Annotated in this window: 112 protein-coding genes and 1 pseudogene (1 of these 113 cut by a window edge); 40 read left to right on the top strand and 73 right to left on the bottom strand. The window is 64.2% G+C overall.

The annotated features are described in order from the left end of the window. Both NKJ35_RS21015 and NKJ35_RS21010 read right to left on the bottom strand, forming a co-directional pair. A protein-coding gene (locus tag NKJ35_RS21015; RefSeq protein ID WP_352649420.1) for an ABC transporter substrate-binding protein crosses the window boundary here: on the bottom strand, window positions 1-312 show its beginning. 1,269 nt of this gene lie to the left of the window's left edge; the window shows 312 of its 1,581 coding nt (coding positions 1-312); it begins with the start codon at window positions 310-312; its stop codon lies beyond the left edge, outside the window. A gap of 20 nt (window positions 313-332) precedes the next feature. Continuing rightward, window positions 333-1,046 carry a FadR/GntR family transcriptional regulator gene (locus tag NKJ35_RS21010; protein WP_352649419.1) on the bottom strand — a complete coding sequence of 238 codons (714 nt, stop codon included), beginning with the start codon at window positions 1,044-1,046 and terminating at the stop codon, window positions 333-335. A 100-nt stretch (window positions 1,047-1,146) separates the two neighbouring features. On the opposite strand from NKJ35_RS21010, the gene NKJ35_RS21005 reads away from it, so the two are divergent. From NKJ35_RS21005 to NKJ35_RS20995, 3 genes are read left to right on the top strand one after another with little or no spacing between them, the layout of a single operon-like run. Beyond that, a complete protein-coding gene (locus tag NKJ35_RS21005) occupies window positions 1,147-2,118 on the top strand; it encodes a Gfo/Idh/MocA family protein (RefSeq protein ID WP_352649418.1) in 972 nt (323 codons plus the stop codon). Beyond that, window positions 2,115-3,110, top strand: a complete 996-nt coding sequence (locus NKJ35_RS21000; RefSeq protein WP_352480013.1) for a Gfo/Idh/MocA family protein — start codon at window positions 2,115-2,117, stop codon at window positions 3,108-3,110. The genes NKJ35_RS21005 and NKJ35_RS21000 overlap by 4 nt, the downstream gene beginning before the upstream one ends. Beyond that, on the top strand, window positions 3,100-4,050 hold the full coding sequence (locus NKJ35_RS20995; RefSeq protein WP_352649417.1) for a dihydrodipicolinate synthase family protein: 951 nt from the start codon (window positions 3,100-3,102) through the stop codon (window positions 4,048-4,050). Before NKJ35_RS21000 ends, NKJ35_RS20995 begins: the two co-directional genes overlap by 11 nt. 34 nt (window positions 4,051-4,084) lie before the next feature. Here NKJ35_RS20995 and NKJ35_RS20990 read toward each other — a convergent pair whose 3' ends face one another. Further along, complete coding sequence (locus tag NKJ35_RS20990; RefSeq protein WP_352649416.1) at window positions 4,085-5,032, bottom strand: LLM class flavin-dependent oxidoreductase; 948 nt, start codon at window positions 5,030-5,032, stop codon at window positions 4,085-4,087. 130 nt (window positions 5,033-5,162) lie between these two features. Beyond that, window positions 5,163-5,318 carry a hypothetical protein gene (locus tag NKJ35_RS20985; RefSeq protein ID WP_352649415.1) on the bottom strand — a complete coding sequence of 52 codons (156 nt, stop codon included), beginning with the start codon at window positions 5,316-5,318 and terminating at the stop codon, window positions 5,163-5,165. A gap of 268 nt (window positions 5,319-5,586) precedes the next feature. Here NKJ35_RS20985 and NKJ35_RS20980 point away from each other — a divergent pair, with 268 nt between their 5' ends. Then, a complete protein-coding gene (locus NKJ35_RS20980; RefSeq protein ID WP_352649414.1) occupies window positions 5,587-6,354 on the top strand; it encodes an SDR family NAD(P)-dependent oxidoreductase in 768 nt (255 codons plus the stop codon). Window positions 6,355-6,368: 14 nt separating this feature from the next. On the opposite strand, the gene NKJ35_RS20975 is transcribed toward NKJ35_RS20980, so the two are convergent. The 10 genes from NKJ35_RS20975 to NKJ35_RS20930 all read right to left on the bottom strand — a co-directional run bounded on the left by NKJ35_RS20975 (window position 6,369) and on the right by NKJ35_RS20930 (window position 19,353). Beyond that, entirely contained in the window at window positions 6,369-7,313 is a 945-nt protein-coding gene (locus NKJ35_RS20975) for an ABC transporter permease (RefSeq protein ID WP_352649413.1), read from the bottom strand. After that, window positions 7,310-8,365: an ABC transporter permease gene (locus NKJ35_RS20970; RefSeq protein ID WP_352649412.1), complete on the bottom strand. Its 1,056-nt coding sequence runs from the start codon at window positions 8,363-8,365 to the stop codon at window positions 7,310-7,312. The genes NKJ35_RS20975 and NKJ35_RS20970 overlap by 4 nt, the downstream gene beginning before the upstream one ends. Continuing rightward, window positions 8,365-9,849, bottom strand: a complete 1,485-nt coding sequence (locus NKJ35_RS20965; RefSeq protein ID WP_502904658.1) for an ABC transporter ATP-binding protein — start codon at window positions 9,847-9,849, stop codon at window positions 8,365-8,367. Before NKJ35_RS20965 ends, NKJ35_RS20970 begins: the two co-directional genes overlap by 1 nt. A gap of 211 nt (window positions 9,850-10,060) precedes the next feature. Beyond that, window positions 10,061-11,092 (bottom strand): BMP family protein, encoded by a 1,032-nt coding sequence (locus tag NKJ35_RS20960; protein ID WP_352480007.1) that lies wholly within the window; start codon window positions 11,090-11,092, stop codon window positions 10,061-10,063. A gap of 169 nt (window positions 11,093-11,261) precedes the next feature. After that, window positions 11,262-12,467, bottom strand: coding sequence for a 3-oxoadipyl-CoA thiolase (pcaF, locus tag NKJ35_RS20955; RefSeq protein WP_352649411.1), 1,206 nt, complete (start codon window positions 12,465-12,467; stop codon window positions 11,262-11,264). Window positions 12,468-12,661: 194 nt separating this feature from the next. Next, window positions 12,662-14,725 (bottom strand): 3-hydroxyacyl-CoA dehydrogenase NAD-binding domain-containing protein, encoded by a 2,064-nt coding sequence (locus NKJ35_RS20950; RefSeq protein WP_352649410.1) that lies wholly within the window; start codon window positions 14,723-14,725, stop codon window positions 12,662-12,664. Window positions 14,726-14,845: 120 nt separating this feature from the next. Continuing rightward, the gene (locus tag NKJ35_RS20945) at window positions 14,846-15,793 is read right to left on the bottom strand and encodes an ABC transporter permease (RefSeq protein ID WP_023678189.1); all 948 of its coding nucleotides are present in this window, start codon (window positions 15,791-15,793) and stop codon (window positions 14,846-14,848) included. Window positions 15,794-15,795: 2 nt separating this feature from the next. Further along, on the bottom strand, window positions 15,796-16,770 hold the full coding sequence (locus NKJ35_RS20940; RefSeq protein ID WP_352649409.1) for an ABC transporter permease: 975 nt from the start codon (window positions 16,768-16,770) through the stop codon (window positions 15,796-15,798). Between the two features lies 1 nt (window position 16,771). Further along, window positions 16,772-18,265: a sugar ABC transporter ATP-binding protein gene (locus tag NKJ35_RS20935; protein ID WP_352649442.1), complete on the bottom strand. Its 1,494-nt coding sequence runs from the start codon at window positions 18,263-18,265 to the stop codon at window positions 16,772-16,774. Between the two features lie 74 nt (window positions 18,266-18,339). Then, entirely contained in the window at window positions 18,340-19,353 is a 1,014-nt protein-coding gene (locus NKJ35_RS20930; RefSeq protein ID WP_352649408.1) for an ABC transporter substrate-binding protein, read from the bottom strand. 218 nt (window positions 19,354-19,571) lie between these two features. Here NKJ35_RS20930 and NKJ35_RS20925 point away from each other — a divergent pair, with 218 nt between their 5' ends. From NKJ35_RS20925 to NKJ35_RS20905, 5 genes are all read left to right on the top strand, one after another. After that, window positions 19,572-21,998 carry a glucan 1,4-alpha-glucosidase gene (locus NKJ35_RS20925; RefSeq protein ID WP_352649407.1) on the top strand — a complete coding sequence of 809 codons (2,427 nt, stop codon included), beginning with the start codon at window positions 19,572-19,574 and terminating at the stop codon, window positions 21,996-21,998. 14 nt (window positions 21,999-22,012) lie between these two features. Beyond that, a complete protein-coding gene (gnd, locus tag NKJ35_RS20920; protein WP_352649406.1) occupies window positions 22,013-23,029 on the top strand; it encodes a phosphogluconate dehydrogenase (NAD(+)-dependent, decarboxylating) in 1,017 nt (338 codons plus the stop codon). 22 nt (window positions 23,030-23,051) lie between these two features. Continuing rightward, entirely contained in the window at window positions 23,052-24,428 is a 1,377-nt protein-coding gene (zwf, locus tag NKJ35_RS20915; RefSeq protein ID WP_352479999.1) for a glucose-6-phosphate dehydrogenase, read from the top strand. Between the two features lie 19 nt (window positions 24,429-24,447). Beyond that, entirely contained in the window at window positions 24,448-25,152 is a 705-nt protein-coding gene (locus tag NKJ35_RS20910) for an ROK family protein (RefSeq protein ID WP_352649405.1), read from the top strand. Between the two features lie 164 nt (window positions 25,153-25,316). Continuing rightward, entirely contained in the window at window positions 25,317-25,781 is a 465-nt protein-coding gene (locus NKJ35_RS20905) for a Ros/MucR family transcriptional regulator (protein WP_352479997.1), read from the top strand. A gap of 154 nt (window positions 25,782-25,935) precedes the next feature. Here the strand turns inward: NKJ35_RS20905 and NKJ35_RS20900 are convergent, their stop codons facing one another. Further along, window positions 25,936-26,223: a GIY-YIG nuclease family protein gene (locus NKJ35_RS20900; protein ID WP_352649441.1), complete on the bottom strand. Its 288-nt coding sequence runs from the start codon at window positions 26,221-26,223 to the stop codon at window positions 25,936-25,938. A 340-nt stretch (window positions 26,224-26,563) separates the two neighbouring features. Between NKJ35_RS20900 and NKJ35_RS20895 the strand changes: the two genes are divergently transcribed. Then, window positions 26,564-27,805: an MFS transporter gene (locus NKJ35_RS20895; protein WP_352649404.1), complete on the top strand. Its 1,242-nt coding sequence runs from the start codon at window positions 26,564-26,566 to the stop codon at window positions 27,803-27,805. On the opposite strand, the gene NKJ35_RS20890 is transcribed toward NKJ35_RS20895, so the two are convergent. The 6 genes from NKJ35_RS20890 to hemC form a co-directional block, all read right to left on the bottom strand. Continuing rightward, entirely contained in the window at window positions 27,806-28,522 is a 717-nt protein-coding gene (locus NKJ35_RS20890) for a glutamine amidotransferase (RefSeq protein WP_292657163.1), read from the bottom strand. An 18-nt stretch (window positions 28,523-28,540) separates the two neighbouring features. Further along, on the bottom strand, window positions 28,541-29,020 hold the full coding sequence (locus tag NKJ35_RS20885; RefSeq protein ID WP_352509112.1) for a tellurite resistance TerB family protein: 480 nt from the start codon (window positions 29,018-29,020) through the stop codon (window positions 28,541-28,543). Window positions 29,021-29,059: 39 nt separating this feature from the next. Further along, complete coding sequence (locus tag NKJ35_RS20880) at window positions 29,060-30,676, bottom strand: heme biosynthesis protein HemY (RefSeq protein WP_352649403.1); 1,617 nt, start codon at window positions 30,674-30,676, stop codon at window positions 29,060-29,062. Window positions 30,677-30,684: 8 nt separating this feature from the next. Then, window positions 30,685-32,205: a COG4223 family protein gene (locus tag NKJ35_RS20875; RefSeq protein ID WP_352649402.1), complete on the bottom strand. Its 1,521-nt coding sequence runs from the start codon at window positions 32,203-32,205 to the stop codon at window positions 30,685-30,687. Between the two features lie 550 nt (window positions 32,206-32,755). Continuing rightward, window positions 32,756-33,466, bottom strand: a complete 711-nt coding sequence (locus tag NKJ35_RS20870) for a uroporphyrinogen-III synthase (RefSeq protein ID WP_352649401.1) — start codon at window positions 33,464-33,466, stop codon at window positions 32,756-32,758. A gap of 1 nt (window position 33,467) precedes the next feature. Further along, the gene (gene hemC / locus NKJ35_RS20865) at window positions 33,468-34,394 is read right to left on the bottom strand and encodes a hydroxymethylbilane synthase (RefSeq protein WP_352649400.1); all 927 of its coding nucleotides are present in this window, start codon (window positions 34,392-34,394) and stop codon (window positions 33,468-33,470) included. 104 nt (window positions 34,395-34,498) lie between these two features. Between hemC and tsaD the strand changes: the two genes are divergently transcribed. The 6 genes from tsaD to NKJ35_RS20835 are packed head-to-tail and all read left to right on the top strand — an operon-like array spanning window position 34,499 to window position 38,492. Next, window positions 34,499-35,584 carry a tRNA (adenosine(37)-N6)-threonylcarbamoyltransferase complex transferase subunit TsaD gene (tsaD, locus tag NKJ35_RS20860; RefSeq protein ID WP_352649440.1) on the top strand — a complete coding sequence of 362 codons (1,086 nt, stop codon included), beginning with the start codon at window positions 34,499-34,501 and terminating at the stop codon, window positions 35,582-35,584. Next, window positions 35,581-36,591 (top strand): NAD(P)H-dependent glycerol-3-phosphate dehydrogenase, encoded by a 1,011-nt coding sequence (locus NKJ35_RS20855; RefSeq protein WP_352649399.1) that lies wholly within the window; start codon window positions 35,581-35,583, stop codon window positions 36,589-36,591. Before tsaD ends, NKJ35_RS20855 begins: the two co-directional genes overlap by 4 nt. 27 nt (window positions 36,592-36,618) lie before the next feature. Then, a complete protein-coding gene (locus NKJ35_RS20850) occupies window positions 36,619-36,915 on the top strand; it encodes a YciI-like protein (RefSeq protein WP_352649439.1) in 297 nt (98 codons plus the stop codon). Between the two features lie 30 nt (window positions 36,916-36,945). Next, entirely contained in the window at window positions 36,946-37,371 is a 426-nt protein-coding gene (locus tag NKJ35_RS20845; RefSeq protein WP_254817798.1) for an EVE domain-containing protein, read from the top strand. Beyond that, window positions 37,326-38,024, top strand: a complete 699-nt coding sequence (locus NKJ35_RS20840) for a class I SAM-dependent methyltransferase (protein WP_502904655.1) — start codon at window positions 37,326-37,328, stop codon at window positions 38,022-38,024. The genes NKJ35_RS20845 and NKJ35_RS20840 overlap by 46 nt, the downstream gene beginning before the upstream one ends. Before the next feature lie 48 nt (window positions 38,025-38,072). Next, entirely contained in the window at window positions 38,073-38,492 is a 420-nt protein-coding gene (locus NKJ35_RS20835) for a DUF1761 domain-containing protein (protein WP_254817799.1), read from the top strand. Between the two features lie 3 nt (window positions 38,493-38,495). Here the strand turns inward: NKJ35_RS20835 and gcvA are convergent, their stop codons facing one another. Next, a complete protein-coding gene (gene gcvA, locus NKJ35_RS20830; protein ID WP_352479989.1) occupies window positions 38,496-39,416 on the bottom strand; it encodes a transcriptional regulator GcvA in 921 nt (306 codons plus the stop codon). A gap of 162 nt (window positions 39,417-39,578) precedes the next feature. Between gcvA and NKJ35_RS20825 the strand changes: the two genes are divergently transcribed. Then, the gene (locus tag NKJ35_RS20825) at window positions 39,579-39,818 is read left to right on the top strand and encodes a hypothetical protein (protein WP_352649398.1); all 240 of its coding nucleotides are present in this window, start codon (window positions 39,579-39,581) and stop codon (window positions 39,816-39,818) included. 106 nt (window positions 39,819-39,924) lie between these two features. Here the strand turns inward: NKJ35_RS20825 and NKJ35_RS20820 are convergent, their stop codons facing one another. After that, a complete protein-coding gene (locus NKJ35_RS20820; RefSeq protein WP_352649437.1) occupies window positions 39,925-40,461 on the bottom strand; it encodes a L,D-transpeptidase family protein in 537 nt (178 codons plus the stop codon). Window positions 40,462-40,605: 144 nt separating this feature from the next. Here NKJ35_RS20820 and NKJ35_RS20815 point away from each other — a divergent pair, with 144 nt between their 5' ends. Both NKJ35_RS20815 and NKJ35_RS20810 read left to right on the top strand, forming a co-directional pair. Continuing rightward, window positions 40,606-41,289 (top strand): response regulator transcription factor, encoded by a 684-nt coding sequence (locus NKJ35_RS20815; protein WP_254817802.1) that lies wholly within the window; start codon window positions 40,606-40,608, stop codon window positions 41,287-41,289. A 125-nt stretch (window positions 41,290-41,414) separates the two neighbouring features. Continuing rightward, the gene (locus NKJ35_RS20810) at window positions 41,415-41,870 is read left to right on the top strand and encodes a cyclic nucleotide-binding domain-containing protein (protein WP_352649397.1); all 456 of its coding nucleotides are present in this window, start codon (window positions 41,415-41,417) and stop codon (window positions 41,868-41,870) included. Between the two features lie 46 nt (window positions 41,871-41,916). Here the strand turns inward: NKJ35_RS20810 and NKJ35_RS20805 are convergent, their stop codons facing one another. The 6 genes from NKJ35_RS20805 to NKJ35_RS20780 form a co-directional block, all read right to left on the bottom strand. Further along, complete coding sequence (locus NKJ35_RS20805; protein WP_352649396.1) at window positions 41,917-42,810, bottom strand: sugar phosphate isomerase/epimerase family protein; 894 nt, start codon at window positions 42,808-42,810, stop codon at window positions 41,917-41,919. A gap of 112 nt (window positions 42,811-42,922) precedes the next feature. Further along, window positions 42,923-43,861, bottom strand: a complete 939-nt coding sequence (locus NKJ35_RS20800) for an ABC transporter substrate-binding protein (protein ID WP_352649395.1) — start codon at window positions 43,859-43,861, stop codon at window positions 42,923-42,925. 86 nt (window positions 43,862-43,947) lie between these two features. Then, entirely contained in the window at window positions 43,948-44,925 is a 978-nt protein-coding gene (locus NKJ35_RS20795; RefSeq protein ID WP_502894194.1) for an ABC transporter permease subunit, read from the bottom strand. A 20-nt stretch (window positions 44,926-44,945) separates the two neighbouring features. After that, the gene (locus NKJ35_RS20790) at window positions 44,946-46,490 is read right to left on the bottom strand and encodes a sugar ABC transporter ATP-binding protein (protein WP_352649394.1); all 1,545 of its coding nucleotides are present in this window, start codon (window positions 46,488-46,490) and stop codon (window positions 44,946-44,948) included. Next, on the bottom strand, window positions 46,487-47,866 hold the full coding sequence (locus NKJ35_RS20785) for an FGGY-family carbohydrate kinase (protein WP_352649393.1): 1,380 nt from the start codon (window positions 47,864-47,866) through the stop codon (window positions 46,487-46,489). The genes NKJ35_RS20790 and NKJ35_RS20785 overlap by 4 nt, the downstream gene beginning before the upstream one ends. Then, window positions 47,863-48,645, bottom strand: a complete 783-nt coding sequence (locus NKJ35_RS20780; RefSeq protein ID WP_352649392.1) for a DeoR/GlpR family DNA-binding transcription regulator — start codon at window positions 48,643-48,645, stop codon at window positions 47,863-47,865. Before NKJ35_RS20780 ends, NKJ35_RS20785 begins: the two co-directional genes overlap by 4 nt. A 227-nt stretch (window positions 48,646-48,872) precedes the next feature. Between NKJ35_RS20780 and NKJ35_RS20775 the strand changes: the two genes are divergently transcribed. From NKJ35_RS20775 to NKJ35_RS20765, 3 genes are read left to right on the top strand one after another with little or no spacing between them, the layout of a single operon-like run. After that, the gene (locus tag NKJ35_RS20775) at window positions 48,873-49,916 is read left to right on the top strand and encodes a class II aldolase/adducin family protein (RefSeq protein WP_352649391.1); all 1,044 of its coding nucleotides are present in this window, start codon (window positions 48,873-48,875) and stop codon (window positions 49,914-49,916) included. A gap of 1 nt (window position 49,917) precedes the next feature. Next, a complete protein-coding gene (locus NKJ35_RS20770) occupies window positions 49,918-51,204 on the top strand; it encodes an FGGY-family carbohydrate kinase (protein WP_352649390.1) in 1,287 nt (428 codons plus the stop codon). Further along, entirely contained in the window at window positions 51,201-52,052 is an 852-nt protein-coding gene (locus tag NKJ35_RS20765; RefSeq protein ID WP_352649389.1) for a TIGR01459 family HAD-type hydrolase, read from the top strand. Before NKJ35_RS20770 ends, NKJ35_RS20765 begins: the two co-directional genes overlap by 4 nt. A gap of 4 nt (window positions 52,053-52,056) precedes the next feature. Here NKJ35_RS20765 and NKJ35_RS20760 read toward each other — a convergent pair whose 3' ends face one another. From NKJ35_RS20760 to tesB, 6 genes are all read right to left on the bottom strand, one after another. Beyond that, on the bottom strand, window positions 52,057-52,878 hold the full coding sequence (locus NKJ35_RS20760; protein ID WP_352649388.1) for an exodeoxyribonuclease III: 822 nt from the start codon (window positions 52,876-52,878) through the stop codon (window positions 52,057-52,059). Window positions 52,879-53,012: 134 nt separating this feature from the next. After that, the gene (locus tag NKJ35_RS20755; RefSeq protein WP_254817814.1) at window positions 53,013-53,696 is read right to left on the bottom strand and encodes an outer membrane lipoprotein carrier protein LolA; all 684 of its coding nucleotides are present in this window, start codon (window positions 53,694-53,696) and stop codon (window positions 53,013-53,015) included. A gap of 133 nt (window positions 53,697-53,829) precedes the next feature. Next, entirely contained in the window at window positions 53,830-56,484 is a 2,655-nt protein-coding gene (locus NKJ35_RS20750) for an FtsK/SpoIIIE family DNA translocase (RefSeq protein ID WP_254817815.1), read from the bottom strand. 340 nt (window positions 56,485-56,824) lie between these two features. Continuing rightward, window positions 56,825-58,147, bottom strand: coding sequence for an ammonium transporter (locus tag NKJ35_RS20745; RefSeq protein WP_031212694.1), 1,323 nt, complete (start codon window positions 58,145-58,147; stop codon window positions 56,825-56,827). Window positions 58,148-58,196: 49 nt separating this feature from the next. After that, window positions 58,197-58,535 (bottom strand): P-II family nitrogen regulator, encoded by a 339-nt coding sequence (locus NKJ35_RS20740; RefSeq protein ID WP_254817816.1) that lies wholly within the window; start codon window positions 58,533-58,535, stop codon window positions 58,197-58,199. Window positions 58,536-58,755: 220 nt separating this feature from the next. Beyond that, the gene (tesB, locus tag NKJ35_RS20735; RefSeq protein ID WP_352649387.1) at window positions 58,756-59,631 is read right to left on the bottom strand and encodes an acyl-CoA thioesterase II; all 876 of its coding nucleotides are present in this window, start codon (window positions 59,629-59,631) and stop codon (window positions 58,756-58,758) included. Window positions 59,632-59,731: 100 nt separating this feature from the next. Here tesB and NKJ35_RS20730 point away from each other — a divergent pair, with 100 nt between their 5' ends. Continuing rightward, complete coding sequence (locus tag NKJ35_RS20730; RefSeq protein ID WP_352649436.1) at window positions 59,732-60,976, top strand: ubiquinone biosynthesis hydroxylase; 1,245 nt, start codon at window positions 59,732-59,734, stop codon at window positions 60,974-60,976. 34 nt (window positions 60,977-61,010) lie between these two features. Here NKJ35_RS20730 and NKJ35_RS20725 read toward each other — a convergent pair whose 3' ends face one another. The 3 genes from NKJ35_RS20725 to NKJ35_RS20715 form a co-directional block, all read right to left on the bottom strand. Further along, window positions 61,011-61,538 carry a hypothetical protein gene (locus NKJ35_RS20725; RefSeq protein ID WP_352479975.1) on the bottom strand — a complete coding sequence of 176 codons (528 nt, stop codon included), beginning with the start codon at window positions 61,536-61,538 and terminating at the stop codon, window positions 61,011-61,013. Between the two features lie 143 nt (window positions 61,539-61,681). Then, a complete protein-coding gene (locus NKJ35_RS20720; protein WP_352649386.1) occupies window positions 61,682-62,038 on the bottom strand; it encodes a YciI family protein in 357 nt (118 codons plus the stop codon). A gap of 2 nt (window positions 62,039-62,040) precedes the next feature. After that, entirely contained in the window at window positions 62,041-62,271 is a 231-nt protein-coding gene (locus tag NKJ35_RS20715) for a hypothetical protein (protein ID WP_352649385.1), read from the bottom strand. A gap of 221 nt (window positions 62,272-62,492) precedes the next feature. Here NKJ35_RS20715 and NKJ35_RS20710 point away from each other — a divergent pair, with 221 nt between their 5' ends. After that, window positions 62,493-62,918, top strand: coding sequence for an OsmC family protein (locus NKJ35_RS20710; RefSeq protein ID WP_254817821.1), 426 nt, complete (start codon window positions 62,493-62,495; stop codon window positions 62,916-62,918). A gap of 211 nt (window positions 62,919-63,129) precedes the next feature. On the opposite strand, the pseudogene NKJ35_RS20705 reads toward NKJ35_RS20710, so the two are convergent. From NKJ35_RS20705 to NKJ35_RS20675, 7 genes and pseudogenes are all read right to left on the bottom strand, one after another. Beyond that, a pseudogene (locus tag NKJ35_RS20705) lies at window positions 63,130-63,770 on the bottom strand (YceH family protein). A gap of 240 nt (window positions 63,771-64,010) precedes the next feature. Continuing rightward, the gene (locus NKJ35_RS20700; protein ID WP_254817823.1) at window positions 64,011-64,790 is read right to left on the bottom strand and encodes a succinate dehydrogenase iron-sulfur subunit; all 780 of its coding nucleotides are present in this window, start codon (window positions 64,788-64,790) and stop codon (window positions 64,011-64,013) included. Continuing rightward, window positions 64,790-65,227: a DUF3052 family protein gene (locus tag NKJ35_RS20695; protein WP_352649435.1), complete on the bottom strand. Its 438-nt coding sequence runs from the start codon at window positions 65,225-65,227 to the stop codon at window positions 64,790-64,792. Before NKJ35_RS20695 ends, NKJ35_RS20700 begins: the two co-directional genes overlap by 1 nt. Window positions 65,228-65,229: 2 nt before the next feature. Next, window positions 65,230-67,068 carry a succinate dehydrogenase flavoprotein subunit gene (sdhA, locus tag NKJ35_RS20690; protein WP_352649384.1) on the bottom strand — a complete coding sequence of 613 codons (1,839 nt, stop codon included), beginning with the start codon at window positions 67,066-67,068 and terminating at the stop codon, window positions 65,230-65,232. A gap of 3 nt (window positions 67,069-67,071) precedes the next feature. Beyond that, window positions 67,072-67,467, bottom strand: a complete 396-nt coding sequence (gene sdhD / locus NKJ35_RS20685; RefSeq protein WP_352508952.1) for a succinate dehydrogenase, hydrophobic membrane anchor protein — start codon at window positions 67,465-67,467, stop codon at window positions 67,072-67,074. Further along, complete coding sequence (sdhC, locus tag NKJ35_RS20680) at window positions 67,464-67,889, bottom strand: succinate dehydrogenase, cytochrome b556 subunit (protein ID WP_352649383.1); 426 nt, start codon at window positions 67,887-67,889, stop codon at window positions 67,464-67,466. Before sdhC ends, sdhD begins: the two co-directional genes overlap by 4 nt. 243 nt (window positions 67,890-68,132) lie before the next feature. Beyond that, window positions 68,133-68,513: a hypothetical protein gene (locus tag NKJ35_RS20675; RefSeq protein WP_352649382.1), complete on the bottom strand. Its 381-nt coding sequence runs from the start codon at window positions 68,511-68,513 to the stop codon at window positions 68,133-68,135. Between the two features lie 231 nt (window positions 68,514-68,744). Here NKJ35_RS20675 and NKJ35_RS20670 point away from each other — a divergent pair, with 231 nt between their 5' ends. Further along, a complete protein-coding gene (locus tag NKJ35_RS20670) occupies window positions 68,745-69,104 on the top strand; it encodes a hypothetical protein (protein ID WP_352649381.1) in 360 nt (119 codons plus the stop codon). On the opposite strand, the gene NKJ35_RS20665 is transcribed toward NKJ35_RS20670, so the two are convergent. Both NKJ35_RS20665 and NKJ35_RS20660 read right to left on the bottom strand, forming a co-directional pair. Beyond that, window positions 69,088-70,308: a GGDEF domain-containing protein gene (locus tag NKJ35_RS20665; protein WP_352649380.1), complete on the bottom strand. Its 1,221-nt coding sequence runs from the start codon at window positions 70,306-70,308 to the stop codon at window positions 69,088-69,090. The genes NKJ35_RS20670 and NKJ35_RS20665 overlap by 17 nt on opposite strands. A 76-nt stretch (window positions 70,309-70,384) precedes the next feature. Beyond that, on the bottom strand, window positions 70,385-71,581 hold the full coding sequence (locus NKJ35_RS20660; RefSeq protein ID WP_352649379.1) for a GGDEF domain-containing protein: 1,197 nt from the start codon (window positions 71,579-71,581) through the stop codon (window positions 70,385-70,387). Window positions 71,582-71,741: 160 nt separating this feature from the next. Here NKJ35_RS20660 and NKJ35_RS20655 point away from each other — a divergent pair, with 160 nt between their 5' ends. Further along, on the top strand, window positions 71,742-72,053 hold the full coding sequence (locus NKJ35_RS20655; protein WP_352649378.1) for a hypothetical protein: 312 nt from the start codon (window positions 71,742-71,744) through the stop codon (window positions 72,051-72,053). A gap of 60 nt (window positions 72,054-72,113) precedes the next feature. Here the strand turns inward: NKJ35_RS20655 and leuC are convergent, their stop codons facing one another. The 5 genes from leuC to rplS all read right to left on the bottom strand — a co-directional run bounded on the left by leuC (window position 72,114) and on the right by rplS (window position 77,135). Then, a complete protein-coding gene (gene leuC / locus NKJ35_RS20650) occupies window positions 72,114-73,523 on the bottom strand; it encodes a 3-isopropylmalate dehydratase large subunit (RefSeq protein WP_352649377.1) in 1,410 nt (469 codons plus the stop codon). A 249-nt stretch (window positions 73,524-73,772) separates the two neighbouring features. Continuing rightward, a complete protein-coding gene (locus NKJ35_RS20645) occupies window positions 73,773-74,408 on the bottom strand; it encodes a class I SAM-dependent DNA methyltransferase (RefSeq protein ID WP_352649376.1) in 636 nt (211 codons plus the stop codon). A 52-nt stretch (window positions 74,409-74,460) separates the two neighbouring features. Then, a complete protein-coding gene (locus tag NKJ35_RS20640; RefSeq protein WP_352649375.1) occupies window positions 74,461-75,276 on the bottom strand; it encodes an amino acid ABC transporter permease in 816 nt (271 codons plus the stop codon). A gap of 266 nt (window positions 75,277-75,542) precedes the next feature. Continuing rightward, on the bottom strand, window positions 75,543-76,340 hold the full coding sequence (locus NKJ35_RS20635) for a transporter substrate-binding domain-containing protein (RefSeq protein ID WP_352649374.1): 798 nt from the start codon (window positions 76,338-76,340) through the stop codon (window positions 75,543-75,545). 255 nt (window positions 76,341-76,595) lie between these two features. Further along, complete coding sequence (rplS, locus tag NKJ35_RS20630; protein ID WP_254817835.1) at window positions 76,596-77,135, bottom strand: 50S ribosomal protein L19; 540 nt, start codon at window positions 77,133-77,135, stop codon at window positions 76,596-76,598. 355 nt (window positions 77,136-77,490) lie between these two features. Between rplS and NKJ35_RS20625 the strand changes: the two genes are divergently transcribed. Then, window positions 77,491-78,243: a sulfite exporter TauE/SafE family protein gene (locus tag NKJ35_RS20625; RefSeq protein WP_352649373.1), complete on the top strand. Its 753-nt coding sequence runs from the start codon at window positions 77,491-77,493 to the stop codon at window positions 78,241-78,243. Here the strand turns inward: NKJ35_RS20625 and trmD are convergent. Both trmD and rimM read right to left on the bottom strand, forming a co-directional pair. After that, complete coding sequence (gene trmD / locus NKJ35_RS20620) at window positions 78,225-78,923, bottom strand: tRNA (guanosine(37)-N1)-methyltransferase TrmD (protein WP_254817836.1); 699 nt, start codon at window positions 78,921-78,923, stop codon at window positions 78,225-78,227. The two genes, NKJ35_RS20625 and trmD, sit on opposite strands and share 19 nt — an antisense overlap. Next, a complete protein-coding gene (rimM, locus tag NKJ35_RS20615) occupies window positions 78,920-79,519 on the bottom strand; it encodes a ribosome maturation factor RimM (protein WP_254817837.1) in 600 nt (199 codons plus the stop codon). The genes trmD and rimM overlap by 4 nt, the downstream gene beginning before the upstream one ends. Before the next feature lie 115 nt (window positions 79,520-79,634). Here rimM and NKJ35_RS20610 point away from each other — a divergent pair, with 115 nt between their 5' ends. Together NKJ35_RS20610 and NKJ35_RS20605 are read left to right on the top strand one after the other, a co-directional pair. Further along, window positions 79,635-80,573: a tyrosine recombinase XerC gene (locus tag NKJ35_RS20610; protein WP_254817838.1), complete on the top strand. Its 939-nt coding sequence runs from the start codon at window positions 79,635-79,637 to the stop codon at window positions 80,571-80,573. Window positions 80,574-80,658: 85 nt separating this feature from the next. Then, window positions 80,659-81,726 carry a TraB/GumN family protein gene (locus tag NKJ35_RS20605; protein ID WP_352649372.1) on the top strand — a complete coding sequence of 356 codons (1,068 nt, stop codon included), beginning with the start codon at window positions 80,659-80,661 and terminating at the stop codon, window positions 81,724-81,726. Window positions 81,727-82,099: 373 nt separating this feature from the next. Here the strand turns inward: NKJ35_RS20605 and NKJ35_RS20600 are convergent, their stop codons facing one another. The 11 genes from NKJ35_RS20600 to mdh all read right to left on the bottom strand — a co-directional run bounded on the left by NKJ35_RS20600 (window position 82,100) and on the right by mdh (window position 93,819). After that, a complete protein-coding gene (locus NKJ35_RS20600) occupies window positions 82,100-82,459 on the bottom strand; it encodes a hypothetical protein (protein WP_352649371.1) in 360 nt (119 codons plus the stop codon). A 30-nt stretch (window positions 82,460-82,489) separates the two neighbouring features. Continuing rightward, on the bottom strand, window positions 82,490-83,896 hold the full coding sequence (gene lpdA, locus NKJ35_RS20595; protein ID WP_352649370.1) for a dihydrolipoyl dehydrogenase: 1,407 nt from the start codon (window positions 83,894-83,896) through the stop codon (window positions 82,490-82,492). Window positions 83,897-83,914: 18 nt separating this feature from the next. Further along, window positions 83,915-84,670 (bottom strand): SDR family oxidoreductase, encoded by a 756-nt coding sequence (locus tag NKJ35_RS20590; RefSeq protein ID WP_352649369.1) that lies wholly within the window; start codon window positions 84,668-84,670, stop codon window positions 83,915-83,917. Beyond that, a complete protein-coding gene (locus NKJ35_RS20585) occupies window positions 84,667-85,122 on the bottom strand; it encodes a hypothetical protein (protein ID WP_502894229.1) in 456 nt (151 codons plus the stop codon). The genes NKJ35_RS20590 and NKJ35_RS20585 overlap by 4 nt, the downstream gene beginning before the upstream one ends. A 95-nt stretch (window positions 85,123-85,217) precedes the next feature. After that, a complete protein-coding gene (gene odhB, locus NKJ35_RS20580) occupies window positions 85,218-86,519 on the bottom strand; it encodes a 2-oxoglutarate dehydrogenase complex dihydrolipoyllysine-residue succinyltransferase (protein ID WP_352649368.1) in 1,302 nt (433 codons plus the stop codon). Between the two features lie 29 nt (window positions 86,520-86,548). Continuing rightward, entirely contained in the window at window positions 86,549-89,536 is a 2,988-nt protein-coding gene (locus NKJ35_RS20575; RefSeq protein WP_254817845.1) for a 2-oxoglutarate dehydrogenase E1 component, read from the bottom strand. A gap of 131 nt (window positions 89,537-89,667) precedes the next feature. Next, complete coding sequence (gene sucD, locus NKJ35_RS20570; RefSeq protein WP_352479658.1) at window positions 89,668-90,570, bottom strand: succinate--CoA ligase subunit alpha; 903 nt, start codon at window positions 90,568-90,570, stop codon at window positions 89,668-89,670. A gap of 49 nt (window positions 90,571-90,619) precedes the next feature. After that, window positions 90,620-90,991 carry a cupin domain-containing protein gene (locus NKJ35_RS20565; protein ID WP_352649367.1) on the bottom strand — a complete coding sequence of 124 codons (372 nt, stop codon included), beginning with the start codon at window positions 90,989-90,991 and terminating at the stop codon, window positions 90,620-90,622. Window positions 90,992-91,046: 55 nt separating this feature from the next. Further along, the gene (locus NKJ35_RS20560) at window positions 91,047-91,607 is read right to left on the bottom strand and encodes a hypothetical protein (RefSeq protein WP_352649366.1); all 561 of its coding nucleotides are present in this window, start codon (window positions 91,605-91,607) and stop codon (window positions 91,047-91,049) included. Window positions 91,608-91,615: 8 nt separating this feature from the next. After that, window positions 91,616-92,809 carry an ADP-forming succinate--CoA ligase subunit beta gene (gene sucC, locus NKJ35_RS20555; RefSeq protein WP_352649365.1) on the bottom strand — a complete coding sequence of 398 codons (1,194 nt, stop codon included), beginning with the start codon at window positions 92,807-92,809 and terminating at the stop codon, window positions 91,616-91,618. Between the two features lie 41 nt (window positions 92,810-92,850). After that, entirely contained in the window at window positions 92,851-93,819 is a 969-nt protein-coding gene (mdh, locus tag NKJ35_RS20550; RefSeq protein WP_352507328.1) for a malate dehydrogenase, read from the bottom strand. Between the two features lie 232 nt (window positions 93,820-94,051). On the opposite strand from mdh, the gene NKJ35_RS20545 reads away from it, so the two are divergent. Then, on the top strand, window positions 94,052-94,480 hold the full coding sequence (locus NKJ35_RS20545) for a GNAT family N-acetyltransferase (protein ID WP_352649364.1): 429 nt from the start codon (window positions 94,052-94,054) through the stop codon (window positions 94,478-94,480). Between the two features lie 34 nt (window positions 94,481-94,514). On the opposite strand, the gene zapE is transcribed toward NKJ35_RS20545, so the two are convergent. Both zapE and NKJ35_RS20535 read right to left on the bottom strand, forming a co-directional pair. After that, the gene (gene zapE, locus NKJ35_RS20540; protein WP_352649363.1) at window positions 94,515-95,717 is read right to left on the bottom strand and encodes a cell division protein ZapE; all 1,203 of its coding nucleotides are present in this window, start codon (window positions 95,715-95,717) and stop codon (window positions 94,515-94,517) included. Between the two features lie 83 nt (window positions 95,718-95,800). After that, a complete protein-coding gene (locus NKJ35_RS20535; RefSeq protein WP_352479663.1) occupies window positions 95,801-96,340 on the bottom strand; it encodes a protease inhibitor Inh/omp19 family protein in 540 nt (179 codons plus the stop codon). A gap of 314 nt (window positions 96,341-96,654) precedes the next feature. On the opposite strand from NKJ35_RS20535, the gene NKJ35_RS20530 reads away from it, so the two are divergent. The 8 genes from NKJ35_RS20530 (at window position 96,655) to NKJ35_RS20495 (ending at window position 103,956) form a co-directional block, all read left to right on the top strand. Further along, the gene (locus NKJ35_RS20530) at window positions 96,655-97,665 is read left to right on the top strand and encodes an MBL fold metallo-hydrolase (RefSeq protein ID WP_352649362.1); all 1,011 of its coding nucleotides are present in this window, start codon (window positions 96,655-96,657) and stop codon (window positions 97,663-97,665) included. Between the two features lie 71 nt (window positions 97,666-97,736). After that, on the top strand, window positions 97,737-97,898 hold the full coding sequence (locus NKJ35_RS20525; protein ID WP_031195454.1) for a DUF1328 family protein: 162 nt from the start codon (window positions 97,737-97,739) through the stop codon (window positions 97,896-97,898). Between the two features lie 74 nt (window positions 97,899-97,972). Continuing rightward, window positions 97,973-98,857, top strand: a complete 885-nt coding sequence (gene dapF / locus NKJ35_RS20520; protein ID WP_352649361.1) for a diaminopimelate epimerase — start codon at window positions 97,973-97,975, stop codon at window positions 98,855-98,857. Beyond that, on the top strand, window positions 98,857-100,158 hold the full coding sequence (gene mtaB / locus NKJ35_RS20515) for a tRNA (N(6)-L-threonylcarbamoyladenosine(37)-C(2))-methylthiotransferase MtaB (RefSeq protein WP_352649360.1): 1,302 nt from the start codon (window positions 98,857-98,859) through the stop codon (window positions 100,156-100,158). Before dapF ends, mtaB begins: the two co-directional genes overlap by 1 nt. An 11-nt stretch (window positions 100,159-100,169) precedes the next feature. Further along, on the top strand, window positions 100,170-101,966 hold the full coding sequence (ftsY, locus tag NKJ35_RS20510; RefSeq protein ID WP_352649359.1) for a signal recognition particle-docking protein FtsY: 1,797 nt from the start codon (window positions 100,170-100,172) through the stop codon (window positions 101,964-101,966). A gap of 60 nt (window positions 101,967-102,026) precedes the next feature. Next, window positions 102,027-102,701 (top strand): septation protein A, encoded by a 675-nt coding sequence (locus tag NKJ35_RS20505; protein ID WP_352649434.1) that lies wholly within the window; start codon window positions 102,027-102,029, stop codon window positions 102,699-102,701. Between the two features lie 67 nt (window positions 102,702-102,768). Continuing rightward, window positions 102,769-103,389, top strand: coding sequence for a pyridoxamine 5'-phosphate oxidase family protein (locus NKJ35_RS20500; protein WP_352649358.1), 621 nt, complete (start codon window positions 102,769-102,771; stop codon window positions 103,387-103,389). Window positions 103,390-103,422: 33 nt separating this feature from the next. Beyond that, a complete protein-coding gene (locus NKJ35_RS20495) occupies window positions 103,423-103,956 on the top strand; it encodes an NADPH-dependent FMN reductase (RefSeq protein ID WP_352649357.1) in 534 nt (177 codons plus the stop codon). A gap of 7 nt (window positions 103,957-103,963) precedes the next feature. Here the strand turns inward: NKJ35_RS20495 and NKJ35_RS20490 are convergent, their stop codons facing one another. Further along, complete coding sequence (locus tag NKJ35_RS20490; RefSeq protein WP_352649356.1) at window positions 103,964-104,173, bottom strand: tautomerase family protein; 210 nt, start codon at window positions 104,171-104,173, stop codon at window positions 103,964-103,966. A gap of 32 nt (window positions 104,174-104,205) precedes the next feature. Beyond that, entirely contained in the window at window positions 104,206-105,123 is a 918-nt protein-coding gene (locus tag NKJ35_RS20485; RefSeq protein ID WP_352649355.1) for an SMP-30/gluconolactonase/LRE family protein, read from the bottom strand. A gap of 262 nt (window positions 105,124-105,385) precedes the next feature. Between NKJ35_RS20485 and NKJ35_RS20480 the strand changes: the two genes are divergently transcribed. Beyond that, window positions 105,386-105,553: a hypothetical protein gene (locus tag NKJ35_RS20480; RefSeq protein WP_352649354.1), complete on the top strand. Its 168-nt coding sequence runs from the start codon at window positions 105,386-105,388 to the stop codon at window positions 105,551-105,553. Between the two features lie 33 nt (window positions 105,554-105,586). On the opposite strand, the gene NKJ35_RS20475 is transcribed toward NKJ35_RS20480, so the two are convergent. From NKJ35_RS20475 to ccmA, 4 genes are all read right to left on the bottom strand, one after another. Then, window positions 105,587-106,162: a DsbE family thiol:disulfide interchange protein gene (locus tag NKJ35_RS20475; RefSeq protein ID WP_254817862.1), complete on the bottom strand. Its 576-nt coding sequence runs from the start codon at window positions 106,160-106,162 to the stop codon at window positions 105,587-105,589. Further along, on the bottom strand, window positions 106,159-106,326 hold the full coding sequence (gene ccmD, locus NKJ35_RS20470; protein WP_254817863.1) for a heme exporter protein CcmD: 168 nt from the start codon (window positions 106,324-106,326) through the stop codon (window positions 106,159-106,161). The genes NKJ35_RS20475 and ccmD overlap by 4 nt, the downstream gene beginning before the upstream one ends. A gap of 124 nt (window positions 106,327-106,450) precedes the next feature. After that, window positions 106,451-107,116 carry a heme exporter protein CcmB gene (gene ccmB, locus NKJ35_RS20465; protein ID WP_352479674.1) on the bottom strand — a complete coding sequence of 222 codons (666 nt, stop codon included), beginning with the start codon at window positions 107,114-107,116 and terminating at the stop codon, window positions 106,451-106,453. Between the two features lie 88 nt (window positions 107,117-107,204). Then, window positions 107,205-107,813 carry a heme ABC exporter ATP-binding protein CcmA gene (gene ccmA, locus NKJ35_RS20460; protein WP_352649433.1) on the bottom strand — a complete coding sequence of 203 codons (609 nt, stop codon included), beginning with the start codon at window positions 107,811-107,813 and terminating at the stop codon, window positions 107,205-107,207. 283 nt (window positions 107,814-108,096) lie between these two features. On the opposite strand from ccmA, the gene acnA reads away from it, so the two are divergent. Beyond that, entirely contained in the window at window positions 108,097-110,787 is a 2,691-nt protein-coding gene (gene acnA / locus NKJ35_RS20455; protein ID WP_352649353.1) for an aconitate hydratase AcnA, read from the top strand. Window positions 110,788-110,908 lie beyond the last annotated feature (121 nt).

Here is a 110,908-nt window from a genome sequence, read left to right as displayed (position 1 = left end):
GTCGTGCCAAGTCTCGTTGACCAGGTTGAACGTATAGCTCAGCTGGTCGTCGCTGATCTTGTAGTCCTTCGCGAGGTCGCCTTCGATCTCGGTCAGCCCGGCATTGTAGATGACCAGCGGTTCAAAATAGGTGCTGAGCCAGGTGTAGCCGCCGGTCGCGACCAGCGGGTTGAAGTTCTTGGGAAAGCCGCCGGGACCGACGTCGAAGCCGCCGGCGATGGTTTTGGCGTTTTGTGCCTGGACGCTGGTCACTGGGGCAATGCTGGCGAGCAGCAGCCCTGCGATAGAGAATACGGTGGTCCTGATGCGCATGGTTTCCTCCCTTGGCATGTTCAGGGTGTTCGGTTCTTGGCGATAACCTGCTGGATTCCCCGGTAATGGTCGTCGAGCCGCCGACGTGCCTGGTCGACATCCTTGGCGGCGACGGCCTCGACGATCTCGTGATGGTCGCGCCATGTCGCCAGCGGCGTCGGATTATCGAGATTGGCGAAATTCGAGGCCTTGTTGAACGCCATCCAGAAGATGTCGATCAGCGCGCTCAGCATGCGATTGTTCTGGCAGCGGAACAGCAGCTGATGGAATTGCTGGTCCTCTTCGGCGAAGCTCTCATGGCGCTCGGCACGTAGCCGCATGCGCTCGGTCAACTGGCGCAGCGCCTCGATGTCATCGGCGCTGATCATCTCGATTGTCTTGGCGATGAGGCCGGTTTCCAGCACGCGACGGATTTCGCGCAGCTCTTCGACGTCGCGGAGCGAATCCTGCAAACCGTAGGCCAGGTTGTCCAGCAGCGGCTTGAACGAGAACTCCTTGACGAACACGCCGATGCCGCGTCGCGTCTCCAGGATGCCGATCGATTCCAGCGCCTTGATGGCCTCCCGCACGGAGTTGCGGCCGACGCCGAGCCGCTGCGCCAGGAACGTCTCCGGCGGCAAGGGATCGCCGGCCTTGAGCTGGTTGCTTTCGATATAGGCCCTGAGGCTTTCCTGCACGGTGACGTGAAGGAGCGGCGGCCTGCTCAACGGTTCGATCGACTTCAGTTCCGCCATCCCACTGCTTTCATCATCCGCTGGACTACCCTGCCCGCTAGTTGTCGTATAGCTACTTGTAGGATATCCTGCAAGCCCATAGCAAACATGTTGCTCCCGAATGAAGATAATCCTCGCCGGCTCGAGCCACTGGCACGCCGAAATGCACCTCGACGCCGCACGCTTTTACGGTGCGGAGATCGCCGGTATCTGGGATCAGAATCCTGGCCAAGCGCATGCGTTCGCCGCGCACCACGACCTGCCGTTTATTGAAGATTTCACGGAGATACTCTCCAGCCCGCCGGACGTGATCCTGTTGATGGGGCACCCTTCGACGGTGCCGGCGCGGGTACGTGCGATCATCGGGGCAGGGATACCGCTGATCCTGGAGAAGCCGGCGGCCAGCCATACGAGGGAACTGATGGGGCTGCGCGACCTCGCCCGACAGCACCAGGCCTTTGTCGCTGTGCCCCTGCCCAATCGTTTCGGGCCGGCCGTTGCCGCCTTTGAGCGGCTGCACCGGCAGGGCCGTGCCGGTGTGGTGGCGCATTGCCAGTTCCGGCTGGTCAATGGCCCGCCTGGGCGCTACATCGCCGACGGTGTCGCCTGGGTCGTCGACCCGGCGGTTGGTGGTGGAGGTGCGTTGCGGAATCTCGGCATACACGGCGTGGATGCTGCACTCAGCCTCGCAACCGGCAGGCTTGGCCTGAAGACCGTTTCGATCGCGAACCGCATCCATCCGGGCCCGGTCGAGGATCATGCGCTGCTGGTGCTGGAAGACGAGGCCGGCGCGCTGTTCATCGTCGAGGCTGGCTACACCTTTGCCTCGATGCGCCCCGGTGGCGACTTCGAATGGCGCATCGTCGCTGCCAATGCGACCCTGGTCGACCACGGTGATCGTGCCAACTGCGCCACGCTCGACGATGCGGCAATCGTCGATCTGCCGGTCGAATTGCCGGCAACCCGCTACCGTCTGTGCATGCGCGACACGCTTGACCGGCTGGCCAGAAAGGCGCCTCCGTCGGTGTCCATCGAGGATTATGTTGCGGCGATGTCGCTGATCGACGCCGCTTATGAAAAGGCAGGACCATGATTGGAATAGGAATTATCGGCGCCGGCGATTTCGGCGCAGCCCATGCGCGGGCAATCCGCGAGGTTGGAGGCATTCGCCTCGCCGCCGCCTCTCGTGGAAACGCCGATGCACTGCAGCAATTCACCGCCGAATATGGCGGCAGCGGCTACACCGACTGGCGTCGGCTGCTGGACGACAAGGAGGTCGACGCGGTCCTCATTGCCAGCCCCCATCACCTCCACGCCGAAATGGCCATCGGCGCGGCAGAGGCCGGCAAGCACATCCTGCTCGAAAAGCCGATGGCGCCGACGGCGGCCGCCTGCGATGCGATCAATGCCGCCGTGGCCGAGAGCGGCGTCAAGCTGATGGTCGCCCACCTCATGCATTTCGCCCTGCCCTGCATGGCGGCCAAGCAGGTGCTGGAGGAAGGAGTGCTCGGCCGGCCGCTCATCGGATCGAGCTGGATCATCAAGCTCTGGATGGAGCACAATCGCCGCGACTGGCATCTGCGCAAGGCGAGCGGCGGCGGCATGCTATTGACTGCCGGCATCCACGCGCTCGACCGCCTCGTCTGGCTGATGGATGACGATGTCGTGTCGGTAAGCGGCATGCTCGGCGCCAAGTTCCATGACCAGGAAGCAGACGACACCGCCTTGCTCGGACTGCGCTTCGCCGGCGGCGGCATCGGCCAGGTGCAGAGCGTCGGGTACCGCACCGGCGCTACGACCTACGCCATGGACCTTATCTGCGAGCAGGGAACGCTGCGCATCGACATGGACCGCGGCACGATGCTTGGCCGCGATACGGTCTCGACCGAGCTGCCCGGTTCCTTTGAGCCGAACTGGATGCATAACGCGCTGGTGCGCGAATGGCGCGCGATGCGCGATGCCATTGCCGACGACACGCCGGTGCCGGTCGACGGCGCCTATGGGCGCAAGATGATCGCCATCATCGAGGCCGCCTTTGCCTCGAACGAAACCCTCCGCGAACACGAGATCGCCGGTGGACGCTGATCTTAACGACCACCTGGCTCGCTTGCCCGCACACGCGCCGCGCGGCGTCTGGGGCGCCGTGATGCTGGCCATTGATGATCGCGGAGCGATCGACTGGCAGGCGACGAAAGAGACGATCGCCCGGCTCTGCGCATCAGGTGTCGACGGCGTCTATTCCAATGGCACAGCCTGCGAATTCCATTGCCAGACCGAGCCCGAATTCGACCGGCTTTGTGAGCTGGTTGCCGAAACAGCCGGCCGCGCGCGCCTTCCTTTCCAGATCGGTATCAGCCAGTCCAATCCGCGCGTCGCGCTGGAGCGGCTGACGCGGGTCGCCGCACTTCGCCCGACGGCGGCTCAATTCACCTTGCCCGACTGGTGGCCGCCCAGTGACGACGAGATCATGCGTTTTGTCGGCGGCCTCTGCGAGGCCGCGCCCGAAACGCCGCTGGTGCTCTACAACCCGCCGCACGCTAAGCGCCGCCTGACGCTCGACGGCATCGCCAGGCTGCGTGCGGCCGTGCCATCGCTGGTCGGCGCCAAGCTGCCGGGCGGCGACGCCGGCTGGTATGCCGATATGCGCCACAAACTGGACGGATTCTCGGTCTTCGTTCCCGGCCACACGCTGGCGACAGGGTATGCCGGAGGGGCTCACGGCAGCTATTCCAACATTGCCTGCCTCAACCCGAAGGGCGCGGTGCAGTGGTGGCACATGATCCGCACCGACAGGGTCGCAGCTGCCGAGGTTGAGGCCCGCATACGGGCCTTCCTCGCCGCACATGTTCTACCGTTTCGCACCCGTTACGATGTCGGCGATGCAGCACTCGACAAGGCGATGGCGGCGGCCGGCGGCTGGGCGCCGCTCGGGCCGCGATTGCTCTGGCCCTACAGCTCCGTTCCCGATGAGGAAATCCCGACCTTGGCCAAGGCCGCTCACGCGACTTTCCCGGAATGGCAGTAGCGCCGTCAGCGAGGTGCGTGACGACGGCGGCTCTTCAGCAGCCGGCTCTCGCGCCCTGTGTCGCGCGTGACGCAAACGCCCCCGGCTGAGGGATATCGGCCTCGCGCCGTGCCAGCGAATTGCGCAGCAGTGCGATCGCCTCGCGGCCGGCCGTCGCAATCTCGCGTGGCCTGTCGACGCCGACGATCATGAACTCCTTGATCCCCAAAGCGACGTAGGAAAGCAGCGACAGCGCGACCTGCGCCGGCGGCCCGGCCAGTTCGACCGCCTTCTGGCAGGAAGTGGCCGGTTTGTCTTCCGAACGGATTTGGACGGGAAGCGCGAAACGCAGCTTGCCGGCCCGGCCGTGTTCGGCGGCGGCGCTGCGTACACGCTCCATAGACTGACGGATTTCTGCAAGCGGGCCCGGCGCCAGCTCGAACACGTCCGCATGCCTGCCCGCGACCCTGAGCGCCGTGCCGGACCGTGCGCCCATGCGGATGTTTACGTCGGCGCCATGCGGCCCCTTGCGCGGCACATAGCCGCCTTTGATGCTGTAGAAAGCGCCTTCATGGTCGAACGGTCTGTCGTTCGACCATAACCGCTTCAGCAGCACCAGATATTCGTCGATGCGTTGCCAGACCACCGTATGGCCGGCTGGACGTGCCTCGGCATCGTCGTCGCCGAGTGGCTCGCTGAGCATCCTGAGCGACAGCCGGCCACCGCTTCTCGCGTCGAGGGCAGCGAGTTGCCGTGCCGCCACGATTGGTTCGATCACGCCTGCCCAATGCGTCAGAACGACTTCCAGCGACGAGGTGCGGTCCAGCGTCTGGGCGGCAAGGTCCATATTGGTGAGCAGCCCGGCCTCGTCGTCGATGACGATCTTCCGGAATCCGGCATCTTCGATCAGTGACAGCTTCGTCGCGGTCTCGACAAAGTCATAGAAAAAGCTGGCGTCGGCAGCGTGGATCTTACCGGGAACATGCGTGAACTCGATCGGCATTGCCATCTCCTCCATCACGTTGGAATCAGGGCGCGCAGAAGCGCACCGGCATTCGGTTCATCAACTCCGGAATTTCTGCAAACGGCAGGCCGCTATCCCGAGGAAGCCTCGACGATCAAGGCCTCAATAATCAGGGAATCAGCCCGAGGACCACTGCCCCGGTGAATACAAACGCAAGGGCAAAGACGAGATAGGCGAAAGCGCCGGCGTAGGCCGGCCGCCATGCCTGGTCGGAACCCAGCCTTTGACCTCTGCGGGCAGTCTGAGTGTTCTGGCTATAGGACATATCGACCTCCGTCTCGACGTTTAATCTATAAAATTAGTAGACTTTGTCGAGTGCTATTTTCGCGCGATTGTTGGAACAATTTTCTCCAAACGCCGGACAAATTAGTGCTTTTACTGCTTAGCGCGCTGCCTTTTGAGGCAGGCGGGGTGACGGCGGAAAATGGCAGGTTCACGTGTCCGTGGCTCCTTGGCCAGCCATTGGATGAGCGATAGCATCGCTGCCTCAGTGGAAAGCCGCGACGTCACGGCAAGGCAGCAGGGAGCAAACCATGGGCACAAGACTGGCCGGCAAGGTCGCCATCATTTCGGGCGGCGCGACGGGCATGGGCGGTGCGGCCTCGGAGCTTTTCGCGGCCGAGGGCGCCAAGGTGGCGATCATCGACCGCAACGGCGAAGCGGCGGCTGCCACCGCAGCAGCAATCAGGCAACGCGGCCATGTCGCCGAGCACTGGGTCGCCGACGTCTCGGACGAGGCGCAGGTCGAAGCGGCGGTGAGGGGCGTGATGGAAAAATTCGGCCGGGTCACGGTTCTGTTCAATCACGCCGGCACCATCGTCATAAAACCCTTCCTGGAGACCACGCTGCAGGAATGGGAATGGCTGCATGCCGTCAATGTGCGCTCGATGTTCCTGATGACGCGCGCCGTGCTACCCGGCATGATCGCCGCCGGCGGCGGTTCCATCGTCTGCACCTCGTCGATCTCGGCGGTGGCGGCGACGCCGATGGAGGTGCTCTACGATACCACCAAGGGCGCCTGCCATATGTTCGCGCGCGCCATTGCCGTCGAGTTCCGCGACCGCAACATCCGCTGCAACGCGGTCTGTCCAGGCTTCATCAGGACACCGCATGGCCTGCGCGAGGTCGCCGATCTCGACAAACTCGGCATCGATGTCTCCGACGCGGCAATGGCGGCGCAGCAAGGACGGATCGGCGAGCCGGAAGAGGTCGCGAAGGCAGCCCTGTTCCTGGCCAGCGACGAGGCCAGCTTCGTCAACGGCGCCCATCTGTTCGTCGACAACGGCTTCACCGCGATGTGAAAGGCGAAGCGCGGTTACCGCTCTTCGCGCCGGAACGGCTTGAGCAGCGCCGAGGGCGCCACCGCATTGCGCGACATCACCGCCATGGCGACGATGGTGAAGATGAACGGCAACATCAGGAACGCCTCGTAGGGGATATGGCCAAGCCCGCTCGCCTGCATGCGCAACTGCAAGGCGTCGACGAAGGCAAACAGCAATGCGGCGCCTGCCGTGCGCCAAGGGTCCCAGCGGCCGAAAACGACGAGCGCGATCGCCACCCAGCCGCGTCCCGAAACGACGCCGAAGGTGAACGCGTTGAACTGCGCCATCGACAGGAAGGCGCCTGCGAGCCCCATCAAGGCACCGCCGAGGATCACCGCCTGGAAGCGCGTTGCGATGACGCTGACGCCGGCCGAATCGGCGGCCCGCGGGTTTTCACCGACCATGCGAACCGACAGGCCCCATGGCGTGCGGTAGAGCACGAAGGCGGCCAGGGGAATAGACAGCATCGCCATGTAGACCAGCGAAAACTGGTTGAACACCGCCGGCCCAAGCACCGGTACGTCGGACAGGATCGCGATCGGCAGCGTCTCGAACCCCTTGATGTTCGGCGGCACCGATTGCTGGCCGAAGATCAGCCGGTAGAGGAAATAGGCAAGGCCCGACGAGAACAGCGTCACGCCGATGCCGCAGACATGCTGGCTGAGGCCGAGCGCTACCGTGAACAGCGCATGCACGGCACCCATCAGCGCCCCGGTCAGCACCGCCGCAAGCACGCCGAGCCACAGGCTGCCGCTGAGGCTCGCCGCGGTGAAGCCGGTCATTGCCGACAAAAGCATGATGCCTTCGATGCCGAGATTGAGCACACCGGCGCGCTCGGAGAACATTTCGCCCAGCGTTGCGAAGGCCAGCGGCGTGGCGATGCGGATGATGGCAGCCAGGAAGCCGACTTGGAAGATCTGTTCCAGGACCACGCTCATTTGGCTATTCCCACGCGGCGGATGCGATAGGCGGTGAACAGGAGCGCCACCAGCATGGCGAGCAGCGCCGTTCCCTGGATGACTTCGCTGAGGAAGGCCGGAACGCCGGTCGCCCGCGACATCGCCTCGGCGCCGGTCATGACGGCGGCAAGGAAGATCGCCGCCGGCACCACGCCGAGCGGATTGAGCCTCGCCAGCATGGCGACGACGATGCCGGAATAGCCATAGCCCGGCGAGATGTCGCTCATCACCTGGAAATGCACGCCGCCGACCTCGCCGACGCCTGCAAGGCCGGCCAATGCGCCGGACAGCAGCGCCGTCGAAATCAGCACCCGCTCGACATTGATGCCGCCATAGCGCGCGGCTTCCGGGTTCTCGCCGGTGACCCTGATGCGAAAGCCGAGCGTTGTACGCGCGACCACGAACCAGATCAGGGGTGCCGCGACCAGCGCCGCGACGACGCCGAGATGCAGCCGCGTGCCTTCGATGAGTACCGGGAAATTCGCTGAATCCTCGATCGGGGGCGAGATCGGGTAGCCGCTGAAACTGTCCTTCCATGGCCCCTCGATCAGCGCCATCAGTGCGTAGAAAATGACCGAATTGAGCAGCAGCGAGCTGACCACGTCATCGACCCTGAATTTCACCCGTAGCGTCGCGGGGATCAGCGCGACGGCAGCGCCGGCGGCCCCACCCGCCAGCGCCATCAGCAGCATGGCGAGCGGCCCCGGCATCGGGATGGCGCCGACGGCACAGCTCGCCACCGCACCGGCCAGCAATTGCCCTTCGGCGCCGATGTTCCAGAACTTGGCGCGGAAGGCGACCGCCACGGCAAGCCCTGTGAAGATCATCGGGGTGGCACGCACCAGCGTTTCGGTGACGGCGTAGCTGTCGCCCAGCGACGCCGAAAACATCACGCTATAAGCCTCGACGACGCCGGCGCCAGCCAGTGCGATGAGGCCGCTGCACAAGATCAGCGTCGCCCCGATGGCGAGCAGCGGCAGCGCCAGATTGAACCAGGCGGGCGTTGAGGTGCGGGCCTCGAGACGGAACATCACGCCTCCGCTCCGGTCATCATCAACCCGAGTCTGGCGACGCTGGCGTCGGCACTGTCGAGCGTGCCGACGATGCGGCCCTCATACATCACCGCGATACGATCCGAGAGCATCAGCAACTCTTCCAGGTCCTCGCCAATGATGATGATGCCGCAGCCCTTGGCGCGCATGTCGAGGAATTTTTCGTGGATGAAGCGCGCGGCGCCGATGTCGAGGCCGCGAGTCGGCTGCGAAACGATCAGCACCTTCGGATCGAAGGCGAGTTCGCGCGCCAGAAGCGCCTTTTGCAGATTGCCGCCGGAAAGCGCCCCGGCGCGCGTCATCGGGCCGGGGCAACGTATGTCGTAGGCCTTGATCTGCGCCTCGGCGAAGGCGCGGATCGCATCCGGCTTAAGCAGGCCGTTGCGGCTGAACGCCGCCGTGCCGATGCGCGGCAGCACCATGGAATCGGCAAGCGGCAGATTGGTGACCAGCCCTGTCGTCATGCGGTCTTCCGGGATGCGGCCGAGGCCGAGCGCCTGGACTGTGCTCGGCGAGAACCGCGAAACCGCTTTGCCGGCTATGGTCATCTTCCCGGCATCGGGCGCACGCACGCCGGAGATGACCTCGGCAAGCGCGCGCTGGCCATTGCCGGAGACGCCGGCGATGCCAAGGATCTCGCCGCCACGAACCGACAGCGAAACATCGCGCAGCGCCATGCCGGAATGATGCGATGTCGAGATACCGTCGAGGGTCAGCACGGCCGCACCGGGCATCGACGGTCCTCTGGCCGGAGGCACGATCTCGTGGCCGCACATCAGCCGCGCCATCTCCGAAGACGTCGTGCTGGCCGGCGCATCGACGCGACCGGCAACGCGCCCATGCCTGAGCACGACGCAGCGATGCGTCAGCGCCCGCACCTCGTTGAGCTTGTGCGAAATGAAGATGATGCCGAGCCCTTGTGCCGCCATCGAGCGAAGCGCCGAAAACAGTCCGTCGACCTCTGTCGGCGCCAGCACCGCCGTCGGCTCGTCGAGGATCAGCAGCCCTGCGCCGCGAAACAGCGCCTTGACGATTTCGAGCCGCTGTTGCTCGCCGACCGACAGCGCCGAGACGGGGAGGTCCGGGTCGAGCGTCAGCCCGTGCTGGCGGCCGATCTCGGCGAGCCGCGCCAGCCCGCCGGCGCGGTCGATCCGGCCCGATCTGCCGGGAATGCCGATCAAGAGGTTCTCCAGCACCGAAAGCCGCGGCGCGAGATGAAAATGCTGGTGCACCATGCCGATGCCAGCGGCCAGCGCATCGGCCGAGCTGTTGATCGCCAGCGGCCGGCCCTGCACCAGGATCTCGCCGGCATCGGGCGCATAGGCACCGAACAGCACATTCATCAGCGTCGTCTTGCCGGCACCGTTTTCGCCAAGCAGCCCGAGGATTTCACCCGGCGCGACGCTGAGATCGACGGCTTCGTTCGCCTTGACGGCGCCAAAGCTCTTGGAGATGCCGCGCATTTCGATGAGAGGGGCAGGCGTTGACAAGGCGGGATCCTGGTGGCGTTGACGCCGATATCCCTCCCCCTTGAGGGGAGGGTGCCGAGCGAAGCGAGGCGGGAGGGGTCGTCTCAACCGCCTCGACGTTTAGACCGAAAAAGATGGAGCGCGTCGCCGAGAACCCCACCCGGCCCTACGGGCCACCCTCCCCTCGAGGGGAGGGATGCGCCGCTCAGTCCGAGACCGGCGTATTCTCATCGACATCGACACGGAAATTGCCGTCGAGGATTTCGGCCTTCTTCTTTTCGACCAAGTCCTTGACCTCGGCCGGCAGCGTCTTGTCGAACTTGTGATAGGGCGCGAGGTAGGAGCCGCCCTTGGCCATGCGCGAGAAATCACCGTAATCCTGCGCCGTAAAGACGCCGGCCTTGACCAGCTTGATTGCCTGCTCGACCGTCGGATACATGTCCCAGACCGGCCCGGTGATCACCGTGTCGGGGCCGAGGCTCGATTGGTCCGACATGTTGGAGATAGCGAGGATCTTTTTCTCGACCGCCGCTTCGATGACGCCAAAGCGCTCGGCATAGATGACGTCGACGCCGGCGTCGATCTGGGCGACAGCAGCTTCCTTTGCCTTCGGCGGATCGAAGAACGAGCCGATGAAGGCGACCTTCTTCTTGATGTTGGGATTGACCTCCTTGGCACCGGCAAAGAAGGCGTTGACCAGCCGGTTCACTTCCGGAATGCCCATCGCCGCGACGGCGCCGATCGTGCCCGATTTCGACATTTTTCCGGCAATCATGCCGGACAGATAGGCCGGCTCGTGGATCCAGTTGTCGAAAACCCCGAAATTCGGCTCGGCCGGCCCGGCGCCGGAGCCGAACAGGAAGGCGGTCTTCGGGAATTGCTTGGCGGTCCTGCGCGATTCGCGCTCGGCGGCGAAGGCATCGCCCAGCACCAGCTCATAGCCGCCCTGCGCATATTCGCGCATGACACGGCTGAAATCGGCGGTCTGCACTTTCTCCGACCATTTGTATTCGATGCCGAGTTCCTTCTCGGCCTTCTGCAGGGCGACATGGATCTGGTTGTCCCACGGCTCCTCGATCGGCGTGGCGAAGATCGCCGCCACTTTCAGCTTCTTGGTCTTGGCAAAGGCGCTGCCCGGCAGCATCGCCGCCGCCAGGCCGAGCGCGCCCAGCTCCAGCACGTTGCGTCGCGAAAGCCCTTCGCGTTTCGATTGGATTCTGCTCTTCCCGTTGTCCATTGCATGCCCCTCTGATTGGCGCCGTGTCGAGCCGGCTCTCTTCTCTGGAATATCGGCGAAGGAACTATGGAACGGTGCCCGGCTTTTGTCCACATGGTCAAATTTGGCCGGGCGGAACTGCTGTAAACGTTCGTGTAATCGCACCTTTAGAACGACCGGAGCTGCTTGCTCACAATCTCTCGAGCGCCACCGCGATCCCCTGGCCGACCCCGATGCACATGGTCGCGAGGCCGTAGCGGCCGCCGCGTTCGCGCAGCTCCAGCGCCGCCGTGCCCGTGATGCGCGCCCCGGACATGCCGAGCGGATGGCCGAGCGCGATGGCGCCGCCATTGGGGTTGACGTGCTCCGCATCCTCGGCAATGCCGAGTTGGCGCAGCACGGCAATGCCTTGCGAGGCAAAGGCCTCGTTGACCTCGATGACATCGAATTGTCGCGGCTCCAGCCCGAGCCGGGCGCATAGCTTTTGCGTGGCCGGCACCGGGCCAATGCCCATGATGCGCGGCGCCACGCCGGCGGTGGCACCACCGAGAATACGAGCGATCGGCGTCAACCCGTATCTTTTCACGGCGGTTTCCGAGGCGACGATCAGCGCTGCGGCGCCGTCATTGACGCCCGACGCATTGCCGGCCGTAACCGTGCCGCCTTGCCGGAACGGCGTCGGCAACTTGGCCAACGCTTCGATCGACGTGCCCCCGCGCGGATGCTCGTCCCTTGATACGACCACCGCATCGCCCTTGCGCTGCGCGATCGTCACCGGCGTGATTTCCTTTGCCAGACGACCATTGGCTTGCGCGGCTACGGCCTTGTCCTGGCTGCGCACGGCAAACGCATCCTGGTCTGCGCGGGAGACAGCGAACTCTTCCGCCACGTTCTCGCCGGTCTCCGGCATCGAATCGACGCCGTATTGCTTCTTCATCAGCGGATTGATGAAGCGCCAGCCGATCGTGGTGTCGTAAATCTCGGCATTGCGCGAAAAGGCGGTCTCCGCCTTCGGCATGACAAACGGAGCACGGCTCATCGATTCGACGCCGCCTGATACTATCAGCTCCGCCTCGCCGGCTTTGATGGCGCGGGCAGCAATCATCACCGCATCCATGCCCGAACCGCAGAGGCGATTGACGGTCGAGCCGGGAACCTCCTTGGGCAGGCCGGCCAGCAGCAGCGCCATGCGCGCCACATTACGATTGTCCTCGCCGGCCTGGTTGGCGCAGCCATAGACGACATCGTCGATGGCGGCCCAGTCGATGCCCGAATTACGCTCGACCAGCGCCTTCAAAGGGATAGCGCCGAGATCGTCGGCACGGACCGCCGACAGCGAACCGCCGAAGCGTCCGATCGGCGTGCGGATGTAGTCGCAGATATAGGCCTCGGCCATAATGCAGCCTTCCCGTTTGCGCTGATGATTTCTGCTCCCGGCCCAGCCATGTTGGCCGCATTCTCCTTGAGACGAAAGCACATCTTGCCGCCGGCCGTTAGGCCAAAGACAATTACAGCTGCCGCCCGCCGGGAGCGGCGGATCAGCCGATGCTTTCTCCACCGTCGATTACCAGCGCCTGGCCGGCGTTGATACTAGCCGCCGTTCCAGGAACCTGTTTCGGCCATCTGTCTGAGCCGGGGCGCCACCCGAAAGACGTCCTTGCCGGTCCGCTGGTGCCAGTGATCCAGCCGCCGGATGATCTTGTCGACGCCTTCGAGGTTCGCCCAGAACATCGGCCCGCCCTTGCCGACCGGGAAGCCGTAGCCGTTGACCCAGACAAGGTCGATATCGGACGCGCGGGCGGCAATCTTTTCCTCGAGGATTCTGGCGCCCTCGTTGATCATCGGATAGAGCGTCCGCTCGATGATCTCCCCGGCGCCGATTGGCCGCGGTGCAATGCCGCGTTCGGCAGCCTTGTTGCGGATCAGCGTCTCAACCTCCGGATCGGGCAGCGGCGTGCGCGAACCGTTCTCATAACGATAGAAGCCGCTGCCGGTCTTCTGGCCGAAATGTCCCTGTTCGCACAACGCATCGGCGATCACGGCCGTCCGGCCGCGCGCCTTGCGGTTGCGCCAGCCTATGTCGAGGCCGGCGAGATCGCTCATCTCGAACGGCCCCATCGGCCAGCCGAAATCGGTGAACACCTGGTCGACCTGGCTCGGCATGGCGCCTTCCAGTAGAAGCGTCTCCAGTTCCGCACCGCGCGCCGCCAGCATGCGGTTGCCGACGAAGCCGTGGCAGACGCCAACGACGACCGGCACCTTGCCGATCCGCCGTGCCAGATCGACGATGGTCGCCAGCACGTCGGGCGAGGTCTTGTCGGCGCGGACGATTTCCAAAAGCTTCATGACGTTAGCCGGCGAAAAGAAATGCATGCCGAGGAGATCTTGCGGCCGCGACGTCGAACCGGCGATCTCGTTGACGTCGAGATAGGAGGTATTGGTGGCGAGGATCGCGCCCGGTTTGGCCACCGCATCGAGCCTGCCGAAGACATCCTTCTTGACCGCCATCTCCTCGAATACGGCCTCGACGATCAGGTCGCAATCGGCGAGGTCGGCATAGTCGGTGCTGCCCCTGAACAAATCCAGCCGCTCGCGCTTGGCGTCTTCGCTCAGCGATCCGCGGATAACGGAAACGGCATAATTCTTGTCGATCGTCGTCAGTCCGCGTTGCAATGCTTCCTGCGTCGTCTCCAGCAAGGTCACGGGAAGACCGCCATTGGCGAACGCCATGGCGATGCCGCCGCCCATGGTGCCGGCGCCGATGACGCCGACCCGGGCGATCTTGCGCCTGACGACATCCTTGCCGGTAATCTTTGCCGCCTCACGTTCAGCGAAGAACAGATGCCGCTGCGCGCGTGACTGGTCACCGGCGACAAGCTTGAGGAACAGGTCGCGCTCCGCCACCAGCGCTTCGTCGAAGGGCAGCGTCAGGGCGTTGCGGACCGACTGCGCACAGGCGATCGGCGCCTCGAGGCCGCGTGCTTTTTTGGAAAACGCTGCCGCCTGCTTGTCGAAAGCCGGCAAGTCGGCCTGGTCAAGGCGATCATTGCGGTCGCGCACGGGCGTGAACGGACCGCCTTTCGCGGCCGTTTCGCTGGCGAAACTCACCGCTTTCGCGATCAGGTCGCCATCGAAGACGGCATCCACCAGGCCGTCGGCGAGCGCCTCGGCAGCACCGATCGGCGTTCCCGAAACGATCATGCTGAGTGCCTTTAGCGGACCAACCAGGCGCGGCAGACGAACCGTGCCGCCGCCGCCCGGCAGCAGGCCAAGCTTGACTTCCGGCAGGCCGAGCCTTGCCGTTCGGTCGGCAACACGGAAATGGCAGCCGAGCGCCAGTTCCAGGCCGCCGCCGAGCGCAGTGCCGTGAATGGCTGCGACCGTCGGCTTGGTGATAGTTTCCAGCACGGCGACAATAGCGCGCAATTCCGGCTGCTGCGCCGGTCTGCCGAATTCGGTGATATCGGCGCCGGCGACGAAGGTCCGCCCGGCGCAGGCGATCACGATTGCTCCGACCGACGGCTCGTCCCGCAGGGAAACGAGCGCCCGCATCAACGGCTCGCGCACATGGAAGCTCAGTGCGTTGACCGGCGGATTGTCGATGATCACCACCGCGACGTTGCGATGCCTTGTGGTGCTGACGAAATCGGACACGCAAACCTCACGCAACGATGTTGGCCAATAGCGCGACGGGATTTACAGCGCTGGCATGCGGATGGGAACCACGTGTTTTGCGGGCCGGATCGTTATCCCCTCGCCGCCGGGTGCCTTGCCTTAGCGCAGCGCCTTCTGCCCACCGGCGGCGGTGATGACGCCGACGATGATCAGCCCTGTCAGCACCAGGCGGACGCCGACGCTGACGCCGAATGTGTTGAGCATGGTCAACAGCAGCACGAGAAACAGCGCCGCGCCCCAGACCCCCGGCACATTGGCCTTGCCGCCAGCCACCGACGTGCCGCCGATGACGACGACCGCGATTGAGGCCAGCAGATACTCATTGCCGATATCGACATTGGCGCCGCGGAAATAGCCGGCGAGCAGTGCGCCGTCGAGGCCGCCGAGCGCGCCCGACAGCGTGTAGGTGAGGAAGCGGGTGCGGCCGACATTGACGCCGGCCAGCCAGGCGGCGCGGATGTTCTGGCCGATCGCCAGCACCGAGCGTCCGTAGATCATGCGCTGCAAAACGATGCCGGCGCCGATGGTGAACAGCACGGTGAGGATCGCCAGCACCGGGATGCCGAACACCTGCCAGTTGGTGAAGTCGGCAAAGCCCGGCGGCGGCTTGATCTGCAGGCCGCGCCCATAGCTGATATCGACCGACTGGATAACGAAACTGGCCGACAGCGTCGCGATGATCGGTGGAATGCGCAGCGCCCAGATCAGCAGATAGTTGACGGCGCCGATCGCCATGCCGCAGGCAAGCGCGGCCAGCAGCCCGACCGCGATCATCGCATCGTTGCCGTCCATGACCTTCATGGCGACGGCGCTGGCAAGGCCGATGTTGGCCGGCAGCGACAGGTCGACATTGCCCGGCCCGAGCGTGATGACGAACATCTGGCCGACGCCGACAATGACGGTGAAGACCGCGAGCGACAGCGCCGCCGTGATCATGCCGCCGCCGCCATAGCCGCCGGTGAAGGCGATGGTCGCCAGCCACACCAGCAGCGCCCCGAAGAATGACCAGATCCAGGGTCTGGCGAGCAGGGTCCGCAGCGAAGCCATGCTCACCTCTCCCTGCGGCTGATCAGCACCCGCGCTGCCAGCACGATGATCAGGATGGCGCCATTGGCGGCGACCTGCCAGTCGGGCGGAATGTGCATGAAGGTCAAGAGCGGCGATGCGGCCAGAGCCAGCGTCAGCGCGCCGATGACGGCGCCGATCGGCGACACCCGGCCGCCGACGAACTCGCCGCCGCCGAGGATGACGCCGGCGATCGAAAGCAGCGTATAGCCATTGCCGATATTGGCATCGGCCGAGGTGGTGATGCCAATCAGCGCCATGCCGGACAAAACCCCGAACAGGCCGGTCAGCGCAAACAGCGCGATCTTGGTGCGCAGCAGCGACCAGCCGGCGCGCTTGAGTGCGGCTGAATTGCCGCCCGATCCACGCAGGATGACGCCATAGGAGGTGCGCATCAGGCCAAAGTGGACGACGGCCGCGATCAGCAATGCCGCGATGATCGGGAACGGAATGAAGGGTGGCTTGAAGGCCATCAGCGCCAGCAGCCAGTCCGGCGCCTTGCCGCCGGGCTTGGGCAGAATGAGGATGGCCATGCCCTGCCAGACGAAACTCATGCCGAGCGTCACCACGATAGAGGGCAGGTTGCGCAGATGGATCAGCGCGCCGAGCAGCGCGTAGACGCCGATCGACCCGAGCAGGATGACGACGCCGAGCAGCGGCGCGTCCTTCAGCCACGTCGCCGTCACACAGCCGACGAAGCCGACAAAGGTGCCGATCGACAGATCGAGCTCGTTGCCGGCGATGACGAACATCTGCGCGATCGTCGCCAGTGCGATCGGGATCGCCAGATTGAGCATCAGGCTGAAGCCGAAATAGCTGATGGCGCGCGGGTTGAGCCAGGCGATCGCGATGAGCACCAGCGCCAGCGACAGTGCCGGCAGCAGGCTGCGCAGCATACGCGCCCGCCTCGTGGCGCGAGCCGAAGATTTTAGCCCATTCTCGACAGATGCCGCTGTCATCTCAGGCCGCCTCGCCGAACGACGACTGGATGATTTTTTCTTCCGTCAGTTCGTCGCGACGAAGGTTGGCGACAATCCGGCCGTTCTTGAACACATAGATATGGTCGCAATTGTCAAGCTCTTCGGTTTCGGTGGTGTACCAGAGGAAAGTGCGGCCATGGCGAGCCTCTTCGCGCACCAGGTCGTAGACTTCGAGCTTGGTTCCGATGTCGACGCCGCGCATCGGATCGTCCATCAGCACGATCTTGGCGTCGGAGCCGAGCGCCCGCGCGAACAGCGCCTTCTGCTGGTTGCCGCCGGACAGCGAGAAGATATTGTTGTTCATGTCCGGCGTACGGATGCCGATTTTCCGCTGCCACAACTCGGCGAGCTCGGCTTCGCGCTGCCGCGAGATCAAGAGGCCGTTGCGCAATCGCGCCAGCGAACGGATGCCGATGTTCTCGGCAATCGACCACTGCGGAAAAATCCCGTCCGACTGGCGGTCGCCGGCAACCAGCGCCACCGGCGCGGTGACCTCGATGCCGGTCCTGGCGCGGGAAGCCGCCGCAAAGATAGCCAGCAAAAGATCGGTCTGCCCGTGCCCGGCAAGTCCGGCAAGGCCGATGATCTCACCGGCACGGGCGACGAGCTCGTTGCCGTCCTGCTGTCGCGCCGGCCGCGCCCGGACCCGCAGCGGACCGGGCTCCGGCTTGCCGCTCGCAATCTCTGCGGCGGCCTTCTCGCGTGCCGCAGCTCCGCCCATCGCCGTCACCAGCCTGTCGCGGTCGAATTGATCGGCCTGCCCCGCGGCGACGACCTTGCCGTCGCGCATCACGACGATGCGGTCGGCATTTCCGAGCACTTCGCCGAGCACATGCGAGATCAGGATGCAGCTCTTGCCGGCGGCTACGAAGCGGCGCACGAACGCCAGCAACTGGCCGGCGGTGTGCGCGTCGAGCGAGGATGTCGGCTCGTCGAGGATGACCAGTTCGAGCGGCTCCTGCGTGACCGTGAAGGCGCGCGCCACCTCCACCATTTGCCGGCTGGTGATGGAAAGATCACCGACGATGTCGGATGCCGAGATGCTGTGGCCGGGGAATATCTCGTCGAGCTTGGCGGCGATCAGATCGGCCGCCTTGCGCCGCCAGCCGAAGCCATTAAGCGACGCGTGGTTGATCCGCGTGTTCTCGGCGACGCTGAGGTTCGGGCAGAGCGACAGCTCCTGGAAAACACAACGGATGCCGAGCTGCTGTGCGCGCGGCACCGAATAACTTGCCTCGACACCGCCGCGGACCGCGATCTGCCCGCTGTCGGGGGCAAGCGTGCCCGCCACCATATGCATGAGCGTCGATTTTCCGGCGCCGTTATGGCCGACGAGACCGACGCATTCTCCGGCACGAACGCTGAAATCGACACCGGCGAGCGCCCTAACGGCGCCGAAATGTTTTTCGGCTCCGTCCAGTCTTATGATGTCCAAACTGACGGCGCCGAAAAGCTTTTCGGCGCCGTCCGGCATGATGATGTCTGCATTGGCCTCGGACATCCCTCAACGATACCCGGTTATCCGTGGCGGCAACAATAGTGCCATGCTCACTTGATGTTGGCCTTGATCGCCGCGATGGCGTCTTCCTGCGTGTATTCGTGGCTGGCGACGCCGCCCTTCGGAATCTTCGGCAGCGCGGCCTCGAAATCATCCTGTGTGAAGGCAAGATAGGGAACCAGCAAGTCGTGCGGCACGTCGGTGCGGCCGTCGAGCACCTGCTGCGCCACCCAGAACGCAAGCGTCGATACGCCCGGCGCGATCGAAGCCGACCAGGTCTGATAACCGTCCTTGTCCTTCTGCTCCTTCCACCACTGCAATTCGTCCTGGCGATTGCCCATGATGATGGTCGGACGCGGCTTGCCGGCGGCGGCGAAGGCCTGCGCCGCGCCGTAGCCGTCACCGCCCTGGTCGACGACGCCGACAACATCCGGCAGCGACGGCAGGATCGTTGCGACGGCTTTCTGTGCCGTTGTCTGGTCCCAGTCGCCGGTCACCGAGCCGACGATCTTGAACTCGGGATGGGCGGCGACGCCTTCGAGGATGCCGGCATGGATGGCATCGTCGATCGAGGTGCCGGCGAGCCCGCGGATTTCCAGGAGGTTGCCACCCTTGGGCTGGAACTTGGCCATCTGCTCGACTTCCTGCTTGCCCATGTCCTTGAAGTCGACGACGACGCGGTAGGCGCAGGGTTCGGTGACGATGCCGTCGAAGGAAACGACGACGATGCCGGCGTCGCAGGCCTGCTTGATGGCGCCGTTGAGGGCGTCCGGAGACGCCGCGTTGATCACGATCGCGTCATAGCCCTGCAGGATCAGGTTCTGCACTTGGGCTGCCTGCGTCGGCACTTCCTTGTCGGCCGTCGTGAAGACGTCCGCGGCGCCGACCACCTTGTCGGCAACCGCCTTCTTGGTGACGATGGCGTAGCTGTCCAGCATCGCCTGCCGCCAGGAATTGCCGGCGTAATTGTTGGAGAAGGCGATTTTCTTGCCGCTGGTGTCGGCAAGCGCGGTGCCCGAGGCGAGCATTGCCGCAAGGGCGCCCAAAACGAATATTTTCTTCATGTCATACTCCTCCCGTGAGTTGCTGTCTTACTGGTGGCTAATGGCTGGCTGGTGGCTGATGGCTGATACGCTCACAACGCTGTTTTTTATCTATTATCAGACAAATGCAGATGGGCGACAAGCTGTCAACAGCAATCCATGGCCGGCGATCAACTTGCGGTGCAATCATTGTAAACGGTTCGGCTCCTGGTCTAGGGATGGCACTGGAGACCGATTGAATGGCAGCGAACCTTGCCCCGGGTGCACCCGGCATTCCGGCGCGCTGGACCTCGAGCGCCAAGAGCGGCGTCGGCACTGCGCTCTCGCCGGCCTGCCCGATCTGGTTCACCATCAGTCACGGTATTCTCAACGAGATCTACTATCCCCGCCTCGACAGCGCCTGCACCCGCGATCTGGGGTTGATCGTCACCGGACCCGATGGCTATTTCTCGGAAGAAAAGCGCGACGCCGAGCACAGCATCGAACCACTCGAGGACGGGGTGCCTGCCTATCGGCTGGTCAACACCGCGGCCGATGGAAGCTACCGGATCCAAAAGCGGATCATTACGGATCCGGAACGTCCCGTCGTGCTGCAGGAGATCATTTTCACGCCGCTCAAAGGCGCGGCCGCCGACTACCGCGTCTACGCGCTGCTGGCGCCGCACCTCGTCAACGCCGGCATGGGCAACACCGCCTGGATCGACGGCCATGAAGGACAGCCTGTCCTGTTTGCATCGGGACGCGGCGTCTGCCTGGCGCTCGCCTCGTCGCTGCCGTGGAAGGCGTGCTCGGCCGGCTATGTCGGCGCCTCCGACGGCTGGCAGCAGCTTCGTCAAGGCGGCCGGCTCGATCCGGTCTGCCGCAGGGCCGAGGATGGCAATGTCGCGCTGACCGGCGAGATCGGCTTTTCGGCCGCGAATCCAAAAATATTGCTGGCGCTCGGCTTCGGCACGACACCGCAACAGGCGGCGGAAACCGCTTTCGCCAGCCTCAGGCAAGGTTTTGAGCCCGCGGTCAGATCCTATGGTCAAAAATGGCGCCAATGGCAGGCCGGTCTGCTGCCGCTGGACCGGCAAGCGGCGTTCGGCCTCAATCCCTACCGCATCAGCACTGCGGTGCTGGCGGCACACCGCTCGTCGACCGGAGCAGCCGTCGCCAGCCTGTCGATCCCGTGGGGCTTCAACAAGGGCGACAACGATCTGGGCGGCTATCACCTGGTCTGGCCGCGCGATCTGGTCGAAACCGCCGGCGGTTTCCTCGCCGCCGGCGACCCGGCGGAAGCCTTGCGCATCCTTGGCTATCTGCGCTCGATCCAGCAGCCGGACGGGCATTGGCCGCAGAACGCCTGGCTCGACGGTTCGGCCTATTGGCCGGGAATCCAGATGGACGAATGCGCCTTTCCGCTGCTGCTCGCCGACGCGCTGCGCCGCGCCGGGCATTTGCCGCCTGCGGTACTCTCCTCCTTTATGCCGATGATCGAGCGTGCGGCCTCCTACGTCGTGCGCAACGGCCCCGTCACCGGCGAAGACCGCTGGGAAGAGGACGCCGGCTACAGCCCGTTCACGCTTGCCGTCGAGATCGCCGCATTGCTAGCGGCTGCCGACATGTTCGATGCCGTCGGCAAAACAGAGCCGGCAAACTACCTGCGGGAAACCGCCGATGTCTGGAACGATCAGATCGAGCGCTGGACCTACGTCGCCGATAGCTCCTCGGGCGATGAAGCCGGCGTCGAGGGCTACTATGTCCGCATTGCGCCGCCCGACAAAGCCGGCGCGGCATCGCCGAAAGACGGCTACGTCCCGATCAAGAACCGCCCGCCGGCCGATACGGACCGGCCGGCCAAGGCGATCGTCAGCCCCGACGCGCTGGCCCTGGTCCGCTTCGGCCTGAGGGCAGCCGACGATCCGCGCATCCTCGACACGGTCAAGGTCATCGACGCGCAATTGCGCTGCGAACTGCCGCAGGGGCCGCTCTGGTATCGCTACAACGGCGACGGCTATGGCGAGCATGCCGACGGCGCACCCTTCGATGGAACCGGCCAGGGCCGGCCCTGGCCGCTGCTGGTCGGCGAGCGCGCCCATTACGAGCTGGCGGCAGGGCGCAGGGACAGTGCGGCACGCCTGCTCGCGACGTTTGAGGGCTCCGCCGGGCCGGGCGGCCTGCTGCCGGAGCAGGTCTGGGACGGTCCCGACATGCCGGAGCGCGAATTGCGGCATGGCGGCCCCTCCGGCAGCGCCAAGCCGCTGGTCTGGGCGCATTCCGAGCACATCAAACTGCTGCGTTCGCTGCGCGACGGCGCCGTGTTCGACATGCCGCCACAAGGCGTCAAGCGCTATATCGAGGGCAGAACGGTGTCGCGCCTCAGGGCATGGCGCTTCAACCACAAGATCCGTACCATCCCGGCAGGCAAGGCGCTGCGCATCGAAGTTCTGGCCCGGGCGGTGGTTCATTGGAGCAGCGACAATTGGGCTACCGTCCATGACACCGGGACCGCCGCGAACCTTTTCGGCATCCATCTCGCGGAGTTGCCGGTTGCCGACGCCGCTCCGGGCAATAGCATTGTCTTCACATTCTTCTGGTCCGATGCCAGCCGTTGGGAGAATGTCGACTTTTCCGTTGGTATCGACGATGCGTCACAGCCACTAGATCATCGATCCCTCAAGTAAGGCAGGACGAGACCATGCAGATAGGAATGATGGGACTGGGCAGGATGGGCGCCAACATGGTTCGGCGCCTGCTGCGCGATGGCCACGAATGCGTCGTCTACGACATCAACCCGGCGAGCGTCGCGGCGCTTGTGACCGCCGGCGCGGTCGGAGCCGCCTCGATGGAGGACTTCGTCGGCAAGCTGACGAAGCCGCGCAGCGCCTGGCTGATGCTGCCGGCGGCGATCACCGGCCGGATCGTCGACCAGGTGGCCGCCCTGATGGAGCCCGGCGACATCATCATCGACGGCGGCAACTCCTATTATCATGAGGCCGTCGACCACGCCGCGCGCCTGGCCTTGAAAGGCTTGAGCTATGTCGATGTCGGCACCAGCGGCGGCGTCTGGGGCCTCGAGCGCGGCTACTGCCTGATGATCGGCGGCCCTGACAGCGCGGTCCAGCATCTCGATCCGATCTTCGCCACGCTGGCGCCCGGCGCCGACGCCGCTTCGCCCGCCCCTGGCAAGGACGCCGGAACCGCTCCCTTCGGCTATCTGCATTGCGGGCCGAGCGGCGCCGGCCATTTCGTCAAGATGGTCCATAACGGCATCGAATATGGTGTCATGGCCGCCTATGCCGAGGGCATGAACATCCTGAAGTCGGCGAATGCCGGCAAACGGCAGCGCACCGCCGACGCGGAAACCAGCCCGCTGGAAAACCCGCAATATTACCAGTTCGACATCGACATCGCCGAAGTGGCCGAGGTGTGGCGGCATGGCAGCGTCATCGGCTCGTGGCTGCTCGACCTGACGGCAGGCGTGTTGAAGGCCGATTCGGCGCTGACGCAGTTCGGCGGACGGGTATCGGATTCCGGCGAAGGCCGCTGGACGCTGAAGGCGGCGATCGACACCGGCGTACCGGCGCCGGTGCTGTCGTCGGCGCTGTTCGACAGGTTCTCCTCGCAAGGCGAGTCCGAATTTGCCGACAAGCTTCTGTCCGCCATGCGTTATGCCTTTGGCGGTCATGTCGAAAAACCGAAGGCCGGCTCGTGACGGGCGACAGGGAGGCACGCCCATGAGCCAGGAACGGTCCGACACGCTGGTGCTTTTCGGCGCCACCGGCGATCTCGCCCACAAGAAGATCTTTCCCGCCCTCTACGCCATGGTGGCCAAGGGAACGCTGAACGAGCCGGTGATCGGCGTCGCCTTCGATCCCTGGGACCTCGCCAAGCTGCAGGCGCGCGCCCGCGACGGTATCGTCAATGCCATCGGCAGCATCGACGAGAAGATCTTCGCCAGGCTTGCCTCGCTGCTTCGCTATGTCAGCGGTGACTACCGGGCGCCTGCGACCTTCGAGAAGCTGAAGACCGCGCTGGGCAGCGCTGAGCGGCCGCTGCACTATCTGGCGGTGCCGCCGGCCATGTTCGAGGTGGTCGTCCAGGGGCTGGAGCAGTCGGGCGCCGCCCAGGGCGCGCGCCTGATGGTCGAAAAGCCGTTCGGCCACGATCTGCAATCGGCGCGCTGGCTGAACCGGGTACTGCATCTGGTCTTCGACGAGAAGTCGATCTTCCGCATCGACCATTATCTCGGCAAGGAGGCGATCCAGAACCTGCTCTATTTCCGCTTCGCCAATTCCTTCCTCGAGCCGATCTGGAACCGCAACTTCGTCGAGAGCGTGCAGATCACCATGGCCGAGGATTTCGGTGTCGAGGGCCGCGGCCGCTTCTATGACGAGGTCGGCTGCATCCGCGATGTCATCGAAAACCACCTGCTCAACATCCTCTTGCTGCTCGCCATGGAGCCGCCGGTCGGCCGCTCGGCCGACGATCTGATCGACGAGAAGGTGCAGGTGCTGCGGGCGATCCGGACGCTAACCAGGGACGATGTCGTGCGCGGCCAGTTCGACGGCTATCTCAACGAGCCGGGCGTGGCGCCGAACTCGCCGGTCGAGACCTTCGCGGCGGTGCGCTTTTTCGTCGATACCTGGCGCTGGCAAGATGTGCCGTTCTTCATCCGCGCCGGCAAATCCCTGCCGGTGCACGCCACCGAGGTCATCGTGCGGCTGAAGCGGCCGCCGCTAGACGTCTTCGATCCGATCAAACCCGGCGAATGCAATCACGTGCGCTTCCGAATCGATCCGCAAGTGGCGATCTCGATCGGAGCCCGGCGCAAGGCACCCGGCGACGACATGGTCGGCGAACAGGTCGAGCTCACCGCGTTGGACGACAGCAAGGGCGACATGCCGCCTTACGAGCGGTTGATCGGCGACGCCATGAACGGCAACGGCCAGCTGTTCACCCGCCAGGACGCCAGCGAACTCGCCTGGCGCATCGTCGGTCCGGTGCTCGGCGACACCACGCCACCGCCTGTCTACGCGCCAAAGACGTGGGGGCCGGCCGAAGCCATGGCTGGATTCGGGCCACCGAACGGCTGGATCAATCCAGCGAAATGATTTCTGGGAGGCGAAAGCGATGGCCAAAGCGGTGAAGCGACCCGCACCCGACGCCGAACAGATCGTGCTTGCGATCGATATCGGCGGCTCGCACGTCAAGATCCGCACCAGCGTCGGCGCAGAGGAGCGCAAGACCGCTTCCGGACCGGAGCTGACGCCGCAGCAGATGGTCGCTGCGGTGAAGACGCTCGCCGAAGGGCTGCACTACGATGTCGTCTCGATGGGCTATCCGGGTCCCGTGCACCACAACCGGCCTTTGACCGAACCGGCCAATCTCGGCAAGGGCTGGGTCGGCTGCGATTTCGCTGCTGAGTTCGGCAAGCCGGTGAAGGTCGTCAACGATGCGCTGATGCAGGCCGTCGGCAGTTATGAAGGCGGCCGCATGCTGTTCCTTGGCCTCGGCACCGGCCTGGGGGCCGCGATGATCGTCGATAACGTCGCCCAGCCGATGGAGCTTGCCCATCTTCCCTACAAGAAGCGCGGCAGTTTCGAAGACTATGTCGGCGAACGCGGGCTGCAAAAGCGCGGCAAGAAGAAATGGCGCAAATACGTCTTCGACGTCGTCGACCGGCTTCGCACCGCCATGCAGCCGGATTACGTGGTCATCGGCGGCGGCAATGTCGATGAACTCACCGACTTGCCCGCCGATTGCAGACGCGGCGACAACACACGCGCCTTCGAAGGCGGATTTCGACTGTGGCGCGACAAATCCCTGATTATCTGATATTGCTGATTGTCTGATATTATCGAGCACCGGCTCAGGGTTGTTAATCCCGCGCTGCCGTTAGTATTATTATTCAAAATAATGTGTGACGTGGCGCGGCGTCATTGCATTGCGCAGATTTGCCGACTAGGAATTTCTGCGACCCCCACGGACGGAGAGATAGATTGACCGACGACAACAACAACGCTCGCAAAGACATCGACCTGCTCGAGCTGACCGCCCATATCGTCTCCGCATATGTCGAGAAGAACCGCTTGCCGGCTTCCGGCCTCGGCGATCTCATCGCCAGCGTCAGCGCTTCCATAGGTGGGCTGGGGCAACCGGCAGTGCCGGTCGCCGCGCCGCTGACGCCAGCCGTCAATCCCAAGAAATCGGTGACGCCGGACTACATCATCTGTCTCGAGGACGGCAAGAAGTTCAAATCCTTGAAGCGCCATATCGGCGTTCATTTCGGGCTGACGCCAGACGCCTACCGCGCCAAATGGGGCCTGCCGTCGGACTACCCGATGGTCGCTCCCAACTACGCGGCCTCGCGTTCGCAGCTGGCCAAGGCGATCGGCCTCGGCCGCAAAGCCGCCCCGCCCGCGCCCGTCAAGAGCCGGGGCAGGAAGGCCAAGGCGACGGCCTGATGCCATCAGATCGAGCGGGATGCACATTGAACGCGTTCCGCTGGTCGGTCTGTTTGTGTTCAGCGGAAGCTGCGACGCTCGAAGCTCACGGCATGGCATCCTAGGGTCTGCGCCGTTACCTCGCGGCAGTGCGCCTGCGGACCAGAACCGAATGCTACCACCCCGTCCCGCGAAAAAGCTCGAACCATTCCGGATTGGTCTTCTCGATCAGCTCGATCTTCCATTGGCGTCGCCAGCGCTTCAGCGACTTCTCGCGCTGGATGGCGTCGACAATGTCGAAATGTTCCTCATACCAGACCAGACGCTGCACACCGTAGCGGCTGGTGAACCGCGAGCCCTCGCCGGATTTGTGCTCCGGCATGCGGCGGCCGAGGTCGTTGGTGACGCCGATATAGATCGTGCCGCGCTTCTGGCTTGCGGTCATATAGGTATAGCCGGTCATGGTTGAAGGGTAGCTGGCGCCGGTGCCGACGCAAGTGCCGTTCTGAACCGTTGCATTCTTCGGCAGATGCAATGGCATGGATCCCAGGTCTGCGCCGCGTCGCTTCGCTCCTTGCTCCGCCCTGGGATGACGAAACGAGAGGTGTTTCGGCTAATCTCGAAAGTTTGCGATCTGCGATCCGCCGCCATCCGCTTGTTATCTGCAAGAACGAAATTGTTGATCCAGGCCGGATTTTTGCGCGCGCCCTGCGCCGAACTGCGTTAAAGGCTTTTTTGGCCGGACCAGCGCCCATCGTGGAAGTGCCCCGCCGGCCGACATCGCCGCCACGGGGCCTTATTCCATGACCGCAGAATCCCAAGTACCATCCGACCAGCGCTATGCCGCCTTTCGCCACCGGCCGTTCCTGAGTTATTGGGCGGCGCGCTTCCTCTCGACATTCTCCACCCAGATCGTGTCGGTCGCCGTCGGCTGGGAGATCTACGACCTGACCCGCGACCCGTTCGACCTCGGCCTTGTCGGCATCGTCCAGTTCCTGCCTTCGCTGCTGCTGGTGCTGGTCACCGGCGACGTTGCCGACCGTTTCGGGCGCCGGCTGATCATGGCGCTGGCGGTGCTGGTCGAGGCGGGCTGCGCCTTGGCCCTCCTGCTGCTGACGCTGCGCGGCCTCTCCGGGCCGATGCCGGTCTTCATCGTGCTCGCCATGTTCGGCATTGCGCGCGCCTTCTTCGGGCCGGCCTCGTCATCGCTGTTCGCCAATCTGGTGCCGCCTGAGGATTTCGCCAACGCCATCGCCTGGAACTCGTCCGCCTGGCAGACGGCAACCATCGTCGGGCCGGTCGCCGGCGGCCTGCTCTACGGGCTTTCGGCCGAAGCTGCCTACACCACAGCGGCCGTGCTGATGCTCATTGCCGCCGTGCTGATCTTCACCATCCCGAAGCCTGCCCAGCGCAGCCGGACCGACAGGCCGACGGTACAGACCCTGTTCGCCGGCTTCGGCTACATCTGGAGCGAAAAGATCGTGCTCGGCGCGATATCGCTCGACCTGTTCGCGGTGCTCCTGTCCGGCGCCTCGGCGCTGCTGCCGGTCTACGCGCGCGATATCCTTGAACTCGGCCCGTGGGGGCTCGGCCTGTTGCGCTCGGCGCCCGGCGTCGGCGCCATCTGCGTCGCCATCTGGCTGGCCGGACACCCGATCCGCAACCATGCCGGCCTTGTCATGCTCGGCTTCGTTGCGCTGTTCGGCGCGTTCACCGTCCTGTTCGGCCTCTCGACCATCACCTGGCTGTCGATCGCTGCTCTCGCCTTGCTTGGCGCCACCGACATGTTCAGCGTCTATATCCGCGAGACGCTGATCCAGCTGTGGACGCCGGACGACGTTCGCGGCCGTGTCAACGCCGTCAACCAGGTGTTTGTCGGCGCCTCCAATGAGCTCGGCGAATTCCGCGCCGGCACCATGGCCGCGCTGATCGGCACGGTTCCGGCCGTGGTGGTCGGCGGTGTCGGGGCGATCGCTGTTGCCGGGCTATGGGCGGTGCTGTTCCCGCAGCTGCGCAAGGTGCGTCATCTCAGGGGGCGAAACTGATTACCGCAGCGCCGGCTTGCCGAAAATCATCGGCAGGAACTCGCCGAGCCAGCGCTTGAGGTGCATGTCCCAGATCAGCCGGCCGCCGAGATGGTCGCGGCCGGGCTGTGCGCCGGGCAGTTCGAAGCGGTGCGCGCCGCGCACCACCCAGCGCTGCATCATCGCCCGGGTCAATTCGCCATGGAACTGGATGCCCCAGGCATTGTCGCCATAGCGGAAGGCCTGGTTGGGATAGGTTTCGGCCGTCGCCAAAAGCGTCGCGTCCTTCGGCAGCGAAAAGCCCTCGCGATGGAATTGATAGACCATTTCCGGCCAATGCATCAGCCTGCTGCCCGCTTCGGTCGCCTTAAGCGGGTACCAGCCGATTTCGACGAGGCCCTCACCGTGGCCCTCGACCCTGCCGCCAAGATGCTTGACCAGCATTTGCGCGCCGAGGCAGATGCCAAGCAGCGGCCGGTTCTCGTTGAGCGGAATTTTAAGCCAGTCGGTCTCGCGGCGGACGAACTCGTCGCCGTCATTGGCGCTCATCGGGCCGCCAAACACCACTGCGCCGGCATGGCCATCCAGCGTCTGCGGCAAGGCCTCGCCGAGCGGCGGTCGGCGGATGTCGAGGTCGAAGCCTTCCTCGATAAGCATATGGCCGACCCGTCCGGGGCTCGAATGCTCCTGATGCAGCACGATCAGGATCTTTGGTCTCGGGCTTGGCTTGGGCGGCATTGGAAGGCTGGACCCTGTCTATTCGTCGCTTGACGTTCCGGCAGCACCAGGAGCCGCGGCGGCCGCCTTGAGGCGCGCCTCGACACGGTCGCGACGTTCGACGCCGATCAGCTCGGCGACCCGCCAGACGGTATTGTCCTCGAGTTCGTGCAGCTCGCCATCGGCATAGACGATCTCCCACATCAGGCCGATGAAGGCCTTTCGCGCCTCGGCGTCGAGATGGCGCTTGAGCACGCTGGTGAAGGCGTAGAGGTCGATCGCCTCATTGTCGGCCCGCTCGCCGGCAGCCGCCAAAGCGTCGAGTTCGTCGCCGCTGATCGAGTAGCTTTCCGCCAGCACCTTCTTGAACCGTTCCCATTCGGTATCCTGGCGCACCCCGTCGGCGTTCATCACGTGGAAAAGCAGGGCGGACGCGGCAACGCGCGGATCGTCGGCGCTGGGGCTGGCGCCACCACCGGACGGCAGATCCCTTAGAAACGACAAAACGCGTTCGAACATTAAATCATTCCCAATAAGTCCGGGTCCACTCGACCCTGATCAGAACAAACGAAACCGGCGCGTCGATTTGTCCGCCGCGTCGTCGGGATCGACGCCGGGATCGTCGGGCAGCCGCGTCAGCTCCTGCGCCGGCTCGACGGCTTCGGCATCTTCCGGCACTTGGGCAAACGCCGCCGCGGTGATTGGTGTCACATGATCCTCGGCGGCACGGTTTTCGGTCCTCACTTCGGTCGCTGTGCCCGGTGTCTCGGCAGCAACGGCTGTGTGCTCGATCGCCTCGGCTGTTTCCTGTACCGGTTTGGCTGGAGCCGCGATGGCCGGCATCGGTCCCTCCGGAGTCTCTTCATGGCTGTCGATCAACTGGCCGAGCCGCTCCATCGGCGCCCGCCATTCGAATGCGTCGAGCCTGCCGGTGATCGGCGATACCGGAGCCCAGCGTTCGGAGACGACGCCGTCGGCGACCCAGGCCGGGTCGCGCGGCGCTCTCACCGCCTTCGACAGCAACTGCCGCACCTTGCCCTGGTCACCGCTCTCGGCCTCCTCGATGTCGGCCAGCAGCAGATAGGCGCCTTCGCGGCGATCCATGCGGATGGCGGCTTCCGCCTCGCGGCGGGCGGTTGCAAAATCCTGCGCATCGAGCGCGGCGCGCGCCACGGCCAGCGAGGACTCGGCATGATTCTTCTTCAGCTCCTGCAGCTTCTTTGCCCGGTTCAGCCGGTCGAGCACGGCATCGCCCGGCCTGGCATGGACATAGAGCTCCGCGATCTCCGGGTGCGGCTCGGCCTTCCACGCCGCCTCGAGGATTTTCGAGCCTTTGCGCACGTCGTTCTGCCGAAACAGCAATTTCGCCGCGACGACCGCCGCCGGTGCGAAATCCGGCCGCAGCCGGTTGGCTTCGAGCGCCGCCGCCCTTGCAGCATTGGCATCGCTGTCGATCAGCGCCTGCGCCTTGGCGGTCAGCAGCACGGCGCGACGCCGGTTGGCCGCATCGCGCTCGATCTGCCGGGTCGACTTCTGGGCATCGACCAGTTTCAGCGCGCCATTCCAGTCGCCACGCCCGGTCAGGTCTTCCAACGTCGATTCGGCCGCCCAGGCCAGTTGCGGCGCCACCGCCGCTGCCCGGCCGGCATAGTGGCGGGCCGCGTTGCGGTCGCCGAGCCGCTCGGCCTCGAGATAAAGCCCGCGCAGGCCGAGCAGCCGCATTTCGGGATCGTCGAGCATGGTCTCGAATTTTTCACGGGCGCCTTCATGGTCGCCTTCAAGGAGCGAGGCCTGCGCGTCGAGCAGCTGGATCAGCGGCTCCTGGTCGGAGCGGATCAGCTTTGCCGCTTCCTTGGTCTTCTTGCGGGCGAGCGCGCCGTCACCGGCGCCGGCGGCGATCATCCCGGTCGACAGCGCCTGATAGCCGCGGTCGCGGCGACGCACGCGGAAATAGCGCGAGATCGTATAGGGACTGTTCCACAGCGCCTTGACCAGCCACCAGACGATCATCACCGCGGCAACCACGGCAACGACCGCCACCGCCGCGACCATCAGGCTGACCTGGTATTGATAGCCGTTGAAGGTAACGAGCATTTCACCCGGCCGGTCGGCCAGCCAGGCGAAGCCGAGCCCGAGCGCAAAGACGACGGCAAGGAAGGCGAGGATGCGGATCATTGGGTTCCTCACGCCTTCATCGCGCCGGCGATGAGCGAATCGATCTGTGTCTCGACCTCCATCCGCGCTTTCAGTTTCCCGGCAAAGTCGGCGCCGGCGGCCTTGGCCGCCTCGGGCAGGGCTTCGTATTCACTGAGCGCCTTGGCGTAGTCGCCCTGATTGACCGCGACCTCCATGCGGGCAACGGTTTCCGGGACACCGGTGCCTTCGACGGCACCGATCGGCCTGACCTTGACCAGCGATTCGGCGCTCGACAGCAGCTTTTGCAGGATGCCGGCATTCTGGTCGACAGGCGTCGCGGCAGCGAGCATGGCGTTGGCGGCGGCGTCCGCTTCGGCGGCAATCTCGGCCCGCGTCGGCACCCCCTTTTCGGCATAGGCGCGCAGCGTCGCGATCTCGGGCGCATCCGGTGAGATCGCGGCAAAGGTTTCGAGTTCGGCTGCGAACGGCGCACCTCGGTCGAGCGCAGCCTTGAGCGCCGAGGCGGCAATGGCCAGCGCGATCTTCGGCTGCGAAGCCTGTGCATCGACCTTGCCCGAGAGCTGGGAAACCGACTGTTCCAGAGCCGCAAGCCGGCCTTCCTGCGCCTTTGCCGTTTCGCCGGCTGACTTCACCAAGGCGTCGAGCGCGGCCAGCCTTTCGTTGAGCGGGCCGAGATCGACCGGCGCCGTGCCGCCGGCCTTGCCGAGGGCCGCGACCGCCTGCTCGATCTGCCGGACCTTGTCGCCAAGTGCCGCCAGCCCGGCATTGTCGCCGGCGCCGCCTTGTTCGACAGCCGACTTCAACGCCGCGACGTCCGCTCTGACCTGGTCCAGCGCCGACGACAGCCCGTCCACCTTGGCCGAGGCGTCATTGTTGGCGTCGGCCTGTCTGAGGTCCGCGACCTCGCGTTTCAGCGAAACGATCTCGCCATTGACCGCGTCGAGCGACACGCCGCCCGGCCCCGGCGCACCGAGCAGGCCGGCAAATTGCAGCCCGCCGGCTGCGGCGAGCGCGATGACGCCGCCGACAATGCCGGCGGCGATGCCGCTGATGCCGCTTCGCTTCGGCTGCGCTGCCATATGGTTGTCCCTCGCCTCAGCTGTCTTCTCGCCGGAGCCTGGGATCCCCGGTTCGTTGGCCCCGGTTGGGCTGGATGCATCTTCGAAACTGTAGTCGGAAGCCGTGGAGCGCCCGGCCGGCGCATCCGAACCGGCGGGATAAGAGGTTTCCGTTTCCCTGGTAGAATCGGCGCCGGCGTCCGCCGGCTCTTGCGTGCCGGCCGGCGCGGCTGCGTCGGCATGTTCCCACGGCTCGAGATCGGTCTGGTCGGCATGCACCGGCTCTTCAGGCGGCTCGGGCTGCGAGGCGTTCGCCGCTTCCTCGGCTTTCGCCTCGTCGGTTTGCGCCCCCGCTGACTCTGCATTGTCTGGCTGCTGTTTGCCGGCTTCCTGGTCGGCGGCGACTCGCGAGACGGCGCCGGGCTCGAGCTCGATGGTCACCGGCTCACGGCGGGTCTTGGAATGCCGCATCTTCGGCGTCTTGACCATGCTCGGGCTCCGCAAAATTCGCTTCGGATGGTTTGAAGGGTCTAGCACATCACCAAGCGGTGAAAAGGGGCGGCGTGATGACGCCACGGCTTTGGAATTCAGTTATGGCAAAACGCCGCAGCGATTTTGGGAGATGCCATGCGGGGCCAGAAACAAAAAACCCGCCTCGGCGGCGGGTCGTTGGCGCGAATCAGCACCTAGGTGATTTTCTAGCATAGCTGCCGGCACAAAGCAAGAACAAAATGTGGCTCGAGGGCGAATCGTCCATGTTGGCGCTGCCCGCCAAGCTGCCGATCTCCCCCCTTGCGGGGGAGATGGCCGGCAGGCCAGAGGGGGGTGTGACTGAGCACCAACGTCGACTTAAACCCGTCCCGAACCGGGATGGAGGGCTCGATTGGCTGACAGGTCGGAGGGACAGCACCCCCCTCTGCCCTGCCGGGCATCTCCCCCGCAAGGGGGGAGATCCGCAGCTTCGCCGACAGCGCCTACTGCGGAATAAATTGAGGATGCCGGCAGAGGTATGCCAACGTCCGGAACAGGCGGATGCCGGTCAGCGCGACGCCTGCAAAAGCCCCAGCAAGGCATCCTCGCTGGGCTCAGGCGCAATCCGGATCCCGGCGACATCGTCCAAGGCCCCGGCAATGCGCCCCGACAAAGCGAAAAAGCGCGTGTCCTGAAAAAGGCCACGCAGCGCCGGCCGGCTAGCCAGGGCCTGCATCGCCGTGGCCGCCTTGGCCGAATAGAGCAGCACCGCCTCGACCGGCCGGGCGGACAGGCGCGCAAGAACGGCCTCGTCGGAATAATCCAGCGCAAAAGTGTCGTAGGTCTCGACGGCGCGGACATGAACGCCCGACGCAAACAGCCGCCCCTCGAAGTCCGGAAAGCGCACCCGCCCGCAGAGATACACGATGGTCTGCCCAGCGTAACCGCCAGCGAGCGCATCGGCCAGCGCCTTGGCATTGCCCGGGCCTTCGCCGACAGACAGAAACCCGGCCCTGCGGGCGGCTTCCGCCGTCTTCTTGCCAACAGCCTGGCACGGCAAGCGCGCGAGCGCGGTAATGACCTCTTTCGGCGCATGGCGAACCGCATTGGCGCTGGTGACCGCGACCGCCGCGGCGGCGTCAGCGAGCGCGCCGGCGTCGACCGGCAGCGCCGCCGTTTCGGTCAGCGGCAGCAGGATCGGCTGAAAGCCGGCATCCGCGAGCCGGCGCGCCGTGCGCGAGGCGCCCGGTTCGGGCCTCGTCACCAGGACGCGGAGCATGTCAGGTCCAGCCGTCGAAGAATGTTTCGCCGGCCTTGGCCCGAACGATCGCGGCGGCTTCCGCGCCGATGCCGGCAGCCTGTTGCGCCGGCCCTTCCAGCCTGACCTCATGCGACTGCGTGCCATCGGGCGAGATGATCAGCCCGGCAAAGGAAACCGTTCCGCCCGATATCGTCGCATGGCCGGCGATCGGTGTGCGGCAGGAGCCGTCGAGCGCCGCCAGGAAGGCGCGCTCGCAGGCCAGCGCCTCGCCGGTCGGCCCGTCGTGGATCGCTGCCAGCATCTGTTCCACGTCGCGGTCGCCGATGCGGCTTTCGATGCAGATCGCGCCTTGCCCCGGCGCCGGCGGAAAGACGTCGAGCGGCATCAGGTCGGTGACGACGTCCTCGAGCCCGAGCCGCTTCAGCCCGGCATAGGCGAGGATGGTGCCGTCGGCGATGCCGTCGTCGAGCTTGCGCAGCCGCGTCTGCACATTGCCGCGAAACATCACTACCTCGACGTCCGGCCGCATCCGCCGGATCAGCGCCTGGCGCCGCAGCGACGACGAACCGACCTTGGCGCCTTGCGGCAGGCCGGCAATCGTTCGCGCCGCCTTGCCGATGAAGGCGTCGCGCGCGTCCTCGCGCGGCAGGTAGGCGGACAGTTCCAGCCCCTCGGGCAACAGCGTCGGCATGTCCTTCGACGAATGCACGGCGATGTCGATGCGGCGCGCCAGCAGCGCCTCCTCGATCTCCTTGGTGAACAGGCCCTTGCCGCCGGCTTCCGACAGCGGCCGGTCCTGGATGCGGTCGCCGCTGGTCGAGATGACGACCACCTCGAACGCCTCGACCGGCATGCCGTGCGCGGCCATCAGCCGCGCCTGCGTTTCATGCGCCTGCGCCAGTGCCAGCGGGCTGCCGCGTGTTCCGATTTTCAAGGTTGTTTGCATGACGCGCCGTCCGTGATAACCCCCGGCAGATCGAGGCAGTTTTCCGGGTTTTCTCCTATCGGGGAAAGGCCGATTGCACAATCATCGAGGACAGCGACGAATTGATCCGCGTTCTGGGCATCGAGACGAGTTGCGACGAGACCGCCGCCAGCGTGGTGGCGCTGGACGGTCGCAGCACGCCGCAAATCCTGTCGAACATCGTGCTCAGCCAGATCGAGGAGCATGCTGCTTTCGGCGGCGTCGTGCCGGAGATTGCCGCGCGCGCCCATGTCGAGGCGCTCGACGGCATCATCGAGGCAGCGCTGGCCGATTCCGGCGTCGACCTCGCCGACATCGATGCGATTGCCGCCACCGCCGGTCCCGGTCTTGTCGGCGGGCTGATCGTCGGCCTGATGACGGCAAAAGCAATCGCCGCGGCAGCCAAAAAACCGCTGATCGCCATCAACCATCTCGAAGGCCACGCGCTGACGGCCAGATTGACCGATGGGCTCGACTTTCCCTACCTCTTGCTGCTGGTCTCCGGCGGCCATACCCAGATCGTCGCCGTGCGCGGCGTCGGCGACTACCAGCGCTGGGCGACGACCATCGATGACGCGCTTGGCGAGGCCTTCGACAAGACGGCCAAGATGCTCGGCCTGCCCTATCCGGGCGGACCGAATGTCGAGAAGGCGGCGGCAAATGGCGATGCGGCGCGTTTTGCGTTTCCGCGCCCGATGAAGGGCTCGGCACAGCCAGATTTTTCCTTCTCCGGTCTCAAGACCGCGGTACGCCAGGCGGCAACGGCGATTGCCCCGCTGAGCGACCAGGACGTCGCCGATATCTGCGCCTCCTTCCAGGCGGCGGTCGCGGATGCGCTGGGCGACCGTGTTGCGCGGGCGCTGGCCAGATTCCGTCAGCAATTCCCGGACAAGGCCGAGCCTGCGCTGGTTGTCGCCGGCGGCGTCGCCGCCAATCGGACGATCAAGGCGACATTGCAGGGCCTGTGCAAGCAGGCCGGGTTCAGCTTCGTCGCGCCGCCGCTTAACCTCTGCACCGATAATGCGGCGATGATCGCCTGGGCCGGCATCGAGCGCCTGCGCGCCGGGATATCAGGCGAAAACGCCGCCGATTTCGTGCCGCGCTCGCGGTGGCCGCTGGACAGCATCTCCGCTCCGATGGTCGGCTCGGGCCGGCGTGGGGCCAAGGCATGACCGGCAGCGAGCACAAGGCGCCAAGCGGTTGGCGCGTCGCCGTGCTCGGCGGCGGCGCCTGGGGCACGGCGCTGGCGCTGGCCATGCTGCGCGCCGGTCATTTCGTCCGCCTCTATGCGCGCGACCCGGAGACCGTCTCGGCGATCGACCGTGGCGAAAATCCGCGCTATCTGCCGGGCATCGCGCTCCAGGCCGGCATCGTGGCGACGAGCGACATCGGGGCCGCGCTCGACGGCGCCGACTGCGTTCTGGCGGTGGCGCCGGCACAATCGTTACGGGTTATGCTGACGGCCGCGTCCAGCCATATGCCGAAAGGCGTCCCGCTGGTCCTCTGCGCCAAGGGCATCGAGCGCGACACCGGCGCGCTGCTGTCGTCCATTGCCGAGGGTATCCTGCCGGCAAATCCGGTCGCCGCTTTGTCGGGCCCAAGCTTTGCCACCGACGTCGCCAGGGGCCTGCCGACGGCTGTCGTGGTCGCCGCCCGCGACGAGGCTCTGGCCACCGACCTCGCCGCCCGCTTTTCGGCGGAAAACCTGCGCTGTTATTCGAGCGACGACCTGATCGGTGTCGAGATCGGCGGCGCGCTGAAGAACGTCTTTGCCATTGCCGCGGGTGCCGTCACCGGCGCCGGGCTCGGTGCCAGCGCCCAGGCGGCGATGGTGACGCGCGGTTTCGTCGAATCGCGCCGCATCGGCGCCGCCTTTGGCGCCAAGCCGGAGACGCTGATGGGGCTTTCCGGCCTCGGCGACCTGCTGCTCACCTGCTCGTCCGCGCAGTCGCGCAATTTCGCTTATGGGCTGGCGCTGGGGCAAGGCAAGCCGCTTGCCGGCTTGCCCTTGGCGGAAGGCGTGCCGACGGCGGCAATCGCCGCCCGCATCGCCGGCGAGCGCCGGATCGACGCGCCGATCATCGCCGCCGTCGCCGCCATACTGGACGGCACCATAACCATAGACCAGGCTGTATCGGCATTGATGACACGGCCGCTCAAGACCGAAACCGACATGTAATTCCCAACGATTGCGGAGATGGAAAAGATGCTGTTTGCGTTGATTTGCAAGGACAAGCCAGAAAGCCTGCAGGTGCGGCTCGATACGCGGCCCAAGCACCTTGCCTTCCTGGAAGGGCTGAACGGCGACAAGAAATTGGCCTTCGCCGGCCCGTTCCTCGACGCCGACGGCAAGCCGAACGGCACTCTCGCCGTCGTCGAGGCGCCCGATCTGGCTGCGGCAAAAGCCCTGTCGGCGGCCGATCCCTATACCAAGGCAGGGCTGTTCGAGAGCGTCGAAATCCGGCAGTGGAACTGGAGCTTCAACAAGCCGGCGGATGTCTGATCGCGGCGGCACCTGAGGAGGAGCAACACAATGAACTACTGGCTGTTCAAATCCGAACCTTCGGTCTTCTCCTTCGAGGATCTCAAGGCCAAGGGCAAGGCCGGCACGCAATGGGACGGCGTGCGCAATTATGCGGCGCGCAACAACATGAAGGCGATGCAGATCGGCGATCTCGGCTTCTTCTACCATTCCAATGACGGGCTCGACATTGTCGGCATCGCCGAAGTCTGCGCTCTGGCCCATCAGGACAGCACCACCGACGACCCCCGCTGGGAGTGCGTCGATATCCGCGCCTTCAAGGACATGCCGAAGCCGGTGACGCTGGAGCAGGCCAAGGCCAATCCACAGCTGGCCGACATGGCACTGGTGCGGCTCGGGCGGCTGTCCGTGCAGCCGGTGACGCCGGCCGAATGGCAAGAGGTTTGCCGCATGGGCGGCCTGACGCCGGCGCCATGACGGCGCTGACGCCGGACAGCGCCAGGAAATTCATCCTCGACAACACGGCGCTGATGGCGCCGCCGCATGTGCCGGAGGTCCGCCTGCACCTGGCCGACGAGGCACATGGATTATGGCAGCGGACAGAGGACGAGCTGACCGAAATCGGCCTGCCGCCACCCTTCTGGGCTTTCGCCTGGGCCGGCGGCCAGGGCCTTGCCCGCTACATCCTCGACAATCCGGCGGCGGTGCGCGGCAGGCGCGTGCTCGACTTCGCCTCAGGCTCCGGCCTTGTCGCTATTGCAGCAGTGAAGGCCGGCGCTGCCGAGGTGATCGCCGCCGATATCGACCCGTTCTGCGCGACCGCGATCCGCCTCAATGCCGAGGCCAATGGGACCGAGATAGAATTCCTCGCCGGCGATTCCATCGGCAGCGATGCCGGGTGGGACGTCGTGCTGGCCGGCGATGTCTTCTACGACAAGTCCTTTGCCGACGGGCTGATGCCGTGGTTCGCCCGGCTGAGGGCGCGCGGCGCCGACATTCTCGTCGGCGATCCCGGCCGCTCCTATCTGCCGAAGACCGGGCTGGAGCCGCTTGCCGTCTACGAAGTGGCGGTGACCCGCGCGCTGGAAGACGCCGAGGTCAAGCGCACCACCGTCTGGCGTGTTGCTTGACGGCATCGCCGAACAGGCGTTCCATCGCGCAATCGACCGGAGGGAACCATGGATTTTTCGGCAATCAACTGGCTGGCGGTAATCGTCGCCGCCGTCGTGGCGTGGTTGTTCGGCGCCGCCTGGTACATGGGCTTGAGCAAGCCGTGGCTGAAGGCCGCCAAGCTTGATCCGGCGACGATGAGCAAATCGATGCTGCCCTTCGTCGTCTCCTTCGTCGCGGAGATCGTGATGGCGCTGGTCATGTCGCTGATCATCGGCGCGGTGACCGGCGGCGAACCGAGCCTGCTTGCCGGGGTGATCTTCGGCTTCGTTCTCTGGCTGGGGTTCGTCGCCACGACGCTTTCGGTCAACCATCGCTACGAAGGTTTCGGCTGGGATCTGACGCTCATCGATGTTGGTCATTGGCTCGGCGTGCTGCTTCTCATCGGCGCGGTGATCGGCTGGTTCGGCGCGGCGGCGACAGGCTGACCGTCAGGTCGGCGTCTTGGCGACTTCCTCGAGGAGCCAATCGCGAAAGGCGACGATGCGCGGATCATTCGCCGCAGTTTCGGGATAGACCAGGAAATAGGCGAATTCGGGCGCGACCTTGATGCCGAGTTCGAACGGCCGGATCAGCCGGCCTTCCGAAAGGTCGTTTGCCACCATCGCGAAATCGGCGAGCGCAACCGCATTGCCGTCGAGCGCGGCCTGGACGGCGTCGGTCGAATTGCCGAACACGATGGTCCGGCTGTCGTCGAAATCGTCGACGCCCGCCGCCGCCATCCACATGCTCCAGTTCGGCCAGGTGACGCCCTGGCGCGACCACTCGATATGCGCCAGCGTATGATGGAACAGGTCGCGCGGCTCCTTGAGGGGCGGCCCGGCCCGCAGCAGGGCCGGGCTGCAGACCGGAATGATGACGTTTTCGAACAGCCGGTGCGAGCGAAGCCCCGGATATTTGCCGGTGCCGAAACGGATGCCGAGATCGACGTCGTCGCGATCGAAGTCGCGCACCTCGTAACTGATGTCGAAACGCAGCTCGATTGCCGGATGCTGCTTGCGAAAATCATCGACGCGCCGCATCAGCCACTTCGTCGCGAATTGCGCATCGAGGGTGACCTTCAGCAGCGCCGATCCGCGTGCCGTCTTCTGCGCCCGTGAGACGGCCCGGCCAAGCAGGTCGAGCGCATCGGTCGAAGCTTCGAACAGCACCGCACCCGCCTCGGTCAGCCGGATCGTGCGGCTGGTGCGTGTGAACAGCACGATGCCGAGCTGATCCTCGATTTCCTTGATCTGATGGCTGACCGCTGCCGGCGTCAGGCCGAGCTCGTCGGCGGCGCGGGTGAAATTGAGATGTCGGGCCGCTGCCTCCAGCGTCCGCAGCGCACGGGTTCCAGGCAGCAGGCGCGCCATCAGTGCCAGACGAGGAGAGTTCGGTCGAGCATTCCAATTCTCAAACAAAACTTGAAGATACAGAAAAAACTACTCGTTTCCCGTTTTGATTTCAATCGGTCATGATCCGGTCATCGAAGAAACATCAAACCGGATTTGATGTCCGGAGAAGCGGATTGCACCATGTCTGACATCACCTTGCGCCCTGTTACCCTCCGCCCGGCCTGGCTGCGCGCCATGCTTGACTGGTTTCGCTACGCAAAAATCGCGGTCAATCTTCCCTACGAGAATGTCGAGGATCTCTCCGATCGCCAGCTGCGCGACATCGGCGGCGAACGCAAGGACATCGCACGCGCCATGGACCGCGAACTCGGCCGGCTCGGCCTTCTCGACACGGGTTGGCAGCTGCCGAGGAAGCGCTAGGACGGTGTAGTGAGTAGTGAAGCTAAGCGGCGGGTCCGCGAATATCCTTCCCGACCAATTTCCCTATTCACTAGTCACTATTCCCCTACCTTAATTCACGACTCCCCTACCTTACCACCCTCACCACCGTCCGTTCCGACAGCAGCGGCAGCAGCCGCGCCATGGTGCGGGCCGTTACCGCGACGCAGCCTTGCGTCGGCGTGAAGCCGGGGCGCGCCAGGTGGAAGAAGATGGCGCTGCCGCGCCCGCGCCGGCGCGGCACAATGTTCCAGTCCAGCACCAGGCAGGCGTCATAGAGATCGTCGGTGCGCAGCATCCGCTCATGGCTGGCGCCATAGGGGATTTTGACCGGGCGGTTGTAGTTGCGGTCCCCAGGCACTTCGCACCAGCCGAGGTCGCGGCCGATCGGCGTCATCGCGAGCCGCGTCCGGCGGCCGCCGGCGAAACGGTCGCCGCGAAAATATCCCGACAATATCCGCATCGCGGCAAGCGGCGTGGCGCCGTCGCCCTCGCGCTTGGCCGCCGAGATGCCGCCATGCCCCAGCGCACATGGAAACACCAGTTTGCCGGCCTGCAGAAAGCCCTGGCTGGCATGGCCCGGGCGCGCGCGCACGGTGAGCACGGCGAGCCCTTTCGGCAAAATTGCGCCGACTGCATTGCGATCGTGTTTTTTCTTGTATGATCGTGCCACGGAACAAATCACTGTGAACGGCTGTTGTGCCGGTCAGCTTCCGCATAAACAGGCTGCGGTCAACTGAAATCTCTTTTCAAAACAACGGATTGATCCATGACTTCACGCACCATTCTGATAGTCGACGACGATGACGACCTGCGCGGCACCCTTGTCGAGCAATTGTCGCTTTATGAGGAATTCGATGTCCTGCAGGAAGCGACCGCCGCCAAAGGCATCGCCACGGCGCGCGGCGGGCTTATCGACCTGCTCATCATGGATGTCGGCCTGCCCGACATGGATGGCCGCGAGGCGGTAAAGATATTGCGCAAGGGCGGCTACAAGGCGCCGATCATCATGCTGACCGGCCACGACACCGATTCCGACACTATCCTTGGCCTCGAGGCCGGCGCCAACGACTATGTGACAAAGCCGTTCCGCTTTGCCGTGCTGCTGGCCCGCATCCGCGCTCAGCTGCGCCAGCACGAGCAGAGCGAGGACGCCACTTTCTCGGTCGGCCCCTACACGTTCAAGCCCAGCCAGAAGCTTCTGATCGACCCGCGCGGCGCCAAGGTGCGGCTGACCGAAAAGGAAGCCTCGATCATCAAATATCTCTACCGTGCCGACCAGAAGGTGGTGACCCGCGACGTGCTGCTAGAGGAAGTCTGGGGCTACAATTCCGGCGTCACCACCCACACCCTGGAAACGCATGTCTACCGGCTGCGCCAGAAGATCGAGCGCGATCCTTCCAACGCGGAAATTCTCGTGACAGAAAGCGGCGGCTACAAGCTGGTTCCTTAAACATTTCATTATTCAAATAAGCGATCCGGGCGGGGCGCTTTTCGGGTACGGTCCTGAGGCTGGAGGTGGTTTTGGATCGGCCTCGTAGGGGAGGAGTCGGACTGACGGTTCGGGGACATAGCTAGATGGCGCTGGATGACGACATCCGCATCCTGTCCACCGTGAGGCTCTTCGAGGGCTTTACGCAGGAACAACTGCGTCTGCTCGCCTTCGGCGCCGAAACCACCAGGTTGCAAGCCGACCACAAGCTTTACCGCGAGGATGACGCGGCCGATTGCGCCTATATCGTGATCAGCGGCCGCATCGTCCTCTACCGCGAGCACGACGGCGAGCGCATCCCGATCGGCACCGCCGGCCCCGGCACCATGCTCAGCGAACTGGCGCTGATCGCCGACACCAACCGGCTGACCAGCGCCTCTGCCGAAATCGATTCGGAAGTGCTGCGGCTCAGCCGCAAGATGTTCCGCCGCATCCTCGAGGAATACCCGGAGCTGGCGGTTCACCTGCACCAGCGCATCTCGGAGGATTTCCAGGCGATGATCCGCCGCATCGAGGAACTTGGGCCGCGTTTTGCCGGCTAATACAGCGCCTCTGGTCTAACCAGATCGATTTCGGAACTGCGAGTTCTCAAGGCCGGTGCGTTGCGGAAACAAGCTCGGCCTTGCGCCGCGCCGTCTCCAGTCCGAGCGCAATGAAGCGGCGCGCATGTTTGGCCAGCTCCATATTGTCGGTCCACAGATTGCGCCAGATGGCGGTTTTCCGCGACAGGTTCTCATCGACGATTTCCGACGAGAAGGATTCGAAGCTGAGGTCGTCGCTGTAGCCGATGGCGGTCAGCGCGTCGAATATCGCGGCAAAATCGATATTGCCGGTGCCGAGGAAGCCGCGATGGCTCTCACCGATATGGACATAGCCGATCTTGCTTGCGGCGTTGCGAATGGCCAAGCCGACATCGGCCTCCTCGATGTTCATATGGAAGCTGTCGAGATGCAGGAAAATGTTGTCGGAGCCGCTGTCCGCGATGAAGGCCATGCCTTGCGCGGCGGTGTTGAGCAGGTTGCTTTCGAAGCGGTTGACGATCTCGAGGTTGAGGCTGACGCCAGCTGATTTTGCTGTCTCGGCCACCTCGGCAAGCGTGCCGGCGCTGCGGTTCCACTGGTCGCGCGTCGGCGCCTCGCTCTGCAATCCATGGCTGGTGCTGAGGATGCCGGCAACCTTCTGGCCGCCAAGATCGCGGGTCAGCGCGATCGTACGTCTCAGGATTTCGACTCCGCGGGCGGCAATCGTTTTGTCGGCGCTCGAAATATCGCCGTCGGCCGGCAGTCCGATGCTGATCGCGACGCCGAGGCCGAGATCGCCGATCCGCTTGGCCAAGCCGTCAATGTCGACATTCGCGGGGTCGAGATAAGAGAATTCGATCAGGTCGAAGCCGGCCTCCCTGGTGTTGGCCAGCGTCCGCTCGAGGTCGCTCTGCGCCGAACTCGCCGACCAGACGAATGAGTGGATTCCGATGCGCGACATGATTGTCTCCGGTCATTCCAGGAGTAGCGGACCCAAGTCCAAATCGGCTTTTGGCAATTGCTCCGATAAAAAGGTGCGGCCGGTCATCCTGGCCGCACCAGGCTTGGGAGGCTTAGCGAGCTGCGGTCCAGCCCTTGTAATCCTTCAAATTGTCGGCCGTGATCAGCTTCGGGTCGAGCAGTACCGTCGGCTCGGCCGGCTTCTTGCCGGCAAGCAGGTCAGCCGCCATCGTCAGCGACTGGCCGGCCATCACATAGGGATCCTGCGAGGCCGAGGCTTTGATCATCGACGTGCCGGAGGCGAGTTCCTTCTCGATATCGGGCGCGCCGTCGACCGCGGTGAAGATGAACTCCGAGCGGTTGAGCTGCTTGGCCGCAAGCTGGGCGCCGATCGCCGTCGGATCATTGATGGCGAAGACCGCGTCGATCTTGTCGAAACGGGTCAGCAGCGACTGGAACACTTTCAGGCCGCCGTCACGCGAGCCTTCGGCGTTCTGGTCGTCGGAAAGGATCTTGATGTCGGGGTGTTTTGCCAGCACGTCCTTGCAGCCCTTGACCCGCTCCAGGATCGATGACGAGGCCGGGCCGTTGAGGATGACGTAATCGCCCTTGCCGCCGGTATGATCGACCAGATACTGGCACGCCTCTTCGCCGGCCTTGACGTTGTTGGTCATCACGGTGACGTCGGCGCCCGGCGCCGAAACGTCGAAGGCGGCAACAACGATGCCGGCCGCCTGTGCCTTCTTGACCGCCGGCGCGATCGCCTTGGCATCGACGGCGTTGAGCATGATGACGTCGACGCCGGCGGCGATGAAGGAATCGACCTGCGAAACCTGCTTGTTGAGGTCGTAGTCGGCCGATACCGAGGTCACCTGCACATTCGGATTGATCTTCTTGGCCGCGTCCTCGATGCCCTTGATGGTGGCGACGAAGAACGGATTGCCGAGCAGGCCGACCGAGATGCCGACCTTGTTCAGGTCCTTGGCCGATGCCGGCGCGATGACGGCGGCCGCAAGGGCTACGCCGCAGAGCAGTTTAGCGATGGTCTTCATTGTTTTATTTTCCTCCTGATGCCCCGCGCCTCTCACGGTGCGTTACACATGAAACCGGCTCGTTGGATGCCGGCGACTAAGGGCCATCACGTTCTTGCTCCTGCCTGGAGCCGGTAACGGTCGAGGGCGACCGCCACGATGATGACCAATCCCTTGATGATGTACTGCCAGATGTCCGAAACACCGGCGAGGATGAGCCCGTTGGACAGCACGGCGATGATCAGGCCGCCGATCAGCGTGCCCCAGATCGAGCCGACGCCGCCGACGAAACTGGTGCCGCCGAGGATGACCGCGGCAATCGCGTCGAGTTCGTAGGACTGGCCGAGCTGCAGCCCGTTGGCGGCATAGAGCCGGGCCGCCGACATAGCGCCGCCAAGCCCGGCCAGGAGGCCGGAAACGCCATAGACGAAGAGCAGCACCAGCGGCACTTTGATGCCGGTCAACCTGGCGGCCTCGGCGTTACCGCCGACGGCGTAGATCCAGGTGCCGAGCACGGTGCGCTTGAGCACCAGCCAGGACAGCACCACGACCGCCAGCGCGATGATTACCAGCCACGGAATGCCGAACAGCGATCCGTTGCCGATGAAGTCGAACGGCAGGTCCGCGTTGAACACCGTAGTGTCCTGGCCAAGCAGGCGGGCGACGCCGCGCACGGCGGTCAGCGATCCCAGCGTGACGATGAAGGGCGGCAGCTTGATGTAGGCGATCAGCAGCCCGTTGATGACGCCGAAGCCGAGCCCGACGAGAATGGCCGCCGGCACGCCCAGCAGTCCCCAATCGGGCACCAGCGACACCATCACCGCCACCATCGCCGAGGCGGCAAGGATCGAGCCGACGGACAGGTCGATGCCGCCGGTCAGGATGACGAAGGTCATGCCGGCCGCCAGCACGATGTTGATCGACGATTGCTGCATGACGATCAGCAGATTGGTCTGGGTGAAAAAGCGCGGGTTGATGAACTGGAAGCCGACCGCCAGCAGAATCAGGATCGGCAGCATGCCGAGTGCGGCGATGGCGGTGCGCCACCTCGTACTTCTGCCGATCGCCCGGTCGTCCGCTTTCATCGTGTCGGCCACCTTGTCGGTCATCGCTGAGCCGCTCCCGTTGCAAGTTCCATGATCGCTTCCTGCCGCAGCGGCTCGCCCTCCGACGCCGTCACCTCGCCAGCAATGGTGCCGTCGCGCATCACCAGCACGCGGTCGGCGATGCCGATCACCTCCGGCAGTTCGCTGGAGATCATCAGGATGGCGATGCCTTTCTTGGCCAGGTTGTCGATCAGCCGGTAGATTTCCGACTTCGCCCCGACATCGACGCCGCGGGTCGGCTCGTCGAGGATGACGACCTGCGGCTCGGTTTCCAGCAGGCGGGCGAGCAGCACCTTCTGCTGGTTGCCGCCCGACAGCGAACCGGCATTGGCCTGCACCGAGCTGGTGCGGATGGAGAGGTCTGACACCGCCTTGGCGGCGCGCTTTTCGGCAGCCGCGAAGTCGCGCAGACCGCCGGCCTTCGCGTCCTTTGCCAGCACGCCCATGCTGATGTTGTCGGAGATCGACATGTCGAGAAACAAGCCAAGTTGCTTGCGGTCCTCGGTCAGGTAGGCGATGCCGGCATCGAGCGCCTCGCTCGGCGAACCGATGGATATCGGTTTGCCGCCGAGCTCCAGCGTGCCCGAGATGTGCCTGTCGGCGCCGAAGATCAGCCGTGCCAGTTCGGTCCGGCCCGAGCCGACCAGGCCGGCCAGTGCCAGCACCTCGCCTTTGTGGAGGTCGAAGGAACAATTCTTTATGAGATTGCCGTCCGACATGCCGCGCACCGACAGCGCGACGGCGCGCTTGCTGTCCGGCGGGCGGTGATCCTTCTTGTAGAAGGTCGACAGATCGCGCCCGACCATCATCGATACCAGGCGCGAGGCGTTCAGGTCGGCGCGGTCGAGCGTGCCGACATAGCCGCTGTCGCGCAGCACGCTGACGCGGTCGGCGAGCTGGTAGACCTCTTCCATGCGGTGGCTGATGTAGATGATGGCGATGCCTTGCGACTTCAGCGTCGCGATCACCTCGAACAGCCGGTCGGTCTCACGCGAGGTCAGCGACGTGGTTGACTCGTCCATGACGATGATGCGCGCATTGGTCGACAGCGCCCGGGCGATTTCCACCAGCTGGCGCTCGCCGAGCGACAGGCTGGTGACCGGGGTGCGGGCCGAAAAGGCCACGCCGAGCCGCGCGATGATCTCGCTGGCGCGCCGGTTGCACTGCTCGCGGTCGACGATGCCGAACCGTCTTGGCTCGTTGCCGAGGAAGATGTTCTGCGCCACCGACAGATTGGGCGCCAGCGACAGCTCCTGATAGATGACCGCAATGCCGGCGGCGCGCGCCTTGATCGGGTCGCCGGTGGCGGCCGGTACGCCGTCGATCAGGATTTCGCCGCCGGGGTCCGGCCGGTAGGCGCCGGACAGCACCTTCATCAGCGTCGACTTGCCGGCACCGTTCTCGCCCATCAACGCGTGCAGCTCGCCGGCGTGAACGGTCAGCGACACATCATGCAAGGCGCGGATCGCCCCGAACGTCTTCGAGATGTGGCGCATCTCCAGCACCGGCTGGCGCATCGTCTCGATCCGGGCGGCGGCGCTCATCGTGCACCTCCCGAGGCTGCCCTGGCCACGCCCCGGTCGGCGGCAAGGCCGCGCCAGTCGTTGCGGTAGCCGGCAAGGCCGCGGAAGCTTGCCGCATGCACCGCCTCCGGCGCCTCGGTGGCAAACTCGCGTCCGACGCTTTCAAAGGCAAGTGCGGCGGCGCCGGTGGCGCTGCCCTCCAGCGTTGCGCCCTGCAGGAAGGCCTGCCCGGGCCGCAATTGCGCCAGCAGCGCGGCAAGCAGCCCGCCATTGTTCAGGCCGCCGTCGACGATCACCGTATTGTCCGAATGGATCAGCTCGAGACACAGATCGAGCATCAGCGCCACGTAGAGCAGCGCCACGGCCGCGCGTTCCTCGGCATTGGGCGTACGCCCGACCAGTTCGCCTCGGCGGTGCGGCATCGGGCCGCCGGGCGCGAAGCTCGGCAGCGCCATGATGCCGGCGTCGATCACCCGTTGTACCGATGACGGCGCGATTGCGCCCTGCCAGCCGGCGCTGATCGTGGCGAATTCGCGGCCGCCCATGAAGCGGATGGTCGGCACCGGGCCGCCGTCGACATCGACATTGACCAGCATGTCGCGCTCGCCATCGAGTGCATCGAGCGGACAGTCCGGATTGAGCACGACCACCCAGGTGCCGGTCGAGACCACGGTCACCGGCCCGAGCTGCTGTCGGCGGTAGGCATGGAGCGCAGCATTGCTGTCATGGACGCCGTTGTGGACGGCGACCGGCTTGGCGGCCCGGCTGAAGCGCTGCTCGCCGATCACCGCGCCGGCACGCTCGAAGGCGGGCATCTGGCCGCGCCAGCCCTCGGCATCGACCAGCGAGCTGAAATCGCGTTTGCGCGGCGCCCATAGATGCGAATGGCAGCCGAGATAGGAGACCTCCGACACCGGCCGGCCGCCAAATCGCCAGCTCCAATATTGGGGGTAGCCGAGCATCGACGTCGCTGTGGCGAAGGCACCGGGCTCCACCTCCTTCAGCCACAACATGTGGCGGCCGTAGTTGAAGCCAAGCGGCAGGCGCGGCGAAAAGGTCTCGGCAAAATCCGGAATGCGGCGGTCGATCTGCGCGGCGATTTCAGCTGGCGGTTCCTGCTCGTAATCGAGGATCGGATGCGTCAGCGCGGCTTCGTCGACCAACGCGAAGGTGCAGCCATGGCCGGATACCATCAGCCCTTCCACGCCATGCGTATCGACGGCGTCATCGATGGCGCGAGCCGCCCAGTCGTGCAGCGTTGCCTCGTCGAGCACGCTGAAGCCGCCTTTGCGGATCCAGCTCGGCTGGGTGCGGCGCTCGTTTAGGATCTGTCCGTCCTGGCCGAAGACGAACAGCTTCGAATTGGTCTTGCCGAAATCGAGGACCGCGATGGTCACTGGGCGCCTCCCGAGGAAGCGGCGATCCTCACCGTGACGCCGGCATCTTCGAGCATGCGGGCATCTGTCTCGGACAGGCCGTCATCGGTGACCAGCGTGCCGATCCGCGACAGCGGGAGCGCCACATTGCGCGCGTGGATCGACAGTTTTCGGCTGTCGGCCAGCACGACGATCTGGTCGGCGCAGAGGCTGAGCTCGACGATCGAGCGGACCAGCAGCGGGTGCGATTCCAGAAGGCCTTCCTGGCCGATGCCTTGCGCGCCGAGAAAAAACTTCGAGGCGTAGAACGGCACCGTCTGCGTCAGCGAATGGATGATGCCCGGCTCGCGGTAAAGGTCGCCGCCGGCAACGGTCAGACTGCAATGGCCGTGATCGCTTAGATAGGCCGCGAGCGGCATCGAGTTGGTGTAAAGCCGGATATTGCGGTCGGCAAGCTTGACGCCGAGATGGAAGCAGGTCGAACCGCCATGCACGATGACCGCGTCGCCGTCGCGCACCATGGTGGCGGCGAGAGCCGCGATCTGCCGCTTGGCCTCGACGGCGAGGTCGCGGTTCTCGTCATAGGGCCTGGCATAGGCGACGCCGGCTTGCGAAGCGCCATCGAGCGCCGAGATGCCGCCATAGACCTTGCGCGCTTCGCCGGCCTCATCGATCTTGTCGATGTCGCGCCGCACCGTCGCCGCCGACACGCCAAGCCGCTCCTGCAGCTCGCGCACCGATGCGAAAGGCCGGTCCCGCAAAAGCTCGACGATCTGACGCTGGCGGCCGGAGTCGCTCAACCCTTACCTCCCAATGCGCTTGCCTCCCAAGCCACTGCACGGCATTGCCATTTTGCATGGCAATTGGTGCAACTTACTCAACGGCCCTCGGATTGCAAGTCTGATTTGACGCGATAACATCACTGTTGACGTAACTTACTCGCATCTGCGATACCAGCGTCGGTCTTCGTCCCGGCAACAGGGCGTCCAAAGCCGTGGCCACGCGGCCGGTTTGTGGAGGAATTTCGATGACGATCAGTGCGGATGCGCGGGAATTGGCAGCGCTGCGGTCGCTTTCCGCCGAGATCGGCAGCGACCCGCATCTGACCCAGGCCGCCGGCGGCAACACCTCGCTAAAAGCCGGTGACACGCTCTGGATCAAGGCCTCCGGCACCTGGCTGAAGGACGCGCTCACCGCGGACATCATGGTGCCGGTCAGCATTCCGCCATTGCTCGACGCCATCGAGCGACGCGACCCGACCGCCGAACAGCCACAGGCCTTCGCTATCGGCGCCCTCAATCCGCGCGGCTTGCGCCCCTCGATCGAGACCACCGTACATGCGCTGATGCCCCAGCGCATCGTTCTGCATGTCCACTGCGTCGAGACCATTTCCCTGGCCGTGCAGGCCGACTGCGAGGCCGAGGCCGCCAGGCGGCTCGACGGCCACCAATGGGCGTATGTTCCCTATCGCCGGCCGGGACTGCCGCTCGCCCAGGGCATCGCCGAGCGCCTTCGGCCAGGCGTGGATATCCTGATCCTCGGCAACCACGGCCTGGTCGTTGCAGCCGACACCGTCGCTGAGGCAGGCATGCTGCTGCGCAGCGTAACCCGGCTCTTGGCACGGCCGCCGCGCCAGGTAACTGAGCCGGACACCGCGGCATTGATGGTGCGCGCCGGCGACAGCGACTACAGATTGCCGGCGGATGTCGAGGCGCACGCGGTGGCGATCGACCCCGAAAGCTGCCGCATGGCTTCGGGCGGCAGCCTCTACCCCGACCACGTCATCTTTCTCGGCAAGGGCTCGGTCGTGGCGAGGCCGGGCGAGGGTGTGAAGCGCGTCATCGAGCGCTGCGGCGCCGCACCCGCGGCGATCCTGTTTCCCGGCCTCGGCGTGCTGATGCGCGGCGACGCGGGCGCCGGTGCCGACGCCATGCAGCGCTGCCTCGCCGACGTGACCGCGCGGGTCGATGTCGCAGCGAAGCTTAATTATCTGACAGCGGCAGAGAATGACGAACTGATCAACTGGGACGCCGAAAAATATCGCCAGAAACTCAATGCCGGAGGCAGCTGACATGCCGCGTTCGTCTGGCCCGCTTGCCATCGGCATCGACATCGGTACATCCGGCGCGCGCGCCGTCGCCATGCGCCCGGACTTTTCCATTGCCGCGCATTCCGCTATTGCCCTCGAGCGATTTGGGCCGAACGGCCGCGACCCCGCCATCTGGTGGGAGGCCGTCGGCGCGACGTTGGCGGAACTGCTCAAATGTATCGATCGCGCGGCAGTGCGCTCGATCGCCGTCGACGGAACGTCGGGCACGCTACTGCCGGTCGACGGCGCCGGGCGGCCGCTGGCCGAACCGCTGATGTACAACGACAAGGTCGCTGACCACACTATTCTGAGTGAAATAGCCGGCGCAGCACCGGCAACGAGCGCTGCCCTTGGGGCGACGTCCGGTCTCGCCAAGGCATTGTCTTTCCAGCACCTGCCCGGCGTCGCCGCTGTGCTGCACCAGGCCGACTGGATCGCCGGACAGTTCTCCGGCCGCTTCGATGGCAGCGACGAAAACAACGCATTGAAAACCGGCTACGATGTCGAAACCCGCCGCTGGCCGGACTGGATCGCGGCCACCGGAATGCGCATGGAATTGCTGCCTGGCGTCGTGCGGCCGGGCGATGTCACGGGTACGCTCACCGCCAGCGCCGCGAAAATGTTCGGCCTGCCGCGTGACGTGGTCGTGGTCGCCGGCACCACCGATGGCTGTGCGTCGTTCCTGGCAACCGGCGCGACCGCGGCGGGCGACGGCGTCACTGCGCTCGGCTCATCGCTGACCATCAAGATTCTCTCCGACCGGCCGATCTCGGCGCCGCAATTCGGCATCTACAGCCATCGGCTGGGTGACACCTACCTGGCGGGCGGCGCCTCGAACTCCGGCGGCAAGGTTCTGGCCCAGCATTTCCCCGTCGCCCGCATTGTCGAACTCAGCAAAAAAATCGACCCGGCGACCGAAACCGGTCTCGACTATTACCCGCTGCCGGCGCCGGGCGAACGCTTCCCCATAGCCGATCCGGCCTTGCCGCCGCGCCTCGAGCCGCGGCCCGCCGACGACGCCGATTATTTGAAAGCGATGCTCGAGGGTATTGCGGCGATCGAAGCGCTCGGCTATCGCCGGCTTGCCGAACTCGGCGCACCCCGGCTGACATCGGTCAGGAGCGTCGGCGGCGGAGCGGCCAATCCGGCCTGGACGGCAATCCGGCAGCGCAAGCTTGGCGTCGCTCTCGTGCCGGCTCTTTCGGAGGAGGCCGCCGCCGGCACGGCGCGGCTGGCGCTGATGGGCGCTAGCGCAGCGGAGCTTTTATGACAACCAAGGCAATTCAGCACCTCGACGGCATCGCCGCGCTGGCCGAGCGCTATCAGGTATTCCTGCTCGACCAATTTGGTGTGCTGCACGACGGCACCAGCGCCTATCCAGGCGCTGTCGAGGCCTTGTCGGCACTCAAGCGTGCCGGCAAGACCATCGTGCTGATCTCGAATTCCGGCAAGCGGGCGCAACCCAATGAGCGCCGCCTGCTGAAGCTCGGCTTCGAACCGGGAAGCTGGGATCACTTTGTCTCATCCGGCGAGGTGGCGTGGCGCTCCTTCCATCAAATGGCGGCATCCGGAGCCCTGCGCCCGCAGACAAAATGCCTGCTGATCCGCCGCGACAATGACCGTTCGGCTGTCGACGGCCTGCCGTTCGTCCTGGCCAAGGACGGCGACGATGCAGAACTGGTGCTGATTTCCGCCAGCGAGGGCGATCGCTACGACCTCGACCATTATCGCCGGCTTCTTGGTCCGGCGGCGGCGCGCCGGGTGCCATGCTTCTGCACCAATCCCGACAAGATCATGCTGACTGCCGTCGGCCCTCGCTTCGGCGCCGGCCGGCTCGCCGATCTCTATGAGAGCCTCGGCGGCAGCGTGGCGCGCATCGGCAAGCCCAATCCGCAGATATTCGAGGCAGCGCTGGCACTGGCGGGTCACCCGGAGCGCGACAGCGTGGTCTGCGTCGGCGACAGCGTCGAGCACGACATCGCCGGCGGCAACGGCGTCGGCGTCGCGACGACGCTGGTCCTGTCGGGCATATTGGCGGGGGCGCCTGATCTGGACGACGTTTTCGCCGCGCTCAACGCCCGTCCCGACTACATCGCGGATAGCTTCAGGTTTCGTTGAGTTGTTAAGGCGAGACAAAGCTATCGAGGTTGAAACGCCCGATCACCGGCACGTGGTCCGAGGGCCGTTCCCAGCCGCGTGCCAGCCGCAGGATTTCATAGCCGGCAAAATGCGGCACCAGGTTTGGCGACGACCAGATATGGTCGAGGCGGCGGCCACGATTTGAGGCCTGCCAATCCTGGGCGCGATAGCTCCACCAGGTGTAGAGTTTCTCCTCATAGGACACATTGAGCCGCATCAGGTCGACCCAGTCGCCGGAGAGCCGCATCGCCTCGAAATTTTCCGTCTCGACCGGCGTATGGCTGACGACATTGAGGAGCTGCTTGTGCGACCAGACATCGTGCTCGAGCGGCGCGATGTTGAGGTCGCCGACCAGGATCGAGCCGGAGTGCTCGTCATGCTCGGCCCGCACGGCGTTCATCTCGGCAACGAAATCGAGCTTGTGTTTGAACTTTCGGTTGACGGCCGGGTCGGGCTCATCGCCGCCGGCCGGAACGTAGAAATTGTGCAGCAGGATCGTTTTGCCGCCGGCCTTGACGGTGACCGACAGATGCCGGCTGTCGTCGATCTCGCAGAAGCGGCGCTTTTCGACCACCTCGATCGGACGGCGCGCTATGGTCGCAACGCCGTGATAGCCCTTCTGGCCATGGAAGGCGATGTGCTCGTAGCCGAGCTTGCGGAACGCCTTCTCCGGAAACAATTCGTCCGGAACCTTGGTTTCCTGCAGGCAGAGCACGTCCGGCGCCTGCTCGACCAGCAGGCGCTCGACGATCGGCATGCGCAGTCGAACGGAGTTGATGTTCCAGGTAGCGACGGAAAACGGCATGTGGGGTTCCGGACAACGCAAGATCCGCCGGATGGCTCCGACGGAAGTCAATCGCGGAAACTACTGCCAGCCGCGCACCGCAAAAACAAGCAGCCCGCACCAACGCGCAAAAGCCATCCCGCAGCAGTAGAAAGTTACCGCGTCTTGGTGTTCAGCTCGCGGTTCGCCGTATAATCGATGGCGAAGGTGTCGGGGGCGAAGCTGACGCCCTCCTTGGTGTTGAAGATCATCACCGTTGTGTCCTTGCCTTGCGCATCGGTGATGGTCCACTGCCGCAATTCATAGGATTTCGGATCGAACATCATGGTGATCTTCGAATTGCCGAACACCGATTTGTCGGCAAGCTGGATGGTGGTGAGATCGTTTTCTTCCTTGACGCTTCTGACGCGTCCGCCCGAGAGATCGATCTTGTCGTCGAGCAGCAGCTTCAGCGGCGTCTTCGACAGCGGATAGAGGTCGGAGGTCCGCAGTTTCTTGTTGAGGATGACCACCGACTTGCCGTCGGAAATCACCCTGAAATTCGAGGCGCCGTCATAATTGAAGCGGATCTTGCCCGGCCGTTCCAGAAAGAACTTGCCGCCGGTCTGCTCGCCCTTGGGCCCGAACTGCACGAACTCGCCGCTCATCGATTTGACCGAGGAGAAATGATCGGCGATCTTCTGCGCCGTCGCCGGAACCGCTGCTTGCGCCGACGCCAGCAGCTGGAAGCCGGGCACGACATTGGCGGCCGCCGCACCGGCCAGGACCAGACCGAGGCCGAGCACCTGCCGGCGGGTTGGGGCGAAATCCCTTTTGGGGGCGAGAGTTGCGTTTTTCATGCCGGTCACCATCATCTGATTGCTTGCTCGTTATATTGGTCTGGTCCCCCAGTTGGGCTTAAGTTTGGCGGGCCGCACGGCGCTCATCGTTGCAACGCGCCAAAAGGTTCAAAGTTGCCGGCGCGGGTGCGCTCTAGAACTTGTCGTCCTCCGTCGGCACCAGGATTTCGCGTTTTCCGGCATGGTTGGCCGGGCCGACAATGCCTTCCTTCTCCATCTTCTCGATGATCGAGGCGGCGCGGTTGTAGCCGATGCCGAGCCGGCGCTGGATGTAGCTGGTCGAGGCCTTGCCGTCGCGCAGCACCACCGCAACCGCCTGGTCGTAGGGATCGTCGGAATCCTCGAAATTACCGCCGTCGCCGCCGCCACTGCCTTTGCCCGTCGGCTCGTCGTCATCCTTGTCGTCGTCCTCGGTGATGGCGTCGAGATATTCCGGCACGCCCTGCAGCTTCAGATGCGCGACGATCTTCTCCACCTCGTCGTCGGAGACGAAGGGACCGTGCACGCGCTGGATGCGGCCGCCGCCGGCCATATAGAGCATATCGCCCATGCCGAGCAGCTGTTCGGCGCCCTGCTCTCCCAGGATGGTGCGGCTGTCGATCTTCGATGTCACCTGGAACGAGATGCGGGTCGGGAAATTCGCCTTGATGGTGCCGGTGATGACGTCGACCGACGGCCGCTGCGTTGCCATAATGACATGGATGCCGGCGGCGCGCGCCATCTGCGCCAGGCGCTGCACCGCGCCTTCGATGTCCTTGCCGGCGACCATCATCAAATCGGCCATCTCGTCGATGATGACGACGATGTAGGGCATCGGCTCGAGGTCGAGGTTCTCCGTCTCGTAGATCGCTTCGCCGGTCTGGCGGTCGAAGCCGGTCTGCACGGTGCGGGAAATCCTTTCGCCCTTTTTCTCGGCCTGCTGCACGCGCGCGTTGAAACCGTCGATGTTGCGAACGCCGACCTTCGACATCTTGCGGTAGCGGTCCTCCATCTCGCGCACGGTCCATTTCAGCGCCACCACCGCCTTCTTCGGATCGGTGACCACCGGCGTCAGAAGATGCGGGATGCCGTCATAGACCGAGAGTTCCAGCATCTTTGGATCGATCATGATCAGCCGGCAGTCCTGCGGCGTCAGCCGATAGAGCAGCGACAGGATCATGGTGTTGATGGCGACGGACTTGCCCGAGCCGGTGGTACCGGCGACCAGCACGTGCGGCATTTTGGCGATGTCGACGATCACCGCCTCGCCATTGATGGTCTTGCCCAGCGCCAGCGCCAGCTTGGCCTTGGTGGTCTCGAAATCGCGGCTGGCCATGATCTCGCGCAAATAGACGGTCTCGCGCCTGGCGTTCGGCAATTCGATGCCGATGGCGTTGCGGCCCGGCACCACGGCGACACGGCAGGCGATGGCGCTCATCGAGCGGGCAATGTCGTCGGACAGGCCGATGACCCGCGACGATTTGATGCCGGGCGCGGGTTCCAACTCGTAGAGCGTGACGACCGGACCCGGACGCACATGGATGATTTCGCCTTTGACGCCGAAATCCTCCAGCACGCCCTCGAGCAGGCGGGCGTTCTGCTCCAGCGCGTCCTTGGACAGGCTTGCGTCGCGCACCACGTTCTTCGGTTCCGACAGGAAATGCAGCGACGGCATCTCGAATTTCTCCGAGCCGATCAGCGACGTCTGCGCCTCGCGCTGGACGCGGGCGCCTGGTGCCGGCCGCGGCGCCGGCGCCTCGACGCGCGTCGCCGCGTCGGAGCGGAAGTTCTGCACCTTGGCCGTTGGCGCGGCGCGGCGTTGGCCGGCCGGCTCGGGCGCGAAATCCATGTCGTCATTGTCGTCGTTATCGAAGACGTCGGCATCGTCGGGGTCGATCGAGGCACTGCGGTCGTTGACCATGGCGGCGAAGAATTCCGGCTCGACGCGGGCGCGCCCGCCCGGGCTCATCCGCGCCTCGGCGAACTCGGCCGATTCGACCCGTTCGGCCGCTCGCCGCCAGGCGCTGGGGCGCGGTTCCATCTCCGGTTCGAAATCGTCGCGCTCGCGCCGACGCGCGGCGCGGCGGCGCAGATAGGCCCGCAGCGACAGCCACCAGTGGGTGATGGCGCCAAGCGCCAATATGCCTTCGTCGCCCTCGTCCTCTTCATTGTCGAAAAGCAGGTCGTCCTGCGGATCGGGCACTGCAGGCTGTTCGAGGACGGCAAAGCCGTTCTTGCGTGAAATCAGCGCCGAACCGTACAAGAATACCCACAGCGCCGGCGCTGCCAGGAGCACGGCGAGCACGCTGGCGACGAGGCCGGTCGGATAGCCGCCGATGATCAGGCCCGGAATATTGAGCACCATATCGCCGAAGACGCCGCCGAGGCCGGTCGGCAGCGGCCAGGTCTTGGGCGGCACCACGCAGCCGGCAATTGCCGCGCCAAGCAGCGAAAACCCGAACCAGGCCAGCGCCCGTTTCGGCAGCCGGTCGACGCCGCGCGCGGTAAACAGCAGAAATCCCCAGATCACCGCCGGCACCAACGCCGCAACGGCGGCAAGCCCGAAGAACTGCATGGCGATGTCGGAAAAGACGGCGCCCGCATAACCCATTGCATTGGTGACGATATTATCGGTGGCGTGCGAAAAGCTCGGATCGGCGACGTTCCAGGTGGCAAGGGCGGCGACGCCGAAGCCAACCAGAGCAAACAGCCCGGCACCGACCAGCCGCCCGACCTGGCGCCTCGCGAACGCCCGGATGCCGTGCCCCGTATCGGCCAGCGCAAGCGGTGCTGAAGCCCCTGAACGCATGCTCTTCCTCGTCTGTCGTTGCCCGGCCGGGCGCGGACGCGCAACACGGCAGATTCGGCTGTCAGACTAGCGGCGGGAAGGTTAAGGGCGCATTAACCATGGGTATTCTGCGTCACCGGGACGGACGACCGCCACCACAGTTCGGAGCCGCTGCGGCCGATGTTTCACGCCGCCGGCGGATCGAGCACCTTGATCAAGCGACCGCGATCGAGCCATCACGGCCATCCGCGCGCAAAAAAGAGGCCCGGAAGGTTTCCGGGCCTCAAGGCGTGAGCCCTTTCGGGAGCATCACGACGGGATCTTCCCGGCACCGGCAAAACGCCGATGCCGGCCAATACCTTTACGGCACCACTTCGCCGTGCTGGCTGATGTCGAGGCCTTCGACCTCTTCCGGGGTGGAAGGACGCAGGCCGACCAGCGCCTTGACGATGTAGAGGATCACGAAGCTCGCGATCGCCGTCCACAGGATGGTGAAGACGATACCGTAGAGCTGCTTGCCGACCGAGGCGCCCGAGCCGAGGCTGTTGATCGCCGGATCGGCGAGCACGCCGGTCAGCAATGCGCCGATGATGCCGCCGATGCCGTGCACGCCGAATGCATCGAGCGAGTCGTCATAGCCGAACGCGTGCTTGAGCTTGACGGCCGAGACGTAGCACAGCACGCCGGCGACGATGCCGACGATGAAGGCGCCGGTCGGATTGACGAAGCCGGAAGCCGGCGTCACCGCGACCAGGCCGGCGACGGCGCCCGAGATGATGCCGAGAACGCTCGGCTTCTTGGCGACGATCCATTCGGCGAACATCCAGGCGAGCGCCGCAGCGGCAGCGGCAACCTGGGTGTTCAGCATCGCGGCACCGGCAAGGCCGTCGGCGGCCAGTTCCGAACCGGCGTTGAAGCCGAACCAGCCGACCCACAGCAGCGAAGCACCGATTACGGAGTAGACGAGGTTGTGCGGCGCCATGTTGGTGGTGCCGTAGCCTTCACGCTTGCCGAGAACCAGCGCGCAGACCAGGCCGGCAACACCGGCATTGATGTGAACGACCGTGCCGCCGGCGAAATCGAGAACGCCGGCTGTGCCGAGGAAGCCGCCGCCCCACACCCAGTGCGCGATCGGGGCATAGACCACCAGCAGCCACGCCCCCATGAAGATGAGCAGCGCCGAGAACTTCATTCGTTCGGCGAAGGCGCCGGCAATCAGCGCCGGCGTGATGATGGCGAAGGTCATCTGGAACATCGAGAAGACGAACTCAGGGATGTTCGCCACGCCCGGCAGCCACAGCGACGAGGTGGTGATGCCGTTGTGGAAGAACTTCGAGAAGCCGCCGAGATAGGCATTCATGCCGCCGCCATCCGAGAAGGCCAGCGAATAGCCGAACATGAACCACAGCACCGTTACCAGGCAGGTGATGGCAAAGCTCTGCATGATGGTGGCGAGCACGTTCTTCTTGCGCACCATGCCGCCATAAAACAGCGCCAGGCCCGGTATGGTCATCATCAGCACCAGCGCCGTCGAGGTCAGCATCCAGGCGGTGTTGCCGGTGTCGAGCGCGGGCGCTGGGGCAGCCGGTGCTGCCGGTGCCGCTTCCTGCGCGAACGCAGCAACCGTGCCCAGTGCAGCGAGAGCGAGCGAGCCCAAAACGGCCGCGCGTCCCGTTATCTTCAAGGTGGAAGGAATATTCATTGAACTCTCCATTGGAATACGTATCCGCAGCTCAAAGCGCGTCGGTGTCTGTTTCGCCGGTGCGAATGCGCACCGCCTGGTCGATGCCGAAAACGAAGATCTTGCCGTCGCCGATCTGGCCGGTCTTGGCCGCCGCGGTGATGGCTTCGACCGCCCTGTCGACCATGTCGACGGCGACCGCGACTTCGATCTTGATCTTCGGCAGGAAGCTGACCGCGTATTCCGCCCCGCGATAGATTTCCGTGTGCCCCTTCTGGCGTCCGTAGCCTTTTACTTCGGTGACGGTCAGGCCCTGGATGCCGACCGCGGTGAGCGCCTCGCGCACCTCGTCGAGCTTGAACGGCTTTATGATTGCCATCACGATCTTCATAAGGTTTCACCCTTTGCTGTTGCGGGTCCCCGCGTTTTGCACGACTTCGCCGATCCCCATGAGAGCCGGAGAGTGCCCGCTAGGATTCAAGCTCCGTGCCAATTGCCGAAGCAGGGCGTTAAGCTGTTGTTAAACAACGAAATCGGGAAGGTTTGCCGACTGCCTGTTCACAGTCGCGGCAGTGCATATGATTAAAAAATAGGCAAATTTCGAAAAATGCCTACTCCGCAGGCGGTCGCTTCAGCCGGATGAGTCCTTCTTGGGCAACCGAGGCGATCAACGTGCCGTCGCGGGCAAACAGCGAGCCGCGGGTAAAACCGCGCGATCCTTGCGTCGACGGGCTGTCTTGCGTGTACAGCATCCAGTCGTCGAGCGGGTGGCTGCGGTGGAACCACATGGCATGGTCGAGGCTGGCTGCCTGGATATCGCGATCGAAAATGGCGCGGCCATGGGCAAAGGTTGAGGTGTCAAGCAGCGTCATGTCGGAGAGGTAAGCGAGCACAGCCGCCTGCGTGGCGCGATCGGCCGGCACCGGACCGGTGGTGCGGATCCAGATGTTCTGCTTCGGCTCGAGCTTTTCCCGGCTGGTATAATGCTTCAGCATTACCGGCTTCATCTCGATCGGCCGATCGCGCTCCCAATAGCGCTTGATGCCGTCGGGCACCGCTTCGCCAAACTTGCCCAGCAATTCGCGCTGCGACAGCAACGTGTCGGGCGCCGGCACGTCCTGCGGCATCGGCACCTGATGTTCCAGGCCGACCTCATCCTGCTGGAACGAGGCTTCCAGCGAAAAGATCGCCTGGCCGTGCTGGATAGCGACGACGCGGCGCGTGGTGAAGGAGCCGCCGTCACGGATACGGTCGACCTCGTAGATGATCGGCACCTTGGTGTCGCCCGGCCGCATGAAATAGCCATGCAGTGAGTGCACATAGCGCTCGGGCTCGACCGTTCGCTGTGCGGCGACCAGCGCCTGGGCGATGGTCTGGCCGCCGAAGATGCGCTGCCAGTCGAGCTTGGGGCTGCGACCACGATACAGGTTGTGTTCCAGCTGCTCGAGGTCGAGAATGCCGAGAAGCTCGTCCATGGCTGCCGTCATCTTGACCTCGCCGCAAAATTACCATGGCGGTTTCCGACAGGAACAGCGGGCAGTCAAGGGCGGAAAGCCCGGCGACGGTCAGGCTGCGAAAGGAATTGCGATGGTGGACAGCAAGAATTCGCTCGACGTTCTTGTCGCCGGCGCCGGCTATGTCGGCCTGGCCGCCGCCGTATCGCTGAAGCAGGCGCGGCCGAGCCTTGCCGTTGCCGTCGTCGATGCAGCACCCGCCGGGGTCTGGCGGAAGGACGGCCGCGCCTCGGCGATTGCCGCCGCCGCGTGCCGCATGCTCGACCAGCTCGGCGTCTGGAACGAGATCGCGCCGGAGGCGCAGGCGATCACCGAAATGATCGTCACTGATTCGCGCACATCCGATCCGGTCCGCCCGGTGTTCCTCACTTTCGATGGCGAGGTCGCGCCCGGCGAACCCTTTGCGCATATGGTCGCCAACAAGGATTTGAACGGCGCCTTGCGCCGGCGCGCCGAACAACTCGGCATCGGCATCATCGAAGGCGTCGCCGTCAGCGCCTTCGACATCAACGGCGCCGGCATAACCGTGCATCTTGCCGACGGCGCGACGCTGAAGGCGCGGCTGCTGGTTGCCGCCGACGGCGTCAATTCGAAGCTGCGCGACATGGCTGGCATCAAGACGGTGAAATGGGAGTATGGCCAGTCCGGCATCGTCTGCACGGTGGCGCATGAGCGGCCGCACAACGGCCGCGCCGAAGAGCATTTCCTTCCCGCAGGCCCGTTTGCCACGCTGCCGCTCAAGCCGGGCAAGGACGGCACCAACCGCTCGTCGATCGTCTGGGTCGAACGGTCGCAGGATGCCGACAAGCTGGTCAGTGGCGACACCCTGGTCCTGGAATATGAGCTCGAGCAGCGCTTTGGCCTGAAACTCGGCGAAATCCATATCGCCGACAAGCCGCGTGCCTGGCCGCTTGGGCTGATCATTGCGCGCGCCTTCGTCGCGCCGCGCATCGCCTTGGCCGGCGACGCCGCCCACGGCATCCACCCGATCGCCGGCCAGGGTCTGAATCTCGGTTTCAAGGACGTGGCGGCGCTGGCCGAAGTGGTGGTCGAGGCCGACCGGCTCGGCCAGGACATCGGCGCGCTGGACGTGCTTGAGCGCTACCAGCAATGGCGGCGTTTCGACACGGTGCAGATGGGCATCACCACCGATGTGCTGAACCGGCTGTTTTCCAACGATTTCGGCCCGCTGCGCACTTTGCGCGACATCGGCCTCGGCCTTGTCCAGCGCATGCCGCGGCTGAAGGGGTTCTTCATCCGCCAGGCGTCGGGTCTGTCCGGCGACACGCCGAAACTGTTGAAGGGCGAGGCGATCTAGGCCCGGCAAGCGCGCGCGTTTTACTAGCGTTCGGTCAGTTGACCTCAAAGCCTAGCTTCTGGCGCAGCCGGAGCATGCGCTGGTCGGGAATCGGCAGGTTTTGTCCACCAGCTTCCGCCGCACGGCTGACCATTCGCAGCAGATCGTTCCTTTCAGCTGCGTCGAGCCGTTCGCGCAGGAACGGTGCCAGCTTGTCGATGACGACCGTGGCGTCGTCGATTTGCGATGCCGCCCATTTGGCGTAGATCACGGCTTCATCGGTCTGCTTTTTGTCGGCGATCTCCGAGATCACCGATCGAATGGCGGCTTCGCGTTGCGGCAGCACAGGACCATGCTCGGAAACAATCGCGGTGATCAGCGTCGCGGCGGCGACGACCGGATCGTCGATCGCCGTCAGCGGCGAGAGCGCCGCCTGCTTGCGCAGCTTCTTGCGGCGGATATTGCCCTGGACGCGGCCAACGACGTCGGCAACCTCACGCGCCGCATCGTTCATGATTTTCAGCCGGTACCACCAGAACGCCGCTGCCCCCAGCAGGCCGATTGCAGCAATCAATATATGCATACCCCAAGATCCCCAATCTCGGGCGACGATACGAGAAGTATTGCTTCGCTTCAACACGCAAGAGTTGCATCGCTCGAAGAAAACGAAAGCCTGGGCCAGTCATCGGCCGCCATCACTTTGCCAAGGAACTTATCGGGACATCCCTACGACCCCGACACGTTGTAGATCGCCCGTACCTCGATCGTGCCGATTTCGGCTAGCGGAATGCCGCCGGCGATCTCCAGCGCCTCGTCGAGATCCCCGGCCTCGATCATGACGAAACCGAGCAACTGCTCCTTGGTCTCGGCGAAGGGGCCGTCGGTGACCAGCCGCTTGCCTTGGCGTCGGCGCACGGTCTTCGACGTCTTCACCGATTGCAGCGCCTGCGCGATGATCAGGCGGCCGCTTTGCGCCACCAACCTGTCATAGGCCAGCGAATCGGCATCGAGCTTGGCCAGCCTCGCAGGCGTCATTGCGTAGAGATCTTTTTCTTCACCGTAGACCAGGCAAACGTATTTCATCTTTACCTCCATTCCTGGGTTGGACCGTAGGACGAGGCTACGGAAACATTGGCCGGGCCTTTGGCCGCGGCATAGTCGAGCCCCGCAGCATAATCCAGAAAGGACACCGCAATGCCGATGATGGCAATCGCCGCAAGCAGTCGGCCGAAGCCGGAAGGCCGCAGGCGCGACCAGTCGGCCTGTTGTTCACCGGCTCTGTGGCTGGTCCAGTGAGCAGAAAACAGATTGTTCATGTGGTCCTCCATCCGGCCACCAAGTCCATGGCCGCCCGCAGGACGGCCGGGACAGATGGAAGTCGACATTTTTGCACGCGTATTTTTTCGAATTTTTTTCGCTCGACATGATGTGTCACGCTGCCGCCGATACGAAAGCGTGGGTGGCCTTCGCTCCGGCGCGCGCTATAGTCGACCGGACGCCGACTATGGGCTCAATCACGACAATCAAGGAGGAATTGATGGACCGCACCGCCAACGCCGTTTGGAAAGGCAGTTTCAAGGAAGGCAAAGGCACGCTCGATACCCAGAGCGGGACGCTGAAAGGCACGCCCTATTCTGCCAAGATGCGTTTCGAGGACGAGAGCGGCAAATCCGGCACCAACCCGGAAGAGCTGATCGCCGCCGCCCATGCCGGCTGCTTTGCCATGCAACTTGCGCATCTTCTTGCCGAGAACGGCACTCCGGCTACCGAGCTCGACGCCAAGGCCGTGGTGACACTGGTCCCCGGCACCGGCATCACCGGCAGCGCGATCACGCTGGTCGGCAAGGTACCGGGCATCGATGCCGCCAAATTCCAGGAACTAGCCGAAAAAGCCAAGGGCGGATGCCCGGTCTCGAAGGCGCTCGGCGCCATCAAGGTATCGCTCGACGCCAGACTCGGGTGAGCCGCCAAACGAACGTCGGCGATCCTTCGCGCCCCCCTCTGCCCTGCCGGGCATCTCCCCCTCAAGGGGGGAGATTGGCAGTTTTGGCGACGGCTCTCGTCCTTCAACCTTGGTGATTGGCGAAAGTGGAGATGACAGCGCAATCTCCCCCCTTGAGGGGGAGATGTCCGGCAGGACAGAGGGGGGCGCTGTCCCGCCGACGTTCGAGTGACTATGTAGTGCCTTCGCCGGTCAGCGCATCCAGGCGGGCGCGCAATGCCGCGACCTCCTCCTCGAGGGCCTGCACGCGCGTCTCCAGATCCGAGGCCGGCGAGGACGATTGCAGGGGCGCTGCTGCAGTCGACAACTGCACCGGCCCGCTGAGCAGATGGACATAGCGATCCTCGCGCTGGCCGGGGCCGCGATCGATCTGCTGCACCAGCGGCGGCCTTCGGCCGATCAGCAGATCGAGATTGCCGCGAAGCTCGTCGATCGACGGCAACCGCGCCAGGCGCTCGCTTCGCGCCAGCAATTCATAGGCCGTCTGCGGGCCGCGCAGCAACAACAGGCCGAGCAGCGCGATCTGCGCCGAGGTCAGGGAAAAGCGCTGTGCCACGACATGCTCATAGCGCTCGACGCGCGACGCGAACACCTGCCTGACGAGGCCCTTCTGCTCGAGCTGGCCAAGCGCCCGTCTGACCTCGGCAAGCTCGACCGACATTACCGGCTCGCGCGCCGTTTTCTGGTTGGCCGCCGCATGTGCTGCATTGAGGTCAGCGGATAGACGTCCGGCGTCAGTTCCTTCTTCTCGACCAGGCTGCCGAGGACGCGCGCTTCGATGGGCGAGAGGATGGGAAGGTCGGAGTCGGTCATTGGATCGGCTATCCTTCTGAGGCCGGAGGGACAGCACCCCCCTCTGTCCTGCCGGACATCTCCCCCGCAAGGGGGGAGATCGGCAGCTTCAACGCTGTGCGTCCATTCTTGCAATGGTGGAGATTAGCGAAAGCCAAGATGACGGCCAATCTCCCCCGTTGCGGGGGAGATGTCCGGCAGGACAGAGGGGGGCGCGAAGGATCGCTACGGACAACACGATCGGCAAAGCCGCCAGCCCCCTTACACCCGTCGCTCCACCATCATCTTCTTGATCTCGGCGATCGCCTTGGCCGGGTTGAGCCCCTTGGGGCAGGTCTGGGCGCAGTTCATGATGGTGTGGCAGCGATAGAGCCGGAACGGGTCTTCGAGATTGTCGAGCCGCTCGCCCGTCGCCTCGTCCCTGGAATCGATCAGCCAGCGATAGGCCTGCAGAAGCGTCGCCGGGCCGAGATAGCGATCGCCGTTCCACCAGTAGCTCGGGCAGGAGGTCGAGCAGCAGGCGCACAATATGCACTCGTACAGCCCGTCGAGCTTTTCGCGGTCCTCGTGGCTCTGCAGCCATTCCTTGGCCGGCTCGGGCGACACCGTCTTCAGCCAGGGTTCGATCGAGGCGTGCTGGGCGTAGAAATTGGTGAGGTCGGGCACGAGGTCCTTGACCACGGCCATATGCGGCAGCGGATAGACCTTGACCGCGCCGGAAATGTCGTCGCAGCCCTTGGTGCAGGCGAGCGTGTTCGACCCGTCGATGTTCATGGCGCAGGACCCGCAAATGCCTTCGCGGCAGGAGCGGCGCAGCGTCAGCGTCGGGTCGATCTTGTTCTTGATCCAGAGCAGCGCGTCGAGCACCATCGGCCCGCAATCGTCCATGTCGACGAAATATGTATCCATGCGCGGGTTCTCGTCATCGTCCGGCGACCAGCGGTAGATGCGGTATTCGCGCAGATTGGTGGCACCCTCCGGCTTCGGCCAGGTTTTTCCGGCCATGATCTTCGAGTTTTTCGGAAGCGTCAGTTCGACCATTACCTCAGGTCCTTTCGGATGACGAGCTTCAGCCCGGACCAGATCTCGTTCACGGCGGCGACCTTGACGGCGACGAGGTCGAGCTTCAGCGCCTCGGCGCGGATAACGTCCTCGGTGACGTCGGTCGGCACTTTCGACGCCTTCTTTGGCCAAGAGACCCAGACCATGCCGTCCCGCTTGATCGCTGCTTCCATGTCGCCAAGACTGTCCTCGATCTCGACACGCTGCCGGGTGAAAGCATACACGGCATCGTATTTCTCATGAACGCCCGAAATCGCCGACCAGTCAGCCAGCCGGTCGATGTGGGCAAAGTCGACAGCGCCGGCCAGATCATCGAGTTCGGCCGGCAAGGCCACGAAAGCGGCAATCATCCCGTCCTTCAGGCCGAGCTTGGCTGGAAGGGGCGTGCCGGAATATCCCGCGACCGCCAGCGCCATCGTCAATACACTCTCGCCTTCGGCGCAATCTTGGCCGGATTGATGCCGCCGTCTGCCTCCTTGAGCAGCGTCTCGGTGTGCACCGGCCGGTAGCTGAGCGCCACCTCGCCGGCCTCGTTGAGCCGGGCCAGCGTATGCTTGCGCCAGTTGGCGTCGTCGCGGGCCGAAAAGTCCTCCCGCGCGTGCGCGCCGCGGCTTTCCTTGCGCGCCTCGGCGCCGTAGACGGTGGTGATGGCGTTGGCCATCAGATTTTCCAGCTCCAGCGTCTCGACCAGGTCGGAGTTCCAGATCATCGAGCGGTCAAACACCTTGACGTCCTTGAGCTCGCCCCAAAGCTGCGAAATGCGCCTGCAGCCGCTTTCCAGCGATTCCTGGGTGCGGAACACCGCTGCGTCCTCCTGCATCGCCTTCTGCATCTTTTCGCGCAAAACCGCTGTCGGCGTCGAGCCGTTGGCGTGACGCAGCCGGTCGAAGCGGTCCATGATCTTTTCGACGGCGGCCTCGTTGGGCGAAGGGATCGCCGATGTGCGGTCGATCACCTGGCCGGCCCGGATTGCCGCCGCACGGCCGAACACCACCAGGTCGATCAGCGAGTTGGAGCCCAGCCGGTTAGCACCGTGCACCGAGGCGCAGCCGGCCTCGCCAACCGCCATCAGCCCGGGCGACACCTGGTCCGGATTCGACGCCGTCGGGTTGAGCACCTCGCCCCAGTAATTGGTCGGCACGCCGCCCATATTGTAATGGACCGTCGGCAGCACCGGGATCGGCTCCTTGGTCAGGTCGACGCCGGCAAAGATCTTTGCCGATTCCGAAATACCCGGGAGCCTCTCGTGCAGGACGGCCGGGTCGAGATGGTCGAGATGCAGGAAGATATGATCCTTCTTCGGGCCGACGCCGCGGCCCTCGCGGATTTCCAGCGTCATACAGCGCGAGACCACGTCCCGCGAAGCCAGATCCTTGGCTGACGGCGCGTAGCGCTCCATGAAGCGCTCGCCCTCGGAATTGACGAGATAGCCGCCCTCGCCGCGGGCACCCTCGGTGATCAGGCAGCCGGCGCCGTAGATGCCGGTCGGGTGGAACTGCACGAACTCCATGTCCTGCAGCGGCAGGCCTGCGCGTGCGGCCATGCCACCGCCATCGCCGGTGCAGGTATGCGCCGAAGTGGCCGAGAAATAGGCGCGGCCATAGCCGCCTGTCGCCAGCACCACCATCTTGGCCGAAAAGCGGTGGATGGTGCCGTCGTCGAGGTTCCAGGCGACGACGCCGGTGCAGGTGCCGTCCGGCTCCATGATCAGGTCGAGCGCGAAATACTCGATGAAGAACTGCGCATTGTGCTTCAGCGACTGGCCGTAGAGCGTATGCAGCATGGCGTGGCCGGTGCGGTCGGCAGCCGCGCAGGTGCGCTGCACCGGCGGCCCCTCGCCGAAATTCATCATCATGCCGCCGAACGGCCGCTGGTAGATTTTCCCGTCCTCGGTGCGGCTGAAGGGGACGCCGTAATGCTCGAGCTCGTAGACCGCCGCCGGCGCTTCGCGCACCATGTATTCCTGCGCGTCGGTGTCGCCCAGCCAATCCGAGCCTTTGACGGTGTCGAAGAGATGCCACTGCCAGTTGTCGGGACCCATATTGGCGAGCGAGGCGGCAATGCCGCCCTGCGCCGCAACCGTATGCGAGCGCGTCGGGAACACCTTGGTGATGCAGGCGGTGCGCAGGCCCTGCTCGGCCATGCCGAGCGTGGCTCGCAGGCCGGCGCCGCCGGCGCCGACGACCACGACGTCGAATTTGTGGTCGACATAGCTATAGGCGGAAGCCGTGTTGGCGTTCTTCGCGTCCTTGGCCAAAACTCAGCCTCCAAATGCCAGTTTAAGCAGGGCGAAGACCGAAGCGACGCCGACGACTACGGGAAAGAATGTGTTGAGGGCGAGCAGCGCCAGCCTGGCGCCTTCGCCGTGCACATAGTCTTCGATGATTGCCTGCATGCCGAGCCGCATGTGGTAGAGCACCGACAGCAGCACCAGCGCCAGCACCAGTGCCACGAACGGATTGGCAAGTGCGGCGCGCACCTCGATATAGCTGGCGCCGTTGAGTGCGATCAGGAAGCCGACGAAGAACAGGACCAGCGGGATGTTGGAGATCGCCGTCAGCCGCTGGCGCCAGAAATGGCCGGTGCCCTCGCGGGCGGAACCGAGGCCGCGGACCTTGGCCAGCGGCGTACGCATGTCGGTGTTTTTGCCGCTCATGTCAGGCTCCCCCGCGCCATGTAGCCGGCGATCCAGATCAGCAGCGTCAGCGTGACCGAGCCGGCCAGCGTCGCCCAGGCGATCCTCGACGCGGTATGCTTTTCCAGCCCTGCCCCAGTGTCCCAGATCAGATGGCGCACACCGCCCAGCATGTGGTGCATCAGCGCCCAGCTGTAGCCCAACAGCACCAGCCGTCCCAGCCACGAGCCGAAGGCCCAGTTGACGGCATTGAAGGTCGCCTCCGAACTCGCCGCCGCCATCAGCCACAGCGCGACCAGCAGCGTGCCGAAATAGAGCGCCCCGCCGGTGATGCGGTGGACGATCGACATCGTCATGGTGATCGGCGGCCGATAGACGGTCAGGTGCGGCGAAAGCGGCCGTTCACGTCTGGCAAATTCGCGGGTGGCTGGTGATTTGCTCATGGCTCCCCCAGTTCGGCGTCTCTGGAGCCTCAGGTGGGAATGCGGCATTGCCGCTTCCGGTTGCGACTTCGGACAGCCGGTTTCTAATGCTCTTTTTGCACCGCGTCAAAGCCGGAAAACCGTTTCGAAAACGTAATTTAGTCTGATGAAAGCGGCGCTTTCAGCTTCAATCGATTAGGACTGTCGCCTTGAACCGGCACAATGTCGCTGCACTGCAAAAAATGGCTGCCACAAGGGGGCGGATCAGCGCTTGCAGGCCAGCGGTGAGGCACCGCCCTTCATTACCAGCGCGTCACGCCCGTCGATCACGATTGCGCCATGCGCCTCGCCGTAACGGCTGGTCTGATTGGCCGGTGAGGCCGGCAGCTCGGCGCTGGTGCCGTCCTGGCCGAGCACGCGCACCGACGTGCCAAGATTCTCGATGGTCATCACGCTACCGTCGGCGCAGTTGTAAGTAGCAATGCGCGGCTGCGGTGCCGTCGGTTCGCTGGCGGCGGGAGCAAGCGACACGGAAGCGGCGGCCGTATTGCCAAGCTTGGGCGCGCTGGTCTGCGGCGCGCAGGCGGCGGCAGCCAGTAGCGGCGGAATGGCCAGCGCCACCCGAAACCTGCGGTGTAATCTCATGCTGCTTTCCCCCGCGCATCGAGCCCCCCGGATTTTCATGCTTTTTGAGTCGCGCCCGATGCCGGCGATGGTGGGAACAAGGCATGGCCGAATGATGGCCGGTGGGCGATCGGATATTAACCATATTTTCCGAGACCTCGCCCCGGCTGCGGTTGCCCTCTTAACAAAGGTTAATAAAAGGTTAATTTCTGATTCGAGGAGGCTTGCCTCTCAGCAATGGAGTAGCACGCCATGCATTCGAATTCAGCAGGACCGCGCCTTCCCTGGTTCCTATTGGCGGCGCTCGCCGTCGGCGTCGTCGCACCGGCATTCGCCGGGACGCGCCATCATGACCGCGTCTATGCCGATTCCTTCGGCAATCTCGTCATCGACAGCGCCGCCGGCTACAAGCGTATCCTCGTTGGCGAGGGCAAGCTGGCCAAGGAGTTGTCCGACTACACCGGCGCCGGCCAGCCCGACGTGATCTACGAAAACGAATCGGACGATGTCCGCGGCGGCGACTGCTACAGGCCACCGGTTTTCGTCAAGGGCCGCAGCTATATGTATGGCCTCTCCGACGGCGAGATGCCGGAGCTCAGCCCCTGCCGCTGACGGCCACGCCGCCCTTGGTTGACGGCGCCGGCAGGGCAACAGCCGGCGCCACCGAGACACGCACGCAATCGCGGCCGCTGCCCTTCGCCTGATAGAGCGCTTTGTCGGCGCGCCGCAGCAGGTCGGAAAAGCTTTCGCCCGGACCAAGCTCTGCAACGCCGAAGCTGGCGCTGCAGCGGTGATTCGCGGGCAGGCAGTCGATCGGCGTGGCACCGAAGGCGCTGCGCGTGCCCTCGGCAAAGAGCCGGGCGGCGGCTAGATTGGTCCCCGGCAGGAAAATAGCGAATTCCTCGCCGCCGATGCGTCCGGCGACATGATGGTCGGCCGCGGCATCGCGGAGAAAACCGGCAAAGGCCTCGATGACCCGATCGCCCGACGCGTGGCCGTAAGTATCGTTGATGCGCTTGAAATGGTCGAGATCGGCAATGACCAGTGCCGCTGGAACGGCGCGCCGCATGGCATCACGCAGTGCGATCTCGGCATGGCGCTCGAAGCCGCCACGGTTGAGCAGCCGCGAAAGCGTGTCGGTTTCCGATTTCGACGTCGCCTCGGCGAGCACGTCGCGGACCAGGATAGCCAATGTCACCAGCGCAAGCGCCAGGCCGAACACGGTGCCGACAGACTGCGACACCAACGCATAGCTGGTCTGCGCATAAGATTGCGGGTTGGCGCCCCAGCCACCAAGCGCATGGGCGATGAAGGGTTTGCTGGTGAATTGCAAGGTGCTGGCCGCCAGGACAGCCATCAGCACATAGTCGAGCCGCTCGCGTCTTTGCCTGGACGACAAGACGATCGCCAGCCCGGTGAATTGCATGGCCGCATAGGGAAGCTGGTAGGCCGCCATTCGCACAAAGGATTGGCGTGGCAGATCCTGGACGAAGTAGACCGCGAGGGTGGCGAAGACCAGGAAGAGCAGCATCGGCGGCCAAGGCGGCGAAACGCGGTATTTATGGGCAAGCCCGCCATTGAAGGCGATGGTAGCAGCAAGGAAAGCGGCAAAGGCGGCGACAACTACGGGGCGCGCATTGTCGAAGGCAGGAATGCTGAACTCGATCGCGAAATAAGCCATGCCGAGCACATAGCCGAACGCTAGCCAGCGCGCCGACACCCGGCCGGCGTCATAGACCGCGATCGTCATGAAGGCCGCCGCCAGTAGCCCGGCAACGAACAGGTTGATCAGCAGGATGAAATTGGCGCTGCCCATGGCGTTTTGGCACTCCCCCCGAACAGCAGATCACCAACGCGCGAAAAAGACGTTAATTCGAAGCCGCCGCTGATGCTCAGCCAGCACTGGTCCGATTGGGAAGGACGACCGTTTCAGGCCGCTGATAGGACAGGCACACGCTGTCGCGGCCATTCCTCTTGGCTTTGTAGAGCGCTTCGTCGGCGCGGCGCATCAGCGGGTCCAGCTCTTCGTCGCTGGTGCGGGCGGCCACGCCGAAGCTCGCGGTCACTCTTGTCTCGGGCGGAAGCCCGTCGATTCGGCCCGCCGAATAGAGCGTGCGAACGGTTTCGGCATACAGTCTTGCCGCGCCAAGGTCGCTGAGCGGCAGCAGCACGGCGAACTCTTCGCCGCCGATGCGGCCGGCAACGCCGCGCGTACCTGCAGCCGACAGAAGCTTGGCGGCGAAATCGACGATAACGCGATCGCCGGCCGCGTGGCCATGCTGATCGTTGAGCGCCTTGAAATGATCGAGATCGGCCAGCACCAGCGTAACCGGCAATCGGGCCGTGGCACAGTGCTGCAGCACCAGCGTGGCGCGCTCCTCGAAGCCGCGGCGGTTGAGCAGGCCCGACAGCGGGTCTGTCAGGGTTTCGGTCTTCAGGGCCTTCGTCACATCGAGCGCGGCGGCGCCGAACAGGCAAAGTGCAATAAGCAGCGACAGCAATGCATGCGACAGCAGCGCCGTCGTCCAATAGGACGAGGTGTAAAGCCCTTCATAGCTGGTGAACGGCCCATGCGCGATGACGACGGCAAGGGTCCGCGCCAGGAAGTTCATGCCGGAAAGCAGCGACAGCACGAACAGGACCATTTCTGTCGGGCCGTTGTTGCGCACCGCGCGCAACTCGGCGGCAACAACCAGGCTGATGCCGCCGAAGCTGAAATTGACGGCAAGGATGCGCCAGGTGAGATCCGGCCGGGCAAAAAGAAACCACGAGAACGCGGCCAGTCCGCCGCAGGCCAGAATGCCGACCGCCGTGTAAGGCACGCGCCGCCCATAGCGCGCAATGACCGCGCCGGCGAGACAGCAAGTGGCAAAGGTGAAGCACAGGATCGAGATGAGCTTGGTGGGCGCCATACCGACAGGCAGCGTGAAATACTGGAGCAGGAAGCCTGCGGCCGAGGCCGAGTAGCCCGCCGCCAGCACGGCCAGATAGGGACGGTGACGCTGATAGAACCACAGCACGAGAAATGCAGTGCCGAGTGTGAGCGCGATGCCTGGATTGAGCAGCGCTATGAGCAGGCCGGTGTCCAAGCGCTGTAATTTCCCCTCGCTTCCCTCAGGAGACGTTAGAGCGGAAGCCCAAACAAGCGGTTAAGCGAAAGCGAATATACGACAGGTGCGTCGACGCAGCCGCTGGGCGGAACCGCGAACGGCGAGCGGCGTTTCACGACGGCAACCAGGAGACGCTCCGATGGCCGACACGATCATGCTGACCGATCACGATGCAATTCGCTCTTGGGCGGCGGCGCGCGCCGGCTTTCCGGCGATCGTCGACGTGTCGCCCGAAGCCGGAACGCAGCCCATGCTGAGGCTGGTCTTCGGCCAGCATGCCTATCAGGACCAGGACGAGCCCGAACGTCCGGTCAATGCCGGCGGCTATGAACTGGTCGAATGGGATGAATGGTTCAAACTCTTCGACGACCGCCAACTGGCGCTGGTCGTTGCAAAGGACCAACCCGGCCGACGTGAGGGATTTCACGAATTCGTCAGGCGGCCCGGCTGAAGAATGCCCGAACCGCATTGCGGCTCGGGCACTCTCATATCCGACAGGGGGCGCCCTGCGCTATTTCCACTCGCGGATGTCGACGAAATGGCCGGCAATTGCCGCCGCCGCCGCCATTGCCGGCGACACCAGATGGGTGCGGCCCTTGAAGCCTTGGCGCCCTTCGAAATTGCGGTTCGAGGTCGAGGCGCACCGCTCATGCGGCTTCAGCCGGTCGTCGTTCATGGCAAGGCACATCGAGCAGCCCGGCTCGCGCCAGTCGAAGCCGGCCGCGACAAAGATCTTGTCGAGGCCTTCGGCCTCGGCCTGTTCCTTGACCAGGCCGGAGCCCGGCACGATCATCGCGCTGACCCGCGGATTGACCTTCTTGCCTTCGATCACCTTGGCGGCGGCGCGCAGATCCTCGATGCGGCCATTGGTGCAGGAGCCGATGAAGACGCGGTCAAGTTCGATATCGGTGATCCTGGTGCCCGGTGTCAGGCCCATATAGTCGAGTGCACGCTGCTTGGACGTGCGCTTGTTCTCATCGGTGATGTCGTCTGGGTTCGGCACGATGCCTTGAACCGAGACAACGTCTTCGGGCGAGGAGCCCCAGGAGACGATCGGCGGCAGCTTTGCCGCGTCGAGCACGACAACCTTGTCGAAATGCGCGCCTTCGTCGGACTGCAGCGTCTTCCAATAGGCGAGCGCGGCATCCCAGGCTTCGCCCTTGGGGGCGCGCGGCTTGTCCTTGACATAGGCGAAGGTGGTCTCGTCTGGCGCGATCAGGCCGGCGCGCGCGCCGGCTTCGATCGACATGTTGCAGATCGTCATGCGGCCTTCCATCGACAGCGCACGGATTGCCTCGCCGGCATATTCGATGACATAGCCGGTGCCGCCGGCTGTGCCGATCTCGCCGATGATGGCGAGGATGATGTCCTTGGCGGTGACGCCTTCCGGCAGTACGCCATCGACGCGCACCAGCATGTTCTTGGCCTTGCGCTGGATCAGCGTCTGCGTCGCCAGCACATGCTCGACTTCCGAGGTGCCGATGCCGTGCGCCAGCGCCCCGAACGCGCCATGCGTCGATGTATGGCTGTCGCCGCAGACGATGGTCATGCCGGGCAGCGTGAAGCCTTGCTCCGGACCGATGATGTGGACGATGCCCTGGCGGATATCCTTCTCGGAATAATATTCGATACCGAAATCCTTGGCGTTTTTGGCCAGCGCTTCGACCTGGATGCGGCTTTCCTCGTTCTTGATGCCGAACTTTCGCTCGGGCGAAGTCGACACGTTGTGGTCGACGACAGCCAGCGTCTTTTCCGGATGCCGAACCTTGCGGCCGGTCATGCGCAGGCCTTCGAAAGCCTGCGGGCTGGTGACTTCGTGGACGAGGTGGCGGTCGATATAGAGCAGGCAGGTGCCGTCGTCCTGGCGGTCGACGACATGGTCGTCGAAAATCTTGTCGTAGAGGGTGCGCGGTGCGCTCATGTGCGTAAATCCGTCGATTTAAAAAGGGAAAAGGACGCCGGTCGGCCCGGCGAAACAGCCTGGCGAGTCCGCCCTAGCGAAGTCGGCTGGTCAGCGCCCCGCAGACGCGTGCGGAAAATCGCGACGGCAGGCGTTTCCTGTCCTGCAGCACGAAACCTTTATAGGCCGGATCGCCAAAAAGCTCTTCCATGGCGCTGCTCATATCAATGTTTTGGCTTTTCAGCAATCGCGTCTGCCTTCGCAGGCGCTTCACAGCACCTCGAACACGAAGGTCTTCACCAGCGCGTCGGGCTCGGCGATCGCGTAGCAGCGGAACCACGGGCTCTCCTCGACCGGCCGCCATTTTTTCGCCTGCTCCAGTTCGCCAAACACGGCCTTGAACCCGCTGCTTTCAAACACCTGGTCACGGACCGTGAAGATGGCGTGGCCGCCCTTCCGGGTGATGCGCGCCAGCTCATGCAGGCCCGACGCTGGCGCGTGGCTGATGGTGAACACGCCGGTCGAGAAAAAGGCGCGGAAATAGCCGTCCGGCCAGGGCAATGGCCCGCCGAGCATCGCCTGTTTCAGCTCGCTGTAGGCCTGCCGGCCGCCGGCGATTTTCAGCATGTCCTGCGACAGGTCGAGCCCGGCAATGTCGTGGTAGCCGAGCGCCTTGAGCGACGGCCCCGACAGGCCGGTGCCGCAGCCAGCGTCGAGCAGCGGTCCTTCGCCCGGCGGCACGTAGCGCGCCACCCAGGCGGTGATCAGGAACGGCAGGAGATAGCCGAGCGCCGCGGTTTCGCCGTCATAGGTCGCGGCCCATTGCGCATAGGCCTTGGCGAGCGCCTCAGGCGTGTCGGCCGTGTAGACCGCTTCAAGCGCCGCATTGGCCTTGTCGATGATCATGGGTCCTCCCCGGTCGCGTCCGCTCGATGGTAGCGCCGTTTTCGCCTGCCTTCTATTCCCCATGCTGGTGGCGCAGCCGCTTCTCCAGCGCCCGCATGGCCAGCGACAGGCCAACGGTCAGGATGAGATAGATATAGGCGACGATCGAATAGGTTTCGAAGAAGCGGAACGAGCCGGCGGCGTAGATCTTGCCCATCTGGGTGATGTCGGCGACACCGAGCACCGAGACCAGCGAGGAATCCTTGACCATGGCGACGAAATCATTGCCGAGCGGCGGCAGGATGGTGCGGATCGCCTGCGGAAAGACGACCAGCCGGAAGCGCTGCGTGCGCGTCAGCCCGAGCGCCTTCGCCGCCTCGATCTGGCCTTTCTCGACCGCCTGGATGCCGGCGCGGAACACCTCCGAGATGAAGGCGGAATAGCCGATGGTCAGCGCCATGACGGCGCGCCATAAAAGCGAGACGTCGCGTACCAGCAGTTCACCGAAGAGGCCGGCGCTTTGCAGCGGCGCCGTCAGCGCGTTCCACGCCGCGACGAAGGCCGGCGCGCCGGCAAAGGCGATCCAGAACAACAGCACTAGCATCGGTACGCCGCGGATGATCTCGACGTAGAAGCGGGCGATCTGGCTGAGCCAGCGTGAGCCCGACAGGCCCATCAGCGCGACGCCGAGCCCGATCGCGCAAGCCAGCGCAAAAGCGACCACGGTGACGAAGACGGTGACGCCGATGCCCTTGGCGACGGTTACGAAGACCTGGGCATAGAGGTCGCTGGCAACGATGAAGACGGCGGCGGCCAAGGCGATCGCCACAGCCACGGCAAGCCACCACGGGAAGTCGGATTTGGCGGTGGCGAGAGGCGGCGACGGCATCAAGCGGTACCGGTGACAGAGTCACGAAGGCAGCGTTCTGTCACACCCCCCTCTGGCCTGCCGGCCATCTCCCCCTCAAGGGGGGAGATCGGCAGCTTTGACCTCGCCGCCCGTTCTGCAACACTGAAAATTAGCGAAAACCGATGCGAAATCCGATCTCCCCCCTTGCGGGGGAGATGGCCGGTAGGCCAGAGGGGGGTGTACGAGCGCAGAGTCAGCGCGAGTTCCCGCGCACAATCGTCATGAAATGCGCGCAACAAGCGGGCCTACTGCCCCATCTTGTAGTCGAGGAACCACTTCTTGTTGAGCGCGTCGAGCGTGCCGTCGGCCTTGAGCGCGGCGATCGCCGCGTTGACCGGCTTCACCAGGTCGGAGCCCTTAGGGAAGATGAAGCCGAAATCCTCGGTGCCGAGCGGCCCGCCGATCAGCTTCAGCCCGCCATTGGACGCATCGACATAGCCCTTGCCGGCAGTGCCGTCGGTGAGCACGACATCGACGTCGCCGGCCTTCAGCGCCTGCACCGTCGCGCCGAATGTCTCGAACAGCTTTATGCGCGGGTTCTGCTCATTGCCGTCGAGCACGCTGTAGACGGCGGTGTAGAACGGCGTGGTGCCGGCCTGCGCACCGATCAGCCCGTCCTTGAAGGCAGCGAACGTCTCGGCATCGGTGAAGCGTTTCTCGTCGCCGCGCACCAGCATGAACTGTTCCGAGCGCATATAGGGATCGGAGAAATCGACCTTCTGCTTGCGGTCGTCCTTGATGGTGATGCCGGTCATGCCGATGTTGTATTGGTTGTCGGAAACCGCCTGGATCATCGCGTCCCACGAGGTGTTCTGGTACTCGACCTTGAAGTTCAGCCGTTTGGCGATCTCGTTCATCGCGTCATATTCCCAACCGATCTGCTTACCGGTCTTGGCATCGATAAACTGCAGCGGCGGATAGGCGTTTTCGGTCACCACCACCACTTTCCTGCCGCCAAGATCGGGCAGCGCCTGCGCCAGGGCCGCGATGGGCACGAGAAGGCAAGCCAGCAGGCCGGCCAGCAGCAGTTTCGATTTGGTCATGACACGCTCCCCAAGAACTGAACCGCCTCGATCGACCGAGGCATGCAGGAAATCCGGCGCCGACTTTAGCTTTCCGCAGGCGCCTTGCAAGCCGCTCCGATGCGCCGCTCGGCACGAAAATGAGTTTCCAATGCTTTCACCGGCGGCATTACGGAACGATCCGTATCGATTGCGGACCGGCAAAATCTAATCCACCTCCCGAAACAAAAAGGCGGCCGAAGCCGCCTTTCCGAAACCATGGGTTTTAACGACGCCTTATTCGGCGGCAGCTGCTTCCGCGGCCTTGGCGGCCTCGTCGGCGGCCTTCTTCTCGGCGGCGTCCTGCGCGGCCTTCTCGGCGGCCAGCGCCTGGGCGGCGGCCACCTTCTCGGCCTCGATACGCGCCTTCTCGGCGTTCAGCGCATCGCGCTCTTCATCGTTGAGCTTGCGGGCGCGCACGCCGGTGTTTTCCGAAATACGGGCCGACTTGCCGCGACGGTCACGCAGATAGTACAGCTTGGCGCGACGCACCTTGCCACGACGCACGATCTCGACGCCCTCGACCATCGGCGAATAGACCGGGAACACACGCTCCACGCCTTCGCCGTAGGAGATCTTGCGGACGGTGAAATTTTCCTGGAAGCCGGCGCCGGCGCGGGCGATGACGACGCCCTCATAGGCCTGGACGCGGGTGCGAGTGCCTTCGGTCACACGGACCTGGACGCGCACGGTGTCGCCGGGCTGGAATTCGGGAAGCTTGCGCTTGGCTTCGATCTTGGCGGCCTGCTCGGCCTCGAGCTGACGGAGGATGTCCATCTCAATAATCCACTTCTTGTTCTTCCGACAGTCAGAGCGTCCGACACTCGCCTTGCAGTCGCATCGACCGCTCGGCTATGCCCTTCGTTCGAGAACTTCTGTTCGAGAACGTCGGGCAGGGGCGACTACACCGTCACTGTTGACGGGTCCGGGAGAATTTTCTTCCGGTTCGGCGCGCACATACAGCTATTTCGGCGCTTTGTCACGCCTTCGCTGGCTTTTTTTGGCGCTGCTTCTTTTTGGCTGGCGCCCCTGTGGCAATCCCGTGATCGCTTGTGGTCCAGGGGGTTGCGCCCGCGCGTCAAGCTTTCTAAGCCGGAAGATAAGCATTTTTCCTCCAGCGACGACACCCCTCATGCCAATCTTGGACGCGGTCCTGCTCTTTCTCGCCGGCTTTCTATCAGGCGCGGTCAACGCCGTTGCCGGCGGCGGCACGTTCCTAACCTTTGGCGCCATGACCCTGGCCGGCCTGCCGCCGATCGTCGCCAACGCGACATCGTCGGTGACGCAATTTCCTGGCTATATCACCTCGACGCTGGCCTATTGGCACGACATCAAGCATTTCTGGCGCGGCGCACTGCTGCTCAGCCTCATTTCGGCTCTCGGTGCGCTGTCTGGCGCGCTCATCCTTCTAGGCCTCGACAACCCGTCGTTCCGCGCCTTGGTGCCGTGGCTGCTGGTGGCGGCAACAGCGTTGTTCGCTGCCGGGCCATGGCTGAAGCCGGCGCCCAAGCCGGAGCATGAAGCCGCCGTGGGTTCGCTGGTCGGGTCGCTGGCGCAGTTCGCCACCGCCGTCTATGGCGGCTTCTTCGGCGCCGGCATGGGCGTCATGATGCTGGCGACGCTCGGTCTCACCCAGTCCGGCGATTATCATCGGCTGAACGCATTGAAGAACATGCTGGCCGTGGTCATCGCTGCGGTTGCCATCCTGGTCTTCGTCTCTGGCGGCGTCATCGCCTGGCTGCAGGCGATCATCATGATCCCGGGTGGCGCGCTCGGCGGCTACGCCGGCGTCTGGATCGCCAGGCGCGTGCCGCAGAACGCGGTACGCGGCTTCGTCATTGCCGTCGGCCTGTTCCTGGCCTTCTACTATTTCGATAAGGGCTGAGCGGCTAAAAGATCCGGCCGTCGCTCCTTCGTCAGCCTCTCCGCTTCGGCCCGCCGCCACGCCGCGATCTTGCTGTGATTGCCCGAAATCAACACTTCGGGAATCGGCCGGCCCTCGAATTCCTGCGGCCGTGTATAATGCGGATGTTCGAGCAGGCCGTTTTCAAAGCTCTCTTCCTCGCCTGATACCGCATTGCCCATCACGCCGGGCAGCAGGCGCACCACGGCGTCGAGCAGCACGAGTGCCGCCGGCTCGCCGCCGGACAGGATGAAATCGCCGATCGAGACTTCCTCGAGGCCTCGCGATTCGATGACCCGCTGGTCGACGCCTTCGAAGCGGCCGCAGACGATCACGGCACCCGGCCCGGCGGCGAGCTCACGCACACGGCGCTGTGTCAGCGGCTTGCCGCGAGGGCTCATCAGCAGGCGCGGACGTGGATCGCCTGCCGGCGAGGCATGGTCGATGGCGCTGGCCAGCACGTCTGCCCGCATCACCATGCCGGCGCCGCCGCCGGCCGGCGTGTCGTCCACGGTCCGGTGACGATCGCGGGCAAAGTCGCGGATCTGGATCGTTTGGAGCGACCAAATGCCGGTCTCGAGCGCGCGGCCGGCCAGCGACAGGCCAAGCGCGCCGGGAAACATCTCGGGATAGAGCGTCAGCACCGAAGCCGAAAAACTCACCGGTTGCCTCCGGCGTCCCTCGGCCCGCGCGGCCTCCCCTTGGGGTCGAAGCTGTCGCGCTCGGCAGACTCTCCGTCCTCGTCCTCGACCAACCCTGCCGCAGCCGGATCGATGCGGACAAAGCCGCCGGCGATCGACACTTCCGGAACAGCGGCCTGCGTGAACGGGATAAGCACGCCTTTGCGCCCCGCCAGCGTCACGTCGAGAATGTCGCCGCCGCCAAAATTATGCACGGCGACGACCTTGCCGATAATGGCACCGGTGTCGTCCTTGACCTCCAGCCCGACGAGATCGGCGTGGTAGAATTCGTCCTCTTCGCCCTCATCAGGCAACACCGAACGGTCGACGAACAATTCGGTGCCGGCAAGCGCCTCGGCGGCATTGCGATCGTTGACGCCTTTGAAGCGCACCACCACGACGGTGTTCGCAGGCCTGATGTCGACGATCTGGAAGGCGCGGCCATCCCTGGCGTAGAGCGGCCCGTAATCGGCCAGCGCCAGCGGGTCGCCGGTAAAGCTCTTGACGCGCAATTCGCCCTTGATGCCGTGCGCGGCACCGATTACGGCCATCTGGACGGGGTTTTGCGGTTTGCTCATCTGCGGAAAATCCTTTGCCTTGCTCTAGCCCCAGCCCATCGTCATTTCAATGATGCCGCTCTTCACCGCTTACTAACCCGCATGCCGGAAGATGGCGGGGAACTGGAAGAGCGCAATGCAGGAATTCCTCATACCGGCAAAACCCGATCTTCAGGCGGCGCGCGAGGCCTGGCTGAAGATGCTGGCGCGCGAACGCCGGCTGTCGCCCGAAACCGTCGAGGCCTATGAGCGCGACACGCGCCAGTTCCTGCATTTCCTGACCGGCCATTGCGGCGGCTCGCCTGGTATTTCAGACATCGCCGACCTGCGCCCGGCCGATCTGCGCGGCTTTCTCGCTGCCCGCCGTGCCGAGGGCGCCGGCGCCCGCACGCTCGGGCGCGGGCTGGCCGGCATCCGCTCGCTGCTGCGTTTCCTGGAACGGCGCGGCCTCGCCAATGCGGCAGGTGCGGCAGCCTTGCGCGCGCCGCGGCAGCCGAAATCGCTGCCCAAGCCGCTGACCGCAAGCGATGCAAAGCACGTCGTCTCGGTGGAAGGCCAGCTGGCGGAGGAGCCGTGGATTGCCGCCCGCAATGCCGCCGTGCTGACTCTGCTCTATGGGTCCGGCTTGCGGATCTCCGAGGCGCTCGGCCTGTCGGGCGCCGATCTGTCCTCACCTGGTGATACTGTGCTGCGCGTCACCGGCAAGGGCGGCAAGACGCGGCTGGTGCCGGTGCTGCCGGTGGCGCTGCGGGCGATTGCCGAATACCGCCGCCTCTGCCCCTGGCATCTCGATCCCAAGGGCCTGCTGTTTCGCGGTGCCCGCGGCGGCCCGCTCAACCCGGCGATCGTCCAGCGCGACATGGCCAAGCTGCGCTCGGCGCTCAACCTGCCCGACACGGCGACGCCGCATGCGCTGCGCCATTCCTTCGCCACGCATCTGCTTGGGCGCGGCGGCGACCTGCGCACCATCCAGGAGTTGCTCGGCCACGCCAGCCTGTCGACAACCCAGATATACACCGGCGTCGACACCGCGAGGCTGCTCGAGATTTACGAAGCAGCTCATCCTCGTGCGTGATGGATGCTTGAATCGGTGACGGTCTCGCAACAATTTTGATGCGTTGATTAACCGTTTTGCCGCTTTTTGCGCCTAGAAGCGCAGCATGAAACGCCTCATCGCCATCGCCGACCGCGCGACCCAAGTGTCGCTGAAGCTGCTCGTCGCGCTCAACGCCCTGTTTTTCCTCTCCTTCCTCATCATCGCGCTGCTCGCCGCGGGCAAGGCACGCGCCGAGGCCCCGGCCTGCACCGGTACCGATATGCTGAGCGCGCTGCAAAAGAACGACCCGGCTAGCTACCGCAAGATCGAGGCGGACGCGGCAGCAACACCGAACGGCAAAGGCTTGCTGTGGAAGCTCGAAAAATCGGGCGAGAAACCGTCCTTCCTGTTCGGCACCATGCACCTTACCGACCCGCGCGTCACCACGCTGCCGCCCGCCGCGCAGAAGGCATTTGATGCGGCTGGCACCGTCATCATCGAAACCACCGAAGTGCTCGATAAGCAGAAGATGATGGCAGCATTGCTGAAAGAGCCGGATCTGATGATGTTCACCGACGAGACGACGCTTTCGTCGCTGCTGTCGCCGGAGGACGCGGCGGTGGTCGACAAGGCGCTCGACGCGCGTGGCATCCCGCCAGCGACCGTCGCCAAGATGAAACCTTGGTTGCTGTCGGCGATGGTGGCGCTACCAGCATGCGAAGTCGCCCGCCAGGCTGGCGGCGCGCCGGTGCTCGACGTCAAGCTTGCCAAGGACGCCGAGGCTGCGGGCAAATCAGTCGAGGGACTGGAGACAATCGCCGACCAGCTGCGCGCCATGGCTTCGCTGCCGATCGCCTTTCACCTGAAGGGGCTGGTCGATACGCTGAAGCTTGGCGACAAGGTGAACGACGTCAACGAAACCATGATCGTGCTTTACCGCCGTGGCGACACTGGCATGTACGTACCGCTGTTTCGGGCTGTCGTCCCCGAACAGGTCGACGACCAATCGGGTTACGCCGAATTCGAGCAGACCATGATCACCAGCCGCAACAGGGTGATGGTTGATCGTGCAGCGCCGATCCTCGCCCACGGCAATGTCTTCATGGCGGTCGGCGCCATGCACCTTCCCGGAGCGCAAGGCTTGGTCGAGGGTTTCCGCAAGACCGGCTATACGGTGACTGCCGTCAACTGAACAACACGCCGGAGTTGCACACCGAATCATCGCCACGCCTGGGTCAACCCCTACTCGCGGCGCGACGGCGGACCAGCCGCGCTTCGTGTCAAGAAACTGAAAAAGGTTCGCTTTGGCTCGACCGAACCCATTTTGCGGTGGAAATGCATGCCTGCAAGCGATTCCGGATCAGAATTGCCCTGTTTTCGGCGTTTTCAACGCCTAATGTGAAACCGATTCAACGATTGTACGTTGATGGCTATTACTTGATGTTTTTCATCCACGGAGGACACTTTTATGGCGAACACACCCAATCCGAACGACCCATTCACCTCGCCGGGCTCCGCGCGGCCAAGCGGCGGCGGCAGCGGCTGGCTGATTGCCCTGGTCGTCGTTATCCTGGCAATTGTCGCCTATTATGTTTTTGGAAGACGTAGCGAGGCACCTGCGCCTGCCGAACCGCCCGCAGCCAGCACACCAGCTCCGGCCCCAGCGCCCGCCGAGCCGATGAAACCAGCCGAACCGGCTCCTGCGCCAGCTCCGGCAACACCCGCTCCGGCTCCCGCTCCGGCAGAGCCTGCACCCGCTCCGGCCCCTGCGCCAGCCCCGGCCCCGGCCCCGGCCCCGGCACCAGCACCAGCACCTGCCCCGGCTCAGTGATCAAACTGCTGATTTGATATAAGAACGGCCCGCTGAAAAGCGGGCCGTTTTGTTTTTGGGAGCAGCCGTCGAGGGCTTTGGACGTTTCAGCCAATCTCTAAGGTTTGCGATTCACCGCGTTTGCTCAGATATGGATCGGCTTGAAGAACGTCGCCAATGCCGCCTCCTTTACCGCTTCCGACATTGTCGGATGGGCGTGACAGGCGCGGGCCAGGTCTTCCGACGAGCCGCCAAATTCCATCAGCACGGCCGCCTCGTGGATCATCTCGCCGGCGCCGAAGCCGACGATGTGGACGCCGAGCACACGGTCGCTGGCCTTGTCGGCCAGGATTTTCACAAAGCCGTCGGTGTGCAGCATGGCGCGCGCCCGTCCATTGGCGCTGAAGGGGAATTTTCCGGCCTTGTAGTCGATGCCGGCCTTCTTCAATTCTTCTTCGGTCTTGCCGACCGAGGCGATTTCCGGCGTGGTGTAGACGACGCTCGGAATCACGTCGTAGTTCACATGTCCGGCCTGGCCGGCGATGGTTTCGGCCACCGCCACGCCCTCGTCCTCGGCCTTGTGTGCAAGCATCGGCCCGGCGATGACATCGCCGATGGCATAGATGCCTGGCACGTTGGTCCTGAGGTGGTCGTCGGTCTTGACCCGGCCGCGCTCATCGACGTCGACGCCGGTCTCCTTCAGCCCGAGAGCGTCCGAATAGGCCCGTCGGCCCGTCGCAATCAGCACCGCGTCCGCCTCGATCGTCTCGGCTGCTCCGCCCTTGACCGGCTCGAAGGTGACAATCGCTCCCTTCCTGGCCTTGGCGACGCCGGTCACCTTGGCGCCCAGCCTGAACTCAAATCCCTGCTTCGACAGCAGGCGCTGGAACTGCTTGGAGACCTCGCCATCCATGCCGCCCAGGATGGTGTCGAGGAACTCGACCACGGTGACCTTGGCGCCGAGCCGCGCCCAGACCGAGCCGAGCTCCAGACCGATGACACCACCGCCGACCACCGCCAGATGGCCCGGCACCTTGTCCAGCGACAGCGCGCCGGTCGACGAGATGATCACCTTCTCATCGAAATCGACCTTGACGCCGGGAATGCCGGCGACGTCGGAGCCGGTGGCGATGACGATGTTCTTGGTCTCGATCTCCTCGACCTTGCCGTCATCGGAGGTCACCGACACCTTGCCGGCCGCAACTACCTTGCCGGTGCCACGAAAACTGTCGATCTTATTCTTCTTGAACAGGAAGGCGACGCCATTGACGTTGGCCGTTACCGTCGCATCCTTGTGTGCCATCATCTTCCCAAGGTTGAGCTTGGGCGCGCCGATCTCGACGCCGAGCGCCTCGAAGGAATGGCCGGCCTCGGCAAACATCTCGGACGCATGCAGCAGCGCCTTCGACGGGATGCAGCCGATGTTGAGGCAGGTACCGCCGAAGGTCGGGTCCTTTTCGACCACCGCCGTCTTCAGACCGAGCTGCGCCGCCTTGATGGCGCAGACATAGCCGCCTGGTCCCGATCCGATGATAACGACATCATAGGCCATGATACTGTCCCTTTTGCTTTAGCGGCCGCCGCCGATTTCCAGATTGGCGCCTGTTGTGTAGGACGCCTCGTCCGACAGCAGCCACAGAATTGCGGCTGCGACTTCCTCGGCGGTGCCGACGCGCTGCATGGGCACCACCTTGCGCATTCTCTCGGCGCGATCCGGCTGACCGCCGGAGGCATGAATTTCGGTGTCGATGATGCCCGGGCTGACCGCGTTGACACGAATGCCTTCGCCGGCCACTTCGCGGGCAAGCCCGATGGTGAAGGAATCGAGCGCGCCCTTCGAGGCGGCGTAGTCGACATATTGACCCGGCCCGCCAAGCCTTGCCGCGATCGAAGAAACATTGGCGATGGCGCCACCCTTGCCGCCATGCCTGGTCGACATCCGCTTCACCGCCTCGCGGGCGCAAAGCATCGGCGCGATCACATTGATGCGCATCATGCGCTCCAGCCTTGCAGCGCTAAACTCGTCGACGCGCGCGCTCTGGTCGACCACGCCGGCATTGTTGACGAGCGCGTCGAGCCGACCGAAACGGGCATCGAGAGCCTCGAACATGGCCAATACGTCCGTCTCGCTGCCGACATCGGCCTTGATTGTGAAGGCTTCTCCGCCAGCAGCCTCGATGTCGGCGACCACCGTTTCGGCGGCTTTTGCATTCGACGCGTAATTGACCGCAATGCGATAGCCGGCCTTGGCGGCAAGCCTGCATGTGGCGGCCCCAATGCCGCGGCTGCCGCCGGTCACCAGCAGGATCTTTCCGCTCGCGCTCATTCCTGACATCCCTTCAGGGCAAAGACGTCCCAGGGCACCCTGGAAAAGCCGTTGGCGCCATAGGCCGCCGACATCTGCAACGACGCTCCCAAGTCAGGCAAGATCAGCTTCTTCGGCGCATCCTTTCCTTCGCCCGGCAGCAAGGCGATATTGCCCTGGTCGTCGGCAGTGTAGATGACGCCCTCCCACACGGTGCAGGCGGCGAGCTCGTCGCCGGTGACGTCGCCGGCCGGGCATTTGTACATCAGCGAGCCGTGCGGCCGCGCCACGCCCTCCGTCCACATGACGATGCCGTCGAGCACGACGCCGTTGTCGAGCACCATCTTGAAGGTATTGGTGACGGTAGCCGACTCCATGGTCGGCCTGAAATCGATCTCGGCGGCGTTCTCAGGATCGCCATAGACGGCCAGTTCGAGCGGGCAGGCGGCGAGGGCCGCGGAGACCGTCTGCACGCCGAGTGCGCAGATTGTGACAAACAAACCGGACCGGAAACGGCACGAACTCATCCGGCGGCGCAGATCCATGCTCCGGCCCACGTCGGCCGCCCCTAGAGGTCGAGCACCAGCCGCTCAGGATCCTCCAGGCTTTCCTTGACCCGCACCAGGAAGGTCACCGCTTCCTTGCCGTCGACAATGCGGTGGTCGTAGGACAGCGCCAGATACATCATCGGCCGGATGACGATCTGGCCGCCGACCACCACCGGCCGCTCCTGGATCTTATGCATACCCAGAATGCCGGACTGCGGCGCATTGAGGATCGGCGTCGACATCAGCGACCCGTAAACGCCACCGTTGGAAATCGTGAACGTGCCGCCTTGCATATCGGCGACGGAAAGCTTGCCGTCGCGCGCCGCAAGCCCCAGCCTGCCGATGTCCTTCTCGATTTCGGCGATGGACATCTGGTCGGCATTGCGCACAACCGGCACGACAAGGCCTTTCTCTGTACCGACGGCAACGCCGATATGAGCGTAGTTCTTGAAGATGATGTCGGTGCCGTCGATCTCGGCATTGACCGACGGGATCTCCTTCAGCGCATGGGTGACGGCCTTGGTGAAGAAGCCCATGAAGCCGAGCTTCACGCCGTGCTTCTTCTCGAACACGTCCTTGTATTTGCTCCTCAGCGCCATCACCGCGCTCATGTCGACCTCGTTGAAGGTGGTCAGCATGGCGGCGGTCGATTGCGCTTCCTTAAGGCGCCGCGCGATGGTCTGGCGCAGCTTGGTCATGCGCACGCGCTCCTCGCGCGACGCATCGTCGGCAGGGGACGACGCGCGCGCGGCTACGGGTGCCGGTACAGGCGCGGCCTTGGGCATTTCTGCCGGCTGCGACGGCGCGCCCCTGGCGATAAGGTCGAGCACGTCGCCTTTCAGCACCTGGCCGCGCTTGCCCGAGCCCGACACCTGGTCGACCGCGAGATTGTGCTCGGCCAGCAGCTTTGCCGCCGACGGCGCCGGCGGCATGGTGCGCGTCTCGATCGCGCCGGCGTCGCCGGCAATCTTGGCCGTCTCGGCCGCAGCCTGCTTGACGCTCGAGGCCGCAGTCGGAGCCGAGGCCTGCGACACCGCCTCCTGCTTCGTTGCCGGAGCGGCGGCGGCATTGGCTGCCGCGCCGGCGCCTGCCGAAATCGTGCCGAGCAGTGCGCCGACGCCGACCGTCTCGCCTTCCTTGACGGCGATCTCGGCGAGCGTGCCCGCGGCGGCGGCCGGCACTTCCACCGTCACCTTGTCGGTTTCGAGCTCGACGAGCGGCTCATCGGCGGCGATCGCGTCGCCGACCTTCTTGAACCACTTGCCGATGGTCGCCTCGGTGACGGATTCACCAAGTGTCGGGACGCGGATTTCGGTTGCCATTGTGCCTGTCCGTTTCTTTCGGTTCTGTTCTATTCACCAAGCGCGTCGTCGAGCAAGGCGGCAAGCTGGGCGAGATGCTTCGACATCAATCCGGTCGCCGGCGAGGCGGCGGCCGGCCGGCCGGTATAGCGCACCCGCTGATGCTTGGCGTCGATATGCGCCAGCACCCATTCGAGATACGGGTCGATGAACGACCAGGCGCCCATGTTCTTGGGCTCCTCCTGGCACCACACCATCTCGGCATTACGGAAGCGCGACAGTTCGGTGATCAGCGCCTTGGCCGGGAACGGATAGAGCTGCTCGACGCGCAACAAATAGATGTCGTTGATGCCGCGCTTCTCGCGCTCTTCGTAGAGGTCGTAATAGACCTTGCCCGAACAGAGCACGACACGGCGGATTTTCGAATCCTTGGTGAGCTTGATGGCCTGGCCTGACAGCAGCTGCGCGTCGTCCCACAACAGCCGGTGAAAGGCGCTTTCGCCCGACATTTCCGGCAGCGTCGACACCGCCCGCTTGTGGCGCAGCAGCGACTTCGGCGTCATCAGGATCAGCGGCTTACGGAAGTCCCGCTTCAATTGCCGGCGCAAGATGTGGAAGTAATTGGCCGGCGTCGTGACGTTGGCGACCTGCATGTTGTCTTCGGCGCAAAGCTGCAGGAAGCGCTCGAGCCGGGCCGACGAATGCTCGGGCCCCTGGCCTTCATAGCCATGCGGCAGCAGGCAGACGAGGCCCGACATTCTGAGCCATTTGCGCTCGCCCGACGAGATGAACTGGTCGAACACCACCTGGGCGCCGTTGGCGAAGTCGCCGAACTGCGCTTCCCACAGCGTCAGCGCCTTCGGCTCGGCCAGCGAGTAGCCATATTCGAAGCCGAGCACGGCCTCTTCCGACAGCATCGAGTTGATGACCTCGAAGCCGGCCTGCGCCGCCGACAGATTGTTGAGCGGTATATAGCGTGTCTCGTCGCGCTGGTCGTAGAGCACGGAATGCCGCTGCGAGAAGGTGCCGCGCTCCGAATCCTGTCCGGACAGCCGGATCGGATTGCCGTCGAGCAGGATGGCGCCGAAGGCCAGCGCCTCGGCCGTCGACCAGTCGATGCCTTCGCCGGACTCGATCGCCTGGCGGCGATTGTCGAGGAAGCGGATGATCGTCTTGTGCGCCTCGAAATCCTTCGGCACCTCGGTCAGTTTCTTGCCGATCTCCTTCAGCGTCTTGACCGGCACGGCGGTCTTGCCGCGCCGCTGTTCGTCCTGGTTGTCGGCCGAGCGCAAGCCGGACCAGGCGCCGTCCAGCCAGTCGGCCTTGTTCGGCTTGTAATGCTGGCCGACCTCGAATTCCTGCTCGAGATGCGCCCGCCAATCGGCCTTCATCTTTTCGAACTCGGCCTGGGTGATGTGGCCTTCGGAAATCAGCCGGTCGGCATAGATCTGCACCGTCGTCTTCTGGTTGCGGATCTTGCGATACATGATCGGCTGGGTGAAGGCGGGCTCGTCGCCCTCATTGTGGCCGAAGCGGCGGTAGCAGAACATGTCCACCACGACAGGCTTGTGGAACTTCATGCGGAATTCGATCGCCACCTTGGTGGCATGGACCACGGCTTCCGGATCGTCGCCGTTGACGTGGAAGATCGGCGCCTCGATCATCTTGGCCACGTCGGACGGATAGGGCGACGAACGCGAAAAGCGCGGGTTGGTGGTGAAGCCGATCTGGTTGTTGATGATGAAATGCAGCGTGCCGGCGACGCGGTGGCCGCGCAGGCCGGACAGGCCGAGGATTTCGGCAATCACGCCCTGGCCGGCGAAGGCGGCGTCGCCATGCAGCAGCAAGGGCAGCACCTTGGCACGCTCTTCCAGCGGCACGATCTCCTCGCGGCTGCGGCCGAACAGATAGTCCTGCTTGGCGCGCGCCTTGCCCATCACCACCGGATCGACGATTTCCAGATGCGAGGGATTGGCGGTCAGCGACAGATGCACCTTGTTGCCGTCGAACTCGCGATCCGACGAGGCACCGAGATGGTACTTCACGTCGCCCGAGCCTTCGACCTCGTCGGGCGCGGCCGAGCCGCCCTTGAACTCGTGGAAAATGGCGCGGTGCGGCTTGGCCATCACCTGTGACAGCACGTTCAGCCGGCCGCGATGCGCCATGCCGAGCACGATCTCCTTCATGCCGAGCTGGCCGCCGCGCTTGATGATCTGCTCCAGCGCCGGGATCAGCGACTCGCCGCCATCAAGGCCGAAGCGCTTGGTGCCCTTGTACTTGACGTCGATGAATTGCTCGAAGCCTTCCGCCTCGACCAGCTTCTGCAGGATCGCCTTCTTGCCAGCTGCGGTGAAGGAGATCTCCTTGTCGGTACCCTCGATGCGCGCCTGGATCCAGGCCTTCTCCTCGGGATCGGAAATATGCATGAATTCGACGCCGAGCGTCGAGCAATAGGTCCGGGTCAGGATATCGAGCATCTGCCGGATGGTGCCGAATTCCAGCCCGAGCACATTGTCGAGGAAGATCGGCCGGTCGTAGTCGGCTTCGGTGAAGCCGTAATTCTCCGGCGACAGCTCGTTATAATCCTCCAGCGGCTTGGCAATGCCAAGCGGATCGAGATTGGCGTGCAGGTGGCCGCGCATGCGGAAGGCGCGGATCATCATGATGGCGCGGACGGAATCGCGCGTCGCCTGATGCACGTCGGCGTCGGAAAGCGCTGCGCCGTTGCCGGCTGCCCTGTCCTTGACCTTCTTTTCGATGTGCTTTTCGACCAAGCCCCAATTGCCGTCCAGCGCCGAGACCAGCTCGCCATTGGCCTGCATCGGCCAGGAGGGCTTGGCCCAAGACGCGCCCTTGGCGTTCCTGCGCACGTCGCCGGCGTCATCCTTCAGCGCCGCGAAGAAATCCTGCCATTCGGGATCGACCGAAGCAGGATCGTCCTCATAGGCGGCATAAAGCGCGTCGATATAATCGGCATTGCCGCCATAGAGGAAAGAGGTAAGCGAAAACTGGTCGTTGGCCTGATCTTGTCTTGCCATTTTTGTCCGCGGAGCCGCGCTCCGTCTCCTTTTCAGAGCGAATAGAGAGTAGCGAATAGCGAGTAGGGATTTTCCCTGGTTCGCGCCGTTACTCTGTTCTTACCTATTCGCTATTCACTACTCGCTACTCACTAACCTTTGATCGCCTCGACCAGCGTCGTGCCGAGCCGGGCCGGCGATGGCGAAACCTTGATGCCGGCCGATTCCATCGCCGCGATCTTGTCTTCCGCACCGCCCTTGCCACCGGAGATGACCGCGCCCGCATGACCCATGGTGCGGCCGGCCGGCGCGGTGCGCCCGGCGATAAAGCCGGCCATCGGCTTGCTGCGGCCGCGCTTTGCCTCGTCCTTGAGGAACTGCGCGGCGTCTTCCTCGGCCGAACCGCCGATCTCACCGATCATGATGATCGACTTGGTCTCGTCGTCGGCGAGGAACATCTCCAGCACGTCGATGAACTCCGTGCCTTTGACCGGATCGCCGCCGATGCCGACGGCGGTGGTCTGGCCGAGGCCGACATTGGTGGTCTGGAACACCGCCTCATAGGTAAGCGTTCCCGAGCGCGAAACAACGCCGACCGAGCCCTTGCGGAAGATGTTGCCGGGCATGATGCCGATCTTGCATTCGTCGGGCGTCAGCACGCCGGGGCAGTTCGGCCCGATCAGCCGCGATGTCGAGCGGTCGAGCCTTGCCTTGACCTTGATCATGTCCATCACCGGTATACCCTCGGTGATGCAGACGATCAGCGGTATCTCGGCCTCGATCGCTTCCAGGATCGCTTCGGCCGCTCCTGCCGGCGGTACGTAGACGACCGAAGCGTTGGCGCCGGTCCTGGCCTTGCCTTCGGCAACGGTGGAGAAGATCGGCAGCGTCTCGCCCTTGGCGCCGGTCCAGGTCTCGCCGCCCTTCTTGGGGTGGATGCCGCCGACCATCTTTGTGCCGTGATAGGCGAGCGCCTGTTCAGTGTGGAACGTGCCGGTCTTGCCGGTCAGGCCCTGCACCAGCACCTTGGTGTTCTTGTCGACGAGAATGGACATGGTGGTCCTTTTTAAAAACCGTTGATCGGGGAAGGCCGCGCGCTCATGGTCACAACCGCTTCAGGTCGGCGACGGTGAGGTCGCTTTTGGCGTTGCCGGTGTTGAGCGTCGTCGCCGGCTCGAACATCAGCACGACAGGTTCCTCGCTCAGCGAGCGCGGCCGGTGCTCGACGGCGCGCGGCACGACGATGAACTCGCCGCTGCCAAGTTCCACCGTGCCGTCGCGGAAATCGATGGCGATGCGGCCGCGCAGCACCAGGAATGCTTCGTCCTCATCGTCGTGCGCGTGCCAGTCGAAGACCTCGCCGAACTTGGCGATCTTGACCTGGCTGTCATTCACGTCGCCGGCAATATGCGGATCGAAGACCTTCTTGATCTTCTGATCCGCCGCCTCGATGAGATTTATCTTGTGGGAAGGCACAGGCTCATTCCTTCACGCTGAGGACCGTCATCCTCGCTCGAAATTTGGCCGCGGGTCATTCCGGACTGACCCCATGATGCGGAGAATTAGACCCGAAACGAAAAACTCCTGTCAGCTTACCATCCAGCGGCTGGTCGCTTATCGTTCCGATAAAACGGCACTTTCCGTCTTTTTGAACCGAAGTCTCACATTCTTTGCTTACAAAGAGCCGCATCAAGGTTTGGTCCGGCAGATCATCAATAATTTGTTCTCTTGGTATTTCGACCAAACCTTGCGATCGGACATAGTTATCGAACTCTGATATCCGAGTCGTAGTCCCAAAAACCTCGCAAACATCTATCGCAGGACCACTTCCATCTCTTCTCGCAGACCTCAAGGTCACAAAAGGCTTAGACAGGTTTCCGGATTGGTCGCGATTGAGCGTTTTTATGCCGAAATCGTTGGAACGGATCGAAAACCCGTTCTCTAGAGCCAATTGCTCGCTTCTCATCAAATCACCATCAGACGCGATGCAAATTTTCCCATAGAGCACGACTGCATCCGAAATCTCTTCTGATTGCGATGGAACGGCCATGCAGCCGAACACAATTGCACACAGAGGCCGGGGAGAAATCATCGACTGCCTCAGCCCTTCACCGCCGCGACAATCTTCTTGGCTGCGTCATCGAGGTCATCGGCCGACACCACGTTCAGTCCGCTGTCGTTGATGATCTTCTTGCCGAGCTCGGCATTGGTGCCTTCCAGCCGCACCACCAGCGGCACTTGCAGGCCGACCTCCTTGACTGCTGCGATGACGCCCTCGGCGATAATGTCGCACTTCATGATGCCGCCGAAGATGTTGATCAGGATGCCTTTGACCGCCGGATCCTTGGTGATGATCTTGAACGCCGCCGTCACCTTTTCTTTCGACGCGCCGCCGCCGACATCGAGGAAGTTGGCGGGCTCGGCGCCGTAGAGCTTGATGATGTCCATCGTCGCCATGGCAAGGCCGGCGCCGTTGACCATGCAGCCGATATTGCCGTCGAGCGCGACATAGGCGAGGTCGTATTTCGACGCCTCGATCTCCTTCTCGTCCTCTTCGGTGGTGTCGCGCAATTCAAGCACGTCCGGGTGACGGAACAGCGCATTGTTGTCGAACGACACTTTTGCGTCGAGCACGCGCAGCCGGCCGCTCTTCATGACGATCAGCGGGTTGACCTCGAGCAGGCTCATGTCCTTCTCGACAAACGCCTTGTAGAGGATCGGAAACAGCGTGGAGCCGTCCTTGGCGGCGTCGCCGTCGAGCCTCAGTGCGGCGTTGAGCTTCTTCACATCGTCGGCCGTCACGCCCTTTTCCGGGTCGATGGCGACGGTAATGATCTTTTCCGGCGTGTCGTGGGCGACCGCCTCGATGTCCATGCCGCCCTCGGTCGAGACGACGAAGGCGACGCGCCCGACCGAGCGGTCGACCAGGATCGACAGATAGAGTTCGCGCTCGATGTCGGCGCCGTCCTCGATATAGAGCCGGTTGACCTGCTTGCCGGCCGGGCCGGTCTGCTTGGTGACCAGCGTGTGGCCGAGCATCTCCTTGGCGTTGGCGACGACCTCGGCCACCGACTTCGCCAGCCTGACGCCGCCCTTGGCATCGGGCCCGAGTTCCCTGAACTTGCCCTTGCCGCGGCCGCCGGCATGGATCTGGCTCTTGACCACATAGAGTGGGCCGGGCAGCGCCTTGGCGGCAGCTTCCGCCTCGCTCGCCTTGAACACCGGCACTCCCTCGGCCACCGGTGCGCTAAAGCCTTTCAGCAGCGCCTTGCCCTGATACTCATGGATGTTCATGCGCTATGTCTCCAGCTTGCTTGGCGGGCTTGGTTACCGGCTTACTTGGCCGCGAGATGTGGAGCGATCTTGACGCAGGCGTCGCACAGGCCCTGCACCGCCGCGACCGAATTGTCGAACATCTTCTGCTCGTTCTTAGTGAGCTCGATCTCGATGATCCGCTCGACGCCGCCGGCGCCGATCACCACGGGAACGCCGACATAGGTGTTCTTGACGCCATATTGGCCGGAGAGGTACGCCGCACAGGGCAGCACCCGCTTCTTGTCCTTGAGATAGGCTTCGGCCATGGCGATGGCCGAGGCGGCCGGCGCATAAAAGGCAGAGCCGGTCTTGAGCAGGCCGACGATCTCGGCGCCGCCGTCGCGGGTGCGCTGCACGATCTGGTCGAGCCGCTCCTTCGAGGTCCAGCCCATCTTGATGAGGTCGGGCAACGGGATGCCGGCAACCGTCGAATAGCGGATCATCGGCACCATGGAATCGCCATGGCCGCCGAGCACGAAGGCGGTGACGTCCTCGACCGAGACCTTGAATTCCTCGGCCAGGAAATAACGGAAGCGCGAACTGTCGAGCACGCCGGCCATGCCGACGACATGGCTCTTGGGCAGGCCGGAAAACTTCTGCAGCGCCCAGACCATGGCGTCGAGCGGATTGGTGATGCAGATGACGAAGGCTTTCGGCGCGTATTTCTTGAGGCCGGCGCCGACCTGCTCCATCACCTTCAGATTGATGCCCAGAAGATCGTCGCGGCTCATGCCGGGTTTGCGCGGCACGCCGGCGGTGACGATGCAGACGTCGGCGCCCTCGATGCCGGCATAGTCGTTGACGCCGGTCAGCCTGGAGTCGAACCCATCGACCGGCGACGACTGCGCGATGTCCAGCCCCTTGCCTTGCGGGATGCCTTCGGCGATATCGAACAGCACGACGTCGCCGAGATCCTTGAGGCCGACCATGTGGGCGAGGGTGCCGCCGATCATGCCCGAGCCGATGAGCGCTATCTTGTTGCGTGCCATGTCAGGATGTTTTCCCTTTGACTATGACGGCGCCCAAATCCTTGACGATTTGATGACGGCGTCGGAGGAAGAGGCCGGAATGCTGCGGAACCGCGAAATTCGCCGCACGCAATAGCCCCGGCCGCACAAAAATTCAAACGATTATTTTGCAGTGAATAATTTCAATCGGTTAGAAACAATGGGAATTACGTAAACGTCAAAATTCTGAAGCCGACTAGAGGAATTCTACACAATGGCACTGGAAATCAGAAGGCTGTTTCCTGGCGATGACGCTCTTTTGATGCGGGTTGCCGACGAAGTCTTCGACGAGCCGGTCAGGCCGGATCGGCTCTCCGCCTATCTCGCGGAGCCCGGTCATTTCATGGTCGTGGCCCTCGCCGGCGGCATCGTCGTTGGCCAATGCGCAGCCGTCGTCCACCGCCACCCTGACAAGGTGAGCGAACTCTACATAGACGAGGTCGGCGTCGCGCCGGCCTTTCAACGCCAGGGCATTGCGACGAGGATGCTCGACGCCATGTTCGCACTCGGTTGCGAGCATGGCTGTGAGGAGGCGTGGGTCGGCACCGAGCCGGACAATGTTGCTGCTCGCGCACTTTACGAGTCGCGAAAAGAGCCGCGTGGGCCGGCGGAGGGGTTCGTCATGTATATTTATCGGTTATAGGCGCCGGCGGCAGGGGCCTCTTCTGTACTATCCCTCACGCCTGAGCCTGCCGTGCCTCGGTCGATGATCCCTGCGCCCTGTGCCTCTCCGCCCAGTTCTCCAGCCAGTCGTGGCTCTGCATCTCGATCAGCCGCGATGCGGTGCGCTCGAACTCGAAGACTTCGTTGCCGCGCTTGGCCGTATAGAGCTGCGCCGGCGGTGCCGCGGCGCTCATCACCAGCCGTACATGATGATCGTAGAGCGTATCGACCAGCAGGATGAAGCGCTTGGCTTCGTTGCGCTTGCCTTCGCCGAGCACCGGCACCCGGTCGATGACGATGGTCGAGAAACGGCTGGCAATGGCAAGATAGTCGCGGGCCCCGAGCGGCCTCTCGCAGAGATCGGCGAACGAAAACCGCGCCGCCTCGCCGGCAGCACGCGGCACCACGACGTGTCGGCCCTTAACCGTCAGCATCGTCTCGGCCGTCGGCCTGCCATGCGTCATCACCGCCCACAGCTCGTCGAGCGCATGGTCGGCGGCGGCATCGGCCGGGGTGATGTAGACCGGCATGCGGCTGAGCTTGTCTAGGCGGTAATCCTTGTCGGCGTCCAGCGCCAGCACGTGCGCGTGGCGCTCCAGGATAGCGACAAACGGCAAAAACAACTGACGGTTCAGGCCGTCGCGGTAGAGATCCTGCGGCGCGACATTGGAGGTGGCGACCAGCACCACGCCATTGGCAAACAACGCCGAAAACAACCTGGACAGGATCATCGCATCGGCGATGTCGGTGACCGAAAACTCGTCGAAGCACAGCACCCAGGCTTCCTCGGCAAGCGCGCGCGCCACCGGCGGGATCGGGTCGTCCTCCTTGACCGTACCCTCTTTACGCGCCTGCCGGTGCTTCTGGATGCGGTCCTGCACGTCGGCCATGAAATCGTTGAAATGCACGCGGCGCTTGCGCCGCACCGGCAGCAGCTCGAAGAACATGTCCATCAGCATGGTCTTGCCGCGGCCGACGCCGCCATGGATATAGAGGCCCTTGACCGCCTCGTGCCCCTCGCGCTTGCGGGCGAACAACCACCCCAGCGCGCTTGATTTATGCGCCAGCCGCTTTGCCGATATCTCGTCGATCAGCCGGTCGAGCGCAGCGGCGATCCGCTCCTGCGCCGGATCGCGCCCGATGGCGCCCGTCTCGACCAGATGGTCATACCGCTGCTTGACGGTCGCATGGGTCTGGAGGCCGTCACGCAGATGCATCGGTCACGTCGTTCCGGAGCAATTCCAAGAAAAGGGTGTGGCGGTTTTCTGTCCGGAATTGCGTAACAATGGGGGCCGTTCTCTTACCTTGTAAGCGAGATCGGCAGGCCGTTGGAAGTCTGGCCGTCGAATTTCTCGCCGCCCGAGGAATAAAGCCGTGCCAGCGTGCCGCCATTCTCGTCATAGAGCGTCAGTTGCTTGCCGGCGACATTCCAGGATTTGATGCCGTCGATCGGCGCCGGGCAATGCAGCGGTCCGGCGCGGTAGCCCGACCCGAATTTGGTCTGCGGCGTCGCCACCTGACAGCTCTGGCCGGACACGCTTGCTTTCCACACACCAGCGACGCTTGAGGCGGTCAGGTCGGCCGCACCGGCCGGCGCCGTCCCGTCGGGCGGCAGCGAGGCGACCTGCGTGTTCTGCGGCGCAGTCGGAAATTTCGACGGGTCGGCCGCGCCGGGTGTCGCCGGTGGCGGCAACTGGTTTGCAGTCACCTTGCCGGCGGGCGCAGCTTCCAGCGGCGCCGGCTGCTGCTCGTCCATCGATGAGAACCGCGAGGTCGAACAGCCGCTCGCAACGAGCGCGGCCAGCGATACGGCCAGCAGGCCGGTTTTCGAAAATTTCATTCTTCAACCTCCGTCGGATCGGGCTGGGGAAGCCGTCCGCGCAATGTCCCCCTCACCAAGATGGAGAAGGTGGCGAAATTTCAACCCGATATGGTTAAAATACGGTTTGCGCCGCTAATGTTGCAATTTTGTCGCAAAATGCACATTGCCTGAATTGCGTCGCGCCTTGGCCTTTTGCCGGCACATCCGGTTGATGCGATGCGGCGCGCTGGCGTCAAATCCTTCGCGTTTCCTTGGCGTTCACCTCAAATGCTTGTGCGGGCCGGCTCCGGCATTATCTCTTGGCGATCAGCAAACTGCAGGGAGCCGATTTCTTGGTCGCGAGAAAGAGAGCCGCCAACCGCTATTACAGCGGGCCGCCCAGCGATCATTTCGACGGCACCTTGTTCTTCAATCCCGGCGGACGGCCGCCGGGTCGCTTTGCCGATCTGTTGAAGTGGCAACTGAGCCGCGAGCGCTCGAAATGGCCGACGGCGGATCCGAGCCCGTTTCCGCCGGCAAGACCGGTCGAGCGCATCGATGGTTCTGCGCTGCGCCTCACCATGGTCGGTCATTCCTCGCTGCTCGTCCAGACAGCAGGCCTGAACATCCTGACCGATCCGGTCTGGTCGCGGCGTGTCTCGCCGCTCTCCTTCGCCGGGCCGAAACGCGTCAATCCGCCGGGCATCGCCTTTTCGCATTTGCCGCCGATCGACCTCGTGCTGGTCAGCCACAACCATTACGACCATCTCGACCTCGCCACGCTGAAGCGCCTGAAGGCAAGACACGACCCGCTGCTGCTGACGCCGCTCGGCAACGACACAATCATCGGCGCCGCCGTGCCCGGTATGCGGCTTTCCGCGCATGACTGGGGCGACCGGGTCGATATCGGCGATGGCGTCGCCGTCCATGTCGAGCCGGTGCATCACTGGTCGGCCCGCGGTACCCGCGACCGGCGCATGGCGCTGTGGGCGGGTTTCGTCGTCGAGACATCCGACGCAAAGATCTATTTCGCCGGCGACACCGGCTTCCACGGCGGCATCAATTACCGGCTGATGGCGCAAAAGCACGGCGGCTTCCGCCTCGCCATCCTGCCGATCGGCGCCTACGAGCCGCGCTGGTTCATGGCGCCTCATCACCAGGATCCGGAAGAGGCGGTGCAAGGCATGCTTTTGTGCAACGCCGCCTATGCCGCCGGCTGTCACTGGGGCACGTTCCGGCTCACCAACGAGCCGATCGAGGAGCCGCCCAGAAAGCTCGGCGAAGCGCTCGATGCTGCCGGCCTGCCGCGGCAACGTTTTCGCGCCCTGCGGCCGGGCGAAGTATGGGACGTACCGGAGGTTTAGCGCGGCGGAACCTGAGGCATCACATAGACGTTTGTAGGTTGTTCAAACCTGTCGGTTGCGAGGTGCCTCTTATGATCAGGTGGATTATCATTCTTTTGATTATCGCGGCCGCGGCGAGCCTGCTCGGCATGCCGGCACTGGCCGGAGCCGCCGCCACCGGCGCGCGCATCCTCATCGGCATCGTGCTGATCATCTTCCTGCTGATCGTGCTTGGCGTCTTCGCGGTGACGTGAAAATCACGCCGCGCTGGTAATTTCTGCCGCTATCCGCCATATAGGCGCCAAACCGGCAAGAGACCTTTCGATCGATGGCAAGCGCGGCCCCTTTCGCCAAGATGAACGGCATCGGCAACGAAATCATCGTTGCCGATATGCGTGGCCGTGCCGATCGCGTGACGTCTGCAGCAGCCGTCGCCCTCAATGCCGACACGTCGACCCGGTTCGACCAGATCATGGCGATCCACGACGCCAGGACGCCGGGCACCGCCTTTTTCATCGATATCTTGAATTCCGACGGGACCAGCGCGCAAGCTTGCGGCAATGGCATGCGCTGTGTCGTCCAAGCGCTCGCCGCCGAGACCGGCCAGAAGACATTTGCCTTTGAAACAGTCGCCGGCATCCTAAACGCCGAGGAACATGCCGACGGAATGATCTCGGTCGACATGGGCAGGCCGCGCTTTGGCTGGCAGGACATCCCGCTGGCCGAGGAATTCCGCGACACCCGCATGATCGAGCTGCAGATCGGCCCGATCGATGCCCCGGTGCTGCATTCGCCGTCGGTCGTCTCGATGGGCAATCCGCACGCTATCTTCTGGGTCGACCGCGACGTCTGGTCCTACGAGCTCGAGCGCTTCGGCCCGCTGCTCGAAAACCACCCGATCTTCCCCGAGCGCGCCAACATCACCATCGCGCAGGTGACTTCGCCGGAGACCATGATCATCCGCACCTGGGAGCGCGGCGCCGGCCTGACCAGGGCCTGCGGCTCGGCCGCTTGCGCCGCCGTGGTCGCCGCGGCCCGCACCCGGCGCACCGGCCGCAGCGTCACGCTGATGACGCCCGGCGGCGGCTCGCTGCATGTTCTGTGGCGCGACGACGACCACGTCATCCTCACCGGTGCCGCCGAATGGGAATTTTCCGGCAGCTTCGATCCGGCGACCGGGGCCTGGGCGCGCGACACCGAAAGCGCCGCCTGATGGCTCCTCTTGGCAACAAGGGTATCGAGGTCGTCACCTTCGGTTGCCGGCTGAACACCTATGAATCCGAGGTGATGCGGCGTGAAGCCGAAAGTGCGGGCCTCGGCGGCCTCGAAGGCGGCGCCATCATCTTCAACACCTGCGCCGTCACCGGCGAGGCTGTACGCCAAGCCAAGCAGTCGATCAGAAAAGCCCGCCGTGAGAACCCGGCCGCCCGCATCATCGTCACCGGCTGCGCCGCGCAGACCGGCCCGCAGGATTTCGTCGCCATGGACGAGGTCGACCTCGTCCTCGGCAATGAGGAAAAGCTGAAGGCGCATTCCTATCGCGCGCTGCCCGATTTCGGCATCAACGACACCGAAAAGGCGCGCGTCAACGATATTTTTTCGGTGCGCGAGACGGCCGCCCACATGGTCGACGCCATCGAGGGCCGGGCACGCGCTTTTGTCCAGGTGCAGAACGGCTGCGACCACCGCTGCACCTTCTGCATCATTCCCTACGGTCGCGGCAATTCGCGCTCGGTGCCGATGGGCGCCGTGGTCGAGCAGGTCAAGCGACTCGTCGGCAATGGTTATGCCGAGATCGTGCTGACCGGCGTCGACATGACCAGTTTCGGCGCCGACCTGCCGGGCGCGCCGAAGCTTGGCAAATTGGTCAAGACCATCCTGAAGCAGGTGCCCGACGTGAAACGCCTGCGGCTTTCCTCCATCGACTCGATCGAGGCCGACGACGATCTGCTGGACGCCATCGCCACCGAGCCCAGGCTGATGCCGCATCTGCATCTGTCGTTGCAATCGGGTGACGACATGATCCTGAAGCGGATGAAGCGCCGGCACAACCGCGACCAGTCGATCCGCTTTTGCGAGGATGTGCGCAAACTGCGCCCCGGTATCGTTTTCGGCGCAGACATCATCGCCGGCTTCCCGACCGAGACGGACGCCATGTTCGAAAACTCGCTGGAGATCGTCGAGGAATGCGGCCTGACGCATCTTCATGTCTTCCCGTTTTCGCCGCGCGAAGGCACGCCCGCCGCGCGCATGCCGCAGCTCCGCCGCGACGTCGTCAAGCAACGCGCGGCACGCCTGCGCACCGCCGGCGAGGCCGCCTATCGCCGCCATCTTGCCTCGCTCGCCGGAACGCATCAATCGATCCTGGTCGAGCGTGACGGCCTTGGCCGCACCGAGGGGTTTACGCTGGCCGTGTTGTCGGCGGGCGCGCCTGGCGACATCGTCGAGGCTGATATCGCCGGCCATGACGGTATCAGACTGATCGCCGCGCCGCTTGCCGCCCGCGCCGTCTGAGAGCGCAAGACATGGCTGGTTTTTTCAAGAAGATATTTTCGTTCGGCAAGAAGGAAGTGGTCGAGGAGCGGCCCGACGAGACCGCACCGCTGCCGCCGATCAAATGGGACGAACTGGAGGCGCTGAAGCCGGCCGCCGAGCAGACCGTTCCGGAGTTTTTGAAACGCGAAGAGCCTCGCCCCGATGCCGAAGCCGTACCGCCGGTCGAGGCGGAAGCACCCGCGCCGCAGCCGGCGCCTGTTGAAGAGGCCGAGCCCGAACCTGCGCCGACCCTTCCGCCCGAGCCGGACATCCAGCCAGAACCCGCTCCGGTCGAGGAGCCAGAGGCGCCTGCCGAACAGACGGCGTCAGACGCCGCTCCCGTCGTTCCCGAGCCAGCCCCGGAGCCAGAGCCGGAGGAAATTCCTGAGCCAGAGCCGACGCAGCCAGAAATCGTCCAGACTGAGCCTCCGCCATCCGAACGTGGCGCTGCCCCTCATCCGCCTGCCGGCACCTTCTCCCCGTATAGTGACGGGGAGAAGGGTGCTGATCGTCACGCCGAGGCTCGTTTTGAAAGCGGCAAAGAAAAAGCTCCGGCGCTGACGCCCCCCTCTCCCCGTCCTTTAGGGGGAGAGGGTAAGGGTGAGGGGCAGCGCCAACCTGCGCAAGACGCGGCACCCGCTGCCGAAATCACGCCACCAGCACCCGAAGCGCCGCCGCCGGCCGAAATCCCGCCGCCGATCCGCCAGCCAGCGCCCGTCGAGACGAAGCCGCCGCTCGCCGAGATCGCGCCCGAGCCGGAGGCCGTCCCGCAACCATCGCCGGAGCCAAAGCCCGCCCCCGGCAAAGTCACCGTAACCAAGAAGGTCGAGCAGAAAGCCGAGCCGCAGAAGGCGCCCGAACCGGCGCCGAGGCGCTCCTGGTTCCAGCGCATGCGAGACGGGCTTGCGCGCTCCTCCCGGGAGTTGTCGGGCAACATCGCCGGCGTCTTCACCAAGCGGAAACTCGACGAGGACACGCTGCAGGACCTGGAGGACGTGCTGATCCGCGCCGATCTCGGCATGGAGACGGCTTTGCGCGTAACCGATGCACTCTCCGCCAGCCGCTACGGCAAGGACGTCTCCGATACCGAAGTCCGCGCCATCATGGCGGCCGAGGTGGAGAAGGTGCTGTCCCATGTCGCCATGCCGCTGGAACTCGACCTCAGCCATAAGCCGCATGTCATCCTGGTGGTCGGCGTCAACGGCACCGGGAAAACAACGACTATCGGCAAGCTCGCCGCAAAGCTCACCGATGGCGGCCTCTCGGTGATGCTCGCCGCCGGCGATACTTTCCGCGCAGCCGCCATCGAGCAGCTGAAGATCTGGGGCGAGCGCACCAACTCGCCAGTCATTGCCTCGAAGCTCGGCGCCGACGCCGCTGGCCTCGCCTATGACGCATTCGAGCGGGCGAAGGAGGCCGGCTCCGACGTGCTGATCATCGACACCGCCGGGCGGCTGCAGAACAAGACCGAACTGATGGCGGAACTGGAAAAGATCGTCCGCGTACTGGGCAAGCTCGATCCGGAAGCGCCGCACACGGTGCTGCAGACGGTCGATGCCACCACCGGCCAGAACGCGCTCAACCAGGTCGAGATCTTCCGCAATGTCGCCGGCGTCAACGGCCTGGTGATGACCAAGCTGGACGGCACGGCGCGCGGCGGTATTCTGGTGGCGATCGCGGCAAAGCACAAATTGCCGGTCTATTTCATCGGCGTCGGCGAACAGGTCGACGACCTCGAACCCTTTTCCGCAAGCGAATTCGCCAGGGCGATCGCTGGCGTGGCTTGACGAGCATGATCCCAATAAGGTGCAGGCTTTTTGGATTGAATCATGCGTAAGAAGGACCTTATGAGCCCACCCATTCTCGAACGCGACCCATCCGACCCGCAAAAGCAGAAGAAGGAAGCCGTCAATCCGCTGCTCAAGCTGGTGCTGGAGCTTGGCCCGCTGATGGTATTCTTCTTCGCCAATGCGCGCGGCGCATGGCTGGTGCAGAAATTCCCGGCGCTGGGCGAGTTCGGCGGACCGATCTTCGTCGCCACCGGCCTGTTCATGGCCGCGACCGCGGTCGCGCTGATCGCCTCCTGGCTGCTCACCCGTACCTTGCCGATCATGCCGATGGTGTCGGGCGTCGTCGTCTTCATCTTCGGTGCGCTGACGCTCTACCTGCAGGACGATATCTTCATCAAGATGAAGCCGACCATCGTCAACACGCTGTTCGGCGGCGTGCTGCTCGGCGGCCTGTTCTTCGGCAAATCGCTGCTCGGCTATGTCTTCGAATCGGCCTTCAATCTCGACGCCGAGGGTTGGCGCAAGCTCACCTTCCGCTGGGGCCTGTTCTTCCTGTTCCTAGCCCTTGTCAACGAAGCGGTCTGGCGGAATTTTTCCACCGATACATGGGTTACCTTCAAGGTCTGGGGCATCATGCCGATCACGCTTCTGTTCACCTTCAGCCAGATGCCGCTGATCCTGCGCCATTCGCTCGAGGACAAGACCGAGAAAGCGGGAAAGGCCAGCAAGTAGCAATTCCAGGAAAAGGTGTGTGCTGCGGTTTCCCTGGGGAATTGCGTCAGAATAGGAGGGGACGAGGATGGAATTCATCATCACGCGCGACGAGCTGAGGACGATCTACAAGACGCCTCGGCCGACCGACGGCTCGATCCGCAAGGAATTGAAGACATTGGACGGCCACTGCCGTTCCTTCATCGGCAAGAGCCCGTTCGTGCTGATCGGCTCGTCCGACGGCGCCGGCAATGCCGATGTGACGCCCAAGGGCGACAGGCCGGGCTTTGTGGCAGTGCTCGACGAGAAGACCATCGCCATCCCCGACCGGCCGGGCAACAACCGGCTCGACACGCTGGAGAACATCCTTCTCAATCCCTCGGTCGGGCTGCTCTTCCTCATTCCCGGCATGAACGAAACGCTGCGTGTCAACGGCGATGCCCGCATCACCGTCGATGCGGCATTGCGCGAGCGACTGGCGGTCGACTGCAAGGCACCGCAAAGCGTGGTCGTGGTGACGGTCAAGGCTGCCTACATGCATTGTGCCAAGGCCTTCATGCGCTCCGAACTGTGGAAGCCCGAAACCTGGTACGACCGCGCGACGCTGCCGACGCTCGGCCAGATCCTGCGCGACCAGCTGGCGCTTGCCGAAACGGCGGAGGCCACCGACCGCTGGCTTGACGAGGATTACAAGCAGACCATGTGGTAGCGTGCCCAGCAACGAATCGCCGAGCCGGTCCCTTTGCTGAACATTCTCGCCATTTCCGGCAGCCTGCGCGCCGCCTCGACCAATTCGGCCCTGGTCGCGGCCCTCACGCAAAACGCGCCGCCGGACTGTCACGTCTCCGTCTATGACGGGCTTGGTCGGCTACCGATCTTCAACCCCGACGACGAAGGCGAGCGGACGCCGCCGCAAGCAGCGGCGCTGATCGATGCGGTCACCGCCGCTGACGGCGTCATCGTCTCCTGCCCGGAATACGCACACGGCGTGCCAGGCGGCCTGAAGAACGCGCTCGACTGGCTGGTGTCGCGCGATGCCGCCGTCGGCAAGCCAGCCACGCTGGTGCATGCCTCGCCGCGCTCGCTGTTTGCCCGCGCCGCACTGGTCGAGGTCATGTGGACAATGTCTTTCGCGCTCTATGAGGAAGCAGCGCTCGAAATCGCGCTGCTCGGCAAGAGGCGGCCGGAGGTGGAGAAAATCCTGGCGGAACCGGAAAACCGGCTGGCGATGCGCGGCGCCGTTTCGGATTTCGCCGAGTTCATCCGCGCTGGCTGAGCGGCGCTCAACCCTTGTCTCTCCGCGTCTCGACGTCGGTTTCGCCGACGAACCAGTCGCGTGCAGCGACCTCCTCGAAGACCACCCAGACATCGTTGTTGGTCAGGCCGGTGACGCCCGTTATGGCCGCTGTCACCTGGGCGGCGATCGCGGCCTTTTTGCCGGCCGGGTCATCGGCAATCACCTCCTTGACCAGGCGGATGTTCACGAATGGCATGGGTCCCTCCCTTGGATATGCTTGGCGTCCGCTCAGTAGGTTTTGGCGCCGTTGACCATGAGCCGGACCATGTAGAGCGAGGTCGTGCCGGCGATATAGAGGCAGTTCAGCTTGTTGCCGCCGAACACGCAATTGGCAACGACTTCCGGTACCTTCACCTTGCCGATCAGCGTCCCGTCTGGATCGTAGCAGTGGATGCCGTCGGCGGCGCTGGTCCAGATGCGGCCGTCCGCATCCAGCCTGAAGCCGTCGAACAGGCCGGCGGTGCAGTCGGCAAAGACCTTTCCGCCTGAGACCGTCTTGCCGTCCTGGCCGACATTGAACACCCGGATGTGCGCCGGGTTTTGCGCACCATGCGTGCGGCCGGTGTCGGCGACATAGAGTTGGCGCTCGTCGAGCGAGAAGGCGAGTCCGTTGGGTCTGACCATGTCGGTGATCACCGCATCGGTCTCGCCGGTGCTGGGATCGACCCGATAGACATGGCAGGCGCCGATCTCGCTTTCGGCCTTGTCGCCCTCGTAATCGGTATCGATGCCGTAGCTCGGATCGGTGAACCAGATCGAGCCATCGGACTTGACCACCGCGTCATTGGGCGAGTTCAGCCGCTTGCCGCGCCATTTGTCGGTGATGATGATGACCGAGCCGTCATGCTCGGTGCGGCTGACGCGGCGGCCGGAATGCTCGCAAGTAACCAGCCGGCCTTGCCGGTCGACGGTGTTGCCGTTGGAATTGCCCGACGGCTGACGGAACACGCTAACACTGCCGTCGGTCTCGTCGTAACGCAGCATGCGATTGTTCGGGATGTCGGACCAGACCACATAACGCCCGGCTGCAAACCAGGCCGGTCCTTCCGCCCATCGGCAGCCGGTAAACAGCCTGTCGACCTGTGCATTGCCATTGAACAGCCGCGAAAAGCGCGGATCGAGAACTTCGTAGAATTCGCTGGCCATGGTTCCTCCCGGTAGCAGTCGCTTGGCGAGGCGCGATCAAGCCAGCCTGCGATCGATATGGCAAGATCGATGATGCGTCAGAAGCATTGTGGAAGCGAATGCTGGCCCGGACGGCAGGTCACATCCGGTTAACCGGCTATGCGCCCAGCGCAATGGTGCATTGCAACATCTTATTTTTGCAACGCACCATAACTATGTCATGCTTCGTATCGATCAAGGGAGGAACAACTGGCCGCAAATGCGGCGCAAAAGGAGACTCGCTATGATCATCGACAGCCTCATGAGCCGCGCTCGCGCCGGCATCGCCAAGCGCCGGCATTACAACCGCCTCGTCGCCGAAATCGACAGCTTCACCAGCCGCGACCTCGCCGACATGCGCGCCGACCGCTCAGAAATGCTCTACCAGGTCCACAAGCAGATCTACGGCTGAGTCTTCGGTCGACCTATCACAAACGGCGGGCAATCAGCCCGGCACGGCCAGCGCCTTCTCGATCTCCGGCAGCAGCAGCGTCTGCGCCGAGTCCGGCGTCAGCGGCCCGACATGCTTGTAGGCGATCTTGCCATCCTTGCCGATGACGAAGGTCTCCGGCACGCCGTAGACACCCCAGTCGATCGCCGTGCGGCCGGCCTGGTCGACGCCGATCGCCTGGAACGGATTGCCGAGATCGCCAAGGAACCGACGGGCGTTTTCCGGCTGGTCCTTGTAGTTCAACGCTGCCATCACGAAGCGTCTGTCCTGCGACAGCGCCAGCAGCACCGGGTGCTCTTCGCGGCACGGCGCGCACCACGACGCGAAGACGTTGACCAGCGTCACCTTGCCGGCGAACTGTTTTGAATCGAGGCCCGGCAAATTGGTGCCCTCGAGCGCCGGCAGGTTGGTCTGCGGCGCCGGCAGGCCGATCAGCGCCGACGGCACTTCCGACACGTCGCGCCCGGACAAGAGCTGCGCCAGGAACAATCCCGCCAGCCCGAGAAAGACCAGCAGCGGCAGCAGCACGATCAGGCGGCGGCGCGCCGGTGTTTCCGTTTCCGTGCTCATGACTTGACTGCCCTATCGGAGCGCCGGCGCACGCCGGATGCTTCCAGCTCGGCGAGTTCTCGCTTGCGGCCGCGCTGGTCCAGCAGGATCCAGCCGATCAGCCCGCCCAGCACCACGGCCGTGATCGCATAGGCGGCGGCGACATAAAGCGCGTGTACGCTCATGCTTTTCGCTCCGCGGCGCTTTCCAAACCGTCCGTCTCGCCTTGTTCCGACATGTCTTCTCTTAACGCCGCGCCATCGGCTCCGCAATTGTTCGCCGCGCCGCAGGGATGAGCTGAAGCCAACATCAATCTGTTCCGTGCCGCAGCGCTAGCGCCGCCGCCACCGGCCCGAGCACGGCAAGGAACAGGGTCAGCGCGGCAAGAATGAGGAAGGGCTGCAGGAACGGATCGGGGTCAGCTACCGCGCCATAGCTTGCCGATACGCCGAAGATCAGCACGGGAATGGTCAGCGGCAGTACCAGCACCGAGATCAGCAGCCCGCCGCGCGGCAACGCTACCGCCACCGCAGCACCGGCGGCACCGATGAAGGTAATAGCCGGCGTGCCGACCAGCAGCGTCAGCGCCGTGGCGCCGATGCCGGCCGGCTCCATATTCATGAACAGGCCGAGCAGGGGAGCGGCGACGACCAGCGGCAGCACGCTTCCCGCCCAATGCGCCAGGCATTTCGTCAGCACGGTCAAGGCCAGCATTTGCCGGTCGTTGCCAAGCACCAGAAGATCGAGAGAGCCGTCTTCCCGATCAGCCTGGAACAGCCGGTCGAGGCCGAGCAGGCAGGCAAGCAAGGCGGCAATCCACAGGATCGCCGGGCCGATGCGGGCCAGCAGCCTCAGGTCGGGACCGACGCCGAAGGGGATGGTCGCGATGACGGCGAGAAAGAAAATCACTCCAGTCAGCGCTCCGCCGCCGGCGCGGATGCTCAGGCGGATGTCGCGCAGGAAGAGGGACCACATTATGGTTTGGTCCCGATGCAGGCGTGAAGGCCAAGCAAAGGATGGAGTTCCGTCGCAGGACGGAGGGCGGCGCCGTAGAGCACCAACATCAAACGGCCTCGCCCATCACCAGCCCTTGTGCCCGCTCGATCCCCAGCGGCAAATGCGTCGCCGCGACCACGATCCCGCCACTCTCGAGGTGCTTCTCCATCAATTCGCCGACTCTCTCCTCCGAAGCCTTGTCCAGTCCTGCGGTCGGCTCATCAAGCAGCCACAATGGCCGATGGCTGACCAGCAGTTTTGCGATCGCCGCGCGCCGGCGCTGCCCGGTCGAGAGATAGCCGAACGGCAGATGGCCGATGCGGCCCAGGCCGACGGTTTCCAGCGCCTCCTCGACACCCGCAGAACCCGCGCCCGAAAAATCGCGCCAAAAGCACAGATTCTCCTTAACGCTCAGCGCCGTCTTCATCGCGTTGAGGTGGCCGAGATAGTGACAGGCCGAGGCGGCCGACGGAAAGTCTTCGCCACCACCTTCGAACCGCACACGGCCTGCCGCCACCGGCAACAGACCAGCGACGATCCTGAGCAGCGTCGATTTGCCGGCGCCGTTCGCCCCGGTGACGACCAGCGCCTGGCCATCCCCCAGCGCGAATTCGATGCCGGAAAATACCGTCTCGCCGCCGCGTTCGCCGCCCAGATTTTCGGCGATCAGCCGCATCCGTTCCCCTTCGCCGAAAAGTTCAAGTGCGGCTTCGGTGCGCCGCAGCAAAAATGGCGATTCCGTGTCTAGAACTATTCCAGAAAATTCTCTATATCCGCATCATCCGTGCCAGCGGTCGGCACGGGAACCGAATTTGCGCCGAACCAGCGCGCGTGCCGCCTTGAACGGCCCGGACGCTTGGGAACGGACAGCGGAAATGGCCGTACCCGCACCTTTGCGCGTGATTTGCATGCCCACTGGCGTCCGTTCCCTCCCGGCAACCGACAGTTAGGGATCGCACGTGTCCAAATCACTCGACAGCTTCAATTGCCGCCGCACGCTGACCGCCAGCGGCACCGAGTACATCTACTATGACCTTGTCGAGGCCGAAAAGAACGGCCTCACAGGCATTGCCCAATTGCCTTATTCGATGAAGGTGCTGCTGGAGAACCTGCTGCGCAACGAGGACGGCCGTTCCGTTACCAGGGAGAGCATCCAGGCGGTCGCCGGCTGGCTGACCGACCGAGGCACTGCCGGCGTCGAGATCGCCTATCGCCCGGCCCGCGTTCTGATGCAGGATTTCACCGGCGTTCCGGCTGTGGTCGACCTTGCCGCCATGCGCGACGCCATGGCCTCGCTCGGCGGCGACCCGCAAAAGATCAATCCGCTGGTGCCGGTCGATCTGGTCATCGACCATTCGGTCATCGTCGACGAATTCGGTACGCCGCTGGCTTTCGCCCGCAATGTCGAGCTTGAATATGAGCGCAACGAGGAACGCTACAAATTCCTGAAATGGGGCCAGCAGGCGTTCCGCAATTTCCGCGTGGTGCCGCCCGGCACCGGCATCTGCCATCAGGTCAATCTCGAGTACCTCGGCCAGGTGGTGTGGACCAACAGCGAAGACGGCGAGACCACCGCCTATCCCGACACCTGCGTCGGCACCGATTCGCACACCACCATGATCAACGGTCTTGGCGTGCTCGGCTGGGGCGTCGGCGGCATCGAGGCGGAGGCCGCGATGCTCGGCCAGCCGGTTTCCATGCTGCTGCCGGAAGTCATCGGCTTTCGCCTCACCGGCAGGCTGAGGGAAGGCGTCACCGCCACCGACCTGGTGCTCACAGTCACCCAGATGCTGCGCAAGAAGGGCGTCGTCGGCAAGTTCGTCGAATTCTTCGGTCCGGGCCTGTCCAACATGACGCTGGCCGATCGCGCCACCATCGGCAACATGGCGCCGGAATATGGTGCCACCTGCGGCTTCTTCCCGGTCGATAGCGAAACCCTCCGCTACCTGACCATGTCCGGTCGCGACGAAAGCCGCATCGCCCTGGTCGAGGCTTATTCGAAGGCGCAAGGCTTGTGGCGCGATGCCGGCTCGGCCGATCCGGTCTTCACCGACCTGCTGGAGCTCGATCTCGGCAGCGTCGTCCCGTCAATGGCCGGCCCGAAACGGCCGGAAGGCCGGGTCGCACTTGAAGACATTCCGGCCGGCTTCGCCAAGGCCATGGAGACCGAATACAAGAAGGCCGCCGAAATCGACAAGCGCTATGCCGTCGAGGGGACGGACTACGATCTTGGCCATGGCGATGTCGTCATCGCCGCCATCACCTCCTGCACCAACACCTCGAACCCGAGCGTGCTGATCGGCGCCGGGCTGTTGGCGCGCAACGCCAACCGGCTCGGCCTCAAGCAGAAGCCGTGGGTCAAGACCTCATTGGCGCCGGGCAGCCAGGTCGTGGCCGAATATCTCGAAAAATCCGGCCTGCAGAAGGAACTCGACCAGATCGGCTTCAACCTGGTCGGCTTCGGCTGCACCACCTGCATCGGCAATTCCGGCCCGCTGCCGGCGCCGATCTCCAAGACCATCAATGATAAGGGCTTGATTGCTGCGGCAGTCTTGTCCGGCAACCGCAATTTCGAAGGCCGCGTCTCGCCCGACGTGCAGGCGAACTATCTCGCCTCGCCGCCACTGGTCGTCGCCCACGCGCTGGCTGGGACCGTGACCAAGGATCTGACCACCGAGCCGCTCGGCGAGGATCGCAACGGCAATCCGGTCTATCTCAAGGATATCTGGCCGAGTTCGGTCGAGATCCAGGAATTCATCGAGAAGAACGTCACGCGCGAATTGTTCGCCCGCAAATATGCCGACGTCTTCAAGGGCGACGAGTACTGGCAGAACGTCAAGGCGCCGGAAGGCCAGACCTATGCCTGGGACGACAATTCCACCTATGTGCAGAACCCGCCCTATTTCGCCGGCATGACGTCAGGCTTCGGCAAGATCGGCGATATCAAGGGCGCACGTGTGCTCGGTCTGTTCGGCGACAAGATCACCACCGACCACATTTCACCGGCCGGTTCGATCAAGGCGGCCTCCCCGGCCGGCAAGTACCTCACCGACCACGGCGTCGGCGTCGCCGATTTCAACCAGTACGGCACGCGCCGCGGCAATCATGAGGTAATGATGCGCGGCACCTTCGCCAACATCCGCATCCGCAACCACATGCTGGGCGAGAACGGCCGCGAGGGCGGCTACACCATCCATTACCCGTCGAAAGAAGAGGAATCGATCTACGACGCCGCCATGCGCTACAAGAAGGAAGGCGTGCCGCTGGTCATCTTCGCCGGCGTCGAATATGGCAACGGCTCGTCGCGCGACTGGGCGGCCAAGGGCACCAATTTGCTGGGCGTCCGCGCCGTCATCGCCCAATCCTTCGAGCGCATCCACCGCTCCAATCTTGTCGGTATGGGCGTCATCCCCTTCGTCTTCGAGGAAGGCACCTCATGGGCCTCGCTCAACCTCAAGGGCGACGAACTGGTTGAGATCGACGGACTGGGCAACATCAAGCCGCGGCAGAAGATGACCGCCAGAATCACCTACGGCGACGGCAGCGTCAAAGAGGTTCCGATCATCTGCCGCATCGATACGCTGGACGAGCTCGACTACTTCAAGAATGGCGGCATCCTGCAATACGTGCTGCGCGATCTGGCAGCATAGAGAGAGGAGTAGGGCAGTAAGGGAGTAGGGAACGCTTCCCCTACTCCCCTACTCCCCTACTCCCCTACTCCCCTACTCCCCTACTCCCCTACTCCCCTACTCCCCTACTCCCCTACTCCCC

The organism is Mesorhizobium sp. M0136 (assembly GCF_040322515.1).
In the GTDB taxonomy this organism is placed as follows: domain Bacteria; phylum Pseudomonadota; class Alphaproteobacteria; order Rhizobiales; family Rhizobiaceae; genus Mesorhizobium.
Note: the sequence above shows the minus strand (reverse complement) of the source record. Positions and strands in the feature narration are given on the sequence as shown.

Excerpts from the sequence above, each read along its gene's own strand:
- NKJ35_RS21010 (WP_352649419.1), bottom strand. The coding sequence starts at position 1,046 with ATGGCGGAACTGAAGTCGATCGAACCGTTGAGCAGGCCGCCGCTCCTT.
- NKJ35_RS21005 (WP_352649418.1), top strand. The coding sequence starts at position 1,147 with ATGAAGATAATCCTCGCCGGCTCGAGCCACTGGCACGCCGAAATGCAC.
- NKJ35_RS21000 (WP_352480013.1), top strand. The coding sequence starts at position 2,115 with ATGATTGGAATAGGAATTATCGGCGCCGGCGATTTCGGCGCAGCCCAT.
- NKJ35_RS20990 (WP_352649416.1), bottom strand. The coding sequence starts at position 5,032 with ATGCCGATCGAGTTCACGCATGTTCCCGGTAAGATCCACGCTGCCGAC.
- NKJ35_RS20985 (WP_352649415.1), bottom strand. The coding sequence starts at position 5,318 with ATGTCCTATAGCCAGAACACTCAGACTGCCCGCAGAGGTCAAAGGCTG.
- NKJ35_RS20980 (WP_352649414.1), top strand. The coding sequence starts at position 5,587 with ATGGGCACAAGACTGGCCGGCAAGGTCGCCATCATTTCGGGCGGCGCG.
- NKJ35_RS20975 (WP_352649413.1), bottom strand. The coding sequence starts at position 7,313 with ATGAGCGTGGTCCTGGAACAGATCTTCCAAGTCGGCTTCCTGGCTGCC.
- NKJ35_RS20970 (WP_352649412.1), bottom strand. The coding sequence starts at position 8,365 with ATGTTCCGTCTCGAGGCCCGCACCTCAACGCCCGCCTGGTTCAATCTG.
- NKJ35_RS20965 (WP_502904658.1), bottom strand. The coding sequence starts at position 9,849 with ATGCGCGGCATCTCCAAGAGCTTTGGCGCCGTCAAGGCGAACGAAGCC.
- NKJ35_RS20960 (WP_352480007.1), bottom strand. The coding sequence starts at position 11,092 with ATGGACAACGGGAAGAGCAGAATCCAATCGAAACGCGAAGGGCTTTCG.
- pcaF (WP_352649411.1), bottom strand. The coding sequence starts at position 12,467 with ATGGCCGAGGCCTATATCTGCGACTACATCCGCACGCCGATCGGACGC.
- NKJ35_RS20945 (WP_023678189.1), bottom strand. The coding sequence starts at position 15,793 with ATGGCTTCGCTGCGGACCCTGCTCGCCAGACCCTGGATCTGGTCATTC.
- NKJ35_RS20940 (WP_352649409.1), bottom strand. The coding sequence starts at position 16,770 with ATGACAGCGGCATCTGTCGAGAATGGGCTAAAATCTTCGGCTCGCGCC.
- NKJ35_RS20935 (WP_352649442.1), bottom strand. The coding sequence starts at position 18,265 with ATGCCGGACGGCGCCGAAAAGCTTTTCGGCGCCGTCAGTTTGGACATC.
- NKJ35_RS20930 (WP_352649408.1), bottom strand. The coding sequence starts at position 19,353 with ATGAAGAAAATATTCGTTTTGGGCGCCCTTGCGGCAATGCTCGCCTCG.
- NKJ35_RS20925 (WP_352649407.1), top strand. The coding sequence starts at position 19,572 with ATGGCAGCGAACCTTGCCCCGGGTGCACCCGGCATTCCGGCGCGCTGG.
- gnd (WP_352649406.1), top strand. The coding sequence starts at position 22,013 with ATGCAGATAGGAATGATGGGACTGGGCAGGATGGGCGCCAACATGGTT.
- zwf (WP_352479999.1), top strand. The coding sequence starts at position 23,052 with ATGAGCCAGGAACGGTCCGACACGCTGGTGCTTTTCGGCGCCACCGGC.
- NKJ35_RS20910 (WP_352649405.1), top strand. The coding sequence starts at position 24,448 with ATGGCCAAAGCGGTGAAGCGACCCGCACCCGACGCCGAACAGATCGTG.
- NKJ35_RS20900 (WP_352649441.1), bottom strand. The coding sequence starts at position 26,223 with ATGACCGGCTATACCTATATGACCGCAAGCCAGAAGCGCGGCACGATC.
- NKJ35_RS20895 (WP_352649404.1), top strand. The coding sequence starts at position 26,564 with ATGACCGCAGAATCCCAAGTACCATCCGACCAGCGCTATGCCGCCTTT.
- NKJ35_RS20890 (WP_292657163.1), bottom strand. The coding sequence starts at position 28,522 with ATGCCGCCCAAGCCAAGCCCGAGACCAAAGATCCTGATCGTGCTGCAT.
- NKJ35_RS20885 (WP_352509112.1), bottom strand. The coding sequence starts at position 29,020 with ATGTTCGAACGCGTTTTGTCGTTTCTAAGGGATCTGCCGTCCGGTGGT.
- NKJ35_RS20880 (WP_352649403.1), bottom strand. The coding sequence starts at position 30,676 with ATGATCCGCATCCTCGCCTTCCTTGCCGTCGTCTTTGCGCTCGGGCTC.
- NKJ35_RS20875 (WP_352649402.1), bottom strand. The coding sequence starts at position 32,205 with ATGGTCAAGACGCCGAAGATGCGGCATTCCAAGACCCGCCGTGAGCCG.
- NKJ35_RS20870 (WP_352649401.1), bottom strand. The coding sequence starts at position 33,466 with ATGCTCCGCGTCCTGGTGACGAGGCCCGAACCGGGCGCCTCGCGCACG.
- hemC (WP_352649400.1), bottom strand. The coding sequence starts at position 34,394 with ATGCAAACAACCTTGAAAATCGGAACACGCGGCAGCCCGCTGGCACTG.
- NKJ35_RS20855 (WP_352649399.1), top strand. The coding sequence starts at position 35,581 with ATGACCGGCAGCGAGCACAAGGCGCCAAGCGGTTGGCGCGTCGCCGTG.
- NKJ35_RS20850 (WP_352649439.1), top strand. The coding sequence starts at position 36,619 with ATGCTGTTTGCGTTGATTTGCAAGGACAAGCCAGAAAGCCTGCAGGTG.
- NKJ35_RS20845 (WP_254817798.1), top strand. The coding sequence starts at position 36,946 with ATGAACTACTGGCTGTTCAAATCCGAACCTTCGGTCTTCTCCTTCGAG.
- NKJ35_RS20840 (WP_502904655.1), top strand. The coding sequence starts at position 37,326 with ATGGCAAGAGGTTTGCCGCATGGGCGGCCTGACGCCGGCGCCATGACG.
- NKJ35_RS20835 (WP_254817799.1), top strand. The coding sequence starts at position 38,073 with ATGGATTTTTCGGCAATCAACTGGCTGGCGGTAATCGTCGCCGCCGTC.
- gcvA (WP_352479989.1), bottom strand. The coding sequence starts at position 39,416 with ATGGCGCGCCTGCTGCCTGGAACCCGTGCGCTGCGGACGCTGGAGGCA.
- NKJ35_RS20825 (WP_352649398.1), top strand. The coding sequence starts at position 39,579 with ATGTCTGACATCACCTTGCGCCCTGTTACCCTCCGCCCGGCCTGGCTG.
- NKJ35_RS20815 (WP_254817802.1), top strand. The coding sequence starts at position 40,606 with ATGACTTCACGCACCATTCTGATAGTCGACGACGATGACGACCTGCGC.
- NKJ35_RS20810 (WP_352649397.1), top strand. The coding sequence starts at position 41,415 with ATGGCGCTGGATGACGACATCCGCATCCTGTCCACCGTGAGGCTCTTC.
- NKJ35_RS20805 (WP_352649396.1), bottom strand. The coding sequence starts at position 42,810 with ATGTCGCGCATCGGAATCCACTCATTCGTCTGGTCGGCGAGTTCGGCG.
- NKJ35_RS20800 (WP_352649395.1), bottom strand. The coding sequence starts at position 43,861 with ATGAAGACCATCGCTAAACTGCTCTGCGGCGTAGCCCTTGCGGCCGCC.
- NKJ35_RS20795 (WP_502894194.1), bottom strand. The coding sequence starts at position 44,925 with ATGAAAGCGGACGACCGGGCGATCGGCAGAAGTACGAGGTGGCGCACC.
- NKJ35_RS20790 (WP_352649394.1), bottom strand. The coding sequence starts at position 46,490 with ATGAGCGCCGCCGCCCGGATCGAGACGATGCGCCAGCCGGTGCTGGAG.
- NKJ35_RS20775 (WP_352649391.1), top strand. The coding sequence starts at position 48,873 with ATGACGATCAGTGCGGATGCGCGGGAATTGGCAGCGCTGCGGTCGCTT.
- NKJ35_RS20770 (WP_352649390.1), top strand. The coding sequence starts at position 49,918 with ATGCCGCGTTCGTCTGGCCCGCTTGCCATCGGCATCGACATCGGTACA.
- NKJ35_RS20765 (WP_352649389.1), top strand. The coding sequence starts at position 51,201 with ATGACAACCAAGGCAATTCAGCACCTCGACGGCATCGCCGCGCTGGCC.
- NKJ35_RS20760 (WP_352649388.1), bottom strand. The coding sequence starts at position 52,878 with ATGCCGTTTTCCGTCGCTACCTGGAACATCAACTCCGTTCGACTGCGC.
- NKJ35_RS20755 (WP_254817814.1), bottom strand. The coding sequence starts at position 53,696 with ATGAAAAACGCAACTCTCGCCCCCAAAAGGGATTTCGCCCCAACCCGC.
- NKJ35_RS20750 (WP_254817815.1), bottom strand. The coding sequence starts at position 56,484 with ATGCGTTCAGGGGCTTCAGCACCGCTTGCGCTGGCCGATACGGGGCAC.
- NKJ35_RS20740 (WP_254817816.1), bottom strand. The coding sequence starts at position 58,535 with ATGAAGATCGTGATGGCAATCATAAAGCCGTTCAAGCTCGACGAGGTG.
- tesB (WP_352649387.1), bottom strand. The coding sequence starts at position 59,631 with ATGACGGCAGCCATGGACGAGCTTCTCGGCATTCTCGACCTCGAGCAG.
- NKJ35_RS20730 (WP_352649436.1), top strand. The coding sequence starts at position 59,732 with ATGGTGGACAGCAAGAATTCGCTCGACGTTCTTGTCGCCGGCGCCGGC.
- NKJ35_RS20725 (WP_352479975.1), bottom strand. The coding sequence starts at position 61,538 with ATGCATATATTGATTGCTGCAATCGGCCTGCTGGGGGCAGCGGCGTTC.
- NKJ35_RS20720 (WP_352649386.1), bottom strand. The coding sequence starts at position 62,038 with ATGAAATACGTTTGCCTGGTCTACGGTGAAGAAAAAGATCTCTACGCA.
- NKJ35_RS20715 (WP_352649385.1), bottom strand. The coding sequence starts at position 62,271 with ATGAACAATCTGTTTTCTGCTCACTGGACCAGCCACAGAGCCGGTGAA.
- NKJ35_RS20710 (WP_254817821.1), top strand. The coding sequence starts at position 62,493 with ATGGACCGCACCGCCAACGCCGTTTGGAAAGGCAGTTTCAAGGAAGGC.
- NKJ35_RS20700 (WP_254817823.1), bottom strand. The coding sequence starts at position 64,790 with ATGGTCGAACTGACGCTTCCGAAAAACTCGAAGATCATGGCCGGAAAA.
- NKJ35_RS20695 (WP_352649435.1), bottom strand. The coding sequence starts at position 65,227 with ATGGCGCTGGCGGTCGCGGGATATTCCGGCACGCCCCTTCCAGCCAAG.
- sdhD (WP_352508952.1), bottom strand. The coding sequence starts at position 67,467 with ATGAGCGGCAAAAACACCGACATGCGTACGCCGCTGGCCAAGGTCCGC.
- sdhC (WP_352649383.1), bottom strand. The coding sequence starts at position 67,889 with ATGAGCAAATCACCAGCCACCCGCGAATTTGCCAGACGTGAACGGCCG.
- NKJ35_RS20675 (WP_352649382.1), bottom strand. The coding sequence starts at position 68,513 with ATGAGATTACACCGCAGGTTTCGGGTGGCGCTGGCCATTCCGCCGCTA.
- NKJ35_RS20670 (WP_352649381.1), top strand. The coding sequence starts at position 68,745 with ATGCATTCGAATTCAGCAGGACCGCGCCTTCCCTGGTTCCTATTGGCG.
- NKJ35_RS20665 (WP_352649380.1), bottom strand. The coding sequence starts at position 70,308 with ATGGGCAGCGCCAATTTCATCCTGCTGATCAACCTGTTCGTTGCCGGG.
- NKJ35_RS20655 (WP_352649378.1), top strand. The coding sequence starts at position 71,742 with ATGGCCGACACGATCATGCTGACCGATCACGATGCAATTCGCTCTTGG.
- leuC (WP_352649377.1), bottom strand. The coding sequence starts at position 73,523 with ATGAGCGCACCGCGCACCCTCTACGACAAGATTTTCGACGACCATGTC.
- NKJ35_RS20645 (WP_352649376.1), bottom strand. The coding sequence starts at position 74,408 with ATGATCATCGACAAGGCCAATGCGGCGCTTGAAGCGGTCTACACGGCC.
- NKJ35_RS20640 (WP_352649375.1), bottom strand. The coding sequence starts at position 75,276 with ATGCCGTCGCCGCCTCTCGCCACCGCCAAATCCGACTTCCCGTGGTGG.
- NKJ35_RS20635 (WP_352649374.1), bottom strand. The coding sequence starts at position 76,340 with ATGACCAAATCGAAACTGCTGCTGGCCGGCCTGCTGGCTTGCCTTCTC.
- rplS (WP_254817835.1), bottom strand. The coding sequence starts at position 77,135 with ATGGACATCCTCCGTCAGCTCGAGGCCGAGCAGGCCGCCAAGATCGAA.
- NKJ35_RS20625 (WP_352649373.1), top strand. The coding sequence starts at position 77,491 with ATGCCAATCTTGGACGCGGTCCTGCTCTTTCTCGCCGGCTTTCTATCA.
- rimM (WP_254817837.1), bottom strand. The coding sequence starts at position 79,519 with ATGAGCAAACCGCAAAACCCCGTCCAGATGGCCGTAATCGGTGCCGCG.
- NKJ35_RS20610 (WP_254817838.1), top strand. The coding sequence starts at position 79,635 with ATGCAGGAATTCCTCATACCGGCAAAACCCGATCTTCAGGCGGCGCGC.
- NKJ35_RS20605 (WP_352649372.1), top strand. The coding sequence starts at position 80,659 with ATGAAACGCCTCATCGCCATCGCCGACCGCGCGACCCAAGTGTCGCTG.
- lpdA (WP_352649370.1), bottom strand. The coding sequence starts at position 83,896 with ATGGCCTATGATGTCGTTATCATCGGATCGGGACCAGGCGGCTATGTC.
- NKJ35_RS20590 (WP_352649369.1), bottom strand. The coding sequence starts at position 84,670 with ATGAGCGCGAGCGGAAAGATCCTGCTGGTGACCGGCGGCAGCCGCGGC.
- odhB (WP_352649368.1), bottom strand. The coding sequence starts at position 86,519 with ATGGCAACCGAAATCCGCGTCCCGACACTTGGTGAATCCGTCACCGAG.
- NKJ35_RS20575 (WP_254817845.1), bottom strand. The coding sequence starts at position 89,536 with ATGGCAAGACAAGATCAGGCCAACGACCAGTTTTCGCTTACCTCTTTC.
- sucD (WP_352479658.1), bottom strand. The coding sequence starts at position 90,570 with ATGTCCATTCTCGTCGACAAGAACACCAAGGTGCTGGTGCAGGGCCTG.
- NKJ35_RS20560 (WP_352649366.1), bottom strand. The coding sequence starts at position 91,607 with ATGATTTCTCCCCGGCCTCTGTGTGCAATTGTGTTCGGCTGCATGGCC.
- sucC (WP_352649365.1), bottom strand. The coding sequence starts at position 92,809 with ATGAACATCCATGAGTATCAGGGCAAGGCGCTGCTGAAAGGCTTTAGC.
- mdh (WP_352507328.1), bottom strand. The coding sequence starts at position 93,819 with ATGGCACGCAACAAGATAGCGCTCATCGGCTCGGGCATGATCGGCGGC.
- NKJ35_RS20545 (WP_352649364.1), top strand. The coding sequence starts at position 94,052 with ATGGCACTGGAAATCAGAAGGCTGTTTCCTGGCGATGACGCTCTTTTG.
- zapE (WP_352649363.1), bottom strand. The coding sequence starts at position 95,717 with ATGCATCTGCGTGACGGCCTCCAGACCCATGCGACCGTCAAGCAGCGG.
- NKJ35_RS20535 (WP_352479663.1), bottom strand. The coding sequence starts at position 96,340 with ATGAAATTTTCGAAAACCGGCCTGCTGGCCGTATCGCTGGCCGCGCTC.
- NKJ35_RS20525 (WP_031195454.1), top strand. The coding sequence starts at position 97,737 with ATGATCAGGTGGATTATCATTCTTTTGATTATCGCGGCCGCGGCGAGC.
- dapF (WP_352649361.1), top strand. The coding sequence starts at position 97,973 with ATGGCAAGCGCGGCCCCTTTCGCCAAGATGAACGGCATCGGCAACGAA.
- mtaB (WP_352649360.1), top strand. The coding sequence starts at position 98,857 with ATGGCTCCTCTTGGCAACAAGGGTATCGAGGTCGTCACCTTCGGTTGC.
- ftsY (WP_352649359.1), top strand. The coding sequence starts at position 100,170 with ATGGCTGGTTTTTTCAAGAAGATATTTTCGTTCGGCAAGAAGGAAGTG.
- NKJ35_RS20505 (WP_352649434.1), top strand. The coding sequence starts at position 102,027 with ATGAGCCCACCCATTCTCGAACGCGACCCATCCGACCCGCAAAAGCAG.
- NKJ35_RS20500 (WP_352649358.1), top strand. The coding sequence starts at position 102,769 with ATGGAATTCATCATCACGCGCGACGAGCTGAGGACGATCTACAAGACG.
- NKJ35_RS20490 (WP_352649356.1), bottom strand. The coding sequence starts at position 104,173 with ATGCCATTCGTGAACATCCGCCTGGTCAAGGAGGTGATTGCCGATGAC.
- NKJ35_RS20485 (WP_352649355.1), bottom strand. The coding sequence starts at position 105,123 with ATGGCCAGCGAATTCTACGAAGTTCTCGATCCGCGCTTTTCGCGGCTG.
- NKJ35_RS20480 (WP_352649354.1), top strand. The coding sequence starts at position 105,386 with ATGATCATCGACAGCCTCATGAGCCGCGCTCGCGCCGGCATCGCCAAG.
- NKJ35_RS20475 (WP_254817862.1), bottom strand. The coding sequence starts at position 106,162 with ATGAGCACGGAAACGGAAACACCGGCGCGCCGCCGCCTGATCGTGCTG.
- ccmD (WP_254817863.1), bottom strand. The coding sequence starts at position 106,326 with ATGAGCGTACACGCGCTTTATGTCGCCGCCGCCTATGCGATCACGGCC.
- ccmB (WP_352479674.1), bottom strand. The coding sequence starts at position 107,116 with ATGTGGTCCCTCTTCCTGCGCGACATCCGCCTGAGCATCCGCGCCGGC.
- ccmA (WP_352649433.1), bottom strand. The coding sequence starts at position 107,813 with ATGCGGCTGATCGCCGAAAATCTGGGCGGCGAACGCGGCGGCGAGACG.